An 81,646-nucleotide genomic window follows, 5' to 3' on the forward strand; every position below is an offset into this window, starting at 1 on the left:
ACGCCGGACCTGCTCAAGGAGTCGCGGCGGCTGTCCGACGAACTGGACGTGCCGCGTGCGAGCCGCCCACGATGTCGTCGTCGCCCTGGTCGCCCTCGACCCAGTCGACGCCGGGGCCGCCCTCGGCATAGTCGTCGCCCGCCTGGCCGCGGAGCCGGTCGGCGCCGCCCTGGCCGAAGATCGCGTCGTTGCCCGCGCCGCCGTCGGCGACGTCCGCGCCGGATCCGCCCGCCAGCGGCTCCACCCGATGGGTGTGGAGCCGGCCGGGCCGTACGGCGACGGGGGTGGCCGTGCCGGACGTGCTCAGGACGGCGTTGTCACCCGCGATCACGTCGGGTCCGTCACCGCCGAACAGGGTGTCGCCCGCGTCGGGATGCGGCCCGGAGCCGCCGCCGGCGAGTTCGTCCTCCCCGGCCTCGCCGAAGATTCGGTCGGCGCCGTTGCCTCCCTCCAAGTGGTCGTCACCGGCGTCGCCGTGCACCTCGTCGGCTCCGATCCCGCCGAAGGCGGTGTCGGCGTCGGCCCCACCGTGAATCACGTCGGGCCCTCCGGCCTCCTCCGGCGTCCCGTCCAGGTCGAAGGAGCCGGTGGCGTCTCCGTTGTCACCCACGAGGCGGTCGGCTCCGGCGTCGCCGTAGAGCGTGTCGCCCGCGTCGGCCTTGCCCGCCGTGCGGCTGCCGCCGACGAGCAGGTCGTCGCCGAGGCCGCCGAACGCGGTGTCCTCGCCGGCCTCGCCCGCGACCACGTCGTCCTGGGCTCCGCCGTACAGGGTGTCGTCGCCGCTGCCGCCGGTGACCTCGTCGGCTCCGTCGTCGCCGTAGGCGGTGTCGTCGCCGGAGCCGCCGCTGACGTCGTCGTCGCCCGCTCCGCCGTACAGGACGTCGTCGCCCTTCTCGCCGCAGACGCGGTCCTGACCGCCGCCTGCCTCGACCCGGTCGGCGCCCCCGCCGGCGGAGACGGTCTCCTCGCCGCTGCCGCCGAGGACGAGGTCACGGCCGTCGCCGTCCCCGTCGACCTCTGCGCACGGTTCCTCCCGGACCCTGTCGCCGAAGATCGTGGCACCGCCGTCGCCGCCCACGATGTGGTCGTCGCCGTCGCCGCCTGCCAGCAGCTTGGCCGAGGGCTCCACGCCCAAGGGCAGCGGCAGGTGCCGCACTCGTCTGGCCGGGCCGAACTCGTCGCGGCCCTGCGCCTCGCTCACGTCGGACGGCTCGGCGATCACCCAGTCGTCGCCGGGGCCGCCGAAGATCTCGTCCTTGCCGTGGCCGCCCGCGAGGACGTCCTCGCCGCCGCCGCCGAGGATCCGTACGGTCTCGCCGGGGCGGGAGTGCCCGGCGACCAGGTCGGACGGCCTGGCTGCCGTACACCGTGTCGGCGCCCGCGCCGGTGTCGACGTAGTTCGGTCCCGAGTCGGCCGGGCCTGAGGCGTCGGGCCCGAACTCCTCACGCGGCCCGGTGTGGATCTCGTCGGCGGCCGAACCGCCGGTGAGGATGTCGCCGCCGGGCCCGCCGACCAGCAGGCTCGGCTGGGCGCGGTAGCGGGGCGAGGGGTCGGTAGCGGCGAGCGGGTTGTCGGAGGCGACGCCGATGGTGTCGTTCCCGCCGTTGCCCCACAGCCGGTTCCGGCCGAGTCCGGCGGCGATCCGGTCGTCGCCGTCGCCCGGGCCGTCGTCCGGCGCGCCGGGCAGGCCGTCGGCCGTCCAGTCGGCCACCTCCACCGTGCCGACCTTCCGGACGGCCGGGGTGAGGCGGCCGTCACCGGCCACCCAGCCGCCCGCGCCGCCCACGGTCAGGTAATCGTCGCCGGGGCCCCCGGCCACGATCGGAGCCGGCCCGCCCTGCTCGTCGTAGGAGTCGGCGCTGTTGATCTGGTCGTCGCCCTTGCCGCCGTCGATCACGTTCCTCCCGGCGCCGGCGAGGATCATGTCGTCGCCGTCGCCGCCGAAGGCGACGATCTTCCGGTCGAACGGGAACGGCGCGCCCGAGGCGTCGGCGTATCCCTGGAAGACGAGCTTGAGGCCGCCCTTCGCGCCGCGGCCGTCGGCCAGCACCCGGTCGAGGCCCGCCGTGTGGTGCTCCTCCCGCACGCCGAGGGCGTTGACCACGAAGCCCTCGTCGCCGGGGAGCTGGCTGACCGTCCACTGCTCGGCGTCGTCGCTCGGCTTGGCCGTGCTGCCGCCCCTGGCCGCGCGCATCGGGCCGATGTGCAGCACCAGCGCGTCGCCGCTGACCGTGGCGAGCTTGGGCGGGGCCTCGTCACACTTCGGTCTGGCCGAGAAGTCGAGCAGCGTGGCCTCGACGATCGTCCAGTCGAACCGCTTCTTGAAGATCGAGATGCCGATCTCCACCCACGCCTTGAGATAGACCTTGAGCTTGCCGTCCATCGTGAACAGGCACAACGGGTTGCGCAGCAGGACGCCCGCGAACTCGAAGAACCTGAACTTGCCGTCGTTGGTGGGGTCGGCCCACAGCAGCGAGATGCCCAGGGCGATCCCTCCGCTCACGCCTGCCTTGACGAGCAGCAGGTCGACCCCGGCTCCCGCTTCCAGCGTTCCGTACAGCGTGATCGCCGGCAGGGGACGGCCGCTCTCGTCGGTGGTCTTGAGATACAGGCTGTCGAGGATCTGGAGGTCTGCCTTGCCCTGCTCGATGGCCTTGCGGATGCCGTAGGTGTCGAAGCCCGCCCTGATCCGCGCCTCGACCCCGGCGGTGCCGGAGATGACCACCATGATGGGCGGCGGCGCGTAGACCGGGCCGAACGACTGGCTGTAGGTGAAGCCCAGGCGCAGCGGGCCGGAGTCGTACGCGACAAGCTCGACGTCCTTGCCCATCAGCAGGCTGAAAATCGACCGTCCGGCGTTGTCCAGCACCGGGAAGCTGAAGCCGGCCTTCGCGGAGTGCTGCATGGGCCCCTGCTCGGCCTCGGCCCCGGCCTTCGCGGCCTTGCCCTTGTCGCACGTCCTGGCGCCCTGGTCGAGCGCCGCGAACAGGTCGTCCGTCGTGGGTGACACGTCCGCGATCAGGGAGTCCGCCACGTCCGGCGAGTTCTCCGTGGTGAGCGCCCTGTCGCCGGCCACGGTGAAGCTTCCGATCGGGATGTGCAGCTCACCCCGGCAGTCGGGCAGCGAGGTGACCAGCTTGGTGATCTCGATCATCCGCTCGATGAACTGGGTCGTGCTGTTGCCGCCCAGGGTGTTGAACTTCTTGGCGATCGTCATCAGGTTCACGTCACCGCCGCCCGCGGCCCGGCTGAGGTCCGAGAGCACCGGAATGGGCGCGTACAGCTGGTCGACGACGGGCCTCACCGGGTCGGTGACCCGCTTGACCTGGGTCACCACCGGCCCCAGGACCGTACGGAAGAAGTCGCCGGCCTCCAGGTTCACGTCGGTGAAGGCGATGGACAGGTTCGCCGGGTCGGGAGAGCCGCCCTTGGTGAGGTCCCAGCCCAGGTGGAAGTCGCCGAACAGCCCCGGCAGCATCGGCGATCCGGGCGTCACGGTGAAGCGCCAGTCGACGGCCACGTCGGCGTGCAGCGACGTCTCCACCAGGTCGGAGGCGTCGGTGAGCTGCGCCAGGCCGATCCGGCCGACCGGCTTGAGCCCGACGGTGAACGTGCCGGCGAACAGGTCGGGAGACTGCGGCGAGCGGTTCTTCACCGTGACGTCGAGGATGGACAGCTTGGCGTTCATCTCCTCGGGCAGCGACACGTTCACGCCCACGCTTGCGCGTGGCCGCTTGTCGGGCGTGGCGTCGATGTAGAAGCCGTTGGTCCGGTCCAGGCCCACGGTCACTTCCACGTGCCAGCCGATCTCGGCCCGCAAACCCTTGCCCGGGCCCTGACGCAGCGCGAGACCGGGGACGCCGATGTCCAACTGCCGCTCCAGGGCCGCGCAGCCCTCGACACAGCCCTTCTGCGGGTCCACGGTGCCCTTGCCGATGCTCATCGTGAACTTCACGCCGGTCAGCTCGGTGCCCTTGGCGGCGTCGCACGCGGTGGGGTCCGCGGGCTCCGGCGCCTGCACACACGTGATCACCGGTTGCACGCCGGGGCCGACCTTGGGGGCCAGCTCGGCGTTGTACCACTCGCGCAGGTCCTTGCCGGTGGGCACCCGGCCGCCGTTCGGCAGCTTGGCGATGGCCGCCTTGATCTCCTGGCGCTTGGCGCGACGAAGTCCGCACCCTGCTGCAGGTCGTCGCCGACCAGGGGCAGCCTGCCGCCGTAGGAGGCCGTGCGCATGCCGGTCTCCAGCGCGGTGAGGTAGCGGTCGATGCCGTCGCCCAGGTTGGACCAGTCGAGCTCCAGCCCCGCGGGCAGGGTGGAGAAGTCGAACTCGGGCACCTCCAGCCGCTCGATGTCGCCGGGCAGCTTCTTCGTCAGGTCGAACATGTCCGCGAGGGGAGCGGCCCTGGGCAGGCGCAGGACGAGCGCGTGCCTGCCGTCCGCCGTGATCGGGCTGCCGTTCACGTAGGCGGGCAGCACCGCGCACAGCGCCAGGTCGGTCTCGTCACGCCGGGGATCGCGGTCGCAGGTGACCGGTTCGGTCGTCTCGTTGAGCGACAGGTCGAGCCCGGCGAAGAAGTCGGCCGGCGGCACGGCCTCCCGCGACCCGCCGTCGTAACGGAGGTTCACGCCGTACGCGAGCCTGGCCTGCATCGGGTCGTCGTCCGCCTTGCCCACGGAGACGGGCAGCGGGCCGATGTTCGCCTTGATCGTGCCGTCGAGCCGGGCGCTCGCCTCCAGGTCGAGGCCGGAGTCGGTGTCGATGAGCAGGTCGCGGGCGAGATCGAAGTCGCGCTTGAGCGCCACCCGCACGCCCAGCCGGATCTGCCCGCCGACGGAGGCGTCGAGCGTGCCCGAACCGGAGGCGGCGACCAGACTGCTGTCGCCGAAGGAGAAGCGCAGCGGCTCCTTCAGCGCCGCCTTCTTGTCGTACGCGAGCGACAGGCGCAGCGCGCCGTCCTCGTACCCGATGCGGACCTGGCCGCCCAGCGCCTTGTTCAGCTCGGCCACCAGCGCCTGCACGGTGTCCGGCGGGGCCGCGGTCAGCCGGTCGATCGCGTCCCTGAGCGGCGAACGCAGCGCGTACGCCGTGCCCGGCTCGGGACGGGCCTCGCCGAACTTCGCGGTGAACACCATGGTGTGCTCGCCGCAGACGGCCTGGACGGTCATCACGCGTGTGCCGATCACGACGCCGCGCCCGATGTGCGTCTGGGCGAAGGTCCGGGAGGGGTCGGTGACGAAGCCGTTCTCGCTTCCGCAGGCGCCGTCGCCGTACACGACGCCGGGGCCCGAGCCCATCTCGTCCGCGGCGACGAGGTCGGACAGCGACCGGCCGAGGAGCGGCAGCTTGGTCGTCATCGCCGTGCCGACGGGGCCGCTGGGCTGGACGTGGTCGAGGTAGGTGGCCAGCGCGCCCAGCGACTTCACCAGCGCGCCGAACAGCGCCTGCGGGTTGTCGGGGTCGAAGGCGAAGTTCTTGACCTTGCCGATCTGGTCGAAGCCGCGGAAGACCAGGGTGTCCGGCGTGCGGATGTCCGGCATCTCCACGTCGCCGGTGACCTTGCCGCCGAAGAAGTCGGCCAGCCCGGGAACGCCGAAGGTCAGCCTGGCCCGGGCCGCGGCGTCCACCTGGGAGGTGAGGATGTCCGAGGGATTGTTCGCCAGACGCTCGAACAGCCGCGTCAGCGGCACGTCCCCGACGTCCTTGAGCCCGACCTTCACCACGTCGCCGCCGGACCTGCTGCTCATGGACAGATCGCCGGTGAGCCGTACGCCCAGGTAGCCGACGACGGCGTCCACGTTGACCGAGGTGAGGACCGACAGGCGCGCGCCGAACAGGTCACGGCCGGTACGCAGCATGATCCGGTCGGCGGGCCGGGGCAGCTCGGTGACCACGGTCGCGCTGCCGTCGGGGTTGATGTGCTTGTAGGGACACGCCTTCTGCTGGCCGTCCGGCCGGGTGGCGCACTCCTGGCCGGTGGCCGGGTCGCCGAGGTCGAGCACGACCGTGGCGGCGGCGTGGTAGCCGCGCATCACCCCGGCGACCGAGGTGGTCGCGTTGGCCTGGGCGAGGCCCGCGCGGGCCTTGAAGGTGTCGCCCAAGGTGACCTGGCCGATCATCGGGTCGGCGGCGGCGATCCGGTAGGCCGTCCCGGCCGCCGGCACGCCTCCGCGCCAGCCGTCGCCGGTCAGTGTCACGACGTCGGCGGTGTTGTCGGCCACCATGCCGGTCGACGTGCCCGCGGTGATCGTGCGGCCGGCGAACTCTCCGGGCGTCCACTTCTGGCCGGCGTGCTTCAGCGTCGTGGCCGTGTAGGTGACGCCGGCACCCGTGCCGCTGCTCACCTGTCCGGCGGGGTTGAGCGGCTCGGGCGCGGGGTTGACCGCTCGGTCGATCACAAGCGTGAAGGCGATCTTCTTGGTGGCGTCGTCGTAGCCCGCGTCGGCGACCTTGATGATCGCGCCGCCGGGCAGGCCGCGCGCCCTGCCGAGCGCGGCGAACATGTCCTGGATGGAGGTGAACGTGGGCTGACCGGTGTTCCGGTCCACGCTGTCGGCGACGAACTTGTCGATCGCCTCGGAGATGCGCACCGCGTCGGCCAGGGAACCCCGCATGAACGGCAGGTCAAGGTCGCCCTGGCCGCCCCAGCGGGCCCGCTGCACGGCGGTGATCGCACTCGACAGATGCGTCAGCCCGTCGAGCAGGTCCTTCGGCGTGAGCGTCTGGAAGCGGTTCAGCCGGTCCAGGTCGGGCTGGCCCACGCTCACCTGCGGCCCGCCCGCGGCGAGGTCGGGCCAGTTCACGTCGACGGTCGCGGTGGCCCCCTCGACCTGGGCTCCGGCGAACGGCTGCGCGGTGACCGCGAGCCTGGCGGTCGCCGAGCCCTTCCTGGAGAAGGTGAACAACCCGGCCGCGGCGCCGTCCGCGCCCAGCTCCCGCAGGTCGAGCCTGCCGTCGCCGTCCGGGTCGGAGGCGGTGCAGGTGAACGTGGAGGCGAAGGAGAGCGACGAGCCCGCCGACAGATCCACGCCGAGGATGCCGAAGGCGGCCGAGGGCTTGGCCCCCGCCGCCAGGTGCCCGTCCGCCTGCACCGTCACGACGGCGTCCTTGCCCAGCCAGGCGGTCTTGGTGGCGGGGTCGTAGGCGAAGGGCAGCTTCGCGCCGAGCTTCAGCGTGACGTCCACTCCCCCGGACGTCGCCAGTGAGACCTTGGGCTGCGCGCTGCTGACCGAGACCGGCCGGTCGGCGACCGTCCTGGTCACCTCCAGAGTCAGGTCGAGGTGCCTGACGCCACCCTGCGTGCTCGCCTTCGCCAGCAACCGGCCGGTACGCGGACCGGAGAGCGGATACTCGTCCTCCAGGCCGGACAGGCTGGTGAGGTTCTTGAGCTGGTCGTACACCGCGACGTCGAACAGATCGCCCAGGCCCAGGCCGTCCTCCCCGCCGGGCACCAGGCCGACGAGGGGGAGCTGCTCGCCCATCGGGCCGAGCGCCGCCATGCCCCTGCCGACAGCGGCGAAGCGCTCGACCGCGGACACGAGCGCGGTGGTCTCCTCATCCCGTTGCGCGTCCGCCGACGCGGCCTGCGGCAGGCCGGTGAGCAGACCCGCCATCATCCCCAGAACACACAGCGCGCTGATCAGTCGCCGCCTCGACACCGGACCCCCAAAACCGACGTGACATACCGACGGCCTGTTCTAGTGACGGCGACTTGCGATCAGGTTGGAGACGGCTTGGGAGATCCACACGAGCAGGTCCGGGCAGGAGGCCGGGCGTCCGGCGGCCGGGACAGGGTGCCCCTCCACGCGTCCCGCCTGGACGCGGAGGCGTGAGGCGACAGCCTGCGATTGCGGTCGGCGGCTGCGTCCACCTCGTTGTGATCACGGGCGGCGGCTTTACACTGTAGATCTGCGACGCCTGACGCCCGGCGTGCGACTTCCGGGCGGGGAAAGACCTGTCAGCCCTCCGGGGAGACCCGGGCGCTCAGGTCCTGCCAGACCTTGTCGACCTGGGCGTCCAGGTCGTCCAGGGAACCCTCGTTGCGGATCACGATGTCGGCGATCCTCAGCCGGTCCTCGCGGGAGGCCTGGGCGGCGATCCGGGCACGGGCGTCCGCCTCCGGCATGCCGCGGAACCGCAGCAGCCGCTCCAGCCGCACCTCGTCCGGCGTGTCCACGACGATCACCACGTCGTACAGGGCGGCCAGATTGTTCTCGGCCAGCAGCGGCACGTCGTAGACGACGACCGCGTCGTCCGGGGCCTCTCGCTGGAGTTGCTCGCTGCGCTCGCCCACCTTGGGGTGGACGATCCCGTTGAGGACCTTGAGCTTCTCGGCGTCGGCGAAGACGATCGCACCGAGCCGTTCCCGGTCGAGCGTGCCGTCGGGACGCAGCACGTCCTCGCCGAACGCCTCGACGATCTCCGCGAGCCCGGGGGTGCCCGGCTCCACGACCTCTCTGGCGATCTTGTCCGCGTCGACGACGACGGCGCCGCGGGCCGCGAGCCGGCGCGACACCTCGCTCTTGCCCGAACCTATACCGCCCGTGAGCCCAACCTTCAGCACGTGCCGCAGCCTATCGGGCAATCCAGGAGTGTCTGACAAAGGCTGCCCGTCGCGAGCGTGGACCCAGGTGGATGCATCGCAAGGCGGAGGAGGAGGCCATAGCGGAGCTATGGGCGACGACGAGAACGCGGCGAGGCGCCGCCTGGGCCACGCGCAGCAGGGCATGTTCTGTCAGACACGACCTAGGGCTCCCGGCGCAGGTGGACCAGCGTCAGGTGGTCCTGGACCCGTTCCCGCTGGGTCTCCCGGTAGCCGAGGCGCCGGTAGAGCCGCAGGTTCCCCTCCGACAGATGCCCCGTGAACAGGTCGAACGCCGCCGCCTCGGGTACGGCCTCGTGCATCGCGGCCAGCAGCCCGCTGCCGATTCCCTGCCCCTGCCGGTCGGGCGCGACCACGAGACGGCCCACAAGGCAGGTCGAGCCGGACATCTGGCCCCGGACCGCGCCGACCACCCGACCGCCGTCCGTCGCCTTCAGCACGACCCCCGTCTCGATCACTGTACGCACCTGGTCGAGCGACTCGACGAGCGGCGCGATGAACGGGTCGCCGTAGAGCTGTGCCTCGGTCACGTACGCGGCCCGCTGCAGGGTGAGGATCTCCCCCGCGTCCGCGGGCAGGGCCCTCGCGATCTCCACCACGAGGGCCACCCTATCGGCACAGCTGCCTCCGCCAGGGGCGGCCCGGCTCGCGGACGTGACTCGCCGCGGCCGGCCACCGCGTAGCCGGGGTCCCGCTCCGGCGAAGGCGTCCCCTGCACGCGAGCGACCGGGAAAAGAGGGACCGGGAAAAGGGGAAAGGCCCCGCCGAAGCGGGGCCTTTCGTGATGCCATGGAGGACTGGCCGTGACCTCCGGTCCAGAAGACCGGGTGTCAGCTCTGGCCGCCCGCCAGCTTCTCGCGCAGGGCGGCGAGGGCCTCGTCGGAGGCGAGGGCGCCACCAGCGGTCTGCGAGGAGCTGGTCTCGCCGCTGTAGGACGACGGAGCGGCCTCGCTGGCCGCCGCCTCCTCCTGGCGGGCCTTCTCGATCTGCGAGCGGTGCGCCTCGAAGCGGGCCTGGGCCTCGGCGTACTGCCGCTCCCACTCCTCACGCTGCTTGTCGAAGCCCTCGAGCCACTCGCCGGTCTCGGCGTCGAAGCCCTCGGGGTAGATGTAGTTGCCCTGCTCGTCGTAGGTCGCCGCCATGCCGTACAGCGTGGGGTCGAACTCGACCTCGGCACCGACACCCTCGTTGGCCTGCTTGAGGGACAGCGAGATGCGGCGGCGGTCCAGGTCGATGTCGATGATCTTCACGAAGATCTCGTCGCCGACCTGCACGACCTGCTCCGGAATCTCCACGTGGCGCTCGGCCAGCTCGGAGATGTGGACCAGGCCCTCGATGCCCTCCTCGACCCGGACGAAGGCACCGAACGGCACCAGCTTGGTGACGCGGCCGGGCACGACCTGGCCGATCTGGTGGGTCCGGGCGAACTGCTGCCACGGGTCCTCCTGCGTCGCCTTGAGCGACAGCGAGACCCGCTCGCGCTCCATGTCGACGTCGAGAACCTCGACCGTGACCTCCTGGCCCACCTCGACGACCTCGGACGGGTGGTCGATGTGCTTCCAGGACAGCTCGGACACGTGCACCAGGCCGTCGACGCCGCCGAGGTCCACGAACGCACCGAAGTTGACGATCGAGGACACGACGCCCTTGCGGACCTGGCCCTTCTGGAGGGTGTTGAGGAACGTCTGGCGAACCTCGGACTGCGTCTGCTCCAGCCAGGCACGGCGGGACAGGACCACGTTGTTGCGGTTCTTGTCCAGCTCGATGATCTTGGCCTCGAGCTCGCGCCCGACGTACGGCTGCAGGTCGCGGACGCGGCGCATCTCCACCAGGGAGGCGGGGAGGAAGCCGCGCAGACCGATGTCGAGGATCAGGCCACCCTTGACGACCTCGATGACCGTGCCGGTGACGATGCCGTCCTCGTCCTTGATCTTCTCGATCGTGCCCCAGGCGCGCTCGTACTGGGCGCGCTTCTTGGACAGGATGAGGCGGCCTTCCTTGTCCTCCTTCTGGAGAACCAGGGCCTCGACGTGCTCTCCGACCTCGACAACCTCGGCCGGGTCGACATCGTGCTTGATCGAGAGCTCGCGCGACGGGATAACGCCCTCGGTCTTGTAGCCAATGTCGAGCAAGACCTCGTCTCGATCGACCTTGACAACGGTGCCTTCAACGATGTCTCCGTCGTTGAAGTACTTGATGGTCTCGTCGATCGCGGCGAGGAAGGCCTCCTCGGAACCGATGTCGTTGACCGCTACCTGCGGGGTGCTCGAGGTGGCCTCAGTGCTGCTCGTCATGTGTGGAATTGCTCCGAACCGGACAGATGTCGTTGTGACAGAAGCGCGGCGGGCCGTTTTTCGTTCACCGGATGATGCTGCTTCCTGGTAGCCACCAGATGACCGAGCGCGAGCCCGCTCCGTCCGTGACGCGCGCGAGCCCACAGCGCAGCGATCAGCATATGAGACGGAGCGAGCTGGGTCAATCCGAGGCAACCAGACGAACGCCTAGTAGGTGATCACCGACTTCGCCCGCGCCGGTGAGAGCGTTGCCCGGAGTTTACGCGGCACCGACACTCGGGCCGGATCCCCATCCGACGTATAGCGCTCTCCTGGGTGTTTGTCGAGCCAGTCGAGCCAGTAGGTCGTGCACCAGCGCCGGCAGTCGCCGTGTTTTCCGTTGGACTGGATCCTGGGGATCGCGTATCGCGGAAAACTTTTCGCGTAGGGCGAAACCGTGGGCTGCGCCCCGGCCAGGAAGACGGCGTCGAAGTGGTAGCGGGTGCCGTCCCACGAGCCGTCGTGCGCCCTGCTCAGCTTCCGCGGCCGCGACCCGTACGGCAGCGCGAAGGTCGTGGAGGGCGGCGCGCCGATCTTCTTCAGCAGCCGCTCCTGCCGGACGATCTGCTCGCTGACCCGCTTGTTCGAGAGCCGCCGGAGATCGGGATGGGAGTAGGTGTGGTTGGCCACCTCGAAGCCGTGGTCGAGCAGCCACTTCACCGCCTGCCTCTGCCGCTCGCGGTCGCGCAGGCCGAAGGGGTCGCGGTTGACCCAGAAGGTGGCCGTGGGCCGGAAGTTCGGGTACTTCGCCGCGACCTCGTAGATGATGCCGACGGCCGTGTCGTTCCTCGGCATGCCGTTGTGGTCCACGGCGAAGTGGCTGGGATGGCCGTCGTCGAAGGTCAGGACGACGGGATGGGTGCCGGCCGGGATGTCGATCTTCCTGGCGGCCAGTTCGGCCGCGGTGATCGGCACGTAGCCGTCCTTGGCCAGGCGCTCCAGTTCCTTGCGAAGCTGGTCGGGCGTCCGGTCGATGGACGCCAGCCGCTTGGGCAGGATGCGGTGGTACATGATCACGGGCACCAGGCCGGCCTCGTTCGCCTTGACCTTCCTGGCCGACTCGGCGGTCGCCTTCGGCGGGGCCGCACTGGGCGTGCGCGACGGCGTCGGTGGCTGCGCCCGCACCTGCGACCGTTCCTCGCCAGTGGACCGGGGCAGCAGCACGAGCGCGACAAGACCGATCACGACAACGACGACATTGGCGATTGCAGTCATTCGGGCAAGGTTGCGCACAGTTATTTGACCTTACTGCCCGACGTGTCCGTATTCACATGTGTTGCAATTTTCCTGTGGACTGGAGCTTGCGTGCGTGCGGACGACACGGGCACGTCACCTACGCCCCCGACGAGGAGGCGCTGCGGAACCGGCTGCGCGCCGAGACCGCGCTGGGCGAGGCGTGGCGCTGCCTGCGCTGCGGCGACTTCGACCCTGGGCCCGCCGCGCGGCGCCGGACCGGCCGGCGACGCGCCCGTCGTGCTGCGCGGCCGGGCGCTGCGGGACGCCGCCGTGCTACGGCTGATCGCCGTCTTCCGCTGGGCCAAGGCCGTGCTCGTGATCGTCGGAGCGTACGGCGTGTGGCGGTTCCGGGCCCATCACGACGCCGTGCGGCGGGCGTTCGACCAGGACCTCCCGCTGGTCAGGCCGCTGGCCCACAAGCTCGGGTGGAACCTCGACCAGTCGGGCGTGGTGCACACGCTGCGGACCGCGCTGGGCGCGCGGACGACGACCCTCACCTGGATCTTCCTCGCCCTGCTCGCCCTCGCGGCCCTGCTGCTGACCGAGGGGGTCGGCCTGTGGCTGCTGAAGCGATGGGGCGAGTACTTCTCGGTGATCGTCACCTCGGCGTTCATCCCGGTGGAGATCTACGAGATCGCCGAGAAGGTGAGCCCGTTCCGGATCGTGATCCTCCTGATCAACATCGCGGCCGTGCTGTACATCGCGTTGAGCAAACGCCTGTTCGGGCTGCGCGGCGGGCGGCCGGCGTACGAGGCGGAGCGGCACGAGGCGAGCCTGCTGGAGGTCGAGCAGGCGGGCCTGGCCATGGCCGGGCGGGACCACGGGCCCACCCGGCGACCGGCCGCCCTTGACCCATCGCTCGCCGGACCGGCCCGGTTCGGCGAGCGCGGCCCCCCGGCGAGCCCCGGCACGGTCAGCCGGATCGGCGCGAGAAGGCGAGAGCCCGGGCGCATGCGCGGGCCCATGCGCGGGCCGTGGTCAGTGGCCGGCGTCCTCCCAGGTGGTCCCGACGCCCACGCTGACCTCCAGCGGCACGCTCAGGTCGTAGGCCCGGCACATCTGCGCGCGCACGACCTCGGTCAGCTCCTCCAGCTCGCCCGGCGCCACCTCGAACACCAGCTCGTCGTGGACCTGGAGCAGCATGCGGGAGCGCATGCCCTCGATCGCCTTCTGCACGTTCAGCATGGCGACCTTGATGATGTCGGCGGCAGAGCCCTGGATGGGCGCGTTGAGCGCCATCCGCTCGGCCATCTCGCGGCGCTGCCGGTTGTCGCTGGTCAGGTCGGGCAGGTAGCGGCGGCGGCCGAGGATGGTCTCGGTGTAGCCGTCCTTGCGGGCCTGGGCGACGATCGACTCCAGGTAGTCGCGGACGCCGCCGAACTCCTCGAAGTACTCCTCCTTGAGGGCCCTGGCCTCCGCGACGGGAATGTTGAGCTGCCCCGACAGGCCGAAGTCGGACAGGCCGTAGGCCAGGCCGTAGTTCATGGCCTTGATCCGGGCGCGCAGGTCGGCGTCCACCTGCTCGGGGGGCAGGTCGAAGACGCGGGACGCCGTGGCCTGGTGGAAGTCGTGGCCCGACTCGAAGGCCGCGATCAGCGACTCGTCCCGGGACAGGTGGGCCATGATCCGCAGCTCGATCTGGCTGTAGTCGGCCGTCAGCAGCGTGTCGTAGCCCTCCCCCACCACGAAGCCCTTGCGGATGCGCCGGCCCTCGACCGTGCGGATCGGGATGTTCTGCAGGTTGGGCTTCTCGCTCGACAGCCGCCCGGTGGCCGCCACGATCTGGTTGAACGTGGTGTGGATCCGCCCGTCGTCGGCGATCTCCTTGATCAGGCCCTCGACCGTGGTGCGCAGCTTGGTCTGGTCGCGGTGGCGCAGCAGGATCACCGGCAGCTCGTTGTCGGTCTGCTGGGCCAGCCAGGCGAGCGCGTCGGCGTCGGTCGTGTAGCCGGTCTTGATCTTCTTGGTCTTGGGCAGGCCGAGCTTGCCGAACAGGATCTCCTGCAGCTGCTTGGGCGAGCCGAGGTTGAACTGCTCCCCCACCGCCTGGTGGGCGGCCTCCACCGCCTGCTTGACGGCCGCGCCGAACTCGGCCTCCAGCGCCGCGAAGTACTGCCTGTCGGCGGCGATGCCGGCCCGCTCCATCTCGGCCAGCACCCGCACCAGCGGGAGCTCGACCTCGGTCACCAGCCGGGTGCCGCCGCGCTTGGACAGGTGGGCCTCCAGCGCGTCGGCCAGGTCGCGCACCGCCTGGGCCCGCAGCGCCAGGTCCCGGGCCACGCCCTCGTCGGCGTCCTCGAACAGGGAGGTCTGCCCGCCGGGCGCGGACTCGGCCCGCAGCTCGCGGTGCAGGTAGCGCAGGACCAGGTCGTCGAGCGGGAACGACCGCTGCCCCGGCATCGCGAGATACGCGGCGAGCGCCGTGTCGCAGGTGAGACCGCGCAGGTCGTGCCCGTGGGCCCACAGCGCGAGCAGCGGCCCCTTGGCGTCGTGCACGGCCTTCGGCCTGTCGTCGTCGGCGAGCCAGGCGTGCAGCGCCGCCTCGTCCTCCTGGGTGAGACGCGTGGGGTCGAGGTAGGCGGCGCCGCCGGAAGAGGCGATCGCCAGGCCCTCGAACCGCCCGGTGCCGCTGCCGTACGCGCCCTGGAAGGCGAGCCCGGCGCGGTCCCCGGGGAGGGCGGCAAGCCAGCCGGCCACCTGGCCCGGCTCCAGCACGGTCACCTCGAGCTCGAAGCCCTCGCCTGCCTCCGGCTCGGTGGTGCCGAGGGTCTTGAACAGCCGCTCGCGCAGCTCGCCGCGGATCTGCAGCGAGTCGAGGAGCTTGTTGACCTCCTCGCGGTCCCACAGGCCCATGGTGAGCGAAGACACCTCGGCGTCGACGGGGGCGTCGCGCTTCAGCTCGGTCAGCATGCGGTTGTGGATCACCTGGCCGAGGTGCTCGCGGAGCTTGTCGCCGACCTTGCCCTTCACCTCGTCGGCCCGCCGGACCAGCTCGTCCAGCGAGCCGTACTCGGAGATCCACTTGGTGGCGGTCTTCTCCCCCACGCTCGGGATGCTCGGCAGGTTGTCGCTCGGGTCGCCGCGCAGGGCCGCGAAGTCCGGGTACTGCGCCGGGGTGAGGCCGTACTTCTCCATCACGGCCTCGGGGGTGAAGCGGGTCATGTCGCTGATGCCCCGCCTGGTCATCAGCACCGTGACCTTGTCGTCCACGAGCTGGAGCGCGTCGCGGTCGCCGGTCACGATGAGCACGTTCATACCTTCGCCCGAGGCCCGCGTCGCCAGCGTCGCGATCAGGTCGTCCGCCTCGAAGCCGGCCACGGACATGCGGGGGATCCGCAGCGCGTCGAGCAGTTCGAAGATGAGCTGCATCTGGCCGCGGAAGTCCTCGGGGGTCTCCGCCCTGTTGGCCTTGTAACCGTCGTACGCCTCGTGCCTGAAGGTCGGCTCGCTCCGGTCGAAACAGACCGCGATGTGGCTCGGCTGCTCGTCGCGCAGGATGTTGGCCAGCATCGAGGTGAAGCCGTACACCGCCTCGGTGTGCTGGCCGTCGGTGGTCATGAGGTTCGCGTCCTTCAACGCGTAGAAGGCGCGATAAGCAAGAGAATGCCCATCCAGGAGCAACAGACACGGACGGGTGGGGGTCGCTTCACTCTTCGGCACATCCGCAGCCTAGTCTCCCTGTACGACAGAAAACCCGTGCTCTTCCCACAGGAGGCGTCCCCTTGACCTTGACGAATCCCGAGGAGTTCGTGTCGGCGATGAACGCGCCCGGGGACCACCTGCACCAGCGGATGGGCATCGAGATCCTGGAGGCCAGCGCCGAGCGGGTGGTCGGCCGCATGCCCGTCAAGGGCAACACCCAGCCGTACGGGCTTCTGCACGGCGGCGCGTCCTGCGTGCTGGCCGAGACCCTCGGCTCGACCGGCGCCGCCCTGCACGCCGGCGCGGGCAGGATCGCCGTCGGCATCGAGATCAGCGCCACCCACCACCGCTCCGCCACCTCGGGGCACGTCACCGCCGTCGCCACCCGCGTGCACGCCGGGCGCACGCTCGCGACGTACGCCATCGAGATCACCGACGACGAGGGCCGGGCGGTCTGCACGGCCCGCCTGACCTGCATGCTGAGGGACGCTCGCTGAGGCCGGGAGGCTCGCGGGCCGTGCTCGCCCGCGAGCCTCCGGGGCAAGCACCACGAAAACCTCTTACGACGCATTGGGCCGTATAACGGAACGGCTTGCGACTCTCTTTGCACGGGAGTCGCTCCGGTCGCTACCGTTGTGGCTCCAGAGCCCGTGGGAAGACCGAGTAGACAACGTGCGGAGCCGGGGAAGCTGTGTACGGTCCCAAAGGTCCTCCCACGGGCTCACGCTCTTCCACAGCACCGACCCTCCGGTTGACTCCTTACATGCCCTGACCTGCGAACCCTTTCTCACGTCAGTGACACACCATGGTCACCAATTGGTGACGAACAACCCCGAAACGGGCGTCTCAGGCTTATGCTCCGGCCACAACATCGCAGCAACCTCGCGATGTTGCGCGTCCGCAGTGGGGGGCACGACCCCGCCATGACCTGAACAGAGGGAGCACCATTGCGCAGAGCCGTGATCGCGTTCACGGCCTTCCTGGGTGGAATCGTCTTTCTGCTCTCCTCCCCCGCCTGGGCGGACGGGGAGGCGTTGAAGGGCACACTCCAAAACCAAGGCCAGCCGGTGAACGGCGTGAAGATCAGCGTGGCAGGCGAAGACGGCAAACCCGTCGGGGACGCCACCACGGGTGCGGACGGCAAGTGGGAGGTGCCGGTCCCCAAGGCGGGCAAATACAAGGTCACGCTTGACCAGGCGACGCTCCCCAAGGGGATCGCGCTGAAGTTCCAGAACCGGGCCACCCTGGACGTGCAGGTCTACGAGGGCAGCGAGCGCAACGTCCTGTTCGCCCTCGCCCCCGCCGGCCAGCAGGGCGGGGCCGCCACGCCCGCCTCGTCGGACTCCTCCTCCTTCTGGGACCGGGTCGCCCAGCTCACCTTTGAGGGCTTCAACCTCGGGCTCATCATCGCCCTCGCGGCCATGGGCCTGTCCCTGGTGTTCGGCACCACCGGACTCACCAACTTCGCCCACGGCGAGTTGCTCACGTTCGGCGCGATGTGCGCTTACTTCTTCAACGTGGTCGTGGGACTTCCGCTCATCTGGGCCGCGGTGATCTCGGTCGTGATCGGCGGGGCCTTCGGATACAGCCAGGACCGGTTCTTCTGGGGAGTGCTGCGCAGACGAGGCAGCAGCCTGGTCGCCATGATGATCATCTCGATCGGCCTGGCCCTGTTCCTCCGCTACGTCTTCCTGTTCTTCTTCGGCGGCGAGGGCGCTCCGTACGCGGACTACAACGCCCAGCCCGGCATCCAGGTGGGCCCGATCTCCGCCGCGCCGAAGAACTTCATCGCGATGGGCATCGAGCTCGCCGTGCTCGTGATCGTCGGGCTCGCGCTCCTCAAGACCCGCGTCGGCAAGGCCGCCAGGGCCGTCGCCGACAACCCCGCGCTCGCGGCCTCCTCCGGCATCAACGTCGACGGCGTCATCCGGATCATCTGGACCGTCGGCGGCGCCATCGCGTCGCTCGCGGGCGTCATGCTCGGCCTGTCGCAGAACGTCAGCTTCCAGATGGGCTTCCAGATCCTGCTGCTCGTCTTCGCGGGGGTCACCCTCGGCGGCCTCGGCACCGCCTTCGGCGCCCTCGTCGGCTCCATCGTCGTCGGCCTGTTCATCCAGCTGTCCACCGTCGTGGTGCCGACCGAGCTGAAGACCGTCGGCGCGCTGCTGGTGCTCATCCTCGTCATGCTCTTCCGGCCACAGGGCATCCTCGGCCGGCGCGAGCGCATCGGCTGATCGGAGACCACACGTGGACTGGAACACCATCTTCGTCACCACGGTCAAGGCCTCGATCGGCCTGGAGACCGTCGTCTACGCGCTCGCCGCGATCGGCGTCAACATCCAGTTCGGCTACGCCGGGCTGCTCAACTTCGGCCAGGCGGCCTTCCTCGGCGTCGCCGCGTACGGCATGGCCGTCACCGTGGCCACCTTCCACCTGCCGTTCTGGCTCGGCATCCTGATCGGCCTGGCGGCCACCATCGTGCTGGCCTTCCTGCTCGGCATCCCCACCCTGCGGCTGCGCGCCGACTATCTCGCCATCGTCACCATCGCGGCGGCCGAGATCGTCCGGCTCGTCTTCAGATCGGTGAAGTTCAGCAGCGTCTTCGGCGGCTCGGACGGCCGGCAGAACTTCTCCGGCGACTTCTTCGCGATGAACCCCTACTCCCCCGGCACGTACGGCATCGGCCCGATCAGCTTCAACGAACGGGTGACGTGGGTGCTGACGGTCGGCTGGGTGCTCATCGCGATCGCCTGCGGGCTGGTCTACCTGCTCATGAAGAGCCCGTGGGGCCGCGTGCTCAAGGCCATCCGCGAGGACGAGGACGCCGTGCGCAGCCTCGGCAAGAACGTCTTCTCCTACAAGATGCAGGCGCTCGTGCTCGGCGGCGTCGTCGGCTGCCTCGGCGGCTTCCTGTTCGCGCTCGGCCAGGCGTCGGTGCAGCCCGACCTGTTCAGCACCGAGTTCACCTTCTACGCGTACACGATCGTGATCCTCGGCGGCGCGGCCCGCGTCTTCAGCCCCGTCGTCGGCGCCGCGATCTTCTGGGTGCTGCTGGTCTTCGTCGGGAACACGCTCAGCGAGGCCGTGAGCGCCGGGCTGCTCCCCTCGTTGTTCACCGTGAACAACATCGGCGCGGTCCGCTTCATGCTGGTCGGTCTCGGCCTGATGCTCCTGCTCATCTTCCGGCCTCAGGGCATCTTCGGTGACAAGAGGGAGATCGCGCTCGATGCACGCTGACACCACCCCGACCAGGAAGGCGGCGGCGCTGGCCGCCTTCGCGGGCCTCGAGCACGAGCCCGGCGTGCCCAAGCCCGACCCCATCCTCGTCGTCGACAAGGTCGTACGCCGGTTCGGCGGCCTCACCGCCGTCAACGTCGACCACGTGGAGATCCAGCGCGGCTCGATCACCGCGCTCATCGGCCCGAACGGCGCCGGCAAGACCACGTTCTTCAACCAGCTCACCGGCTTCGACAGCGCCGACGAGGGGTCCTGGACCTTCAACGGCAAGCAGCTCAAGGGCGTGCCCGCGCACCGGGTGGCCCGTGCGGGCATGGTCCGCACGTTCCAGCTCACCAAGGCCCTGTCGAAGCTCACCGTGATGGAGAACATGCGGCTCGGCGCGCAGAACCAGCGCGGCGAGAACTTCTTCCGCGCGCTTATCCCGGGCAGCTGGCGCCGCCAGGAGGACGAGATCACCGAGCGCGCCGAGGAGCTCCTCGAGCGGTTCAAGCTCGCCGCCAAGCGCGACGACTTCGCCGGCTCGCTGTCCGGCGGCCAGCGCAAGCTGCTGGAGATGGCGCGAGCCCTCATGGTCGGCCCCGAGCTGGTCATGCTGGACGAGCCCATGGCGGGCGTGAATCCGGCCCTGACCCAGTCGCTCCTCGGGCACGTGAAGGACCTGCGCGAGGAGGGCATGACCGTGCTCTTCGTGGAGCACGACATGGACATGGTCCGCGACATCAGCGACTGGGTCGTCGTGATGGCCCAGGGCGCCGTGATCGCGGAGGGGCCACCGGACTCCATCATGTCGGACCCGCGCGTGGTCGACGCCTACCTGGGCGCCCACCACGACGCTCCGATGTCCGCCGAGGAGTTCGAGGAGCAGCTGCAGGAGGCCGAGGCCGAGCTGGAGTCCGAGATCGAGGAGAAGGCATGACCGCCCCCACGCCGGAAAACCACGCAGAGCCGGACCGCGTCCCCACCCGGGACGAGCCCGAGCCGGTCGCGGCGGCGGACGAGGACGGCGCCGAGCCCATCTCGCGGGCGGCCGTCGTCGACCGCTCCGACCACCTCGCGGGAGCCGAGAGCGCGCTGCTGCGGGCCGACGAGCTGTACGCCGGCTACATCCCCGGCGTCAACATCCTCAACGGCGCCGACCTGTACGTGAAGAAGGGCGAGCTGATCGGCATCATCGGCCCGAACGGCGCCGGAAAGTCGACCCTGCTCAAGACCCTGTTCGGGCTCGTGCCGGTGCGCAGCGGCTCGGTCACCTTGAACGGCGAGGACATCACCAACCTCAAGGCGCACTCGCTGGTGGCCCGTGGGGTCGGCTACGTCCCGCAGACGAACAACGTCTTCCCCAGCCTCACCATCGAGGAGAACCTGGAGATGGGCGCCTTCCAGGTGCCCGGCAAGTTCAAGGAGCGGTTCGAGTTCGTCTGCGAGATCTTCCCCGCCCTCCGGGAGCGCCGCAAGCAGCGCGCCGGCTCGCTGTCCGGCGGTGAGCGGCAGATGGTCGCCATGGGCCGGGCGCTCATGACCGAGCCGTCGGTCCTGCTGCTGGACGAGCCGTCCGCGGGCCTGTCGCCCAAACTGCAGGACCTGGTCTTCATCCAGGCCCAGCAGATCAACAAGGCCGGCGTCACGGTGATCATGGTGGAGCAGAACGCCCGCCGCTGCCTGCAGATCTGCCACCGGGGCTACGTGCTCGACCAGGGCCGCAACGCCTACATGGCGAGCGGTCGCGACCTGATCAACGACCCGAAGGTCATCCAGCTCTACCTGGGCACGCTCGCCCGGGCCTGAGCCGCTCTCCGAGGGCCCCGGCGGAGCCTCCGCCGGGGCCCTCGTCGTATGTCTGTGACCGTATTTCCACCTGATCGGCAACCGGCGGGGTGACAATGAGCCGTATGACCCGAACCCCCCTCCGGGCGGCACTGGTCGTCCCGGCGCTCGCGATCGGCCTGTCCGCCTGCCAGTCGCCGTCCCCGGATCCCACGACCTCGGCGGGCGCCGTCTCGTCCACCGTGTCGTCCGCCGTGTCGTCCGCCGGGGCCGCGTCCGGCAAGACCAGCGGCGCGGTCTACGTCACGGGCGCGAAGGCCGGAGACGACCCCTGCGCCCGCGTCGTGTCCGCCATCGGCTACCTGGGGCTGTCGCTGCTGCCCGCGGGACAGGAGGAGGCCCAGCACTGGGACGGGGACGTACGCGGCCGTTTCGGCTATCTGCGCGGCACGCTGGAGATGTACGGCCCCCGTCTGCCGGCCTCGGCCTCGGCCGCCGTCGCGACCATCGACGGCGTCGCCGAGACCCTGTCCCGGGCCGACACCGCCGGTTCCCGGCGTCCGGACCTGCTGCGCCGCTATCGCAAGGCCTCCGCCGCCGTCCTCACCGCCTGCGGCCGTTCCTGACCCGGGGGCAACCCCACTTCCGGTGGACGCGGAAAGGGCCCGCTCCGTGGGAGCGGGCCCTTCTCGCCGTGGCTCAGCCGGCGATCTTGCCGGTGTTGAAGGCGATGTTCTTGTTGGTGTTGTCGGCGCCGTACTGGTAGATGCCGATCGTCGCCTCGGCCGGGTCACCGGCCTCGTTGAACTCGATCGGGCCGGACGCGCCGTCGTAGTCGATGTCCTTGCCCGCGGACAGCAGGTCGTTGCAGGACTTGAAGTCCTTGCACTTCTCGCCGCCCGTGGAGACCTCCTGCAGCTTGGCCGCGATGTCCTTGGGCGCGTCGCTCTTGGCGGCGACCGCCGCGAGCGCGGTCAGGATGGTCGCGTCGTACGACTCGGGGCCGTAGTTGAAGTCCTTCAGGTTCGGGTCGACCGTCTTCAGCTTCGCCTTGAAGTCGTCGGAGACCTGGGCGCCCGGCTGGGTGCCCTTGGCGCCGTCGAGCGTGCCCTTGGGGAAGCCGTCCTTGCCCGTGCCGTAGTTGGACAGGTTGCCGTCGACGAAGTAGTACTTCACCTTCTTGGCGGTCAGGCCCTGCTTGACGAGCTCAGGAATGATCTTCTTGGTCTCGTCGAAGCCGATCAGCGCCACGGCCTTCGGGTTGGCTTCCTTGATCTTGGCGACGTCCGCCGAGTAGTCGGCCGCCTTCGGGTCGTAGATGACCTTCTCCACGACCTGGCCGCCGCCGCCCTCGACCGCCTTCTGCACGTTGTCCGCGAGGCCGGTGCCGTACGCGTCCTGGAGGGCCAGGATGCCGACGGTGTCGTTGCCGTCGGCGAGGATCAGGTCACCGAGGACACGGCCCTGCAGCACGTCCGGCGGAGCCGTACGGAAGTAGAGGCCCTTGTCGTTGTAGGTGGTGAACTGGTCAGAGGTGTTCGCCGGCGAGATCTGGACCACGCCCGCACCCGTGATCTTGTCGATGACCGACAGCGACACCGAGGACGAGGCGGCACCGATGACCACGTCGGCCTTCTGCTGCAGCAACTTGTCGACAGACTGGGACGCAATGTTGGTCGAGGTGTCACCCGAGTCCGTGTCGACCTCGACCACCGGCTTGCCGAGGACACCGCCGGCGTCGTTGATCTCCTTGATCGCCAGCCCGACACCCGCGAACTCCGGCGGGCCGAGGAAGGCGAGCGAACCGGTCTGCGGCAGCAGCGTGCCGACAGTGAGAACACCATCGCCCTGGGCGGTGGCGGCAGCGGGCGCGGAGGACTGGGCCGCCGGCGCCGAGGAGGCCGGCGCGGCGCTGTCCTCACCACCGCCACAGGCCGTCAGCGCGAGGCTGGCGGCGGCGGCGACGGCCAGCGCCCGCCCGAGGGGGGCAATGCGGATCATGAAGCATCTCCTTCATCCAGGCCCGGGAGTCGTCAGCGCTGCCGACTGGTCCCGATCGAATGGCTGAAAGGTACATAGGCCAGGCACGGCCCGACCAGGGATGCATCAGAACTGTCCGCACTTGGATGCGGAGTCGTAATAACTCCTCAACTTAGCGGGACGGCCCCTGACCAGGAGTCTTCTCCTTCGCGATCAGCGAGGCGACGTTCAGGCGGGCTGCTGGGTCTCACCGCCGTTCTCGTTCACCACGATCTGCGCCACCTGGCGCATGCTCATGCGCCGGTCCATGGACGCCTTCTGGATCCACCGGAAGGCCTGCGGCTCCGTCCACCCGTGCTGGGCCATGAGCAGGCCCTTCGCGCGCTCCACGAGCTTCCTGGTCTCCAGCCGCTCCGACAGCGTGGAAACCTCCTTCTCCAGCGCGGCGATCTCCTCGTGCCGGCTGACCGCCATCTCGATGGCCGGGACCAGGTCGCCCTTGGTGAACGGCTTGACCAGGTAGGCCATCGCGCCCGCGTCCCTGGCCCGCTCGACCAGGTCGCGCTGGGAGAACGCGGTGAGGATGAGGCACGGCGCGATGCGTTCCGAGACGATGCGCTCGGCCGCGGAGATCCCGTCGAGCACGGGCATCTTGACGTCCAGGATCACCAGGTCGGGGCGGAGCTCCATGGCGAGCTTGACCGCCGTCTCGCCGTCGCCGGCCTCGCCGACCACGGCGTAACCGTCCTCTTCGAGCATCTCCTTCAGGTCGAGGCGAATCAGGGCCTCGTCTTCCGCGATCACCACTCGCCGCTGCGTACTCACGCACAAGAGGTTACCGACGTCCGCTACATTAGGACCACGGCAGGGGATGCCCTGAGCGATCTCCAAACAAGATCGACTGCTGCGTGGCAGCCATTGCCGAAACCGGACAAATCCGGAAATAGCCCCGATAGACCAATCGGCAGAGTCGATGGCCTCAAAATCCATTCAGTGTGGGTTCGAATCCCACTCGGGGCACTTGCACGAATAGCGGCCCCTAAGAAACCGTCAGGGCGACGATGACGGGGCCATGGTTGCGCTCCAGCGGCCAGCGGCCAGCGGCCAGCGGTGACATACTGCGACCGCCGGGCCCTGCTGGGGCCGCGGAAGTGAGGCCGGGACCTCCCGATGGAATCGGGCGCCCGGCCTTCGCGGTTTCAGTGCCGGACGCCACGAGGAGCGGTCACAGGAACTCGATCCTCTGCCGGATGATGTCGAACTCTCACCCTCGCCGCCGAGCCACCACACGACGCTGCCCACGAGTACGTCGGCGAGCCAGAGCAGCGGCTCGTCCGCTGATCTCCTCCACTCCGTTCGCAGGCCTCGCTCGACTCGGCCGGCCCCTCGGAGCGCGTCCACCAACGCGCGGTCTCGTCTGTGGCGATGAGCACGTGACGAGCGGAAGATTCATCCCGCCAGTGAATTCTCTGGCTCCTGCCAGCCCTGAGACCCAGCAACCGCTCTCGCAGTTCCGCGCAGACATGCTCCTCCAGCAGGACGGCCGCCAAGGCGTAAACGTAGGCGTCACCGCTCCTGCGCCGCATGCTTAATGCGAGAATCAGGTGCCGGGGAGGAGGCGGACGGCGTCGAGGGCGAGGGAGAGTTCGACGACGTCCAGGGGGCGGGCCAGCGACCGGCCGGTGAGCTGCTCGATGCGGCGCACGCGGTTGAAGACGGTGTTGCGATGGCAGTAGAGCTCGGCCGCCGCACGGGACGCGGACCCCTCGCAGCGCAGCCACGCCTCCAGCGTCGCGAGCAGCACGCCGCCGTCCGGTGACGCGGTGATCGGGCCGAGGACTCCGCCCGCGAGGTGCCCGGCCAGCTCCGGCTGGCAGACCACCAGGGCGGCGGGCAGCCGCCGGTCGAGCCGCGCGATCTCCGGCGTGGTCCCCGAGCAGGTGCGCATCGCCACCTCCGCCAGGCGGCGGGCGGTGCCGAGGTCGGCGAGGCTCTTCACCACCGGGCTGACGCCGGCGCTCGCGCAGACGACCGGGGTGATCGCGGCCACCAGGTCGTCCAGCTCCCGGTCGTCGAGGTACACGACGGCCATCTCCAGGTCCGGGCGCATGCGCCACAGGAAGCGCAGTCCGCCGATCTCGTCGGGCCGGTGCACGCGGTCGGGCTGGGCGGGCAGCCGCGTTGTGACAACCGCATAGCGTCCGTGCTCCGGCAGGCCGAGGGCGTCGGCGGCCACACCGGCCACGGCCGGGTCGGCGCGGCCCTCCAGGAGGGCGTCGAGCATGGCGTTGACGCGCTGGTTGGTCCGGCCGAGCAGCTCGTTCTCCCGGCGGCGGTAGGCGTCGGCCGCCGCCACGGCCTGGCGGTCGATGGCGTGCCACACGTGGGTGGCGCTGCGCAGCAGGGCGGGCAGCCGCTCCTGGCCCTGGTCGCCGATGATGTCGATGACGCCGTTCCAGGTAACCTGCGCGGCCAGGCGGTAGCTGCGCATGAGCGAGTCCAGCGGGAGCCCGAACTCGGCCCGCCTGCGCCCGACCGTCTGGGCGTACGCGACGTCGCGCCGCTCGTGCCGGGGCTGCAGGATCGCGGTGATGCCGACGCGCAGTCCCTCGTGGGTGCTCTTCCAGTGGTCCTCGTAGGGGACCGTCATGCGGTAGGCCTCGTCGCTTTCCCTGCCGCGCTTCACCAGCTCGTCGGCGAGCTCGGGGAGCCGTTCCAGCAGGCCTGCGGCGGAGGTCCGCAGCAGTTCCCGGACCTCGGAGTCCGTCCTGGACCTCATGCCCCGAATGTGCCAGCCAGAGGCGTCCGGAACAAGGTTCGGTTTTCGTTTCGTGATGCGGGATTGTGCTGGAGCACAGGGCACGACCGGCGCGCATGGGCTGGGGTCCCGACTTGACTCCCGGCGCTGGACGGCCCTCGACCACGGTGGGTTGGGTGTGCCTTCATCGGAGTCACAGGAGGCGCGGATGTCTGGTGAGGCGGGCCCGGGGACCGGCGGCCCAGAGATCGAGGGCGCAGAGATCGAGGGCCCGGCGACCGCGGCCCCGGGAGCTGCGGACCCGGAGGCAGGGGGCCTCGAGATCAGGGGCCTGGAGGTGCGGTACGGCCCCGTGCGCGCCCTTCGGGGCGTCCATCTGGCCGTGCCCCGGGGCGCGGTGGCCGCGGTGCTCGGCGCGAACGGCGCGGGCAAGACCACGCTGCTGCGTGCCGTGTCGGGGACGCTGCGGTTCCACCGGGGCGCGATCACGTCGGGGACCGTCGCCTTCGGCGGATCCCGCCTCGACGGCGTGCCGGCGGCGCCGTCGTACGGCGCGGCGTGGTCCAGGTGCCGGAGGGACGGCGGGTGTTCGCCCGGATGACGGTGGCCGAGAACCTGCGGGCCGGAGCGCTCGGCGTGCCGGGCAGGCGGGCGGCGGCGGCCCGTGAGCGGGTGCTCGAACTCTTCCCCGTGCTGGCCGAGCGGGCCCACCAGCGGGCGGGCCTGCTGTCGGGCGGCGAGCAGCAGATGCTGGCGATCGGCCGGGCGCTCATGGCCGGGCCTTCGCTGCTGCTGCTCGACGAGCCCACGCTCGGGCTCGCTCCGCTGATGGCGGCCCGGATCGCCGACACCGTGCGGCAGATCAACGCCCAGGGCACGTCGGTGCTGCTGGTGGAGCAGAACGCCGCCATGGCGCTCGCGCTGGCCGAGCGGGCGTACGTGCTGGAGGTGGGCGAGGTGACGCTGTCGGGACCGGCGGCGGAACTCGCGGCCAGCGACGAGGTGCGCCGCCGCTACCTCGGTATCGGCGCGCCCGAGACAGACCGACCGGTCGGTACCGACCCCGGCCCAGGTCACGAGAGGCACGAGAGGACCAGGCTGGCGAGATGGACGGCATGACCCACCGCCGCGGCGAACCGCGCGCACACCCGTTGAGGCGTCTCCGCATGCCCATGAGAAACCAACCGGTCGGTATGGCCATCGGGGACGGCCCGCCGGAACTCGTGGTCAGCGAGGTGACGGTCCGCTTCGCCGGGCTCACCGCGCTCGACGCGGTGAGCTTCACCGTGGCCCCCGGCAGCGTGCACGCGCTGATCGGCCCGAACGGCGCGGGCAAGTCCACCTGCTTCAACGTGCTTTCGGGCGTCTACCGCGCCACCTCCGGCAGCGTGCGCTTCGGCGGCGCCGAGCTGACCTCGCTGCGCCCGCACCAGGTGGCGGCGCTGGGCGTGGCGCGGACGTTCCAGAACATCGCCCTGCCGCCGCACCTGACGGTCCGCGACAACCTCATGCTCGGCCGGCACCGCCTGACCCAGGCCGGCTTCGTCTCGGCCGGCCTGCGGCTGCCCTCGGCCAGGCGCGAGGCCGTACGGCACGGCGCGCGCGTCGCGGAGATCGCGGAGTTCGCCGGCGTCGGCGACGCGTTGTCCATCCCCGTCGGGCTGCTGCCGTACGGCGTGCAGAAGCGGGTGGAGCTGGCCCGGGCGCTGTGCATGGAGCCGCGGCTGCTCCTGCTGGACGAGCCGGTGGCGGGGATGAACGGCGGCGAGCGGCGGGAGATGACCGCCCTCATCCAGTCGGTGCGCGAGAGCCTCGGCATCTCGATCCTGCTGGTCGAGCACGACATGGGCATGGTCATGCGGATCGCCGACGCGGTGACCGTGCTCGACTTCGGCAGGCGGATCGCGGACGGGCCGCCCGAGGAGGTCCAGCGCGACCCCGAGGTGATCCGCGCCTATCTCGGCGACTTCGGCGGCCCCTCCGGTGAGCGAGGGGAGGCGTGATGGCGGTCTTCCTTGAGCTGCTCGTCAACGGGATCTCGGTCGGGGCCGTGTACGCGCTGATCGCGCTCGGCTTCGTGGTGATCTTCAAGGCGACCGAGGTGGTCAACTTCACCCACGCGTCGCTGCTGCTGGCCGGCGGTTACGTGATCGCCCGGCTGCACCCGCTGATCGGGTTCTGGGCGGCGCTGGCGGCCGGGATCGCGGCGGCGGCGCTGGTGGGCGCGCTCGTGGAGTTCCTGATCCTGCGCCGGGCGCACGTCGGCTCGCGCGGCGTGCTGGCCATCGTCACGATCGGCGTGGACATCCTGCTCACGACCGAGCTCACCCGCCGGATCGGCACCGAGGTGCTCGCCCTGGGCGACCCCTGGGGCGACCGGGTGCTGCGTCTCGGCCCGGTCACAGTGGCCGAGACCCGCGTCGTGGCCCTCGCGGTCGCCGCCACGCTGATCGTGGCGTTCCTGCTCGCCTTCAAGTTCACCGGCTGGGGCGTGGCGATGCGCGCCGCGGCCGAGGACGCGGAGACCGCCGCGCTGATGGGCGTGCGGCTCGGCCGGGTCTCGCTCAGCGCGTGGGCCGTCGCCGGGGCGCTGGCCGCGGTCGCGGCGATGTTCCTGTGCGTCTTCCCGACGCCGGGCCTGGACAGGGGCACGGCCGCGGCGGCGATGAAGGCCTTCCCCGCCGCCATCCTCGGCGGGCTCGACTCGACCACGGGCGCGCTGGCCGGAGGGCTGATCGTGGGCGTCACCGAGACGCTGATGAGCGGATACCAGAGCGAGCTCGCCTTCCTGGGACGCGGCATCGGCGACGCGGCGCCGTTCCTCGTGATGATCGTGATCCTGCTGCTGCGGCCCTCCGGGCTGTTCGGCACGAAGGAGCCGGCCCGTGTCTGAACCCACGTCCACAGCCGGCACGCCCGTGCCGGAGACGCCCGTGCCGGAGACGCCCGCGGCCGGCACATCCATCCCCAGCGCGTCCACGCCAGGGAAGCCCACACGAGGCGCGTTCCGGCCCCTCCGGGCCGCGCTGTGGCTCGCGGTGCTCGTGGTGGCGGTCGCGGTGCCCTTCTACCTGGAGGGGTTCTGGCTGCAGGCGGGGCTGTTCGCGATGTCGGCGGCGATCGGCGCCATCGGGATCAACCTGCTGACCGGGGCGACCGGGCAGCTGTCCCTGGGGCACGCCTTCTTCCTCGCGGTCGGGGCGTACTCCTACGTCTCCCTGTCGTCGGACCTGGGGCTGCCGACGCCGCTCGCGGCCGTGGCCGCGGTGATCGTCGCGGGCCTGTCCGGCGGCCTGTTCAGCCCGATCGCGGGCCGCCTCAAGGGCGCCTACCTGGGCATCGCCACGCTCGCCCTGATCTTCGTCGGCCAGCACATCCTGTTCAACGCCGAGCCGGTGACCGGCGGCTTCAACGGACGGCCGGTGCCGCCGATGGAGCTGTTCGGTCTCGTCTTCGCCGACACCCCGGAGCTGGTGGTGCTGAACGTGCCGTTCGGCTCGCTCGAACGGCTGTGGTTCCTCGGGATCGCGCTGCTCGCGGGCGCGGCGGTGTTCGCCAGGGGCGTGCTGCGCGGCCGTCCCGGCCTGGCGATGAACACGATCAGGGACCACGAGATCGCCGCGGGGGTCATGGGCGTCCCGGTCGCCCGTTACCGCGCGGGCGTGTTCGTCCTGTCGTCCATGTACGGCGGGCTCGCCGGGGTGCTGGTCGCCCTGGTCTTCCAGCAGGTCGTGCCGGACTACTTCGGCATGCTGCTGTCGCTCGACTACCTCGCGATGATCGTGATCGGCGGCCTGGGATCGGTCGCCGGGGCGGTCGTCGGGGCCGCGTTCGTCTCCCTGCTCCCCCAGCTGCTCACGCGCTACAGCGACGCCCTGCCGCTGGTGGCCGAGCCGGGTTCCGGCGGGGTCTCCCCCGCCGAGGCCGCGCGGATTCTCTACGGCGCCGCCGTCGTCGCGGTGGTGCTGTTCCTGCCCGGCGGTCTGGTCGGGCTCGCCACGCGGCTCGGCCGTGTACGACTCAAGGAGCTCAGATGGGCAAAATCGGCACCCGCGCCGGCGTCGCGGCGTTAGCCCTGCTGTCCCTGGCCGTCGCGGCCTCGGCCGGGGGGTGCGCCAGCGGCAAGACCACGGGCGGCGGCGGTGGCGGAGACGCCGGGGCGGCGAACGTCGACGGGGTCAAGACCGGCCCCGGCGTCACGGCCACCACGATCACCGTGAGCGCGCTCACCGACCTGACCGGTCCGTACGCGTCGTTCGGCAAGAGCCAGACGCAGGCGCAGCAGCTGTACTTCGACCAGGTCAACGCCGGCGGCGGGGTCTGCGGCCGGAAGTACGAGCTGGTGGTGCGCGACCACGGCTACGACACGCAGAAGGCGGTGGCGGCCTACACCGAGATCGCGCCCAAGTCGGCGGCGATCGTGCAGTTCATCGGTTCCCCGATGATCACGGCGCTCAAGCAGCGGATCGACGGCGACAAGCTGCTCACGATCCCGATGGCGTGGGCGACCACGCTGCTCGGCAGCCGGGCCATCCAGGTGACCGGCACGACGTACGACGTGGACATGGTCAACGCCGTCGAGTTCCTCACGAAGGAGAAGGGGATCAAGTCCGGCGACAAGATCGGGCACCTGTACTTCGAGGGAGACTACGGCGAGAGCTCGCTCAACGGCTCGAAGTACGCCGCGGACAAGCTCGGCCTGCAGATCGTCGAGCAGAAGATCAAGGCCACCGACCAGGACATGAGCGCCCAGGTGGCGGCGTTCAAGGCGGCCGGGGTGAAGGCCGTGCTCGTCTCCGTGGGGCCCCGGCAGGCGGCCTCGCTGGTCGGCGTGTCCCTGGCCAAGGGCATGGACGTGCCGTTCGTCGGCAGCAACTCGGCCTACGCTCCGCAGCTTCTCGCGACCCCGGCCGGGCCGGCCCTGCTGAAGGACTTCTACTACGTCTCGGCGGGGACGCCGGTCAGCGCGCAGAACCCGGGGATGCAGAAGCTGGTGGCCGACTACCAGGCGAAGTATCCCGGGGAGACGCTCGACAGCGGCGTGCCCACCGGCTGGAGCGCGGCGATGATCGTGGACGAGGCGATGAAGAAGGCGTGCGAGGCCAAGGACCTCACGCGGGAGGGCGTGCTGAACGCGCACCGCTCGCAGTCGAACTTCGGCGGCGACTTCGGCACGCCGATGAACTTCACGTTCTTCGACAAGCCCGCCTCCCGATCGTCGTACGTGCTCAAGCCCGACAAGGCGGCGCTCGGCGGCGCGGTCGTCTTCAGGGAGGCGGAGGTCTCCGAGCTGGCGAAGGACTACCCGGTGCCGGTGGGCTGACGCGGACAGGCCCGTGCCCGCGCTGGGGTGGTTACTCGCAGGTGCCGCGATTGACGAGATTTGCCCGGAAGGAGCGGTATCCAGAGTGGTGCATCGCAAGGCGGAGGAGGAGCTCGTAGCGGAGCTACGAGCGACGACGACAACGCAGCGAGGTGCCGCTCTGGGCGACGCGACGGGGCAAAGATCGGAAAGAGGGGCACTAGTATCCCGATACCGAACAATCGTCTGGAGAATCGATGCGACGCACCATCTACGGCGAGGACCACGAGGCCTTCCGCGACTCCGTGCGGCAGTTCGTGATCCGCTCGGTCGCCCCGAGGGCCGAGGAGTTCATCGAGCGCCGGCTGATCGACCGCGAGGTGTGGCGGGAGGCCGGCCGGCAGGGATTCCTCGGCCTTGAGGTCCCAGAGGAGTACGACGGCGCGGCCGCGGGCGACTACCGCTTCAACGCCGTGCTCACCGAGGAGCTCGCCGGGGTGGGTTTGGCTCTGGCGTCCAGTTTCAGCATCCACTTCGACGTGGTCGCACCCTACCTGGTGGAGCTGACGACGGACGAGCAGAGGAAGCGCTGGCTGCCGCCGTTCTGCTCGGGAGAGATGATCACCGCGATCGGCATGACCGAGCCGAGCGGCGGGTCGGACCTGGCGGCGCTGCGCACCACCGCCGTCAGGGACGGCTCCGACTGGATCGTCGACGGCTCCAAGACGTTCATCACCAACGGCTACCAGGCCGACCTCGTCGTGGTGGCGGCCCGGACCAGCCCGGAGAAGCGGGCCAAGGGCATCACGCTGTTCGCGGTCGAGGAGGGCATGCCCGGCTTCCATCGCGGGCGCAAGCTGGACAAGGTCGGCCAGCCGGAGGCCGACACGGCCGAGCTGTTCTTCGAGGGCGTGCGGGTGCCGGCCGGCAACGTGATCGGCGAGGTGGACCGGGGGTTCGTCGCGATGATGGAGCGACTCCCCCAGGAACGGCTCGGCAGCGCCGTCACCAACATCTCCCACGCCGCCGCCGTGCTCGCCGAGACCCTGTCGTACGTGAAGGAGCGCAAGGCGTTCGGCCAGGCGATCGGCAGCTTCCAGTACAACAAGTTCACCCTCGCCGATCTGGTGACGAAGGTGGAGGTGACCCGGGCGTACGTCGACCAGTGCGTGGCCGCCCACGCCGACGGAGAGCTGACGGCGGTCGACGCGGCCAAGGCCAAGATGTGGACCGCCGAGGTGCAGAACCAGGTGATCGACGCCTGCGTGCAGCTCTACGGCGGATACGGCTACATGAGGGAGTACCGCGTGGCACGGGCCTGGATGGACGCCCGGGTGACCCGGATCTGGGCGGGGTCCAACGAGATCATGCGCGAGATCGTCGGCCGGGACCTCGGCTTGTGAACGGGCCTGTGAAGAACCGGGAAGCCTATCCGCACTGGCGGGACGTGCCCACCCGCTGGAAGGACAACGACGTCTACGGGCACGTCAACAACGTCGTGCACTACTCCCTGATGGACACCGTGATCAACACCTGGCTGATCGAGGAGGCCGGCCTGGACATCCACGAGGGCCCGGCGATCGGGTTGTGCGTGGAGTCGCGCTGCTCCTACCGGGCCTCGGTGTCCTTCCCGCAGGTGATCAGCGTGGGCCTGCGGATCGGTCACCTGGGCCGGTCCAGCGTCCGCTACGAGCTCGGCCTGTTCGCCGGGGACACGCTGGTCGCCGAGGGAGATTTCACCCACGTCTTCGTGGACCGGCACACCCGCCGCCCGGTGGAGATCGGCCCGCCCCTGCGCCCCGCCATGGAACGCCTCCTCTCCCCTCCCTCCGTTTAGTGGTTTCAGCGCCCGTGGACGTTGACCGCCACGCCGCTCAGATGGTCCTCCTGGACGATGTCCAGCAGGGTGTTCGCCACGTCCGCACGGGTCAGGGAACGCGGTTTGGCCGGCAACTCGCGGCGGATCACGACCGCCCCGGCTGCGGGCCGGTCGGTGAGCCGGGTCAGCCGGACGATGGTCCAGTCCAGATCGCCGGCGCTCACGACCCGCTCCAGCTCGCGGGCGTCGGCATACTGGGTGGCCAGCAGGCGGCGCAGCAGCCACAGGACCAGGACCGGCCTGCGGGCGACGATCGGGTAGGGGGTGGTGACGACCAGGCGACGGACCCCGGTCTCGGTCATGGCCTGCATGATGGTGCGGGTGGCCTCGGCCGCGCGGTGCGGATCGCCGCTGTCGCCGCCGTTGATGATGGAGATCACCGCGTCCGCGCCGGTCACGGCCGCGCGCATCTTCTCCGGGTCGCGGCCGTCGCCTTCGACGACGACGTGCGGCCGCGCCTCCAGGGCGGCGGCGTTGCGGGTGAAGGCGGTGACCCGGTGGCCGCGGCGCAGCGCCTCGGCCAGGACGTGGCGGCCGGTGCGGCCGGTCGAGCCGATGAGAGTGAGGTTCACGGCTCCACCGTCCGGTTGATCGAGTCGACGCGGCCGTCGTTGCGGTATTCGAGGTCGGGGGTGGAGAACCGGTCCACGATCGTGTCCGGATCCTCCTGGCCGGAGGCCGGTCCGTACGGCAGGCGGGTCGGAAACGCGTGGAAGCCGGGCACCGGGCCACCCCCGATCCGCTCATCTGTGGCCGTGTCCGCATGTTCGAGTGAGGTTCCCATGACCGGCAATCGTCGTCCAGCCGGAGTTCTTCGGCGTCCCTCCCACGGAGTCATCTGCCGCTACCCCACCGGGATCAGCCCGGCCGGCCCGGGCTAAGTCGCCGGGAGTAGCCGGCGACGGCAGGAGGTCAGGCGAGGCTGTCGAGCCAGGCGCGGTGGAGGCGGGCGAACCGGCCTGAGCCGGCGATCAGGTGGTCCGGCGGGCCGTCCTCCACGATCCGGCCGTGCTCCATGACGAGCACCCGGTCGGCGATCTCGACGGTGGACAGGCGGTGGGCGATGATCAGCGCGGTCCGGTCGGCGAGGATCGTCCGCAGCGCCCGCTGCACGAGGCGCTCGCTGGGCACGTCGAGGCTGGAGGTGGCCTCGTCCAGGATCAGCACGGCGGGGTCGGCGAGGAAGGCCCGGGCGAACGCGACGAGCTGCCGCTGCCCCGCCGACATGCGGCCGCCGCGCTTGCCGACCTGGGTCTCGTACCCGTCGGGGAGCGCGGAGACGAACGTGTGGGCGCCGATGGCCTCGGCGGCCCGCTCGATCTCCGAATCCGGCGCGCCGGGCCGCCCGAACCGCACGTTGTCGGCGATCGTCCCGCTGAACAGGTAGTTCTCCTGGGTGACCATCACCACGTGGCGGCGCAGGGTGTCCTCGTCCAGGTCGCGCAGGTCCACGCCGTCGAGCAGCACCCGCCCGGCGACCGGGTCGTGGAACCGGGCGATCAGTTTGGCCAGCGTGGTCTTGCCCGCGCCGGTGGTGCCGACGACGGCCACGGTCTGCCCGGCGGGGATCTCCAGGTCGAGCAGCGGCAGCACCGTCGGGCCCTCGGCGTAGGCGAACCTGACGGCCTCGAAGCGCAACGCCCCGGCGGCGCGCGGCAGCGGCACCGGGCGGCGTGGCTCGGCCACCGAGGGCCGCTCCTCCAGCACGCCCGACAGCTTCTCCAGCGCCGCCCCCGCCGACTGCAGCGCGTTGTAGAACTGGCTGATCTCCTGCATCGGCTCGTAGAACTGGCCCAGGTAGAGCAGGAACGCCGCGAGCACGCCGACCGTGACCGTGCCGCGCAGCGCGAGCAGGCCGCCGTACAGCAGGACGGCGGCGACGGTGACGTTGCCGATCAGCTTGATGCCGGGCATGAACACGGCGACCAGGCGCATGCCCCGCGTGTTGGCGGCGCGGTAGTCCGTGTTGAGCCGTTCGAAGATCTCCTGGTTGCGCGGCTCCCGCCGGAACGCCTGCACCGCGCGGATGCCGGTCATCGACTCCACGAAGTGGACGATGACCAGCGCGACCGCCTCCCGCGTACGGCGGTAGGCGACGCTCGACTGGCGGCGGAACCACCGGGTGAACAGCAGCAGGACCGGCAGCGGCAGCAGCGCCACCAGGCCGAGGCGCGCGTTGAGCACGAGCAGCATGATCGCGGTGCCGCACAACGTGAGCACGGCCGTGACCAGGCCGTCGAAACCGGAGTCGAGCAGTTCCGCGATGGCGTCCACGTCGGAGGTGAGCCGGGAGATGACCCGCCCTGAGGTGTACTTCTCGTGGAACGACAGCGACAGGCGCTGGAAGTGGTCGAAGACCCGGCGGCGCAGCTCCAGCAGGATGTCCTGGCCGATCCGGCCCGACATCTGCAGGAACGCCTGCCGGGTCAGCGCCTGGGTGAGCGCGGCGCCCAGCACCGCGCCGACGATCGCGAGCAGCGTCCCCGCGCCCTGCCCGCGCAGCATGGGCGGGATGCCGTCGTCGATGCCCGCCTTCACCAGGTACGGCAGGGCCAGCCCGGCGGCGTTGGACACCACGATGACCGCGGTGAGCACGGCGATGGCCCGGCGGTGCGGGCGCAGCAGGTCGCCCAGCAGGCGGCGCGACCGGGTGCGCAGCAGCACGGAGACGCGCTCGGAGATCTCGTCGCGGTTCTCCGCGGCGACCCCGCGCCACACCTGTGTCCCCCGCATCGCTCGCCGGTGCGCTTTCCGCCGGGGTCGTGCCGGAGGCGCGCAGTGAGCGCTTCCCTCGTCGTGCTTGATCGCTTCGCTCCCGCGCACTCCTCAGTCCAGACCGGCGGCGCGCCCCTCCGGCTCGCTCGGTGTCTTCGGCTCGCTCGGTGGGGCCACCCTCGCCGTCAGCGGTCCCTTGGGTCATCGCATCGAGCCTTCGGGGTCGAGGTCGGCGTCCTGGGCGAGCAGTTCGCGATACTCCGGCACGGCCGACAGCAGGTCGCCGTGGCGGCCGACGTGGGTGACGGTGCCGTCGCGCAGCAGCGCCACCCGGTCGGCCAGCAGCACGGTCGAGGCGCGGTGCGCCACGACGATGCCGGTTGCCTCGGCGAGCACCCGCCGCAGCGCCTCCTCGACCAGCGCCTCGGTCTCCACGTCGAGAGCCGAGAGGGTGTCGTCGAGGACGAGCACCCGCGGCCTGCCGAGGATCGCCCTGGCCAGCGCGAGCCGCTGCCGCTGACCGCCCGACAGCGACATCCCCTGCTCCCCGATGCGGGTGTCGAGCCCCCACGGCAGGTCGTAGGCGAACGTCGCTTGCGCGATCTCCAGTGCCTGCCTGATCTCCTCCTCGGTGGCGTGCCCGTGGCCGAGTGTCACGTTCTCGCGGACGCTCATCGAGAAGAGCGTCGGCTCCTCGAACGCGGTGGCGACCACCGAGCGCAGCGAGGTCAGCGACAGGTCCCGCACGTCGTGCCCGTCCACGGTGACGCGGCCCGCGGTGACGTCGAGCAGGCGGGGCACGAGCGCGGTGAGCGTCGTCTTGCCCGACCCGGTGGCCCCCACGAGGGCGACGGTCTCCCCCGGCCGCACCTCCAGCCACACGTCGCGCAGCACCGGCCGGTCGGCGCCGGGGAAGCGGAACCCGGCGCCCTCGAAGCGTACGTGGCCGCGCGGGCGCTCGATGACGGCCGGCCGCCGCTGATCGCCGGCACCGTGTCGAGCACCTCGACCACCCGGTCGGCCGAGGTCATGGCCTCCTGGCCCATGGCGAGGATGTAGCCGAGCGAGGCGACCGGCCAGACGAGCTGGAGGACCAGCGTGGTGAAGGCGACCAGGGTGCCGAGCGTCAGCGCGCCGGCGCCGACCGCGATCGCGCCGAGCAGCAGGACCAGGGCGAGCGTGACGTTCGGCACGACTTCGAGGAAGGTGAAGAACCGGGAGGCCAGCCGCACCTTCGCCAGCGAGGTGCGGCGGATCTCGCGGGCGGCGGCGGCGAAGTTCGCGAAGACGTGCTCACGCCGCCCGAACGCCTTGACCGTGCGGATCCCCACGGCCGACTCCTCGACCAGCGTGGCGAGGTCGCCCTGCTGGTCCTGCACCTGCCGGGAGATGACGATGTAGCGCCGCTCGAACCGCAGCGACAGGACCACGACAGGGACGGCGGAGACGGCGACGAGCAGGCCCAGCGGCCAGTACATCCGCAGGAGCACCACGGTGACCGCGGTGAGCTGCAGGATGTTCATGATCAGGAACAGCACGCCGAAGCCGAGGAACCTGCGGATCGTCGACAGGTCGGTCGTCGCCCTGGACAGCAGCTGGCCCGACTGCCATCCGTCGTGGAAGCTCATCGGCAGCCGCTGGAGGTGGCGGTAGAGGTCGTCGCGGATCGCGGTCTCGAGGCCGAGGACCGGCCCGGCCTGGGACCAGCGGCGGACGAACGTGAGGACCGCCTCGGCGATGCCGAGGCCGAGGGCCAGCAGCCCGAGCGGGACCAGCCCCCCGAGGTCCCCGTGGGCCACCGGGCCGTCGATGATCTCCTTGCTCACCAGCGGGATCACCGTGCCCGCGGCGATCCCGAGCAGCGCGGCGAGCCAGGACACCACCAGGCTGGGCACGTACGGGCGCAGGTAGGACCGCAACCGCCACAGCGAGCGCCACGTCGACCGGCGGACAGTGTCGTCCCTTGCGTCGGGCCCGGGTTCCTGAGGGGAGTCCATCAACGGGCGCAGCGCTCCTCCGGCGTCTGACAGGAAAGGTCGACTCGCTCCTGCCATGCTCCGTCGAAGGGCGCCGCGCCTTCAAGGGGTTTTCCCCCTCCGCCGGGTGTCCCAGGCCGCGAGGCCCGGGAGAACCCGGCCGCCGGGGTCAGGTCGACGGGTGGGCGACCGCCGAGCCGATGGTGTGGACGCGCAGGGCGTTGGTGGAGCCGTGGTTGCCGGGCGGCGAGCCGGCGACGACGACGACCTTGTCGCCCTTCTCGCAGACGCCGAGCGACAGCAGCGAGGCCTCCACCTGCCGCACCATGTCGTCGGTGTGGTGCACGAACGGCACCTCGAACGTCTCCACTCCCCAGGTCAGCGCGAGCTGGCCGCGCACCTGCGGGTTGGAGGTGAACGCCAGCAGCGGGATCGGCGAGCGGTAGCGGGCCAGCCGCCGGGCGGTCTCGCCGGACATCGTGAACGCCACCAGGGCCTTGGCCCCGACGATCGCGCCGACCTCGGCGGCGGCACGGGCGATGGCCCCGCCGGTCGTCTCGGGCAGGCGCTCCAGCGTGTGGGTGGCCTGCAGCGTGGTGCCCTCGGCGGCGACCGCGATGCGGGCCATCGTGGAGACCGACTCGATCGGGTAGTTGCCGACCGAGGTCTCGCCGGACAGCATGACCGCGTCCGCGCCGTCCATCACCGCGTACGCGACGTCGGACGCCTCGGCGCGGGTGGGCCGGGGGGGCGCCCATCATCGAGTCGAGCATCTGGGTGGCCACGATGACCGGGTGGGCCTTCTCCCGGCACAGCTCGATGATGCGGCGCTGGACGATCGGCACCTGCTCCAGCGGCAGCTCGACGCCGAGGTCGCCGCGGGCGACCATCACGCCGTCGAAGGCGTCCACGATCTCCTCGAGGCGGTCGACCGCCTGCGGCTTCTCGATCTTGGCGAGGAGCGGGAGCCTGACGCCCTCCTCCTCCATGATCGCGTGGACGAGCGCGGCGTCGTCCGGCGACCGGACGAACGACAGGGCGATCATGTCGAAGCCGGTGCGCAGCGCCCAGCGCAGGTCCTCCTCGTCCTTCTCCGTGAGCGCCGGGGCGCTGACGGCGACGCCGGGGAGGTTGAGGCCCTTGTTGTCGGAGATCATGCCGCCGATGACCACGCGGGTGACGACGCGCGGCCCCTCGACCGCGGTCACCTCCAGGTTCAGCCGGCCGTCGTCCACGAGGATCGTGTCGCCGGGCTTGACGTCGCCCGGCAGGCCCTCGTACGTCGTGGAGACGATGTCCCGGTCGCCGGGGACGTCCTCGGTCGTGATCGTGAAGACGTCGCCGTAGCCGAGCCGTACGGGACCGGAGGCGAAGCGTCCGACGCGGATCTTGGGGCCCTGGAGGTCGGCGAGGACGCCCACGGCGCAGCCCAGCTCGTCGGCGGCGGCTCTGACCCGGTCGAACACCTCCTTGTGCAACTCGTGGCTGCCGTGCGAGAGGTTGAAGCGGGCGACGTTCATGCCCGCCTTGATGAGCTCGCGTAGGCGCTCCGGCGAGGAGGTGGCGGGCCCGAGGGTACAGACGATCTTTGCTCGACGACTCACAGCACTACCCTAATTGGTACAGACCACTTGCAGTGACGGCGCACACAGCTGTCGCCAAATGTTCAGACACTTCACGCGATCATCCGCGTGCCCTAGCCTTGGCAGCCATGGGACGTACCCGGACCTGGGGGGTAATAACGGCGCTGTTCACCCTGGCCGCGTGCGGAGGCCAGGGTACCGAATCGGCCGCGCCGCCGACGGGTGTTTCGGTGTCGCTCAACCAGTGGCGCAGCGACGAGACGTCTCACGACCTGGAGGTGTCGGTGCGCAACGAGACCGGCACGCCGGTGCGCTTCCAGGACGTCCAGCTCGTCACCGCCTCGTTCGCGACGCTCCCGCCGACCCGCGTGGACACCACCCTCGGCAAGACGCCGCGCACGGACCTGCGGATCCCGTACGGCGAGGCGCGCTGCGACCCGGCGAAGATCCCGCCGGTGCGCCCGGCCACGGTGGTCGCGCACATCCAGGTCGGCGACGGGGCGTCGCGCAAGGTGGAGTTCCCGGTCCACCACCCCGATCCCACGCTGGACGGGCTGGTGAAGGCCGAGTGCGGGGCCTACATCCTGCGCCAGTCGGTGGACGTGACGTTCGGGGACACCTGGACCCGGGTGGGCCGGACCCTTCACGGGAACCTCGTCGTCACCAGGAAGGGCGGCTCGGAGCAGGTCACGATCGACGAGCTCGGCGCCACCACGCACTACACGATGCTCCCCCGCTCCGGGAAGCGCCGGCCGGTGGCGGTGCTCGCGGCGGACGCCACGCGGCTGGAGATCCCGGTGGAGGTCACCCCCATGCGCTGCGACTGGCACGCGTTCGCGGAGGCCAAGAAGGCCTACCTGTTCCCGGTCTACGGCACCGTGGGCGGCGGCGAGAAGCGCTACCTCATCGCGACGCCTCCGGCTCCGGTGCAGCGGACGTTCCTGTCGTACGCGCAGGACGTGTGCGGCGTCGGCGGATCCTGATCGCGAGGCCCGCCCAGGAGGCGAGCACGACGGCGATCACCGCCAGCCGCACGTGCCAGACATACGCCTGCGGGTAGATCACGCCCTCGATGTAGGTGTCGATGAAGCCGCCGGGCAGCAGGCCGCGCTCCCCCGCCCTGGCCCTCCCCCAGTTCTCCAGCGCGGTCAGCGGGCACTCCACGAGCCCTGAGAGCTGCACCAGCCCCCAGGCGCACAGCGCGAGGTGCGGCCAGATCAGCCGGGGCCGCCACCAGGCGAGGAAGCCGCCCAGGGCGATGTAGGCGATGACGAGGAAATGCGCCACCATCGTGGCCTGCCAGACGAGCCGGTAGATCATGGTCTGCCCTCCTCCGCGAAGGAGGGTAGGCCCGCCGTGGCCCGCCGGACATCCGGCGGGCTACTCAGACACGTACTCAGGCGGCGACGAGCCCCAGGAAGAGGCTCAGGGCGCGACGGTGGCGGCCCGGGCGGCGTCGACCAGGCCGTGGCCGAAGAAGCCGTTCTTCGCCGTGGGCCCCTCGCAGACCTGGCTCTCGCCCGTGCCGTAGCGGTAGGTGCGGGGCGCGGGGCAGCCCTTCGGGGTCGCCGTGGCGTAGAGCATGCGCTCCACCTGCGCGGGGTCCATCTGGAGCCCGCCCTTGCCCGGCTTGCCGAACCGGCCGATGATCAGCGCCGCCACCCCGGTGACGTGCGGCGCGGCCATGGACGTGCCCTCCAGGTACTGGTAGTAGGCGCACTTGCCGTCGTGGCAGTCGCGGATCACCGAGGACGTCTTCGGCGTGCCCGCGGCGTCGACGAGGCCCTTGGCGCGCAGGACGTTCTCGGGGACGGCGGCCAGGATCTCCCGGCTCGCGCCCTTGAGACCGGTGCCGCCGTCGAACATGTCGCCGCCCGGCGCCGCGATGTCGGTCTGCTCGACACCGTAGTCGGAATACGACGCCTTCTGCCCGCCGGGGCCGACGGAGGACACCGAGATGACGCCGTCGAGCTCGGCCGGGACGCTGAGGCAGGTGTTGTCGACGGACCGCTTCTTCTCCGAGCCCTTCGGGAAGTCGGGGCTGGAGGTGTCGTTCTTCACCTTGCCGAGGTCGAGGCCCTCGTTCCCGATCGCGGTGACGAGTGTGACGCCGTGCGCGCGTGCGTACTTGACCGCGCGGCGCATGCCCTCCAGGATCGCCCGCTGCTCCAGCCGCTCCCTGTTCGTGTCGCTCGCATTGTTCGCGCAGTTGAACGCCCAGGGGTCGACGAAGAAGCTCATGTTGACCACGTCGACGCCGACGTCGGCGGCGTACTCCAGGGCGTCCATCGTGGGCTTGAGGAAGAAGAAGCCCGAGTCGGTGCCGGCGCGGAGGTTGACCAGCGACACGTCGGGGGCGACCCCGCTGACGCCGATGCCGTTGATCGGCGAGCCGATCGTGCTCGCGACGTGGGTGCCGTGGCCGTCGTCGTCGACGTCGGCCGGGTCCTTGCAGCCCTTGTGCTCACAGGGCCCGTCGAGCGGCTTGCCGTTCTCGTCGGTGGGCTCGTCGACGACGAAGTTGCGGCTGAGCGCGCGGTTGAAGTTGGGCGCGATGTCGGGGTGCTTGCCGTCCACGCCGGTGTCGATGACGCCCACGAGCACCTTGTGGCTGCCCCGGGCCTTGGCGTACGACCCGGTGGGGGTGGCGCCGATCATCTTCATGTCCCACTGGCGGCCCGAGAGCGGGTCGCCGCCCGGCACCGACCGGACGTGCTCCGCATGCCGGGCGCCGGAGGTGACGGGCGCGCCGGCGGTCTTGCCGATGGGACGGTCGAGCGTGACGCCGACCACGGAGGGGTCGGCGCCGATCTTCTCGGGGTCGGACGCGCGTACGACGAGGTAGCCGAGCTTGTCGTCCCTCCCTTGGATCGTTCCTCCGGCCGCCTCGGCCGCCCGCTCCGCGGTGGCCCGGTGACCGTCGGTGTAGAAGACCAGGTAGTTCCGCGCGGGCTCCGACGCGCTCGCCGCCCCCGGCAGGCCCGCGGCCCCCAGCCCGCCGAGCATGGTGATGGACATGATGGCCCCGGCGAGCCGCCCCCGTGCGTACAACGATCCTCCTCGGTTGCGGGCCCCTGGTGCGGAGGCCCCTCGATCCGGGCACAGCATCCTCCCGGCGGCCGCACGCGCTCGCAACCCGGCCACCGAACTGGATATGCCCGTTTTATCCCGTACACCCCGACCGCCGTGGTCCGGTCCCCTGGGACCACGGCGGCGGGTCACCTCTCAGACGAGGGGCCTCGCGGTCGGCGGAATGGGAACGGGCAGGACGGTCCGCCCGCTCAGGTAGCGGTCCACCGCCGCCGCGGCCGACCGGCCCTCGGCGATCGCCCACACGATCAGCGACTGGCCCCGGCCCATGTCGCCGGCCGCGAACACGCCCTCGACCGACGTCTCGTACGACGCGTTCCTGGCCACGTTACCCCGGGCGTCGAAGAACGACTCGGGGTCGCCGGACAGCGCCGCGAGATCGTTCAGCAGCGGGCCCTTCTCCGGGCCGAGGAAGCCCATCGCGAGCGTCACCAGCTCGGCCGGGATCTCCCGCTCGGTGCCGGGGATCGGCTTGAACCCCGCCGCCGGGCCCTCGACCTCGACCAGGCGCAGCGCCCGCACGTTGCCCTCGTCGTCGCCGACGAACTCTGTGGTGGACACCGCGTACACGCGGTCGCCCGCCCCGGCCTCCAGCTCCTCGTGCGCGCTCTCCATCTTGAACAGCATCGGGTACGTCGGCCACGGCTGGCTGCCCGGACGGGTCGCCGGCGGCTTCGGCATGATCTCCAGCTGGGTGACCGACAGGGCGCCCTGGCGGATCGCCGTGCCGATGCAGTCGGCGCCGGTGTCGCCGCCGCCGATCACGACGACGTGCTTGCCCTCGGCCGAGATCGGCGACTCGGCGTAGTCGCCCTCCTGTGTCTTGTTGGCCGGCGGGAGGTACTCCATCGCCTGGTAGACGCCCTTGAGCTCACGGCCGGGCACCGGCAGGTCGCGCCAGGCCGTGGCCCCGCCCGCCAGCACGACGGCGTCGAACTCCTCGCGGAGCCGGGCCACCGTGACGTCCACGCCGACGTTGACGCCGGCGCGGAACTCGGTGCCCTCGGCCTCCATCTGGGCGAGGCGGCGGTCGACGTGCCGCTTCTCCATCTTGAACTCGGGGATGCCGTAGCGGAGCAGCCCGCCGATCCGGTCGGCCCGCTCGAACACGACCACGTCGTGCCCGGCGCGGGTGAGCTGCTGCGCGGCGGCGAGGCCGGCCGGCCCCGAGCCGACGACCGCGACCTTCCTGCCCGTCTTGGCGGCGGGCGGCTGCGGCGTGACCCAGCCCTCGGCGAAGGCGCGGTCGACGATCTCGACCTCGACCCGCTTGATCGCGACGGGGTCGGAGTTGATGCCGAGGACGCACGCCGACTCGCACGGCGCCGGGCACAGGCGGCCGGTGAACTCCGGGAAGTTGTTGGTCGCGTGCAGCCGCTCGATCGCCTCACGCCAGTCGTCGCGGTAGACGAGGTCGTTCCACTCGGGGATGAGGTTCCCGAGCGGGCAGCCGTTGTGGCAGAACGGGATGCCGCAGTCCATGCAGCGGGCCGCCTGCTTGGTGAGCGCGGGCCGGGGGAAGTCCTCGTAGACCTCGCGCCAGTCGCGGATGCGAACGTCGACCGGGCGGCGCGCCGGCAGCTCGCGCCCGTGTGTCAGGAACCCCTTCGGGTCAGCCAACGGTGTTACCCCCCTCTATCCCTGCGTGGAAACGGTCATGGAGACGGTCGCGATGATCCGCATCGGCGTCACCCGTGGGCGGCGGCCATGACCGCCTCGTCGATGTCGCGGCCCTCGGCCTCGGCGGCGGCCCTCGCCTGGAGGACCCGCTTGTAGTCGGTCGGCATGACCTTCCCGAACCGGCCGAGCGCGGCGTCCCAGTCGGCGAGCAGCGCCTTGGCCACCGTGGACCCGGTCTCCGCGAAGTGCTTCTCGACGATCTCCCGCAGGAACTCGGCGTCGTCGTCGTCCAGCGCCTCCAGCTCGACCATCTCGCGGTTGACCCGCTCGGGCCGCAGGTCGAGCACGTACGCGACGCCGCCCCGACATGCCGGCGGCGAAGTTGCGGCCGGTCGGCCCGAGGACGACGGCCCGGCCGCCGGTCATGTACTCGCAGCCGTGGTCGCCCACGCCCTCCACGACGGCGGTCGCGCCGGAGTTGCGCACGCAGAACCGCTCGCCCACGATGCCGCGGACGAAGACCTCGCCGGACGTAGCGCCGTACAGGCCGACGTTGCCGGAGATGACCTGCGTCTCGGCCTCGAACGGCGCGTCGGGGTGCGGGCGGACGACGATCCGGCCGCCCGACAGGCCCTTGCCGAGGTAGTCGTTGGCGTCGCCGGTCAGCCGCAGCGTGACGCCGCGCGGCACGAACGCGCCGAACGAGTTGCCCGCGGAGCCGGTGAACGACACGTCGATCGTGTTGTCCGGCAGGCCGGCCCCGCCGTACCGCTTGGTCACCTCGTGGCCGAGCATGGTGCCGACCGTGCGGTTGACGTTGCGGATGGGCAGCTCCAGCGTGACCGGGTCGCCGAAGTTCAGCGCGCCCTCGGCGAGCTGGATCAGCGTGTTGTCCAGCGCCTTGTCGAGCCCGTGGTCCTGCTCGACGACCTTGCGGCGCGGGGTGCCCTCGGGCAGCTCCGGCTGGTGCAGGATCGGCGCCAGGTCGAGGCCGGAGGCCTTCCAGTGCTCGACCGCCTGGGTGGTGTCGAGCAGGTCGGCCCGCCCGATGACCTCGTCGAGCGAGCGGTAGCCGAGCTCGGCGAGGTACTCGCGCACCTCCTGGGCGATGAACTCGAAGAAGTTCACCACGAACTCGGGCTTGCCGGTGAACCGCTTGCGCAGCTCGGGGTTCTGGGTGGCCACGCCCACCGGGCAGGTGTCGAGGTGGCAGACCCGCATCATGACGCAGCCGGAGACGACCAGCGGAGCGGTGGCGAAGCCGTACTCCTCCGCGCCGAGCAGCGCCGCGATGATCACGTCGCGGCCCGTCTTGAGCTGGCCGTCTGCCTGGACGACGATGCGGTCGCGCAGGCCGTTGAGCAGCAGCGTCTGCTGGGTCTCGGCCAGGCCGAGCTCCCAGGGGGCGCCCGCGTGCTTGACCGAGGTCAGCGGGGAGGCGCCGGTGCCGCCGTCGTGGCCGGAGATCAGCACGACGTCGGCGTGGGCCTTGCTGACGCCTGCCGCCACGGTCCCGACCCCGACCTCGGCGACCAGCTTCACGTGGACGCGGGCGCGCGGGTTGGAGTTCTTCAGGTCGTGGATGAGCTGGGCCAGGTCCTCGATCGAGTAGATGTCGTGGTGCGGCGGGGGCGAGATGAGGCCGACGCCGGGCGTGGAGTGCCGGGTCTTGGCGATCCACGGGTACACCTTGTGACCGGGCAGCTGGCCGCCCTCGCCGGGCTTGGCGCCCTGCGCCATCTTGATCTGCAGGTCGTCGGCGTTGACCAGGTATTCGCTGGTCACGCCGAAGCGGCCGGAGGCCACCTGCTTGATCGCGCTGCGCCGCTCGGGGTCGTGCAGCCGCTCCGGGTCCTCGCCGCCCTCACCGGTGTTCGACTTGGCGCCGAGCCGGTTCATCGCGATGGCCAGCGTCTCGTGCGCCTCCATCGAGATGGAGCCGTACGACATGGCGCCGGTGGAGAACCGCTTGACGATCGACTCGACCGGCTCGACCTCCTCGATCGGCAGGGGCGCGCCGCCGGGACGCAGCTTGAACAGGCCGCGCAGCGTCATGAGCTTCTCGGACTGCCCGTCCACCAGGGACGTGTACTCCTTGAAGATCTCGTAACGCCGGGTGCGGGTGGAGTGCTGCAGCTTGAAGACGGTGGTCGGGTTGAACAGGTGCGGCTCGCCCTCGCGGCGCCACTGGTACTCGCCGCCGACCTCCAGCCGCCGGTGCGGGTTCTCCGCGCGGGGGTAGGCCCGCGCGTGCCGCTCCAGCGCCTCCTTGGCCAGCACGTCGAAGCCGACGCCGCCGAGGCGGGAGGTGGTGCCGGTGAAGCACTGGTCGATGACCTCCGCGCCGAGGCCGAGGGCCTCGAAGATCTGCGCGCCGGTGTAGGAGGCGACCGTGGACACGCCCATCTTGGACATGACCTTGAGCACGCCCTTGCCGTACGCCTTGATCAGGTTGCGCACGGCCTTGCGCGGGTCGAGGTCGAGCTGGCCGGTGGCGATCATGTCCTCGACCGTCTCCAGCGCGAGGTAGGGGTTGATCGCGCTCGCGCCGTAGCCGATGAGCAGGGCCATGTGGTGGCACTCGCGGGCCTCGCCGGTCTCGATCACGAGGCCGACCCGGGTGCGGGACTTCTCCCGGATGAGGTGGTGGTGCACCGCGCCGGTGAGCAGCAGCGACGGGATCGGCGCCTTCTCGCGGGACGACCCGCGGTCGGACAGCACGATGATCCGCGCGCCGTCCTCGATGGCCCGGGAGACCTCCTGGCGGATCTCCTCGAGCCGCCGCACCAGCGCCTCGCCGCCGCCGGCCGCGTCGAACAGGCCGGACACGACGTACGGCTGGAAGCCGGGCAGCGCGCCCTCGTCGTTGATGTGGATGATCTTGGCGAGCTCGTCGTTGTCGATCACCGGGTAGGGCAGCACGAGCCGGCGGCACGAGGCCGGGCCGGGGTCGAGCAGGTTGCCCTCGGGGCCGATCGTCGACTGCAGCGAGGTGACGAGCTCCTCGCGGATGGCGTCCAGCGGCGGGTTGGTGACCTGCGCGAACAGCTGGCTGAAGTAGTCGAACAGCAGCCTCGGCTTCTCGCTCAGCACCGCCACCGGGGTGTCGGTGCCCATCGAGCCGATCGGCTCGGCGCCGTTCTTGGCCATCGGCGTGAGGATGACCCGCAGCTCCTCCTGGGTGTAGCCGAAGGTCTGCTGCCGCTTGACCAGCGCCTCGTGGGTGGGGTGCTCGTGCTCGCGCTCGGGCAGCTCCTCGAAGCGGACCAGGCCCGCGTGCAGCCACTCGCCGTACGGCTCGGCGGCGGCGAGCTCGGCCTTGATCTCGTCGTCCTCGATGATCCGGCCGCGCGCGGTGTCCACCAGGAACATGCGGCCCGGCTGCAGGCGGCCCTTGCGGACGACCTTCTCCTGCGGGATGTCGGACAGCACGCCCGCCTCGGAGGCGAGCACGACCAGGCCGTCGTCGGTGACCCAGAACCGGCCCGGGCGCAGGCCGTTGCGGTCGAGGACCGCGCCGACCAGCGTGCCGTCGGAGAAGGTGATGGACGCGGGGCCGTCCCACGCCTCCATGAGAGTGGAGTGGAACTCGTAGAAGGCCCGGCGGGCCGGGTCCATCTCGGTGTGGTTCTCCCACGCCTCCGGGATCATCATCAGCACGGCGTGCGGCAGCGACCGGCCGCCGAGGTGCAGCAGCTCCAGCGTCTCGTCGAACGAGGCGGTGTCGGAGCCGTCGGGGTCGCAGATCGGGAACAGCCGCCGCAGGTCGCCCGGGATCAGGCCGGTGGCGAGCATGGCCTCACGGGCGCGCATCCAGTTGCGGTTGCCGCGCACGGTGTTGATCTCGCCGTTGTGCGCGACGTACCGGTAGGGGTGGGCCAGCGGCCAGGAGGGGAAGGTGTTGGTCGAGAAGCGCGAGTGGACCAGCGCGATGGCGCTGACGTAGCGCTCGTCGGACAGGTCGGCGAAGAACGGCTCGACCTGCAGCGAGGTCAGCATGCCCTTGTAGACGATGGTCCGCGAGGACAGCGAGGAGAAGTAGACGTCCGCCTCGTGCTCGGCCCGCTTGCGGAAGGCGAACACGATCCGGTCGAGGTCGACGCCGGTCTCGCCGCCGGGCGAGGTCACGAACAGCTGCGCGAAGTGCGGCATGACGGCCCGGGCGGTGGCGCCGGGCAGGTCGCGGTCCACCGGCAGGTCGCGCCAGCCGAGGATCGTCACGCCCTCCTCGGCGGCGATCTGCTCGATGAGGCCGATCGCGGTCTGCCTCGCCTGCTCGTCCAGCGGCAGGAACGCGGCGCCCGCGGCGTACGCGCCCTCGGGCGGCAGCGTGAAGTCCACGACGGCCCGGAAGAACGCGTCGGGGATCTGGGTGAGGATGCCCGCGCCGTCGCCGGTGTCCGGCTCGCTGCCGCTGGCACCCCGGTGGTCGAGGTTGCGGAGCGCCGTCAGTGCCTTGGCGACGATGTCGTAGCTGCGGCGGCCGGCGACATCGGCCACCATGGCTACGCCACAGGCGTCGTGCTCGAATCCGGGGTCGTAGAGTCCCTGGGGCTCGGGGAGACCTCCGGGAAGGCCAAGGCGGGCAGCAGGCATGTAGTCACTCCCGTCGTCAACGTCTGCGTGGAACAGAGGGACGACGCTGGCCCTGCTGCGGTTGTGGTCCTTAGAGATTACAACACGCTGCCGGAATAGTGCCCCCCAGGTCCGCTTCGCGAACCTTCACAGGTCAGCGCCGTGGATATGGTTTGCGCATGGGTGGTCATGAGGCGATCGACGAACTGCTGGCGGAGGCCGGCGTGGACGGCCTGCGCCTGCGCGGAGCGCTGGCGCTCCTGGCCGGCGGCCGCTGGTGGACCCTGGCCGACCTGGTCAGGGAGACCGCGACGTCGCGGCGGACGATCGAGTCGCTGCTGCGGGTGCTCCCCCTTGAGCACAGCGGCGACCGCGTCCGTATTCCCATTGATCAGGTCAACCGCTACAACGTCGGGGTAGATGCGGATATTTCCGGTCTTGGGAATCCGGTCGCCGGAATGGTCGCGGAGCACGCCGAGACGCTCGGACGCCTGGAGGCGCTGATCGCCGAGGCTCCCCGGGGGCGGCACGCGCTCGACCACGTCTCCGCTACCGCCGAGACCGTGCTGCGCCGCGCCCTCCTGCTGGGGCGAAGGTTCTGGCTGCCCGGCGCCCGCCTGCTGTGCGTCGGCGACCACGACCTGACCTCGCTGGCCGTGCGGATGGTCCACCCCGAGGTCGAGGTCGCCGTGGCCGACATCGACGACCGCATCCTGGAGTACATCGACGCCCAGGACCTGGGGGTGCGCACCCGCTGGGCCGACCTGCGCCTCGGCCTGCCGCCGTCGCTGCGCGGCTGGGCCGACCTCGCGATCACCGACCCGCCGTACACGCCCGAGGGGATCGGGCTGTTCGCCGCCCGCGCCGCCGAGGGCCTGCGCGACCGCGAGCAGGGGCGGATCCTCGTGGCGTACGGCGCCTCCGAGCGCACTCCGATGCTCGCACTGAAGGTGCAAAAGGCCCTCTTCGACCTCAACCTGCTGCACGAGGCGATATTTCCGCACTTCAACCGGTATCTCGGGGCGGAGGCGATCGGCAGCGCGGCGGACCTGTACGTGCTGCGGCCCACCACGAAGACGTGGCCGGCGATCGCGCCCGGCTCGACCGCCTCGCCACGGCCATCTACACGCAGGGGCCCCAGGCCGTCGAGTCCGCCCCGGCGGCGCCGCCGGACGAGGCGGCCGTGACCGCGTTCGGGCCGGGCCTGCTGGCCGGCGACTGGCCACGCGGCCTGCTGCCGCAGGTGCCGCGCACCCGGCTCGCCACCCTGCTGGCCAAGCCGTACGCCGCCGACCCCGAGCGGGTGGCGATCGCCGTGCCGGCCGGGCTGGAGGCGGCGCTGCCCCGCCTGCTGCTCGCGACGCGTGCCCGGCACGTGCGCGTGCTCACCGCGGGCCCTGTGGTGGACACGGTGGCGGACCTGCCCGCGCTCGCCGCGCTGCTCGCCCCCGTGTATCGCCTGACCGCCGAGGGCCACGTCCTCGACGCCGTACGGCTCTCGCCCCCGGACGGCGGACCGGACCGGGTGGTGCGCAGGATCATGGACAGCGCCCACGGGAAGGTCGCCAACGCCTGGCGCGAGGCACTGACCGAGACGGCCGGGCTCACCAAGCGGCAGGCCAGGGCCGCCGTCGAGGAGGCCGCGCCGTGGGCCCTCGACGCCACCCCGCTGGAACTCCCCCTCCACCGCCTCGCCGGGATGAGGGCGCGGATCGGCGCTCCCGCCACGGCCTGATCAGACCGGGCACCGCGCGGGCATATCGGGCCGGCCTAGCGGGCGGCGGGCACCGACGGCTGCGCGGACGTGCTCGCCGCGGGCGCGGACACGGTAGGAGAGGCGCCGGGATCGGAGGGAGGCTCCTCGGCGGGCTGGGCGGTGTCGGCCGGGCCCGCCGGTTGCGCGGGGTCCGACGGCACCCCGGCCACCTTGACCACACGGCGGAAAACCGCCTTCTCGGTCTCCCGCACGGCCAGGCCGAGCATGATGAAGTCGTCCTTCTCCCCCGGTTCCGCGCCGTCGGCGCGGCCGATCCAGGCCACCCCGAGGTAGTGCCCGAGGACGTAGGCGTTTCCCTCGCTGTAGGCGCCGAACTTCGCCCGCGGCGACTCCAGCGGCTGCACCCAGGCGCCCCGGTAGAGCGACGCCAGCGACTTCGCCAGCGACTCGGCCGCGGCGACGTCCGCGAGGTTGAACAGGGTGTACTGCGCGACGTACACCCCGTCGGCGGTGGCGTACAGGCCGCGGACGGCCTGGCTGCACCCGGCCTCGGTCAGGGCGTCGGCGAGGTCGGCTCCCCACACGGCGCCCGTGCAGGCCTGGTCCAGGCGGCCGGCCAGCCGGCGCAGCGTGACCTTCCCGGCCGTGACCGTCCGTGCGCCGAACACCTCCTGGACGGTCAGCGGCGCGCTGTCGGCCTTCCGGTCGCCGATCGGGGCCAGTTCCTTCACAGACGGCCAGGACTGGAAGGACGCGGGCAGGCCCTCCCCCGACATCTCGCCCGACGCCTGCACCGGCTGCGACTGCCGCCGCCGATCGCGTTGACCACCAGCGTCAGCACCAGGGCGATCGCCAGCACTCCCACAGCGGTGACCGACCACACGACCACACGCTGCTGCCGGTCGTCCAGCCCCAGCTCGGCCAGGGCGGCCCCGGTCCGCCCCTCGGCCGGCGCGGACGACCGGCGCTTGCGCTTGGTCATAGACCGCCGGTTCCAATCAGCGAGCCCAGGCCCCAGGTCAGCGCCGCCGCCACGGCCCCCACCACGAGCTGGCGCAGGCCGCTGAACCACCAGCTGCGGGCCGTCACCCGGGAGACCACGGCGCCGGCGACGAACAGCGCCACCATCGACACCGCGGCGGAGATCCACAGCCCCCGCACGCCCAGCAGGTAGGGCAGGAGCGGGATCAGCGCGCCGATGCTGAACGACAGGAACGACGACACGGCGGCCAGCACGGGCGAGGGCAGGTCGTCGGGGTCCACGCCCAGCTCGGCCCGCGTGTGGACCGCCAGGGCCTCCTCCGGGTTCCGGGAGATCTGCCGGGCCACCTCCCTGGCGGTCTCCGGGTCCACGCCCCGCTGCTCGTACATCCGGGCGAGCTCGGCCTCCTCCGCCTCGGGGTGCCGCTCCAGCTCCCGGCGTTCGACGTCGATCTCCGCCTGGGCGAGCTCGCGCTGGCTGGCGACAGACACGTACTCGCCGCCCGCCATGGAGAACGCCCCGGCGGCCAGGCCGGCGATGCCGGCGAGAGCGACGATCCGGGTCTCCGCGGTGCCGCCGGCGACGCCCGCGATCAGCGCGAAGTTGGAGACCAGTCCGTCCATCGCGCCGAAGACGGCCGGGCGTAACCAGCCGCCGTTGACGTCCCGGTGCTCGTGGTGGATCTCGGCCCGCGCCCCCGTCGTGGCCTTCGTCATCGCTGGCCGGCCTCCGGTTCCGCCGCCGGGCCGTCGCTCGCGCGCCCGCTCCCGCGGTCGCCGTCTGCCTGCCGGAGCCCGCGTCGCCGCCCGGTGACGGGTCGTCGTCGCCGCCTCGTGCCTCCCGGTCCTGTGCCTTCTCGTCCCGCTCGTCCTCACGCAGGAGTTCCGGCTCGTCGGCCTGGTCCCGCCCGTGGGCGGGGTCGGAGAGGTCTCCGCCGGTGTCGCCGGTCGCGCCCAGCGGCTCCTCGCCCGTACGGTTGCGGGCCAGCCAGAGGTACGCCAGCGCGCACAGGAAGATGACGATCGAGGTCCACTGGTTCAGCCGCAGGCCGAGGATGTGGTGGGCGGGGTCCACCCGCAGCCCCTCGATCCAGAACCGGCCGAGCGTGTAGCCCGCGACGTACAGCGCGAACACCCGGCCGTGCCGCAGGCTGAACCGGCGGGCGGCCAGGATCAGCACGCCGGCGAGCGCGAGGTCCCACAGCGACTCGTACAGGAACGTCGGGTGGTAGGTGGTCGCGCCGGGGACGGTGCCCGGGCGGCCCGGATCGATCTCCAGGCCCCACGGCAGGTCGGTGGGGCCGCCGAACAGTTCCTGGTTGAAGTAGTTGCCCCACCGGCCGATGGCCTGCGCCACGGCCACGCCGGGGGCGAGGGTGTCGGCGACGGCGGTGAAGGAGATGCCTCGACGGCGGCACGCGATCCACACGCCGAGCGCGCCGAGGGCGATCGCGCCCCAGATGCCGAGGCCGCCCTCCCAGATGAACAGGGCGTCGATCGGCCGCTTGGGCGCTTCGGAGCCGAAGTAGATCTGCCAGTCGGTGATGACGTGGTAGAGACGTCCGCCGACGAGGCCGAACGGCACGGCCCAGACCGCGAGGTCGGTGATCGTCCCGGGGGCGCCGCCACGGGCGCGCCAGCGGCGTTCGCCGATCCAGACGGCGACGATGACACCGAGCACGATGCACAGCGCGTACGCGCGGATCGGGATCGGTCCGAGATTCCAGACCCCCTGTGACGGGCTGGGAATCGAGGCGAGGAGGGGCATGTAACGTGACGTTACCGCAAGACAGGGCGGGCCCGGAGCGAGGCGCGGGCATCCGTCCCGCGACCTGCGCCGACCGTCCGCCGCACCCCGCTCAGAGCCCGTCGTCCGGCGTCTCGCGGAGGGCGGCGAGGCGTGCCGCGAGGTCCCCCAGGCCCGGGTGTTCGCCGAGATCCACCAGCCCCAGCCAGCCGAGCGCGGCGACCGCTTCGGGGTCCCGGGCGCCGAGGACGCCGCCCACGAGCGCCGCGACCGTGTCGGCGTCCCCGCCGAGCGACACGGCGTACGGGAGCGCCGCGGCCAGGTCCGGGGCCTCGCGGATCACGTGGACCACCGCGGCGGCCGTCTCCACCGCGTCCAGGGAGACGCCCTCGGTCGGGGGCGACCACCGGCCGCGTGCGGCGTCCACCACGCGTCCATCGGCCCGTGGTGCTCACCCGCCCAGCGGGCCTCGGCCGCCGCCACGTCGAGCAGATCGGGCGCGCCCGCGCCCTCCACCGTGTCCTCCACCGCGGACGACGCCATGGCCGCGATCACGCAGGCCGCCGCCACGGCCGCCGGCGCCCGGTGCGTCGCGGCGGACAACGCCTCGCACAGGCCACGGCGGCGTTCCGGCCGGTCGGGTGGCACGGCCCAGCCGACCGGGGCGATGCGCATGGCCGCGCCGTTGGTGGGCAGGTCGCCGGCCGAAGGCACGGGGAGCTCTCCCGTGGCATGGAAGTACGCGAGGGCCCGCCGCGTCGTCGGCCCGAGGCCGCGCACCCCGGGGGCCGCGTCGGCCAGACGGGCCAGGAAGTCCATGGAGCCGGGCCGCCCTCCCGTGTCGGCCAGGCACCGGGCGACCAGCACCATCTGCGCGGTGTCGTCGGAGGTCGAACCGCGCGGCCACCCCCGGTCCGGCGCCGGCAGCCGCACGACCTCGGCCGCGTCGATGCGCTCCGGCGGGCGGCCCTCCCAGGGCACACCGAGCGCGTCGCCCGCCGCGAAGGCGATCATCGCGCCGTGGATCCTCCTCGCGGCGCCGGAGAGTTCGGTGAGTCGAGGCCGGTCGTCGTACGGCATGCGGGCATGCTAACCACGGCCGCGACGGTGAAACCCGGCGAGAACGGCGGGAATGCCCGTGCGTCAGGCCGCGCCCACCGCCTGTGGAACGTGCGTGCGGCCGTCCAGAGGCTCGCCGGGAAGCCTCAGAGCTGCTCACGCACGCCCGCCTCCGCGCCAGTCCCTTCGTCTGGTCGCGCAGGTCGCCCCGGACCCGCGGCGGGCACCCAGCCGAGCTCCATGGCGGCGAAGGCGGTCATGGCCAGGGCGAGACCGAGGAACCCCAGCGGCAGCGGGCTTCCCATGGGCCGCAGGACGACACGGACGACGCCGTCCTGTCCGCCGGCCTGCTCCCCCGGGAGGTCGCGCCCGCTCATCGGCCCGGCGGCGCCGCTCCGCTGCGGCCTCGCCGTACCGTCACGACCGGTTGTCCGGCTCTTGGGTGCGGCTGTCGAACTCGGTGTGGCCGTTGGGGCACTTCGGAATCGTGTCGCCCTCCTGGACCGACACCTTCTCGCCGCAGACGGCGCAGTGGAAGACGCCGGTCTTGCGGGCCTTCTCACCGGTATGGGCGGGCACGGCGCCTCCTCGCTCGGCTCATCGCGGCGGAACCGCCCGGGGCGGGCGCGGGCGGGGCTCCGGTCGGAGCGGCCTGTCCCCGCCCTGTGCGGAGCTTGCGACATCGCGCTCGATACCCCCGTCAGGGGAGAGCCACGCGGCTTTTGCCCGATTCTTGGCGACGGGCGGGGCGCGGGACGGCCCGCGTGGGGCCGTCCCCGCGGGAGATCACTTGCCGGCGCTCTCCACCGCGTCACGCAGCGAGTTCGGCACGAAGGCGACGTTGGTGTCGAGCTCCTTGCCGTTGAGCTTGACGGTCGGCGTGCCGGTCAGCTTCTGCGCGCTCATGGTCTGCGCGGAGAACTGCTGGTGCGCGGCGACGTTGCGCTGCTGCCGTACGCAGTTGTCGAAGTCCTCCGCGGTGACTCCGGCTTCCTTGCCCCACTTGATCAGCTCGTCGATCGTGAAGCCGGTCACGGTCTCGCTCGGCTGGTTCTTGTAGAGCTTGTCGTGGAACGCCAGCCACTGCCGGCCGTCCGTGATGCAGCGGGCGGCGGAGGCCGCGCGCAGCGAGTTGCCCTTGGTCGGCTCCTGCGTGAAGATCGTGATCGGGTGGTAGACGACCTTGGCCTTGCCCTCGGCGGCCAGGTTCTTCAGCGTGGACCCGCTGGTCTCCTCGAACTGCTTGCACGCCGGGCACTGGAAGTCCTCGAACACGTCGACCACGGGCGCGGTCACGCCGGACTTGGCCATCACGACCGTCCCGTCCTTCTCCACGGTGACGGGAGCGGCGTTCCCGGAGGTCTCCTCCGCGGTTCCCTGCTGCACCGACCACACCGTGAAGGCGACGGCGATCACGACGATCACCGCGATGGTGGCGATCATCGTGATGCGCTTGCGCTGCTCCTGCTTGCGCAAGGCCTCCCGCTGGGCCGCGATCCGGGCCCTGGCCGCCTCACTCGTCCGCTTGCTCACGAAGCTTCCCCCCTGGCTTTGCTTACCGGTTCCGTTCGCGCACTACCGTCGGCCCCGCGCGGCCTGGGGCGGTAGGGCCGAAGGACCCGTGATCGGTCGCCTGCTCGGCGACGTCGTCCCCGATCACAGACCGTCGTCCTCGCCGCCGTCCGAGCCGTCCTCGTCCGCCGTCTCCCGCTCCCCCGTGAAGCCCAGCGCGGAGTCCAGCGACAGGCGGCTCGCCGGCCTGACCACGATCCACGCCGCACAGACCAGCAGCCCGAGGTCGCGCATCAGCTCCCAGAAGTAGTTCGGGTCCTGTCCCGCGGCGAGCGTGCCGTCGCCCCCGAAGCAGCCGCAGTCGATGCGCAGCCCCCTGGCCCAGGCCGACACGATGCCGATGACGAACGCCACCATCAGCACCCCGCCGACGGCCGCCGCCGCGCGCGTGAACAGGCCGACGAGCAGCAGCAGGCCCGTGATGATCTCCAGGACCGGCAGGCCGTATCCCACGACCTGCGCGACGGAGTCGGGCAGGAGCTGATAGGCCCGCACCGCCTGCACCGACAGCGCGGGCGCTCCGATCTTGAGCGCCCCGGCGACGATCAGTACGCCGGCGAGCACGACCCGTGCGGCGGTCGTGACCCAGGAGAGCACGGGTTTCGCGGGCTGTAACCGTTCGGACACCGAGGCGCCGGATGCCAACTGAACCATGAGTCTCCTCGCCCGGTAGGCAACACCGACTGAACAGTACCGGGACCCAACCTCACCATGTGCTGGATAAGAGCATGGTAAGCCGCCTTATCTTGGCTGCTCGCGGCGCATGTACGGGAAGGAAACCCCAGGGCGGCTCAGCGCCGGACGCCCCGGGCGAGTTCGGACGCGAGCTCGCGTACCGCCGCAAGACCGGACTTCTCGTCCGGCGCGTCGAGCAGGCGCCGGATGAAGGCGGACCCGACGATGACGCCGTCGGCGTACGCCGCGACCTCGGCGGCCTGGGCGCCGTTCCCGACGCCGAGCCCGACGCAGACGGGCAGCGACGTGTTCGCCTTGGTCCGCTTGACCAGGCCCTCCGCCGACGAGCTGACGGTCTCCCTCGCGCCGGTCACGCCCATCAGCGAGGCCGCGTACACGAAGCCCGTGCAGCAGGCGGCGACCCGGGCGATGCGCTCGTCCGGCGAGCTGGGCGCGACGAGGAAGACCGTGTCGATCCCGGCCTCCTTGCTCGCGGCGAGCCAGGGCTCGGACTCCTCGGGCGTCAGGTCCGGCGTGATGGTCCCGACGCCGCCCGCCGAGGCGAGGTCGCGCGCGAAGCGCTCGGCGCCGTAGCGGTCGATCGGGTTCCAGTACGTCATGACCAGCGTCGCGGCCCCCGACTTCGCCACGCCCTCGACGGTGCGCAGCACGTCGGCGATGCGGGTGCCGTTGGTCAGCGACCGGTGCACCGCGTCCTGGATGGTCGGGCCGTCCATGAGCGGATCGGAGTACGGCAGGCCGATCTCGATCACGTCGCAGCCGGCCTCGACCATGGCCGTCGCCGCGGCGACCGCGCCGTCCTTGGTCGGGAAGCCGGCCGGCAGGTAGCCGACCAGCGCGGCCCTGTCCTCGGCGCGGGCCTTGTCGAACACCGCGTGGAGTGTCGTCATCGGGATGCCCTATCGATGCTGATCAGAGGTTGAAGTACTTCATTGCGGTGCCCATGTCCTTGTCACCGCGGCCCGACAGGTTCACCAGGATGACCGCGTCCGGGCCGAGCTCGCGGCCCAGCCGCAGCGCGCCCGCGAGCGCGTGCGAGGACTCGATGGCCGGGATGATGCCCTCGGTGCGGGCCAGCAGGGCGAAGGCCTCCATGGCCTCCTCGTCGGTCACGCCCTCGTAGGTGGCCCGGCCGGTGTCCTTGAGCCACGCGTGCTCGGGGCCCACGCCCGGGTAGTCGAGACCGGCCGAGATCGAGTGCGACTCGATCGTCTGGCCCTCCTCGTCCTGCAGGACGTAGGTGCGGGCGCCGTGCAGCACGCCGACGCTTCCCTCGGTCAGGGTCAGCGCGTGCTCGCCGGTCTCCACGCCCCGGCCGCCTGCCTCGTAGCCGTACAGCCGGACGCCCTCGTCCTCGATGAAGGCGTGGAAGACGCCGATGGCGTTCGAGCCGCCGCCGACGGCGGCGCAGACCGCGTCGGGCAGCCTGCCGGTGAGCTCCAGCACCTGGCGGCGCGCCTCGACCCCGATGATCCGGGCGAAGTCCCGGACGATCTCGGGGAACGGGTGCGGCCCGGCGACCGTGCCGAACAGGTAGTGGGTGTGGTCGACGTTGGTGACCCAGTCGCGGAACGCCTCGTTGATGGCGTCCTTGAGGGTCTGGCTGCCGTTGGTCACCGGCACGACCGTCGCGCCGAGGAGCTTCATCCTGGCGACGTTGAGCGCCTGGCGCTCGCAGTCGACGGCGCCCATGTAGATGACGCACTCCAGGCCCATCAGCGCCGCGGCGGTGGCGGTGGCGACGCCGTGCTGCCCGGCCCCGGTCTCCGCGATCACGCGCCGCTTGCCCAGCCGCTTGGTCAGCAACGCCTGGCCGAGCACGTTGTTGATCTTGTGGGCGCCGGTGTGGGTCAGGTCCTCGCGCTTGAGCAGGATCCGCGCGCCGCCAGCGTGCTGGGCGAAGCGCGGCACCTCGGTCAGCGTCGTGGGACGGCCGGCGTACGTGCGCAGCAGGTGGTCGAACTCGCGCAGGAAATCCAGGTCGGTCTTGGCCTTCTCGTACTCCGCGGCGACCTCGTCGAGGGCCGGGATCAGGGCCTCCGGCACGTACCTGCCGCCGAACCTGCCGAACTTGCCGTGGACGTCGGGGTCGTTCCCGTGGACGCCGTTGCCGGCCAGATCGGCGGGGGTGATGATGGTCCCTTCCGTCGGGGTCACGCGGCCTCCCTCTGCAGCGCTGTCGTTCACGAGTGCCTCTCGGAGCCGGTGTCCTGCCGCGAGGCCGGGTGGGCGCCCGCGGTCACCAGGTCGTTGACCGCCGCCTTGGGGTCCCTGCCGGTGACCAGGCTCTCGCCCACCAGCACGGCGTCCGCCCCCGCCCGCGCGTACGCGAGCAGGTCGTGCGGACCGCGGACGCCGGACTCGGCGATCTTGATGATGCCGTCCGGCACCTTGGGCGCGAGCTTGGCGAACACCTCGCGGTCCACCTCGAGCGTCTTGAGGTCGCGGGCGTTGACACCGATGATCTTCGCGCCGGCGTCGACCGCGCGGACGAGTTCCTCCTCGGTGTGCACCTCGACGAGCGGGGCGAGCCCGATCGACTCGGCGCGCTCGATCAGCGAGACGAGCGCCTGCTGGTCGAGGGCGGCCACGATGAGCAGGGCGAGGTCCGCGCCGTGCGCCCTGGCCTCCCACAGCTGGTAGGAGGTGACGATGAAGTCCTTGCGCAGGACGGGGATGTCCACGGCCGCGCGCACGGCCGCGAGGTCGGCGAGCGTCCCGCCGAACCTGCGCTGCTCCGTCAGCACGCTGATGACGTGGGCGCCGCCCTCCTCGTAGTCCGCCGCGAGGGCGGCGGGGTCGGCGATGGCGGCCAGCGCGCCCTTCGAGGGGCTCGACCGCTTCACCTCCGCGATGACCGACACCCGGTCGCCGCCGAGCGCGGCGTAGGCGTCCCGGGGCTCGGGGGCACGGGCGGCGAGCCGCTTGAGCTCCTCGATCGGCACGTTGCGCTGCCGCTCTTCGAGGTCCTCCCGCACGCCCAGGATGATGTCCTCAAGAACACTCACGCGTCCTCCTCGCCTTCGGCTCGGAGCTCGCGCGATTTGCCTGTCCGCTCGCTCACGCGTAAGGGTCCCTCCGGTCGGCTGCTCTGCGTGTCCTGCCCTGCGATGGTATCGGCCCGTCTCGCGTCGGGCCGCCACCGGGTCGATTCACGGTGCGAGGAAATGCCCGAAAGGCGTATTACGCACCACCCAGAAGACGGCCGCGACGGCGAGGAGTCCCCACAGGTACGCGGGGCGCGCGATGTCCGGGCGCACGGGCCGTCCCTGCCATGATCGTAACGCCCAGCGGGCCCACAACGTGATTACGACAGGGACGCAGAAGACAAAGAGCAGGTTCATCCGCGCCGCCCCGGCGAGGTCGGCGTGGGCGAGGTCGTGCACCGCGCGCAGCGCGCCGCACCCGGGGCAGTACAGGCCGGTCAGGTAATAGAACGGGCAGACGGGGTAATGACCCGGCTCGTGCGGGTCCACCACCGCCAGGTACGCCACCGCCCCGGCGAGAACCGCCGCGGCGCCGAACGGCGCGCGCAGCGACCACACCCGGTCCCACGCGCGCCGTCCGGTGACGTCCATGAAGGTCAGCCTAACGCGGGGCGCGCACGACCACGGTGCCGACGATCTTGTCGGCGAAGGTCTGCCGCTTGGCGTCCCACAGCGGCCACAGGTAGCCGATGTAGCAGGGCAGGCCGTCGACGACGTGGCAGATGTACCGGACGACGGCCATGCCGAAGCCGATGTACTCGCCGGTCTGCTCCTTGACCGTCTGGATGCCGACGGCCTTCTTGCCCACCGTCTGGCCGGTGGTGCCCTCCTTGTACTTCAGCCACAGGCCGAGGCCGATCGCCACGACGAAGCCGAGGAGGTAGATGATCATGCCGATTCCGCTGCCGCCCGAGGAGGTCATCTCACCCGTGTTCGGGTCCACCTGGATCGAGCTGGCGGTCATGGAGCCGCCGATGGCGTAGAGGATGCCGGACGGGACGCCGACGAGGAGGCCGTCGATCAGCGTGGCGCCGACGCGCAGGCCCCAGTGCGCGAACTCGGGGGCCGGGTAACCGCCGGGCGGGCCGTAAGCGCCGCCGTACTGGGCACCCCCGGGCGGAGCCGGGTACGAACCCTGCGGCGGCGGGTAACCACCCTGCGGGTAGCCACCCTGCGGCGGGGGATACCCGCCCTGCGGGCCGGGCTGGTTCTGGGGGTAACCACCCGGGTTGTAGCCCGGGTCGTTGCCGTACGTCATGTGGTACTCCTGCGTGAGTGGGGAAAGGAGTCTCGGATCTTTTCAGCGCGACGAGACCGGAGACGCCCCCGAAGATCCGCGGAGCACCGCATGGAGACGGGCCGGGGATGCCGGGGAGGAGCGACGCGACGACCATGCCGTTCCCGCCGGCGCCGGAGGGTGGCCGGCGCCGGTGCGGACCGGCCAGGGCCGGTGACGACGGCCGCCGGAGGCCGGCTGCCGGTCACCCCGGCGGGGCGGGCAGCCGTGGCCGCCTGTGCCGCCCGGCCGACTCCCGTGGCTCATTCGGTCTCCTGTGAGGTGATCAGAGGTCGGCGCGAAGCCTACCGGCAGCGGGGCGGCCGGCCGGTGGAAATCGGCTTTGTGGACAATTTGTAATCTGAGGTGGGAACGGTCCAACACGCCCCGGAAAGGGCGCTGTCCCGCGGTCGACCGGTCAGGCGGTGGGGTCCTCGCCCTCGTCGATCGCGTCCCACATCGCCCTGTCGGCGTCCTTCACCCGGGCGGCCCCGCCCGTGCCCGCACGCCCGGCGCCCCGCTCGTACCTGCTCGACATGCCGGGCCAGCGCACGCTCAGGGCCGCCGCCACCGCGCCCGCTCCGGCCAGGACGAGCCCGCCCGCGGCGGCCAGCACCGGCCAGACCCAGGCGCGCGACTCCACGGAGATGTGCCCGGAGGACGTCAGCGCGGTCGTCATGTGCTGCGCGGCCGCGGCGGCGATCGTCCCGCCGCGCGTGCCGTCCCACGCCCCGGCCGCGACCGCCGCGCCGAGGAGGGCGACGACCACGCTCGTCACCCGCCGCGCGACGCCACGGGTCGCCAGCACGGCCAGCACGGCGGCGAGCGCGGCCAGCGCCGCGGGGGTGAGCCAGGCGACCAAATCGTCGCCGGTGAGGGGAGCCGCCGCCCCGCTCCGGCGGGGCTGCCCGCCGTGCCGAGTGTGACCCACACCCGGCCGGCGGCCAGCAGCGCGAGCCCGCCGCCCACGGCGCAGGCGGCCAGCCAGACGAGCAGCGAGCGCCGCGCCGTGCGCGCCTGGTCGCGGGCGGGCGCGGGGGCGGTCACGGCGCGCCGCTCACGTCGAGGACGTCGGCGTCGAAGCAGGTGCGGTCGCCCGTGTGGCAGGCCGCCCCCACCTGGTCGACCTTGAGCAGGATCGTGTCGCCGTCGCAGTCGAGCGCCACGTGCTTGACCCACTGCACGTGGCCGGAGGTGTCGCCCTTCACCCAGTACTCCCCCCGGCTGCGGGACCAGTAGGTCGCCCGGCCGGTGGTGAGCGTGCGGTGCAGCGCCTCGTCGTCCATCCAGGCGAGCATGAGCACCTCGCCGGTGTCGTGCTGCTGGACGATCGCGGGCACCAGACCGTCCGGCGTGCGCTTGAGCCGGTCGGCGATCTTCGGGTCGAGGGCCATGAGGCCAATTGTGCCGCAGGTCCCGGCCGCCCCCGGCGCCGCTACCCCGCCGTCACCGCTGCCGTCACCCTGCTCTGCCTGCCGTCGTGGTCACCAGCGACAGCGGCAGGTCGCCCACCCGGCGTACGGCGTGGTCGCCGTCGCGCGGGCCACCCCGGTAGACCGATCCCGCGACCCAGCTCGCGGTGTTGGACGCGACGACCCGGCCCTCCGCGTTGACCAGGAACGCCGGGCCCGGGATCTCCCGCAGCGCCGGGAGCACCGCGGCCTCGAACCGCCGGACGAACACGTCCGGCCGCGGCCACCCCGGCCGAAGCTCCCCCCGGCCGCACGGGCACCGACAGCGTGAGGCTGTACTCGTCGGTGCACAGGTAGTCGACGTACGGGCCGCAGATCGTGCGCTCGGCGCCGGAGAACGGGCCGGCGTACCAGTCCCAGTGGGTGTAGTCGTAGAAGGCGCTGCTCGCCGGGTCCATGTTCCGCAGCAGCTGCACGGGGTCGCCGGAGGGGTTCTCCTGCCACCATTCGAGGTACCACGGCGCATCGGCCAGCAGGCCGGGCGCGGCGATGAAGCCGATCCCCGCGATCAGCGCCGGCAGATGGGCGGGCAGCGCGCCGCCGCGCAGCCGGGCCCACAGCAGCGGGCGCAGCGCCGCGAGGTCGGCCACGACCGGGCGGCGCGTGCCGCCGGCGGGCAGGACGCAGGCGACAGCGGCGTCGCGGACCTCGCGCAGCGCTTCGAAGACGCCCTCGGCCGTCTCACGCACGCGCGCCAGCGCCGCGGCGGCGCGGTCGTGCTGCACAAGTGACGCCGGTGTGCTCATGCTTCTTACTCCCGCAGCCGCAGCCGAAGCTCGATGAGGTGTCGTGTCGCGTCGAGCACGTGCCGCTCGGCGACGGCCCTGGCCTGCTCGCCGTCGCCGCGCTCGACGGCCCCGGCGATGGCGCGATGCTGTGCCGCCGTCTCATCGTGCCCGCTCAGGCCCTCGTGCGGAAGCCAGAGCAACGGTCCGATGTCAGCCTGTAACCGGATCTCCTCCTGAGTGAGGCGGGCCGACTGCGAGGCCGCCGCGACCTCGATGTGGAACCGGCCGTCGAGTCTGCGCAGCCGGGCGCACGCCTCCCCTGATCCGGCCGTCTCCGGCGCGGCGGCGACGGCGTCCATCTCGTCCAGGGTGCGCCACAGGGGCGCGACGTCCGAGGGCAGCGACCGCTCGGCGGCCAGCCGGGCCGCCGTCCCTGCGATGGCCGCGTAGTGGTCGCCGAAGTCGCGCAGCTCGTCGGCCGCGAACGCGCGCAGCCGCGCCAGGGGGTCGAGCTGGGCGGGCAGGCGTACGAAGCTGCCGCCGCCGCGACCGCGCCGCGTCTCGACCATCCCCTGCTGGCGCAGCGCCATGAGCGCCTCCCGCAGAGTCACGGTGGAGACGCCGAGCCGGCCCGCGAGCTCCGCCTCGCTGGGCAGTTGCTCGCCGTCGGCGAGCAGGCCGACCGCGATCGCGTCGGCCAGCCGCCGTACGACGGCGTCCACCCGGCCGGTGCTGTCCACCGGGGAGAAGACGGCCAGGCGGGCCATGTTCACGGTCGCGCTCCTGTTCGCCCACGCCGTCCGCGGCGGTCGACTCCCCGAAAGTGGACTCCGCGAAAGTTGACAACAGTGATACCGGATCGAGTCTTTACGCGAAACATTTAACTTCATATGTTTCACTTCATGCCAGACCAAGCAGTCAGTCTCCGCGGCCTGCGCAAGAGCTTCGGGCCGGTCGAGGCGGTGGCCGGGATCGACCTCGACGTCGCCGACGGGGAGTTCTTCGCGATGCTCGGGCCGTCCGGCTCGGGGAAGACCACCGTGCTGCGCATGATCGCGGGGTTCGAGTCGCCCACCGCAGGGACGGTCGAGCTGGGCGGGCGCGACGTCACGCGGCTCGCGCCGTTCGAGCGGGACGTGAACACGGTCTTCCAGGACTACGCGCTGTTCCCCCACATGAGCGTGCTGGACAACGTCGAGTACGGCCTGCGGGTGAAGAAGGTGCCCAGAGCCGAGCGGCGCGAGCGGGCGCTCGCCGCGCTGCGCTCGGTGCGGCTGGAGGGCTTCGAGAAGCGGCGCCCGGCCCAGCTGTCCGGCGGCCAGCGCCAGCGGGTCGCGCTGGCCCGAGCGCTGGTCAACCGGCCGCGCGTGCTCCTGCTCGACGAGCCGCTGGGCGCCCTCGACCTCAAGCTCCGCGAGGAGATGCAGGTCGAGCTGAAGGCGATCCAGCGGGAGGTCGGCATCACGTTCCTGTTCGTGACCCACGACCAGGAGGAGGCGCTGACGATGAGCGACCGGATCGCGGTGTTCAACCAGGGCAGGATCGAACAGGTCGGCACCCCCGCCGAGGTGTACGAGCGCCCGGCCACCGCCTTCGTCGCCTCCTTCGTCGGCACCTCCAACCTCATCTCCGGCGAGGCCGCGCGGTCCGTGCTGGGCAGGGAGGGGACCTTCAGCGTCCGGCCCGAGAAACTGCGCGTCGTGCTCGGCGACGAGCCGCCGGGACCGGACGAGCACGAGGCGGCCGGCCTGATCCGCGAGGTCGTGTACGCCGGTCCGGCGACCCGGTTCGTCGTGGACCTCGACGCGGGCGGGCGCCTGATCGCCCTCCAGCAGAACCTGGAGGCGTCGTCCATGGACGTGACGGGCCTGCGCGGCACCCGCGTCCGCCTCGTGTGGCACCGCCGGCACGAGTTCCCCATCGACGCCCCCGCCGCGCCGGTCGCCGCCGGCTGACTTCGCACCACTCACAGCAAGGAGAACCACGATGCGGTCCCCCCGTCCGCGTTTCGCCAGGCCTTCTCTCGTCGTCACCGCCGCGCTGGCGCTCGCCGCCGTCGCGGGCTGCGGCGGCGGGTCGTCCACCACCGGTGGCGGCTCGGCCGCGGCCCCCGGCGGCGGCGCGTTCACGCCGCCGAAGATCGAGGCCCTGAAGTCCCTCGGGCCCGGCGAGGGACAGGTCAACCTCGTCGCCTGGGCCGGGTATGCGGAGGACGGCTCCAACGACCCCAAGGTCGACTGGGTCCACCCCTTCGAGAAGGCCACGGGCTGCACGGTCAACACCAAGACGGCCGGCACCTCCGACGAGATGGTCAACCTCATGAAGACCGGCGAGTACGACGCCGTGTCGGCCTCGGGTGACGCCTCGCTGCGCCTGATCGCCTCGGGCACGGTCGCGCCGGTCAACACCGACCTCGTGCCGAACTACAAGGACGTGTTCGAGGGGCTGAAGCTCAAGCCGTGGAACTCGGTCAACGGGGTCGCGTACGGCATCCCGCACGGCCGCGGCGCCAACCTGCTCATGTGGCGCACGGACACGGTGAAGCAGGCCCCCGACTCCTGGGGCGTCGTGTTCGACCCCAACTCGCCGTACAAGGGCAAGGTGACGGCGTACGACTCGCCCATCTACATCGCCGACGCCGCGCTCTACCTGATGTCGGCCAAGCCCGAGCTGGGCATCAAGGACCCGTACGCGCTGGACGACAAGCAGCTCCAGGCCGCGGTCGACCTGCTCAAGCAGCAGAAGCAGAACATCGGCGAGTACTGGTCCGACTACACCAAGGCGGTGCAGTCGTTCAAGTCCGGCGACACGGTGGTGGGCACGACCTGGCAGGTGATCGCCAACCTGGTGGAGGCCGACAAGGCGCCGGTGAAGACGACGCTGCCGAAGGAGGGCTCCACCGGCTGGTCGGACACCTGGATGGTCGCCGCGAAGGCCAAGCACCCCAACTGCGCCTACAAGTGGCTCGACTGGATCATCTCCCCCAAGGCCAACGCGCAGGTGGCCGAGTGGTTCGGGGAGGCGCCGTCCAACGCCAAGGCGTGCGAGCAGACTTCGGACAAGTCGTTCTGCGACACCTACCACGCGACCGACGAGGAGTACTTCTCCAAGGTCCACTACTGGACCACGCCGATCGCGCAGTGCCTCGACGGCCGCACCGACGTCAAGTGCACCGACTACTCCGAGTGGACCCGGGCCTGGACCGAGATCAAGGGCTGAGCGCTCCTCACGAGGGGGGCGGCCGCCCGGCCGTCCCCCTCGGCCGCACGGAGACAAGCCGCACGGAGAGAAGACGATGACGACCCTCACGACGACGGCCGCCTCCCCCGGGATGCGGAGGCGGGCCGCCTCATTCCTGCACCGGCACGCCGGGGTGCGGCTGTCGCTGCTGCTGTCGGCGCCCCTGGCCTGGCTGGGGCTGGCCTACCTGGGCGCGCTCGCGGCCCTTTTCGTCACCGCATTCTGGTCGACCGACGTGTTCACCGGCGACGTGGTCAAGGTGTTCACCTGGGCCAACTTCACCGATCTGGTCACCGGCGAGGTCTACCGCACGGTTGCCCTGCGCTCGATCGGCGTGGCCGCGGCGGTGACGCTGATCGACCTGGTGGTGGCCTTCCCCATGGCGTTCGCGATGGCCAAGCTGGCCTCGCCGCGGGCCCAGCGCTGGCTGGTGATCGCCGTGCTCACCCCGCTGTGGGCGTCCTACCTGGTCAAGGCGTACGCGTGGCGGGTGATGCTGTCCTCGGACGGCGTGCTCGGCTGGGGCTACGGCCTGACCGCCACCGTGGTGACCTTGTCGTACCTGTGGCTGCCGTACATGATCCTGCCGATCTACGCGGGGCTCGAACGGCTGCCGAACTCGCTGCTCGACGCGGCCGGCGACCTCGGCGCGCGCGGGTGGCGGACGTTCCGGACGGTGGTCTGGCCGCTGACCTTCCCCGCCGCCGTGGCGGGGTCGATCTTCACGTTCTCGCTCTCGCTGGGCGACTACATCACCGTGAAGATCGTGGGCGGCAAGACCCAGCTCATCGGCAACGTGGTCTACGACAACATCGGCGCGGCCAACAACCTGCCCTTCGCCGCCGCCGTCGCCACCGTCCCCGTCGTGATCATGCTGGTCTACCTCGCGGCCGTACGCCGCACCGGCGCGCTGGAGAATCTATGAACCTCTCTCGTACGTCCCGGACCTTGCTGCGGGTGGCGCTGGCGGCCGGCCTGGCCGTCATCTACGTGCCGCTGGCCGTGGTGCTGCTCAACTCGTTCAACTCCGACCGGACCTTCTCCTGGCCGCCCGCCGGGTTCACGCTGCGCTGGTGGGGCGCCGCCTGGGACTCGGCCGGCCTGCGCGAGGCGCTGTGGACCTCGGTCCAGGCGGGTCTCGGCGCGACCGTGATCGCGCTCGTGCTCGGCACGATGGCGGCCTTCGCGGTGCAGCGCTACCGGTTCTTCGGCCGGGAGACGGTCTCGCTGGTGATCGTGCTGCCCATCGCCCTGCCCGGCATCGTGACCGGCATCGCGCTGAGCAACACCTTCCACACGGTGCTCGGCCTCCCCCTCGGGCTGCTGACCGTGATCGTCGGCCACGCGACCTTCTGCGTGGTCACCGTCTACAACAACGTGCTGGCCCGGCTGCGCCGCATGGGCCTGAACCTGGAGGAGGCGTCGGCCGACCTCGGGGCGGACACGTTCACCACGTTCCGCCTGGTGACGTTCCCGATGATGCGCTCGGCGCTGCTCGCGGGCGGGCTGCTCGCCTTCGCGCTGTCGTTCGACGAGATCATCGTCACGACGTTCACCGCCGGGGCCGGCGTCCGCACGCTGCCGATCTGGATCTTCGAGAACCTGTTCCGGCCCAACCAGGCGCCGGTGGTCAACGTGGTCGCCGCCGCGCTGATCCTGCTGTCGGTGATCCCGATCTACCTGGCCCAGCGCCTGTCCGGCGGGGACCCGCAGACCCACTGAGGCGACGCGTCCGCCGGACTACCCGGCCTCCTCGATCAGGAGGCGGGAGATCGCGTCGACCTCGTCGGCGGTGTTGTAGTAGTGGAAGCCGAAGCGGATCCGGTCGGCGGCCGCGGTGGCCCGGACGCCCCGGGTCCGCAGCCGCTCCAGCAGCGCACGCGGATCGACTCCTTCAGGGGGACGCAGTACCGCGATGTGCGAGGGCCCGTCGGCGGCGAAGGTCCGGTAACCGGCCGCGTCCGCCCGCTCGCGCAGCCGGGCCGCGAGCCCTGTGACGTGCCGATCGACCGTCGCGGGGTCGAGCCGGGCCAGCACGCCGAGGGCGGCCACGGTGCCCGTCCAGGTCAGCCAGGCCGGCGACGTGTCCAGCCGGCTCGCGTCGGCGGCGGGCACGAGGCCGCCGCCGAAGTACGCCAGCGGCGCGCCGGTGGTGCGCCAGCTCGCCACCAGCGGCCGGACCGAGTCGAGGCGATCGGGCCGGATCGCGAGGAACGCCGAGCCGCGGGGAGCGAGCATCCACTTGTAGGCGTGCGCGACGAGGTAGTCCGGCCGGCACCGGGCCAGGTCCAGGTCGAGGACGCCGAGACTCTGGGTGGCGTTGACCAGCAGCAGGGCGCCGACCTCGTCGCAGCGGTCGCGAAGGGCCGGCAACGGCAGCCGCAGCCCCTCGTGGCTGGTCACATGGCTGACCGAGACGACGGTCGTGCCCGGAGTGATCGAGGCGAGCAGGTCGTCCACCCGCAGCCCGCCGGGCCCGTGCGCCACCTCGACCACGTCGTGGAACGGGACCCAGGGGTAGCGCGTGCTGCGGAAGTCCTCGGCGGACACCACCACCCGCCCCCGCGGCAGCGAGGCCGCCACCGTGGCGACGGCCTCCGACGCGGACCCCAGGGTGGCCACACAGGCGGGGTCGACCCCCAGCCAGGCGGCGAACCGCTCGCGGGCCCGACCGGCCGCCGCGTCCCAGGTGGTCCATTCGAACGAGCCGTCCAGCCAGGAGTCCAGCGCCTCCGACAGGCTCCGCACCACCGGGAGGCAGCCGAGCGCGGCGCCCGGGGTGTCGGCCCAGATCACCTGCCGCAGGGCGGGGAAGAGCGCGCGGAAGTCCTCCGGCGTCATCCCGGCACCACCGCCACCGAGGCGATCTCGACCAGCAGGTCCTCGCGGGCCAGCCCGGCCACCACGCACAACGAGTTGACCGGATAGTCCCCCTCGGGGAACCACTCGGCGAAGACCTCGCCGATGCCACGGCGCACGCCGGGAAGCGCCTCCCGGCTCGCGACCATCGTGAACAGGGAGACCAGCCCCTCCGCCGGGGTCCCTCCGGCGTCCTCGACGACGGCGGCGATGTTGCGCAACGCCTGGACGGTCTGCCCGTACGCGTCCGGGGCGACCGTTCCGTCGGGGGCGTTGCCGACCTGCCCCGCGATGTGCAGGACGGCGCCCTCCGGTGAGACGCGCGCCGCGTGGCTGTACGCACCGAGGGGCGGGGCGATCCTGTCCGTGCTCCGCCGCTCGACCGGTGCCGGCTTCCCCACGACGTCCTCCATGTCCCTTCTCGCTTCCGCTCACACCGCCGCCCTGGCTGAGATGTCATCCATGACGTCGGCCAAGATACGCAACGCCTCGTCGGCCTCCTCCTCGGTCACCGTCATCGGCGGCGTGACCCGCAGGACGTTGCCGAGCAGCCCGCCGCGGCCGATGAGCAGGCCGCGCGACCTGCACTTCTCGAGGATGCGCGCCACGAGGGCCGGGTCCGGCCGGGTGGTGCCGGGCGTGACGATCTCGACCCCGATCATCAGGCCCATGCCGCGGACCTCGGCGACGCAGTCGTGGTCCGCCGAGATGCGCTCCAGTCCCTCCCGCAGACGGGCGCCGACGCGGTCGGCGTTCGCCTGGAGGTCGCGGTCCCTGATGACGTCGAGCGTGGCCACGGCGGCGGCGCAGGCGAGCGGGTTGCCTCCCGCCGTGGAGATGGAGTTGGCGCCCAGGCAGTCCATGAGGTCGCCCCTGGCGACCACGCCGCCCATCGCCACACCGTTGGCGACGCCCTTGGCGAAGGCCATCGCGTCGGGGCGCACGCCGAACGCCTGGATGCCGAAGCAGGCAGCGCCCGTCCGTCCGAAGCCGGTCTGGACCTCGTCCGAGACGAACAGGATCCCGTACTCGTCGAGCACCGCCTTCATCTCCATGAAGAAACTCGGCGGTGGCGTGGCGAAACCGCCGGCGCCCTGCACGGGCTCGGCGATGAGGCAGGCCACGTCGCCCGCGGTGGCGGTCTCGATGATCGTGCGCAGCTCCTCCTTGCACGCGGCGACGTACGCGGCGTCGTCCAGACCGCGGAAGGGGCTGCGCAGCCGGTAGCCACTGTGCACGTAGGTGACGTTCAGCGGGCTCAGCGAGGTGGCCGACCATCCCCTGATGCCGGTCGCGGCGACGGTGCCGAAGGATCGCCCGTGATAGCTGCCGCGCAGGGCGAGGACCTGGTTCGAGCGGCGGTACTGCGTCGCGAGCAGCAGGGCGGTCTCGACCGCCTCCGTGCCGGAGTTCACGAAGAAGACCTTGGCGTCGGGGATGCCGCTCGCCGCCGCGATCCGCTCGGCGAGCTCCACCTGCCGCCGCACCAGGTAGAGCGTCGAGGTGTGCAGGATGCGGCCGGCCTGCTCCCGGATCGCCTCCGTTATCTCCGGGATGTCGTGCCCCACCATCGTGGCGAGCAGGCCGCCGAAGAAGTCCAGGTAGCGCCGCCCCTCGCTGTCGAAGACATGGCGCCCTTCTCCGCGTACGAGCTCGATGGGGTCCTCGTAGTAGAGGTTCATCCAGGACGGCATCACCGCGCGGTGGCGTTCGAGGAGTGGTCGCGTGCCCATCGGGCGGCCTCCTTCTGCTGCGGGGGGAGACAGGTGCTGTCCGGTGGAGCGTAGGTGGCCGCGCCGCCCGGCATCCTTGCTGACGGGCGAGATTTCAGATAATCAAAGTCCGTGATGTCCGCTTCGTCCGATCACTTCGGCGGGAAGACCCCGAGCACCCTGTCCACGCTGGCGAGGGGACTGGCCGTCTTCGCGCTGGTCGCCGAGCACGGCGGGGAGCTGACCGCCCGTGACATCAGCGAACGCGCCGGCCTGAGCCTGGGCACGACCTATCACCTGCTCCGGACGCTGATCGCCGACGACTACCTCATCCGCCGCCCCGGCGGCAGGTACGACGTCGGGACGCGGGCGGCCGTGCTGAGCTGGCACGTCCAGCGGCGCGCCGGCCCCGAGCCGGAACTTTCGATCATCCTGAAGGGGCTGCACAGCCGGACCAAGGAGACCGCCTACGTGTCGGGCTGGCGGAGGGGGGAGCTGACCCTCCTGCACTATCTGGCCGGCCCCCAGGCGATCACGGTCGGCAGGCTGGAGGTCGGATTCCGGCAGTCCCTGCACGCGCGGGCCTCGGCCAAGGCGGTGCTGGCGCATCTGCCCAAGGAGCACTGCGCCGAGATCGTGGACCGGCTCCCGTTCGAGCCGCTCACGCCGAACACCATCACCGATCCGGAGGCGTTCCACGTCGAGCTCGGGCGCGTACGCCGGCTGGGCTACGCCCTGGACGACGAGGAGTTCGCCCGGGGGATCAAGTGCGTCGCGGCGGTCTTCTCCGGCCGGGACGGGCTCCCCGCCGGCGCCTTCACGATCTCCGTCCCCGCCGAGCGGTTCGCCGGGAACGAGCAGATGTTCATCCGCGAGGTCATCCTGGCCGCGCAGACGGCGGGCACCCTGCTGCGGGAGGGACGGCTCACCCTTCCCCCCGACTCGGCGCCGGATTTCAAATATTCGAAAACCCGCCGATGACGGCGCGGCGAACCGGGCGTGGCCGCCCATACTCCTCGGGCAAGACCTAGGAGGTACCCGTGAACGACACTCACGGACCGGCCACGCTCGCGCCGCGGCTCACCGACTCCGTACGCCACGCGGTCCAGGAGCTCGCCGACGAGCACCTGGACCTGCTGGCCGAATCCCTGCGCCGCGACACCTCGGGCGGCCACGAGGACCGGGTGGCGCCCCTCTACGAGGAGTACCTGCGCGATCACGGCTGGGACGTCCGGCGCCAGGCCATGATCGAGGACGAGGTGCGGGACGCCGACGCCCGGCCGGGTGAGCGCTTCAACGTCATCGCCTCCCGGCCCGGGGCCCGCGGCCCGCGCGTGGCGCTCAACGGCCACATGGACGTGGTGCCGGCCGCGAACCCGTACGCCTGGACCCATCCCCCGTTCGCCGGCCGGCGCGTGGACGGCAAGGTCTACGGCCGGGGCGCCTGCGACATGAAGGGCGGCATCGCCGCGGGGCTGCTGGCCGTCGCGGCGCTGGACCGGGCCGGGATCCGGCCGCCGCTCGACCTGGTCTGGCACCTGGTCGTCGGGGAGGAGACCACCGGCATCGGTACGCGGGTGGCGCTGCGCGAGGGCCCCGCCCCCGATGCGGCGGTCGTCCTCGAACCCACCGAGAGCCGGATCGTGCCGATCTCCTCCGGACTGCTCTTCTTCTCGGTCACCGTGCACGGCCGGACCGCTCACACCTCCGCTCCGTGGGCCGGAGAGGACGCCTTCGAGCGGCTGATGCGCGTGCGGCAGGCGTGGATCGAGCTGGCCGGGAAGCGGACGGCCGCCTACCGGCATCCGCTGTTCGCCCACCTGCCCTCCGCCATCCCGTTCGCGATCGGCACCGTCTCCGCGGGCGCCTGGCGGGCGGCCGTACCGGACCTGGCCACGATGGCCGGGCGGATCGGGCTCGCCCCCGGAGAGTCCGCGCGGCGGGTGCGGGACGAGTTCGAGGCCGCCGTCGCCCGCGTCGCCGCCGGGGACCCCTGGCTCGCCGAGCATCCCGTCGAGATCGAGTGGGGACACGAACTCCTCGGCTGGGAGACGCCGCGCGAGCACCCCCTGGTCGCGTCGTTCGCGTCGGGCCAGGCGGGGATCGGCGCGTCCGCCCGCGAGCCGCTCGCCTTCACGGCCGGCTCCGACGCCGCCTACTACGGCGGGCGCGGCGTCCCCACCGTGATCTACGGCCCCGGCCGTACGGCGCTGGCCCACGCCGACGACGAGCACGTGACCGAGGCCGACGTCGTCGAGTGCGCCGCGGTGCTCGCTGTGGCGCTGGCGGACTACGCCCGGCGGGCCGCCGCCTGACTCCGGCGGTACGACCCTGTACCGCCCTTTGTGACCAGCGAACGCCAGGAGGTCTCCTTCGCATGCGCTCCGACACCCCGACACTGCTCGGCCACTTCGAAAGGATGCTGCTCATCCGCGGCGTCGAGGACGAGATCGCCCGGCTGCGCGCGGCCGGCGACATGGTCGGCTCGATCCATCTGTGCAGCGGCCAGGAGGCCGTGTACGTGGGAGCCGTCGCCGCCCTCGACCTGAGCCGGGACGCGGTCTTCCCGACGTACCGCGGCCACGGCTGGGCGCTCGCCTGCGGCGTGCCGCCCGAGGCGCTGTTCGCCGAGATCCTCGGCCGCGTCACCGGGATCAACGGCGGCAGAGGCGGATCCGCCTACTTCACCGCGCCCCGCTACGGCATGTACGGAGAGAACTCGATCGTCGGGGCCGGCGCCCCGATCGCCGCCGGCGCGGCCCTCGCGGCCGCCTTCGACGGCAGCGGCCGCGTCGCGGTCGCCGCCTTCGGCGACGGAGCGCTCAACCAGGGCGCGGTCCACGAGGCGATGAACTTCGCCGCCGTCCGCGGCCTCCCGGTCGTCTTCGTCGTCGAGAACAACGCCTACTCCGAGCTCACCCCGATCGCCGACATGACCCGCAACCCCGAGTTGTTCCGCCGCGCCTCCGCGTACGGGATGCCCGGCGGGCGGGTGGACGGCAACGACCCCGACGCGGTGGCGCGGGCGATGGAGACGTGCGTCCGGCGCGCCCGCGGCGGCGGGGGTCCGGCGCTGCTGGAGTGCGTGACGCAGCGCATCGTCGGCCACTACATCGGCGACGCGCAGCACTACCGGCCCGCCGGGGACCTTGACCGGGCCGTCGCCGCGGAGCCCATCGGGCGGCTCGCCGAGCGCCTGACCGCCGAAGGGGTCGCGGCCGGCGAACTCGACGCGATCCGGGCGCGCGTCGCCGACCGGGTCCGGGCCGCCTCCCGCCTCGCCCTCGACTCACCGCCGGCCGACCCGGCGACCGCATTGGAGCACCTCTATGCCTGACCTCACCCTCCTGCCCGCCGGCGCGGCCGGCACCGCGATCGAGACCAAGCGGCTCAGCTATGCCGAGGCCGTCAACCACGCCCTCCGCCGTGCCCTGCGGGAGCGCCCGGAGACCCTGCTCTTCGGCGAGGACGTGGCCAAGCCCGGCGGCGTGTTCGGCGTCACGAAGGGTCTGCACCGCGAGTTCGGCGACCGCGTCTTCGACACCCCCATCTCCGAGTCGGCCATCCTCGGCGGAGCCGTCGGCGCGGCCATGTTCGGCCGCCGCCCGATCGCCGAGATCATGTGGATCGACTTCTCGCTCGTGGCCCTGGACCAGCTCGTCAACCAGGCCCCCAACGTGCGGTACGTCTCGCGCGGCGCCGTCACCGCGCCGATCACCGTCCGCACCCAGGCGGGAAACGGCCCCGGGGCGTGCGCGCAGCACTCCCAGAACCTCGAGGCGTTCTTCGCCCACGTCCCCGGCCTGCGGGTCGGCATGCCGAGCACCGCCCAGGACGCGTACGACATGCTGCTGAGCGCCGTCTGGTGCGACGACCCGGTCATCGTCATCGAGAACCGGACCCTCTACCACGGCGCCAAGTCGGACGTCCGCCTCGGCGGCGAGGTCGGGCCGATCGGCGGCGCGCGGGTCCGGCGCGGCGGCTCCGACGTGACGGTGGTGACCTGGGGAGCCGTGCAGAACCTCGTGCTCGAAGCGGCCGAGGAACTGGCCGCCGAGGGCGTCGAGGCCGAGGTTCTCGACCTGCGCTGGCTCAACCCCCTCGACCTGACCGCCGTCCGGGAGGCCGTGGCCAGGACGCGGCGGCTGGCCGTCGTCCACGAGGCGCACACGTTCGGCGGCTTCGGGGCCGAGGTGGTCAGCCTCGTCGCGGAGTCCGGGCTGGACCTGCTCGCCCCTCCGGTGCGCATCGGCGCCGCCCCGGCCCGCATCCCTTCGGCCGTCTCCCTGGTGCCGGGCGTCCTCCCGACCCGCGCGAAGATCGCGGACGGACTGCGCCGCCTCGTCCGCGGGGAGACCGTCCGCGACGCCGGAGTGCTCCGATGACCGGGCCCGGCGTCACCTGGGGGATGCCCGCCTTCGCGCCGCTCTACGGAGCGGGAGAGGAGCAGGTGACGCTCGACTGGCTGACCGTGGAGTACGCGACCACGCCGGAGATCGTCGGGAGCGTCCTGCCGGCGCCGCTGCGGGCACCGGCGAACTCGGCGGTCATGCTGTGGTTCGCCCGGTTCAAGGACCCCGCCTTCTCCCGCGCCGACGGCACGAGCGAGCGCCGCCCGTCGTACACGCAGGCGGGGGTGTGCGTGACCTGCGAGCACCCGCGGCTCGGGCAGGCGGGCGAGTCCGGCGCGTACGCGGTCGAGACGTTCATCCCGGGCCTGAACTACGGGATCTTCGGGCGGGAGGCGTTCGGGCTGCCGAAGAAGCAGGTGCGCCAGGTCGTCGTCGAGCGCGCCGGCGACGCCGTCACGGCGGGCGTCGTCATGGCCGACGGGGCGCCGCTGCTCGACGTGACCGGAACGGCCGGGCGCTCCGGCCCGGAGTCCGCGGTGCCGTCGTGGATATCGCCGCACTTCACCCTCAAGCTCGTCCCCCGTGCGGACGGCCCCGGCTATGACATCAGCCGGCTGGTGCGCATCCCGTTCGACGTCACCCCTCTCTCACCGGCGAACGGCGGAGAGGCGGAGCTCACCTTCCACCCCCGCGATTCCGATCCCGTGCACCTGCTGCGTCCCGTTTCGACGCCGACGCTCTCCTGGGGCTCGGTCCGCCTCGCCATCCGCTACGGGGTCTACCTCGAACACTGCGACCGCTTCCCCGTGCTCGGCCGGCCCTCCTGGTAGGGCCTCTCTCGGCAATGCCCCGGTTAGGAAGGACATGACATGAGCGGACACCCCCAGCCGCCGGAGGCCGCCCCCAGGCCGTTCCGGAAGGCCGTCGCCGCCGCCTCCATCGGCAACTTCATCGAGTGGTACGACTTCGCCCTCTACGGCTTCTTCGCCAAAGCCGTCGCCGACACCTTCTTCCCCTCCGGCGACGCCCGCGCCTCGTTGCTGCTGACCTTCGCCGTCTTCGGCATGAGCTTCGTCGTCCGGCCGCTCGGCGGGCTGGTCTTCGGGCACATGGGCGACAGGATCGGCCGGCGTGCCAGCATGTCGCTGATCGTCATCCTCATCTCGGTCGCCTCCGCGGCCATGGCCCTCGTGCCGGGGTACGACACGATCGGCATCGCCGCCCCGATCCTGATCTTCCTGCTCCGCTGCGTCCAGGGGATCTCGGCCGGCGGGGAGTGGGCCAGCTCCGCGTCGTACGTCGTCGAGCACGCGCCGCCCGGACGCCGGGCGTTCGCGGGGAGCTGGCAGACGAGCACGATCGCCCTCGGGATGCTGACGGCCGCCCTGTCGGCCGTCGCCGTCTCGCTGACGACGGGCGCCGGGGCCGCAGCGTCGTGGGGATGGCGGGTTCCCTTCCTGGTCAGCCTCCCGCTGGGACTGGTCGGCCTGTACCTGCGGCTGCGTCTCGGAGAGAGCCCGGAGTTCGAGAAGGTCGATCCCGGCGAGGCCGAGCGCCGCCCGCTGCGCGCGGCGCTCAGGCGCGACTGGCGCTCGATCCTGCTGATCGCCGGGCTCACCGCCGCCCCCACCATGTGTACCTACGTCCTGCTCGTCTACGGCCCGACGTTCCTGTCGACCGACCTGGGGATGGACCCGCAGCAGGCCCGCCTCGCCGGGGTCGCGGGCTTCGCCTTCATGGCCGTCGCGGTCGTCCCCGCGTCGATGCTCAGCGACCGCTTCGGCCGCCGGCCGTTCCTGATCGCCGGGGCGATCTGGGTGGCGGTCTCGTCGCTGCTGACGCTCTCCCTGATGCACACGGGCCGCTGGTACCTGGTGGTGGCCGGGCTCATCCTCACGCTCGTCGGAGACGTCATGATGCTGGCCCCGCAACCGGCCCTGTTCTGCGAGCTGTTCCCCACCAGCCGCCGCGCCAGCGGGGTGAGCGTCGGATACAACCTCGGCGTGATCCTCTTCGGCGGCGCCGGTCCGTACATCTCCGGCACGCTCGTCGAGGTCACCGCGTCCACCTACGCCCCCGGGTGGTACCTCATGGGCGGCGCGACGCTCAGCCTGATCGCCGCGGTGATGACCCCCGAGACGCTGCGTACGTCGCTGCGCGACGGCGTGACCCGCCTCGCCGGTGGGCCAGGCCGAGGAGAACGCGCCTCGGGGTCGATCCACGAGATCGCGGAAGCCTGAGGGAGGAGTTCGTGGATCGACCGACGATGCGCGCCGTGGTCCACACGGGAGCGCCAGGCGTCGCCGGATTCCGGACGGCGGTGCTCCCCCGGCCGGAGCCCGGACCGGGCCAGGTCCTGGTACGGATCCGCTGCGCGGCCCTGAACCGGCACGACCTGTTCGTGGCGGCGGGCCGCGACGGCACCGAGCCCCCGCTGGTGGTGGGCTCGGACGGCGCCGGCGAGGTGGTCGCGCTGGGACCCGGTGCCTCCGGAGCCGCGGTGGGCGACGAGGTCGTCATCGACCCCACCCTCGGCTGGCCGGCCGCCGACGACGTGCCCGGCGTTCCGCGCCTGCTCGGCGGCCCTCCGGACGGGACCCTCGCCGAGTACGTCGCGGTTCCGGCTGCGAACGCCCATCCCCGGCCCGAGGGCTGGACTGGGCGGAGGCGGCGGCCCTGCCGCTCGTGGCGGTCACGTCGTTCCGCGCCCTGTTCACCCGGGGCGGGCTGCGTCCCGGACAGCACGTACTCGTCCCGGCCGTGTCCAGCGGGGTGGGCACGATGTGCGTGCTGATGGCCCTCGCGGCCGGGGCCCGGGTGACCGCCGTCACCCGGAGCGCCGCGAAGGCCGAGGCGGCCCGGGCCCTGGGCGCCCACGAGGTGGTCGTCGGGGGCGACGGCGGCTATCCCGCGCCGGGCATCCCCGTCGATCTGGTGGTCGACTCGGTGGGGGCGGCGTACTTCGCCTCGCATCTGGCCGCCCTGCGCTCCGGCGGGCGGCTGGTGACCTCGGCGCGACGACCGGCCCCGACGTGTCGGTGTCGTTGCGGGAGCTGTTCTTCCGGCAGATCAGCGTCATCGGCACCTCGGTGGGCAGCTCCGCGGAGTTCGCCGAGGCCATGGCCTTCGTACGACGCCATGACCTGCGGCCGGTGCTCCACGACGTCCGGCCGTTCGACGAGGCCGTCCAAGCCCTGTACGACCTGCGGGAGAGCGGCCACTTCGGGAAGTCCGTCATCCGCGTCTCGGCGTAGATCAGCCGTCCGCTCCCGTCAGGGAGCGAAGGCAGGGGCGCAGCAGGGCGGCGATCTGCTCGGGAGGCGCGTCGCGCAGCTCTTCGAGCTTGAGCAGGTGGCGCCCGAGGACCACGCCGATGAGCACGGCACTGATCACCGAGGCCCGTACGCCCGCGTCGGCGGCGGGGATGGCCTCGGCGAGCTGCGCCCGGTATCGGGCCGCCCCCTCGGCGGCGGCCTCGGAGGCTCCCGGGTGGGTGAGCATCGAGCGCAGGACGGCCAGCGACTCGACCGGCTCGTCGGCCATCGAGGCGGCGAGCCGGTCGAGCATCTCCTCGACGACCTCGTCCGGCCCGCCCGCGAGAGGCCCCGAAGGCCGGGCCCGGGCGACGCGCAGGAAGAGCTCCTCCTTGGAGCCGAAGTAGTGCATGACGAGCCCGGGGTTCACCCCGGCCGCGGCGGCGACGGCCCGGATCGTCGTGTCGGCGTATCCCGACGCGGCGAACAGGCGAGCCGCCTCCTCGAGGATCCTCGCCTCGGTCCTGCGGCGTCGCTCCGCCCGCGTCAGGCGGGCTCCGGCCTCGGTCACCGGTCGATTCTACGGCGATTGATCTCTTCCCGAATTTCGTTGTACGGTCGTTTAGTAAACGCTCGTTCAATGACGGAGGACCCATGGACCGGCCGGCCCCGCGAGACGTCCTCGCCCGCAGACGCGCCCTGATCCTCGACGGCGACCTGGACGGCTTCGCCGCTCTGTTCGCCCCCGACGGGGTGATCGAGCTGCCGTTCGCACCACCGGGGATGCCCGTGCGCGTCGAGGGCCGCGAGGCCATCCGCGCCTTCTCCTCCGGGCAGGCGACCGCGGCGATGCGGATCGAGGACATGTGGACCACCAGCGTCTACGAGACGACGGATCCGGAGGTGCTCGTCGTCGAACTCGAGACCAGGGCCGTAGTGACCGCGACGGGCGCTCCCTATCAGGCCCGGTCTGTGCAGGTGATCCGCATCCGCGACGGACAGATCCTCCTCCTGCGCGACTACTGGAACCCGATGGGCCTCGCCGCCGCGACGCAGGCCTGATCAGGCGGGCGGGGTGGCGGCGGTGTAGGGCGGGAGCGGAAGCCGGTGGCCCAGCAGGAAGGCGCGCACCACTGCGAGATAGACGGCCGGCTGGTCCATGGCGATGGCATGGCCGGCGTGGGGGACGTAGACCAGGGTCGAGCCGGGCAGGGTGCGCCGGCGTCGGAACCGGGGGGCGGGCCGGCGGGGCGCGGCATCGGCCGGAACAGCGGGATCCCGGCCGCCGCGCCGAACACGACGGTGGCGACGGCGGCGGCCAGGGCGGCGGGTCGCCTGCTGCGCCGGAGTCCGAACAGCGCGAGTCCCGCCCAGCACGAAAGAAAGAAGGTCGCGAAGAACGCCACGAGCGCCGCCGCGACCAGCACCGGGACGAGCGCGGTCGCGAAGGCCGCGCAGAAGAAGGCGGCCAGGGCCGCGACGACCGCCGCGACCAGTGCCACCAGGATCGTGAGCACACCGCCGGCGCGCCGGAGGAAGATCGTTGCCATGCCGTCCACGCTAGGTACGCCGTTCGCGCCGTTCCTCCTGCCTGACGACGAACCGCACGGGTCCCGCGCCCCGCCGGACGGCGGGGTCCGTCCCCCCTGCGCGGCGGGGGCCGTCAGCGAACGCCGGGGCGGACCAGCCCCGTCTCGTAGGCGGCGATCGCGGCCTGGACCCGGTCGCGCACGTTCAGTTTGCGCAGGATGACCGCCACATGGTCCTTGACGGTGGCCGGGCTCAGGGACAGCTCCCGGGCGATCTCGGCGTTGCTGCGTCCGCGTGCCACCTGGACCAGGACCTCGGTCTCCCGCGGCGTCAGCGCCGCCGGCGGCGCGGAGCCGGGCGAGCCGCCGGGCGCGGCGGCGTAGTGGTCGATGAGCCGCCGGGTGACGGCCGGGTCGAGGAGGGCGTCCCCGGCGGCGACGACCCGGACGGCGTCGACGACGCGCTGCGGCTCGGCGGTCTTGAGCAGGAAGCCCGACGCTCCGGCCCGCAGCGCGCCGAACACGTACTCGTCCAGGCCGAAGCTGGTGAGCAGCAGGACCCGCACCTCGGGGGCAGCGGCCGTCACCCGCGCGGTCGCCGCGACACCGTCCAGGCCCGGCATGCGGACGTCGAGCACCGCGACGTCCGGGCGCAGGTCGAGGGCCTGCCGCACGGCCGTCTCGCCGTCGCCGCAGTGGGCGCGGCAGGCCCGGGGAGCCGAGGCGGCGCGGACCGATGGTCAGGTCCAGTCCGTCCGGGACGTGGTGCAGGGCGATCGGCGTCTCGTCCTCGATGAGCGCCTCGACGGTGCGGTAGGCGATCACCTCGGCGGACGCGGGCAGAGGGCGTACGGGGCCGGTCACGCGCAGGGCGGCGCGATGACGCGTGGCCAGCGTGCGGACTCCGGCCAGGGTTGGCGGCGGGTCGTCGTCGGCGGGTGCGGCGCGCAGCTCGGTGACCAGGTCCTGCATGACGAGCATCGCCGCCCGCGACCGCGTCAGGACGTCCTGGAGGTCCTCGCGTTCGGCGGCGGAGACCGCGGCACGGACGTGGCCGCATGCGGTGCCACGCAGGCCCCGCAGCAGCCGCGTCCGCTCCGCCCAGGCGATGAAGCGGTGCGCCACGCCGTCCGCGGCCAGCGCCGCCCCGGCGACGGCGGCCACCACGAGCGGCACCGGCCAGCTTCCGGCCGCGCGACGCGCTCTCGACGCTGCCGCGTGGACCAGCAGGAGATCCGCCCACCAGCACCACAGCAGCACGTCGGTTCCGTGGGACGGCGTCCAGCCGTAGTGCTCGCACAGCAGCCACCCCAGCACGACGGCGCAGGCCGCCATCGCCGCCGCGCACGGGGCGCTGCGCCGCCACGCCAGCGGTGCGGCGTGGGCGGCGAGCACTCCGGCCAGCAGCGCGTCGGCCCCGGCGGATCCACGGAACGCGTCCGGCCCTCCGGCGGGAATCAGGCATGCGCCCAGGGGCAGTGCGAACGCCAGGACCACGAGCGCGGCGTCGGCGGAGGCCGGCCCCCGCAGCCGCAGCCAGACCTTGTGTGCGATCGTGCGCGTCCGCCGTCCGGCGGCCCGCGCCCGCACCGGCGGCTCCCCGGCAGCGCCCGGAAGCGACATCCGGGCGAGCCACCCGCCCTCGTGCGGGCCCGCGTCGAACCGTCCGCCCGCCTCGGCCACGGCACGGCGCAGAGCGTCCAGCCCCGTGCCGGTGCCGAGGCCGTCGCCGGCCGCCGTCCCGCCGTTGTCCCTCACCTCGACGAGGAGGACGTCGCCGTCGGCGTCCACTCGTGCCCGCACGGTGGCGCCGACGGCGTACCGGGCGGCGTTGGTCAACCCCTCTTTGAGTACGCGATAGGCGAGCGCCGCACCTTCCCGCGTGACGACCCGGACGCCGCGGCGGTAGTCGGCCTGCGCGAACGCGGCGGCGAGGGCGTCCAGCTCATGGAGGGTGCGTTCGGGGTCGAGCGACGCGCCGAGAGCGTCGAGTTCCGCCAGGGCGGCGCGTCCGGCCTCCGCGGCGTGCCGGAGCGCGGCACCCGCCGTCACCACAACCCCCGGTGAGACGGTCGCCCCGGCCACATCGTGCAGCTCGGCGGCGAAGCGCGCCCCGCTCGGCCCGTGCCGCGTCGCGCCGGGGACGGCCGCCCGCGTGCCGCAGGAAC

General features: G+C 71.8%; 74 protein-coding genes, 1 tRNA gene and 8 pseudogenes. 34 read left to right on the forward strand and 49 right to left on the reverse strand.

Annotated elements, in window-relative coordinates:
• Positions 1–13: 13 nt before the first annotated feature.
• The 8 genes and pseudogenes from B1L11_RS51335 to B1L11_RS19680 all read right to left on the reverse strand — a co-directional run bounded on the left by B1L11_RS51335 (position 14) and on the right by B1L11_RS19680 (position 12,152).
• On the reverse strand, positions 14–1,129 hold the full coding sequence (locus B1L11_RS51335) for a calcium-binding protein (RefSeq protein WP_372974702.1): 1,116 nt from the start codon (positions 1,127–1,129) through the stop codon (positions 14–16).
• Positions 1,130–1,258: 129 nt separating this feature from the next.
• Positions 1,259–1,447: pseudogene (locus B1L11_RS54985) on the reverse strand (hypothetical protein); the annotation flags it as partial.
• Positions 1,448–1,595: 148 nt separating this feature from the next.
• Positions 1,596–3,944: pseudogene (locus tag B1L11_RS46955) on the reverse strand (hypothetical protein); the annotation flags it as partial.
• Positions 3,945–4,030: 86 nt separating this feature from the next.
• Positions 4,031–7,618, reverse strand: coding sequence for a hypothetical protein (locus B1L11_RS19660; RefSeq protein WP_079315840.1), 3,588 nt, complete (start codon positions 7,616–7,618; stop codon positions 4,031–4,033).
• 341 nt (positions 7,619–7,959) lie between these two features.
• Positions 7,960–8,565, reverse strand: coding sequence for a dephospho-CoA kinase (coaE, locus tag B1L11_RS19665; RefSeq protein ID WP_079315841.1), 606 nt, complete (start codon positions 8,563–8,565; stop codon positions 7,960–7,962).
• Between the two features lie 182 nt (positions 8,566–8,747).
• Complete coding sequence (locus B1L11_RS19670) at positions 8,748–9,203, reverse strand: GNAT family N-acetyltransferase (RefSeq protein WP_143737390.1); 456 nt, start codon at positions 9,201–9,203, stop codon at positions 8,748–8,750.
• A gap of 231 nt (positions 9,204–9,434) precedes the next feature.
• Positions 9,435–10,898, reverse strand: coding sequence for a 30S ribosomal protein S1 (gene rpsA, locus B1L11_RS19675; protein ID WP_079315843.1), 1,464 nt, complete (start codon positions 10,896–10,898; stop codon positions 9,435–9,437).
• Positions 10,899–11,105: 207 nt separating this feature from the next.
• Positions 11,106–12,152 carry a polysaccharide deacetylase family protein gene (locus B1L11_RS19680; RefSeq protein WP_079315844.1) on the reverse strand — a complete coding sequence of 349 codons (1,047 nt, stop codon included), beginning with the start codon at positions 12,150–12,152 and terminating at the stop codon, positions 11,106–11,108.
• 336 nt (positions 12,153–12,488) lie between these two features.
• Between B1L11_RS19680 and B1L11_RS54990 the strand changes: the two are divergent.
• A pseudogene (locus B1L11_RS54990) lies at positions 12,489–12,824 on the forward strand (DUF2127 domain-containing protein); the annotation flags it as partial.
• Here the strand turns inward: B1L11_RS54990 and B1L11_RS48415 are convergent.
• Positions 12,800–13,126 carry a hypothetical protein gene (locus tag B1L11_RS48415; RefSeq protein WP_218671204.1) on the reverse strand — a complete coding sequence of 109 codons (327 nt, stop codon included), beginning with the start codon at positions 13,124–13,126 and terminating at the stop codon, positions 12,800–12,802. The pseudogene B1L11_RS54990 and the gene B1L11_RS48415 sit on opposite strands and share 25 nt — an antisense overlap.
• A 25-nt stretch (positions 13,127–13,151) precedes the next feature.
• Positions 13,152–15,833 carry a DNA polymerase I gene (polA, locus tag B1L11_RS19690; RefSeq protein WP_079315845.1) on the reverse strand — a complete coding sequence of 894 codons (2,682 nt, stop codon included), beginning with the start codon at positions 15,831–15,833 and terminating at the stop codon, positions 13,152–13,154.
• A 98-nt stretch (positions 15,834–15,931) separates the two neighbouring features.
• Between polA and B1L11_RS19695 the strand changes: the two genes are divergently transcribed.
• The 6 genes from B1L11_RS19695 (at position 15,932) to B1L11_RS19720 (ending at position 21,445) form a co-directional block, all read left to right on the forward strand.
• Complete coding sequence (locus tag B1L11_RS19695) at positions 15,932–16,312, forward strand: PaaI family thioesterase (protein ID WP_143737403.1); 381 nt, start codon at positions 15,932–15,934, stop codon at positions 16,310–16,312.
• Positions 16,313–16,762: 450 nt separating this feature from the next.
• Complete coding sequence (locus tag B1L11_RS19700; protein ID WP_239107995.1) at positions 16,763–18,049, forward strand: branched-chain amino acid ABC transporter permease; 1,287 nt, start codon at positions 16,763–16,765, stop codon at positions 18,047–18,049.
• A 13-nt stretch (positions 18,050–18,062) separates the two neighbouring features.
• Positions 18,063–19,052, forward strand: coding sequence for a branched-chain amino acid ABC transporter permease (locus B1L11_RS19705; RefSeq protein ID WP_079315847.1), 990 nt, complete (start codon positions 18,063–18,065; stop codon positions 19,050–19,052).
• On the forward strand, positions 19,042–19,971 hold the full coding sequence (locus tag B1L11_RS19710; protein ID WP_079315848.1) for an ABC transporter ATP-binding protein: 930 nt from the start codon (positions 19,042–19,044) through the stop codon (positions 19,969–19,971). The genes B1L11_RS19705 and B1L11_RS19710 overlap by 11 nt, the downstream gene beginning before the upstream one ends.
• Positions 19,968–20,840: an ABC transporter ATP-binding protein gene (locus B1L11_RS19715; protein WP_079315849.1), complete on the forward strand. Its 873-nt coding sequence runs from the start codon at positions 19,968–19,970 to the stop codon at positions 20,838–20,840. Before B1L11_RS19710 ends, B1L11_RS19715 begins: the two co-directional genes overlap by 4 nt.
• A gap of 104 nt (positions 20,841–20,944) precedes the next feature.
• On the forward strand, positions 20,945–21,445 hold the full coding sequence (locus B1L11_RS19720; protein ID WP_079315850.1) for a hypothetical protein: 501 nt from the start codon (positions 20,945–20,947) through the stop codon (positions 21,443–21,445).
• Positions 21,446–21,518: 73 nt separating this feature from the next.
• Here B1L11_RS19720 and B1L11_RS19725 read toward each other — a convergent pair whose 3' ends face one another.
• Both B1L11_RS19725 and B1L11_RS19730 read right to left on the reverse strand, forming a co-directional pair.
• Positions 21,519–22,820, reverse strand: coding sequence for an ABC transporter substrate-binding protein (locus B1L11_RS19725; protein ID WP_079315851.1), 1,302 nt, complete (start codon positions 22,818–22,820; stop codon positions 21,519–21,521).
• A 207-nt stretch (positions 22,821–23,027) separates the two neighbouring features.
• Complete coding sequence (locus B1L11_RS19730; protein ID WP_079315852.1) at positions 23,028–23,606, reverse strand: ANTAR domain-containing response regulator; 579 nt, start codon at positions 23,604–23,606, stop codon at positions 23,028–23,030.
• Positions 23,607–23,745: 139 nt separating this feature from the next.
• On the opposite strand from B1L11_RS19730, the gene B1L11_RS19735 reads away from it, so the two are divergent.
• Positions 23,746–23,819: transfer RNA gene (locus B1L11_RS19735), tRNA-Leu, on the forward strand.
• 580 nt (positions 23,820–24,399) lie between these two features.
• Here B1L11_RS19735 and B1L11_RS19740 read toward each other — a convergent pair.
• The gene (locus B1L11_RS19740; RefSeq protein WP_079315853.1) at positions 24,400–25,578 is read right to left on the reverse strand and encodes a CdaR family transcriptional regulator; all 1,179 of its coding nucleotides are present in this window, start codon (positions 25,576–25,578) and stop codon (positions 24,400–24,402) included.
• A gap of 301 nt (positions 25,579–25,879) precedes the next feature.
• Between B1L11_RS19740 and B1L11_RS19745 the strand changes: the two are divergent.
• The 7 genes and pseudogenes from B1L11_RS19745 (at position 25,880) to B1L11_RS19775 (ending at position 32,696) form a co-directional block, all read left to right on the forward strand.
• Positions 25,880–26,676 (forward strand): annotated as a pseudogene (locus B1L11_RS19745) (ABC transporter ATP-binding protein).
• Positions 26,677–26,750: 74 nt separating this feature from the next.
• Entirely contained in the window at positions 26,751–27,560 is an 810-nt protein-coding gene (locus B1L11_RS19750; protein WP_143737391.1) for an ABC transporter ATP-binding protein, read from the forward strand.
• The gene (locus B1L11_RS19755; RefSeq protein ID WP_079315855.1) at positions 27,560–28,450 is read left to right on the forward strand and encodes a branched-chain amino acid ABC transporter permease; all 891 of its coding nucleotides are present in this window, start codon (positions 27,560–27,562) and stop codon (positions 28,448–28,450) included. Before B1L11_RS19750 ends, B1L11_RS19755 begins: the two co-directional genes overlap by 1 nt.
• Positions 28,451–28,583: 133 nt before the next feature.
• Entirely contained in the window at positions 28,584–29,630 is a 1,047-nt protein-coding gene (locus B1L11_RS19760; protein ID WP_256862719.1) for a branched-chain amino acid ABC transporter permease, read from the forward strand.
• Positions 29,591–30,880 (forward strand): ABC transporter substrate-binding protein, encoded by a 1,290-nt coding sequence (locus tag B1L11_RS19765; protein ID WP_079315856.1) that lies wholly within the window; start codon positions 29,591–29,593, stop codon positions 30,878–30,880. The genes B1L11_RS19760 and B1L11_RS19765 overlap by 40 nt, the downstream gene beginning before the upstream one ends.
• Before the next feature lie 236 nt (positions 30,881–31,116).
• Positions 31,117–32,262, forward strand: coding sequence for an acyl-CoA dehydrogenase family protein (locus B1L11_RS19770; RefSeq protein WP_079315857.1), 1,146 nt, complete (start codon positions 31,117–31,119; stop codon positions 32,260–32,262).
• Between the two features lie 8 nt (positions 32,263–32,270).
• Positions 32,271–32,696, forward strand: a complete 426-nt coding sequence (locus B1L11_RS19775; protein WP_079315894.1) for a thioesterase family protein — start codon at positions 32,271–32,273, stop codon at positions 32,694–32,696.
• Positions 32,697–32,701: 5 nt separating this feature from the next.
• Here B1L11_RS19775 and B1L11_RS19780 read toward each other — a convergent pair whose 3' ends face one another.
• The 6 genes and pseudogenes from B1L11_RS19780 to pyk all read right to left on the reverse strand — a co-directional run bounded on the left by B1L11_RS19780 (position 32,702) and on the right by pyk (position 39,033).
• On the reverse strand, positions 32,702–33,310 hold the full coding sequence (locus B1L11_RS19780; protein ID WP_179155228.1) for an NAD(P)-dependent oxidoreductase: 609 nt from the start codon (positions 33,308–33,310) through the stop codon (positions 32,702–32,704).
• Entirely contained in the window at positions 33,307–33,522 is a 216-nt protein-coding gene (locus B1L11_RS45390) for a hypothetical protein (protein WP_143737392.1), read from the reverse strand. Before B1L11_RS45390 ends, B1L11_RS19780 begins: the two co-directional genes overlap by 4 nt.
• A gap of 128 nt (positions 33,523–33,650) precedes the next feature.
• A complete protein-coding gene (locus tag B1L11_RS19785) occupies positions 33,651–35,471 on the reverse strand; it encodes an ABC transporter ATP-binding protein (RefSeq protein ID WP_079315859.1) in 1,821 nt (606 codons plus the stop codon).
• A gap of 183 nt (positions 35,472–35,654) precedes the next feature.
• A complete protein-coding gene (locus B1L11_RS51345) occupies positions 35,655–36,296 on the reverse strand; it encodes an ATP-binding cassette domain-containing protein (RefSeq protein ID WP_256862713.1) in 642 nt (213 codons plus the stop codon).
• Positions 36,182–37,450 carry an ABC transporter ATP-binding protein gene (locus B1L11_RS51350; protein WP_256862714.1) on the reverse strand — a complete coding sequence of 423 codons (1,269 nt, stop codon included), beginning with the start codon at positions 37,448–37,450 and terminating at the stop codon, positions 36,182–36,184. The genes B1L11_RS51345 and B1L11_RS51350 overlap by 115 nt, the downstream gene beginning before the upstream one ends.
• Positions 37,451–37,598: 148 nt before the next feature.
• Positions 37,599–39,033 (reverse strand): annotated as a pseudogene (gene pyk / locus B1L11_RS19795) (pyruvate kinase).
• Between the two features lie 107 nt (positions 39,034–39,140).
• Here pyk and B1L11_RS19800 point away from each other — a divergent pair.
• On the forward strand, positions 39,141–39,995 hold the full coding sequence (locus tag B1L11_RS19800; protein WP_143737393.1) for a hypothetical protein: 855 nt from the start codon (positions 39,141–39,143) through the stop codon (positions 39,993–39,995).
• Here the strand turns inward: B1L11_RS19800 and B1L11_RS19805 are convergent.
• The 4 genes from B1L11_RS19805 to gltB form a co-directional block, all read right to left on the reverse strand.
• Positions 39,916–40,332, reverse strand: a complete 417-nt coding sequence (locus tag B1L11_RS19805) for a DUF2784 domain-containing protein (protein ID WP_079315861.1) — start codon at positions 40,330–40,332, stop codon at positions 39,916–39,918. The two genes, B1L11_RS19800 and B1L11_RS19805, sit on opposite strands and share 80 nt — an antisense overlap.
• Positions 40,333–40,437: 105 nt before the next feature.
• Complete coding sequence (locus B1L11_RS19810; RefSeq protein WP_256862715.1) at positions 40,438–42,063, reverse strand: S8 family serine peptidase; 1,626 nt, start codon at positions 42,061–42,063, stop codon at positions 40,438–40,440.
• Between the two features lie 174 nt (positions 42,064–42,237).
• Positions 42,238–43,722: a glutamate synthase subunit beta gene (locus B1L11_RS19815; RefSeq protein WP_079315862.1), complete on the reverse strand. Its 1,485-nt coding sequence runs from the start codon at positions 43,720–43,722 to the stop codon at positions 42,238–42,240.
• A 15-nt stretch (positions 43,723–43,737) separates the two neighbouring features.
• Entirely contained in the window at positions 43,738–48,318 is a 4,581-nt protein-coding gene (gene gltB, locus B1L11_RS19820; protein ID WP_372974701.1) for a glutamate synthase large subunit, read from the reverse strand.
• 158 nt (positions 48,319–48,476) lie between these two features.
• Here gltB and B1L11_RS51355 point away from each other — a divergent pair, with 158 nt between their 5' ends.
• Positions 48,477–49,484: a bis-aminopropyl spermidine synthase family protein gene (locus B1L11_RS51355; RefSeq protein ID WP_256862716.1), complete on the forward strand. Its 1,008-nt coding sequence runs from the start codon at positions 48,477–48,479 to the stop codon at positions 49,482–49,484.
• A complete protein-coding gene (locus B1L11_RS51360) occupies positions 49,481–50,032 on the forward strand; it encodes a hypothetical protein (RefSeq protein WP_256862717.1) in 552 nt (183 codons plus the stop codon). The genes B1L11_RS51355 and B1L11_RS51360 overlap by 4 nt, the downstream gene beginning before the upstream one ends.
• Before the next feature lie 35 nt (positions 50,033–50,067).
• Here B1L11_RS51360 and B1L11_RS19830 read toward each other — a convergent pair whose 3' ends face one another.
• The 19 genes and pseudogenes from B1L11_RS19830 to B1L11_RS19910 all read right to left on the reverse strand — a co-directional run bounded on the left by B1L11_RS19830 (position 50,068) and on the right by B1L11_RS19910 (position 63,299).
• Positions 50,068–50,790: a hypothetical protein gene (locus tag B1L11_RS19830; RefSeq protein ID WP_143737394.1), complete on the reverse strand. Its 723-nt coding sequence runs from the start codon at positions 50,788–50,790 to the stop codon at positions 50,068–50,070.
• On the reverse strand, positions 50,742–50,996 hold the full coding sequence (locus B1L11_RS46960) for a hypothetical protein (RefSeq protein ID WP_179155226.1): 255 nt from the start codon (positions 50,994–50,996) through the stop codon (positions 50,742–50,744). The genes B1L11_RS19830 and B1L11_RS46960 overlap by 49 nt, the downstream gene beginning before the upstream one ends.
• Positions 50,993–51,712 (reverse strand): VIT1/CCC1 transporter family protein, encoded by a 720-nt coding sequence (locus tag B1L11_RS19835; RefSeq protein ID WP_079315864.1) that lies wholly within the window; start codon positions 51,710–51,712, stop codon positions 50,993–50,995. The genes B1L11_RS46960 and B1L11_RS19835 overlap by 4 nt, the downstream gene beginning before the upstream one ends.
• Before the next feature lie 331 nt (positions 51,713–52,043).
• A pseudogene (gene lgt / locus B1L11_RS19840) lies at positions 52,044–52,763 on the reverse strand (prolipoprotein diacylglyceryl transferase); the annotation flags it as partial.
• Positions 52,764–52,854: 91 nt separating this feature from the next.
• The gene (locus tag B1L11_RS45395; protein ID WP_179155229.1) at positions 52,855–53,085 is read right to left on the reverse strand and encodes an ADP-ribosylglycohydrolase family protein; all 231 of its coding nucleotides are present in this window, start codon (positions 53,083–53,085) and stop codon (positions 52,855–52,857) included.
• Positions 53,082–53,822: an ADP-ribosylglycohydrolase family protein gene (locus B1L11_RS19845; RefSeq protein WP_143737396.1), complete on the reverse strand. Its 741-nt coding sequence runs from the start codon at positions 53,820–53,822 to the stop codon at positions 53,082–53,084. The genes B1L11_RS45395 and B1L11_RS19845 overlap by 4 nt, the downstream gene beginning before the upstream one ends.
• Positions 53,823–53,947: 125 nt before the next feature.
• Positions 53,948–54,178 (reverse strand): hypothetical protein, encoded by a 231-nt coding sequence (locus tag B1L11_RS19850; protein WP_079315865.1) that lies wholly within the window; start codon positions 54,176–54,178, stop codon positions 53,948–53,950.
• 40 nt (positions 54,179–54,218) lie between these two features.
• Complete coding sequence (locus B1L11_RS19855) at positions 54,219–54,380, reverse strand: alpha helical protein (RefSeq protein ID WP_079315866.1); 162 nt, start codon at positions 54,378–54,380, stop codon at positions 54,219–54,221.
• A 207-nt stretch (positions 54,381–54,587) separates the two neighbouring features.
• Complete coding sequence (locus B1L11_RS19860; RefSeq protein WP_079315867.1) at positions 54,588–55,334, reverse strand: thioredoxin domain-containing protein; 747 nt, start codon at positions 55,332–55,334, stop codon at positions 54,588–54,590.
• A 123-nt stretch (positions 55,335–55,457) separates the two neighbouring features.
• Positions 55,458–56,027: a DoxX family protein gene (locus B1L11_RS19865; protein ID WP_079315868.1), complete on the reverse strand. Its 570-nt coding sequence runs from the start codon at positions 56,025–56,027 to the stop codon at positions 55,458–55,460.
• A 137-nt stretch (positions 56,028–56,164) separates the two neighbouring features.
• Positions 56,165–56,959 (reverse strand): tryptophan synthase subunit alpha, encoded by a 795-nt coding sequence (gene trpA, locus B1L11_RS19870; RefSeq protein ID WP_079315869.1) that lies wholly within the window; start codon positions 56,957–56,959, stop codon positions 56,165–56,167.
• Between the two features lie 22 nt (positions 56,960–56,981).
• Entirely contained in the window at positions 56,982–58,187 is a 1,206-nt protein-coding gene (gene trpB / locus B1L11_RS19875; protein WP_256862720.1) for a tryptophan synthase subunit beta, read from the reverse strand.
• A gap of 65 nt (positions 58,188–58,252) precedes the next feature.
• Positions 58,253–59,077, reverse strand: a complete 825-nt coding sequence (trpC, locus tag B1L11_RS19880) for an indole-3-glycerol phosphate synthase TrpC (RefSeq protein WP_143737397.1) — start codon at positions 59,075–59,077, stop codon at positions 58,253–58,255.
• A gap of 144 nt (positions 59,078–59,221) precedes the next feature.
• Entirely contained in the window at positions 59,222–59,647 is a 426-nt protein-coding gene (locus B1L11_RS19885; RefSeq protein WP_079315872.1) for a DUF2752 domain-containing protein, read from the reverse strand.
• 10 nt (positions 59,648–59,657) lie between these two features.
• The gene (locus B1L11_RS19890; protein WP_079315873.1) at positions 59,658–60,314 is read right to left on the reverse strand and encodes an RDD family protein; all 657 of its coding nucleotides are present in this window, start codon (positions 60,312–60,314) and stop codon (positions 59,658–59,660) included.
• 436 nt (positions 60,315–60,750) lie between these two features.
• Positions 60,751–61,263 carry a Trp biosynthesis-associated membrane protein gene (locus B1L11_RS19895; protein WP_179155230.1) on the reverse strand — a complete coding sequence of 171 codons (513 nt, stop codon included), beginning with the start codon at positions 61,261–61,263 and terminating at the stop codon, positions 60,751–60,753.
• A gap of 112 nt (positions 61,264–61,375) precedes the next feature.
• Positions 61,376–61,726: a phosphoribosyl-AMP cyclohydrolase gene (gene hisI, locus B1L11_RS19900; protein ID WP_030509961.1), complete on the reverse strand. Its 351-nt coding sequence runs from the start codon at positions 61,724–61,726 to the stop codon at positions 61,376–61,378.
• Positions 61,727–61,767: 41 nt separating this feature from the next.
• A complete protein-coding gene (locus B1L11_RS19905) occupies positions 61,768–62,550 on the reverse strand; it encodes a cache domain-containing protein (RefSeq protein ID WP_143737398.1) in 783 nt (260 codons plus the stop codon).
• 5 nt (positions 62,551–62,555) lie between these two features.
• On the reverse strand, positions 62,556–63,299 hold the full coding sequence (locus B1L11_RS19910) for a FadR/GntR family transcriptional regulator (RefSeq protein WP_079315896.1): 744 nt from the start codon (positions 63,297–63,299) through the stop codon (positions 62,556–62,558).
• Between the two features lie 135 nt (positions 63,300–63,434).
• Between B1L11_RS19910 and B1L11_RS19915 the strand changes: the two genes are divergently transcribed.
• The 4 genes from B1L11_RS19915 (at position 63,435) to B1L11_RS19930 (ending at position 67,494) form a co-directional block, all read left to right on the forward strand.
• Positions 63,435–64,487, forward strand: a complete 1,053-nt coding sequence (locus B1L11_RS19915; RefSeq protein WP_079315897.1) for an ABC transporter ATP-binding protein — start codon at positions 63,435–63,437, stop codon at positions 64,485–64,487.
• 31 nt (positions 64,488–64,518) lie between these two features.
• Positions 64,519–65,751: an ABC transporter substrate-binding protein gene (locus B1L11_RS19920; protein WP_079315875.1), complete on the forward strand. Its 1,233-nt coding sequence runs from the start codon at positions 64,519–64,521 to the stop codon at positions 65,749–65,751.
• A gap of 76 nt (positions 65,752–65,827) precedes the next feature.
• Positions 65,828–66,697: an ABC transporter permease gene (locus B1L11_RS19925; RefSeq protein WP_079315876.1), complete on the forward strand. Its 870-nt coding sequence runs from the start codon at positions 65,828–65,830 to the stop codon at positions 66,695–66,697.
• A complete protein-coding gene (locus tag B1L11_RS19930; RefSeq protein WP_079315877.1) occupies positions 66,694–67,494 on the forward strand; it encodes an ABC transporter permease in 801 nt (266 codons plus the stop codon). Before B1L11_RS19925 ends, B1L11_RS19930 begins: the two co-directional genes overlap by 4 nt.
• An 18-nt stretch (positions 67,495–67,512) precedes the next feature.
• Here the strand turns inward: B1L11_RS19930 and B1L11_RS19935 are convergent, their stop codons facing one another.
• From B1L11_RS19935 to B1L11_RS19945, 3 genes are read right to left on the reverse strand one after another with little or no spacing between them, the layout of a single operon-like run.
• Positions 67,513–68,613 (reverse strand): aminotransferase class V-fold PLP-dependent enzyme, encoded by a 1,101-nt coding sequence (locus B1L11_RS19935; RefSeq protein ID WP_079315878.1) that lies wholly within the window; start codon positions 68,611–68,613, stop codon positions 67,513–67,515.
• On the reverse strand, positions 68,610–69,032 hold the full coding sequence (locus tag B1L11_RS19940) for a RidA family protein (protein ID WP_179155231.1): 423 nt from the start codon (positions 69,030–69,032) through the stop codon (positions 68,610–68,612). The genes B1L11_RS19935 and B1L11_RS19940 overlap by 4 nt, the downstream gene beginning before the upstream one ends.
• A 30-nt stretch (positions 69,033–69,062) precedes the next feature.
• Positions 69,063–70,364: an aspartate aminotransferase family protein gene (locus tag B1L11_RS19945; protein ID WP_079315880.1), complete on the reverse strand. Its 1,302-nt coding sequence runs from the start codon at positions 70,362–70,364 to the stop codon at positions 69,063–69,065.
• A 114-nt stretch (positions 70,365–70,478) separates the two neighbouring features.
• Between B1L11_RS19945 and B1L11_RS19950 the strand changes: the two genes are divergently transcribed.
• The 9 genes and pseudogenes from B1L11_RS19950 (at position 70,479) to B1L11_RS45410 (ending at position 77,949) form a co-directional block, all read left to right on the forward strand.
• The gene (locus B1L11_RS19950; RefSeq protein ID WP_079315881.1) at positions 70,479–71,324 is read left to right on the forward strand and encodes an IclR family transcriptional regulator; all 846 of its coding nucleotides are present in this window, start codon (positions 70,479–70,481) and stop codon (positions 71,322–71,324) included.
• Positions 71,325–71,383: 59 nt separating this feature from the next.
• A complete protein-coding gene (locus tag B1L11_RS19955; protein WP_079315882.1) occupies positions 71,384–72,658 on the forward strand; it encodes a M20 family metallopeptidase in 1,275 nt (424 codons plus the stop codon).
• A gap of 62 nt (positions 72,659–72,720) precedes the next feature.
• Positions 72,721–73,680, forward strand: coding sequence for a thiamine pyrophosphate-dependent dehydrogenase E1 component subunit alpha (locus tag B1L11_RS19960; RefSeq protein WP_079315883.1), 960 nt, complete (start codon positions 72,721–72,723; stop codon positions 73,678–73,680).
• Positions 73,673–74,728, forward strand: coding sequence for an alpha-ketoacid dehydrogenase subunit beta (locus B1L11_RS19965; RefSeq protein WP_079315884.1), 1,056 nt, complete (start codon positions 73,673–73,675; stop codon positions 74,726–74,728). Before B1L11_RS19960 ends, B1L11_RS19965 begins: the two co-directional genes overlap by 8 nt.
• The gene (locus B1L11_RS19970; RefSeq protein ID WP_079315885.1) at positions 74,725–75,525 is read left to right on the forward strand and encodes an acetoacetate decarboxylase family protein; all 801 of its coding nucleotides are present in this window, start codon (positions 74,725–74,727) and stop codon (positions 75,523–75,525) included. Before B1L11_RS19965 ends, B1L11_RS19970 begins: the two co-directional genes overlap by 4 nt.
• Positions 75,526–75,564: 39 nt before the next feature.
• On the forward strand, positions 75,565–76,935 hold the full coding sequence (locus B1L11_RS19975) for an MFS transporter (RefSeq protein WP_079315886.1): 1,371 nt from the start codon (positions 75,565–75,567) through the stop codon (positions 76,933–76,935).
• A gap of 11 nt (positions 76,936–76,946) precedes the next feature.
• Positions 76,947–77,489, forward strand: coding sequence for an alcohol dehydrogenase catalytic domain-containing protein (locus B1L11_RS45400; protein WP_143737399.1), 543 nt, complete (start codon positions 76,947–76,949; stop codon positions 77,487–77,489).
• A pseudogene (locus B1L11_RS54995) lies at positions 77,489–77,647 on the forward strand (alcohol dehydrogenase); the annotation flags it as partial. The gene B1L11_RS45400 and the pseudogene B1L11_RS54995, both read left to right, overlap by 1 nt.
• An 80-nt stretch (positions 77,648–77,727) precedes the next feature.
• The gene (locus tag B1L11_RS45410; RefSeq protein ID WP_143737400.1) at positions 77,728–77,949 is read left to right on the forward strand and encodes a zinc-binding dehydrogenase; all 222 of its coding nucleotides are present in this window, start codon (positions 77,728–77,730) and stop codon (positions 77,947–77,949) included.
• A 1-nt stretch (position 77,950) separates the two neighbouring features.
• Here the strand turns inward: B1L11_RS45410 and B1L11_RS19985 are convergent, their stop codons facing one another.
• Positions 77,951–78,520 carry a TetR/AcrR family transcriptional regulator gene (locus B1L11_RS19985; protein WP_079315887.1) on the reverse strand — a complete coding sequence of 190 codons (570 nt, stop codon included), beginning with the start codon at positions 78,518–78,520 and terminating at the stop codon, positions 77,951–77,953.
• Between the two features lie 83 nt (positions 78,521–78,603).
• Here B1L11_RS19985 and B1L11_RS19990 point away from each other — a divergent pair, with 83 nt between their 5' ends.
• Entirely contained in the window at positions 78,604–79,011 is a 408-nt protein-coding gene (locus B1L11_RS19990; RefSeq protein ID WP_079315888.1) for a nuclear transport factor 2 family protein, read from the forward strand.
• Here the strand turns inward: B1L11_RS19990 and B1L11_RS19995 are convergent.
• The 3 genes and pseudogenes from B1L11_RS19995 to B1L11_RS51370 form a co-directional block, all read right to left on the reverse strand.
• Complete coding sequence (locus B1L11_RS19995) at positions 78,969–79,499, reverse strand: hypothetical protein (RefSeq protein ID WP_143737401.1); 531 nt, start codon at positions 79,497–79,499, stop codon at positions 78,969–78,971. The two genes, B1L11_RS19990 and B1L11_RS19995, sit on opposite strands and share 43 nt — an antisense overlap.
• 113 nt (positions 79,500–79,612) lie before the next feature.
• Positions 79,613–79,870 (reverse strand): response regulator transcription factor, encoded by a 258-nt coding sequence (locus B1L11_RS51365; RefSeq protein ID WP_256862721.1) that lies wholly within the window; start codon positions 79,868–79,870, stop codon positions 79,613–79,615.
• A gap of 63 nt (positions 79,871–79,933) precedes the next feature.
• Positions 79,934–80,164, reverse strand: a pseudogene (locus B1L11_RS51370) (response regulator transcription factor); the annotation flags it as partial.
• A gap of 284 nt (positions 80,165–80,448) precedes the next feature.
• On the opposite strand from B1L11_RS51370, the gene B1L11_RS20005 reads away from it, so the two are divergent.
• Together B1L11_RS20005 and B1L11_RS20010 are read left to right on the forward strand one after the other, a co-directional pair.
• Positions 80,449–80,769: a hypothetical protein gene (locus B1L11_RS20005; protein ID WP_143737402.1), complete on the forward strand. Its 321-nt coding sequence runs from the start codon at positions 80,449–80,451 to the stop codon at positions 80,767–80,769.
• Positions 80,770–81,122: 353 nt separating this feature from the next.
• Complete coding sequence (locus B1L11_RS20010; RefSeq protein ID WP_079315891.1) at positions 81,123–81,545, forward strand: hypothetical protein; 423 nt, start codon at positions 81,123–81,125, stop codon at positions 81,543–81,545.
• Positions 81,546–81,646: the final 101 nt, after the last annotated feature.

This window comes from Microbispora sp. GKU 823, from assembly GCF_002027145.1.
GTDB lineage: Bacteria > Actinomycetota > Actinomycetes > Streptosporangiales > Streptosporangiaceae > Microbispora > Microbispora siamensis.

Coding starts and splice junctions, on each gene's coding strand:
- B1L11_RS19660 (WP_079315840.1), bottom strand. CDS start 7,618: ATGATGGCGGGTCTGCTCACCGGCCTGCCGCAGGCCGCGTCGGCGGAC.
- rpsA (WP_079315843.1), bottom strand. CDS start 10,898: ATGACGAGCAGCACTGAGGCCACCTCGAGCACCCCGCAGGTAGCGGTC.
- B1L11_RS19680 (WP_079315844.1), bottom strand. CDS start 12,152: ATGACTGCAATCGCCAATGTCGTCGTTGTCGTGATCGGTCTTGTCGCG.
- B1L11_RS48415 (WP_218671204.1), bottom strand. CDS start 13,126: ATGCGCCCGGGCTCTCGCCTTCTCGCGCCGATCCGGCTGACCGTGCCG.
- B1L11_RS19695 (WP_143737403.1), top strand. CDS start 15,932: ATGAACGCGCCCGGGGACCACCTGCACCAGCGGATGGGCATCGAGATC.
- B1L11_RS19710 (WP_079315848.1), top strand. CDS start 19,042: ATGCACGCTGACACCACCCCGACCAGGAAGGCGGCGGCGCTGGCCGCC.
- B1L11_RS19715 (WP_079315849.1), top strand. CDS start 19,968: ATGACCGCCCCCACGCCGGAAAACCACGCAGAGCCGGACCGCGTCCCC.
- B1L11_RS19720 (WP_079315850.1), top strand. CDS start 20,945: ATGACCCGAACCCCCCTCCGGGCGGCACTGGTCGTCCCGGCGCTCGCG.
- B1L11_RS19725 (WP_079315851.1), bottom strand. CDS start 22,820: ATGATCCGCATTGCCCCCCTCGGGCGGGCGCTGGCCGTCGCCGCCGCC.
- B1L11_RS19740 (WP_079315853.1), bottom strand. CDS start 25,578: ATGAGGTCCAGGACGGACTCCGAGGTCCGGGAACTGCTGCGGACCTCC.
- B1L11_RS19750 (WP_143737391.1), top strand. CDS start 26,751: ATGGCCATCGGGGACGGCCCGCCGGAACTCGTGGTCAGCGAGGTGACG.
- B1L11_RS19755 (WP_079315855.1), top strand. CDS start 27,560: ATGGCGGTCTTCCTTGAGCTGCTCGTCAACGGGATCTCGGTCGGGGCC.
- B1L11_RS19765 (WP_079315856.1), top strand. CDS start 29,591: ATGGGCAAAATCGGCACCCGCGCCGGCGTCGCGGCGTTAGCCCTGCTG.
- B1L11_RS19770 (WP_079315857.1), top strand. CDS start 31,117: ATGCGACGCACCATCTACGGCGAGGACCACGAGGCCTTCCGCGACTCC.
- B1L11_RS45390 (WP_143737392.1), bottom strand. CDS start 33,522: ATGGGAACCTCACTCGAACATGCGGACACGGCCACAGATGAGCGGATC.
- B1L11_RS19785 (WP_079315859.1), bottom strand. CDS start 35,471: ATGCGGGGGACACAGGTGTGGCGCGGGGTCGCCGCGGAGAACCGCGAC.
- B1L11_RS51350 (WP_256862714.1), bottom strand. CDS start 37,450: ATGGACTCCCCTCAGGAACCCGGGCCCGACGCAAGGGACGACACTGTC.
- B1L11_RS19800 (WP_143737393.1), top strand. CDS start 39,141: ATGGGACGTACCCGGACCTGGGGGGTAATAACGGCGCTGTTCACCCTG.
- B1L11_RS19805 (WP_079315861.1), bottom strand. CDS start 40,332: ATGATCTACCGGCTCGTCTGGCAGGCCACGATGGTGGCGCATTTCCTC.
- gltB (WP_372974701.1), bottom strand. CDS start 48,318: ATGCCTGCTGCCCGCCTTGGCCTTCCCGGAGGTCTCCCCGAGCCCCAG.
- B1L11_RS51355 (WP_256862716.1), top strand. CDS start 48,477: ATGGGTGGTCATGAGGCGATCGACGAACTGCTGGCGGAGGCCGGCGTG.
- B1L11_RS19830 (WP_143737394.1), bottom strand. CDS start 50,790: ATGTCGGGGGAGGGCCTGCCCGCGTCCTTCCAGTCCTGGCCGTCTGTG.
- B1L11_RS46960 (WP_179155226.1), bottom strand. CDS start 50,996: ATGACCAAGCGCAAGCGCCGGTCGTCCGCGCCGGCCGAGGGGCGGACC.
- B1L11_RS19835 (WP_079315864.1), bottom strand. CDS start 51,712: ATGACGAAGGCCACGACGGGGGCGCGGGCCGAGATCCACCACGAGCAC.
- B1L11_RS19845 (WP_143737396.1), bottom strand. CDS start 53,822: ATGCCGTACGACGACCGGCCTCGACTCACCGAACTCTCCGGCGCCGCG.
- B1L11_RS19850 (WP_079315865.1), bottom strand. CDS start 54,178: ATGAGCGGGCGCGACCTCCCGGGGGAGCAGGCCGGCGGACAGGACGGC.
- B1L11_RS19865 (WP_079315868.1), bottom strand. CDS start 56,027: ATGGTTCAGTTGGCATCCGGCGCCTCGGTGTCCGAACGGTTACAGCCC.
- trpA (WP_079315869.1), bottom strand. CDS start 56,959: ATGACGACACTCCACGCGGTGTTCGACAAGGCCCGCGCCGAGGACAGG.
- B1L11_RS19885 (WP_079315872.1), bottom strand. CDS start 59,647: ATGGACGTCACCGGACGGCGCGCGTGGGACCGGGTGTGGTCGCTGCGC.
- B1L11_RS19890 (WP_079315873.1), bottom strand. CDS start 60,314: ATGACGTACGGCAACGACCCGGGCTACAACCCGGGTGGTTACCCCCAG.
- hisI (WP_030509961.1), bottom strand. CDS start 61,726: ATGGCCCTCGACCCGAAGATCGCCGACCGGCTCAAGCGCACGCCGGAC.
- B1L11_RS19905 (WP_143737398.1), bottom strand. CDS start 62,550: ATGAGCACACCGGCGTCACTTGTGCAGCACGACCGCGCCGCCGCGGCG.
- B1L11_RS19910 (WP_079315896.1), bottom strand. CDS start 63,299: ATGGCCCGCCTGGCCGTCTTCTCCCCGGTGGACAGCACCGGCCGGGTG.
- B1L11_RS19915 (WP_079315897.1), top strand. CDS start 63,435: ATGCCAGACCAAGCAGTCAGTCTCCGCGGCCTGCGCAAGAGCTTCGGG.
- B1L11_RS19920 (WP_079315875.1), top strand. CDS start 64,519: ATGCGGTCCCCCCGTCCGCGTTTCGCCAGGCCTTCTCTCGTCGTCACC.
- B1L11_RS19925 (WP_079315876.1), top strand. CDS start 65,828: ATGACGACCCTCACGACGACGGCCGCCTCCCCCGGGATGCGGAGGCGG.
- B1L11_RS19930 (WP_079315877.1), top strand. CDS start 66,694: ATGAACCTCTCTCGTACGTCCCGGACCTTGCTGCGGGTGGCGCTGGCG.
- B1L11_RS19935 (WP_079315878.1), bottom strand. CDS start 68,613: ATGACGCCGGAGGACTTCCGCGCGCTCTTCCCCGCCCTGCGGCAGGTG.
- B1L11_RS19945 (WP_079315880.1), bottom strand. CDS start 70,364: ATGGGCACGCGACCACTCCTCGAACGCCACCGCGCGGTGATGCCGTCC.
- B1L11_RS19950 (WP_079315881.1), top strand. CDS start 70,479: ATGTCCGCTTCGTCCGATCACTTCGGCGGGAAGACCCCGAGCACCCTG.
- B1L11_RS19960 (WP_079315883.1), top strand. CDS start 72,721: ATGCGCTCCGACACCCCGACACTGCTCGGCCACTTCGAAAGGATGCTG.
- B1L11_RS19965 (WP_079315884.1), top strand. CDS start 73,673: ATGCCTGACCTCACCCTCCTGCCCGCCGGCGCGGCCGGCACCGCGATC.
- B1L11_RS19970 (WP_079315885.1), top strand. CDS start 74,725: ATGACCGGGCCCGGCGTCACCTGGGGGATGCCCGCCTTCGCGCCGCTC.
- B1L11_RS19975 (WP_079315886.1), top strand. CDS start 75,565: ATGAGCGGACACCCCCAGCCGCCGGAGGCCGCCCCCAGGCCGTTCCGG.
- B1L11_RS19990 (WP_079315888.1), top strand. CDS start 78,604: ATGGACCGGCCGGCCCCGCGAGACGTCCTCGCCCGCAGACGCGCCCTG.
- B1L11_RS19995 (WP_143737401.1), bottom strand. CDS start 79,499: ATGGCAACGATCTTCCTCCGGCGCGCCGGCGGTGTGCTCACGATCCTG.
- B1L11_RS20005 (WP_143737402.1), top strand. CDS start 80,449: ATGACGAGCATCGCCGCCCGCGACCGCGTCAGGACGTCCTGGAGGTCC.